99 protein-coding genes, 3 pseudogenes and 1 riboswitch (1 of these 103 running past the window's edge) are annotated in these 114,641 nt (G+C 60.6%); of the genes and pseudogenes, 53 read left to right on the top strand and 49 right to left on the bottom strand.

Annotated features, from left to right (window positions below; all coding sequences use genetic code 11):
• A protein-coding gene (gene suhB, locus AC4PR2_RS13795) for an inositol-1-monophosphatase (protein ID WP_004941400.1) crosses the window boundary here: on the bottom strand, positions 1–79 show its start. 725 nt of this gene lie to the left of the window's left edge; 79 of the gene's 804 nt are visible here — the first part of the coding sequence; it begins with the start codon at positions 77–79; its stop codon lies beyond the left edge, outside the window.
• A gap of 119 nt (positions 80–198) precedes the next feature.
• Between suhB and trmJ the strand changes: the two genes are divergently transcribed.
• The 22 genes from trmJ to AC4PR2_RS13685 all read left to right on the top strand — a co-directional run bounded on the left by trmJ (position 199) and on the right by AC4PR2_RS13685 (position 20,171).
• A complete protein-coding gene (gene trmJ / locus AC4PR2_RS13790) occupies positions 199–933 on the top strand; it encodes a tRNA (cytosine(32)/uridine(32)-2'-O)-methyltransferase TrmJ (protein WP_025303916.1) in 735 nt (244 codons plus the stop codon).
• Positions 934–1,126: 193 nt separating this feature from the next.
• Positions 1,127–1,621: a Fe-S cluster assembly transcriptional regulator IscR gene (iscR, locus tag AC4PR2_RS13785; protein ID WP_004941404.1), complete on the top strand. Its 495-nt coding sequence runs from the start codon at positions 1,127–1,129 to the stop codon at positions 1,619–1,621.
• A gap of 54 nt (positions 1,622–1,675) precedes the next feature.
• Positions 1,676–2,890, top strand: coding sequence for a cysteine desulfurase (gene iscS / locus AC4PR2_RS13780; protein WP_015378780.1), 1,215 nt, complete (start codon positions 1,676–1,678; stop codon positions 2,888–2,890).
• Between the two features lie 24 nt (positions 2,891–2,914).
• The gene (gene iscU, locus AC4PR2_RS13775; protein ID WP_004941408.1) at positions 2,915–3,301 is read left to right on the top strand and encodes a Fe-S cluster assembly scaffold IscU; all 387 of its coding nucleotides are present in this window, start codon (positions 2,915–2,917) and stop codon (positions 3,299–3,301) included.
• 54 nt (positions 3,302–3,355) lie between these two features.
• Positions 3,356–3,679, top strand: a complete 324-nt coding sequence (gene iscA / locus AC4PR2_RS13770) for an iron-sulfur cluster assembly protein IscA (protein ID WP_004941410.1) — start codon at positions 3,356–3,358, stop codon at positions 3,677–3,679.
• 62 nt (positions 3,680–3,741) lie between these two features.
• Positions 3,742–4,263, top strand: coding sequence for a co-chaperone HscB (gene hscB, locus AC4PR2_RS13765; protein ID WP_336948815.1), 522 nt, complete (start codon positions 3,742–3,744; stop codon positions 4,261–4,263).
• A 32-nt stretch (positions 4,264–4,295) separates the two neighbouring features.
• On the top strand, positions 4,296–6,146 hold the full coding sequence (gene hscA / locus AC4PR2_RS13760; RefSeq protein ID WP_060424938.1) for a Fe-S protein assembly chaperone HscA: 1,851 nt from the start codon (positions 4,296–4,298) through the stop codon (positions 6,144–6,146).
• 2 nt (positions 6,147–6,148) lie between these two features.
• Complete coding sequence (gene fdx, locus AC4PR2_RS13755) at positions 6,149–6,484, top strand: ISC system 2Fe-2S type ferredoxin (protein ID WP_004941417.1); 336 nt, start codon at positions 6,149–6,151, stop codon at positions 6,482–6,484.
• Between the two features lie 32 nt (positions 6,485–6,516).
• Positions 6,517–6,717, top strand: a complete 201-nt coding sequence (iscX, locus tag AC4PR2_RS13750; RefSeq protein ID WP_006327336.1) for a Fe-S cluster assembly protein IscX — start codon at positions 6,517–6,519, stop codon at positions 6,715–6,717.
• An 83-nt stretch (positions 6,718–6,800) separates the two neighbouring features.
• Positions 6,801–8,096, top strand: coding sequence for an aminopeptidase PepB (pepB, locus tag AC4PR2_RS13745; RefSeq protein ID WP_033635597.1), 1,296 nt, complete (start codon positions 6,801–6,803; stop codon positions 8,094–8,096).
• 70 nt (positions 8,097–8,166) lie between these two features.
• A complete protein-coding gene (gene sseB / locus AC4PR2_RS13740) occupies positions 8,167–9,015 on the top strand; it encodes an enhanced serine sensitivity protein SseB (RefSeq protein WP_492175237.1) in 849 nt (282 codons plus the stop codon).
• Between the two features lie 162 nt (positions 9,016–9,177).
• A complete protein-coding gene (ndk, locus tag AC4PR2_RS13735) occupies positions 9,178–9,603 on the top strand; it encodes a nucleoside-diphosphate kinase (protein ID WP_004941424.1) in 426 nt (141 codons plus the stop codon).
• Positions 9,604–9,840: 237 nt separating this feature from the next.
• Positions 9,841–11,037: a dual-specificity RNA methyltransferase RlmN gene (gene rlmN / locus AC4PR2_RS13730; RefSeq protein WP_004941426.1), complete on the top strand. Its 1,197-nt coding sequence runs from the start codon at positions 9,841–9,843 to the stop codon at positions 11,035–11,037.
• A 98-nt stretch (positions 11,038–11,135) separates the two neighbouring features.
• The gene (gene pilW, locus AC4PR2_RS13725; RefSeq protein WP_063990649.1) at positions 11,136–11,885 is read left to right on the top strand and encodes a type IV pilus biogenesis/stability protein PilW; all 750 of its coding nucleotides are present in this window, start codon (positions 11,136–11,138) and stop codon (positions 11,883–11,885) included.
• Positions 11,875–12,849 carry a cytoskeleton protein RodZ gene (rodZ, locus tag AC4PR2_RS13720; RefSeq protein WP_492175234.1) on the top strand — a complete coding sequence of 325 codons (975 nt, stop codon included), beginning with the start codon at positions 11,875–11,877 and terminating at the stop codon, positions 12,847–12,849. The genes pilW and rodZ overlap by 11 nt, the downstream gene beginning before the upstream one ends.
• Before the next feature lie 47 nt (positions 12,850–12,896).
• Positions 12,897–14,018 carry a flavodoxin-dependent (E)-4-hydroxy-3-methylbut-2-enyl-diphosphate synthase gene (gene ispG, locus AC4PR2_RS13715; RefSeq protein ID WP_016929756.1) on the top strand — a complete coding sequence of 374 codons (1,122 nt, stop codon included), beginning with the start codon at positions 12,897–12,899 and terminating at the stop codon, positions 14,016–14,018.
• A gap of 139 nt (positions 14,019–14,157) precedes the next feature.
• The gene (hisS, locus tag AC4PR2_RS13710; RefSeq protein ID WP_060424931.1) at positions 14,158–15,432 is read left to right on the top strand and encodes a histidine--tRNA ligase; all 1,275 of its coding nucleotides are present in this window, start codon (positions 14,158–14,160) and stop codon (positions 15,430–15,432) included.
• A 13-nt stretch (positions 15,433–15,445) separates the two neighbouring features.
• Positions 15,446–16,066: a YfgM family protein gene (locus AC4PR2_RS13705; RefSeq protein ID WP_033635592.1), complete on the top strand. Its 621-nt coding sequence runs from the start codon at positions 15,446–15,448 to the stop codon at positions 16,064–16,066.
• A gap of 11 nt (positions 16,067–16,077) precedes the next feature.
• On the top strand, positions 16,078–17,259 hold the full coding sequence (bamB, locus tag AC4PR2_RS13700; protein ID WP_060424928.1) for an outer membrane protein assembly factor BamB: 1,182 nt from the start codon (positions 16,078–16,080) through the stop codon (positions 17,257–17,259).
• 131 nt (positions 17,260–17,390) lie between these two features.
• A complete protein-coding gene (gene der / locus AC4PR2_RS13695; RefSeq protein ID WP_019452357.1) occupies positions 17,391–18,881 on the top strand; it encodes a ribosome biogenesis GTPase Der in 1,491 nt (496 codons plus the stop codon).
• A 99-nt stretch (positions 18,882–18,980) separates the two neighbouring features.
• Positions 18,981–19,937 (top strand): AEC family transporter, encoded by a 957-nt coding sequence (locus AC4PR2_RS13690; protein ID WP_060424926.1) that lies wholly within the window; start codon positions 18,981–18,983, stop codon positions 19,935–19,937.
• A gap of 12 nt (positions 19,938–19,949) precedes the next feature.
• A complete protein-coding gene (locus AC4PR2_RS13685; RefSeq protein WP_060441129.1) occupies positions 19,950–20,171 on the top strand; it encodes a zinc ribbon domain-containing protein in 222 nt (73 codons plus the stop codon).
• 4 nt (positions 20,172–20,175) lie between these two features.
• Here the strand turns inward: AC4PR2_RS13685 and AC4PR2_RS13680 are convergent, their stop codons facing one another.
• The 3 genes from AC4PR2_RS13680 to AC4PR2_RS13670 form a co-directional block, all read right to left on the bottom strand.
• On the bottom strand, positions 20,176–20,517 hold the full coding sequence (locus AC4PR2_RS13680) for a protealysin inhibitor emfourin (protein WP_033635587.1): 342 nt from the start codon (positions 20,515–20,517) through the stop codon (positions 20,176–20,178).
• The gene (locus AC4PR2_RS13675; protein WP_187322685.1) at positions 20,517–21,542 is read right to left on the bottom strand and encodes a M4 family metallopeptidase; all 1,026 of its coding nucleotides are present in this window, start codon (positions 21,540–21,542) and stop codon (positions 20,517–20,519) included. The genes AC4PR2_RS13680 and AC4PR2_RS13675 overlap by 1 nt, the downstream gene beginning before the upstream one ends.
• Positions 21,543–21,604: 62 nt before the next feature.
• A complete protein-coding gene (locus AC4PR2_RS13670; protein ID WP_060424920.1) occupies positions 21,605–22,687 on the bottom strand; it encodes a LacI family DNA-binding transcriptional regulator in 1,083 nt (360 codons plus the stop codon).
• A 359-nt stretch (positions 22,688–23,046) separates the two neighbouring features.
• Between AC4PR2_RS13670 and AC4PR2_RS13665 the strand changes: the two genes are divergently transcribed.
• Both AC4PR2_RS13665 and AC4PR2_RS13660 read left to right on the top strand, forming a co-directional pair.
• Positions 23,047–24,357, top strand: coding sequence for an MFS transporter (locus AC4PR2_RS13665; protein WP_492175228.1), 1,311 nt, complete (start codon positions 23,047–23,049; stop codon positions 24,355–24,357).
• Between the two features lie 11 nt (positions 24,358–24,368).
• Positions 24,369–26,735: a glycoside hydrolase family 31 protein gene (locus AC4PR2_RS13660; RefSeq protein WP_492175226.1), complete on the top strand. Its 2,367-nt coding sequence runs from the start codon at positions 24,369–24,371 to the stop codon at positions 26,733–26,735.
• A gap of 3 nt (positions 26,736–26,738) precedes the next feature.
• Here the strand turns inward: AC4PR2_RS13660 and xseA are convergent, their stop codons facing one another.
• Positions 26,739–28,115 carry an exodeoxyribonuclease VII large subunit gene (gene xseA, locus AC4PR2_RS13655; protein ID WP_213873592.1) on the bottom strand — a complete coding sequence of 459 codons (1,377 nt, stop codon included), beginning with the start codon at positions 28,113–28,115 and terminating at the stop codon, positions 26,739–26,741.
• A gap of 170 nt (positions 28,116–28,285) precedes the next feature.
• Here xseA and guaB point away from each other — a divergent pair, with 170 nt between their 5' ends.
• From guaB to AC4PR2_RS13640, 3 genes and pseudogenes are all read left to right on the top strand, one after another.
• On the top strand, positions 28,286–29,749 hold the full coding sequence (guaB, locus tag AC4PR2_RS13650) for an IMP dehydrogenase (protein WP_033635581.1): 1,464 nt from the start codon (positions 28,286–28,288) through the stop codon (positions 29,747–29,749).
• Positions 29,750–29,851: 102 nt separating this feature from the next.
• Positions 29,852–31,429: a glutamine-hydrolyzing GMP synthase gene (gene guaA, locus AC4PR2_RS13645; protein ID WP_025303899.1), complete on the top strand. Its 1,578-nt coding sequence runs from the start codon at positions 29,852–29,854 to the stop codon at positions 31,427–31,429.
• Between the two features lie 213 nt (positions 31,430–31,642).
• A pseudogene (locus AC4PR2_RS13640) lies at positions 31,643–31,774 on the top strand (type II toxin-antitoxin system Phd/YefM family antitoxin); the annotation flags it as partial.
• A gap of 204 nt (positions 31,775–31,978) precedes the next feature.
• Here AC4PR2_RS13640 and AC4PR2_RS13635 read toward each other — a convergent pair.
• On the bottom strand, positions 31,979–32,341 hold the full coding sequence (locus AC4PR2_RS13635) for a winged helix-turn-helix transcriptional regulator (protein ID WP_060424915.1): 363 nt from the start codon (positions 32,339–32,341) through the stop codon (positions 31,979–31,981).
• A gap of 122 nt (positions 32,342–32,463) precedes the next feature.
• Here AC4PR2_RS13635 and AC4PR2_RS13630 point away from each other — a divergent pair, with 122 nt between their 5' ends.
• Positions 32,464–33,297, top strand: a complete 834-nt coding sequence (locus AC4PR2_RS13630) for an enoyl-CoA hydratase/isomerase family protein (RefSeq protein WP_492175225.1) — start codon at positions 32,464–32,466, stop codon at positions 33,295–33,297.
• 14 nt (positions 33,298–33,311) lie between these two features.
• Here the strand turns inward: AC4PR2_RS13630 and AC4PR2_RS13625 are convergent, their stop codons facing one another.
• Both AC4PR2_RS13625 and AC4PR2_RS13620 read right to left on the bottom strand, forming a co-directional pair.
• Positions 33,312–35,093 carry a hybrid sensor histidine kinase/response regulator gene (locus AC4PR2_RS13625; RefSeq protein WP_442995693.1) on the bottom strand — a complete coding sequence of 594 codons (1,782 nt, stop codon included), beginning with the start codon at positions 35,091–35,093 and terminating at the stop codon, positions 33,312–33,314.
• Positions 35,090–35,722, bottom strand: a complete 633-nt coding sequence (locus tag AC4PR2_RS13620; protein ID WP_197658709.1) for a response regulator transcription factor — start codon at positions 35,720–35,722, stop codon at positions 35,090–35,092. Before AC4PR2_RS13620 ends, AC4PR2_RS13625 begins: the two co-directional genes overlap by 4 nt.
• Before the next feature lie 175 nt (positions 35,723–35,897).
• Here AC4PR2_RS13620 and AC4PR2_RS13615 point away from each other — a divergent pair, with 175 nt between their 5' ends.
• Complete coding sequence (locus tag AC4PR2_RS13615) at positions 35,898–36,212, top strand: putative periplasmic lipoprotein (protein ID WP_025303891.1); 315 nt, start codon at positions 35,898–35,900, stop codon at positions 36,210–36,212.
• A gap of 195 nt (positions 36,213–36,407) precedes the next feature.
• Positions 36,408–39,485, top strand: a complete 3,078-nt coding sequence (locus AC4PR2_RS13610; RefSeq protein ID WP_492175223.1) for an autotransporter outer membrane beta-barrel domain-containing protein — start codon at positions 36,408–36,410, stop codon at positions 39,483–39,485.
• A 144-nt stretch (positions 39,486–39,629) separates the two neighbouring features.
• On the opposite strand, the gene rluF is transcribed toward AC4PR2_RS13610, so the two are convergent.
• Complete coding sequence (rluF, locus tag AC4PR2_RS13605; protein ID WP_021504493.1) at positions 39,630–40,499, bottom strand: 23S rRNA pseudouridine(2604) synthase RluF; 870 nt, start codon at positions 40,497–40,499, stop codon at positions 39,630–39,632.
• A gap of 210 nt (positions 40,500–40,709) precedes the next feature.
• Here rluF and AC4PR2_RS13600 point away from each other — a divergent pair, with 210 nt between their 5' ends.
• On the top strand, positions 40,710–41,090 hold the full coding sequence (locus AC4PR2_RS13600) for a putative T6SS immunity periplasmic lipoprotein (protein ID WP_342121118.1): 381 nt from the start codon (positions 40,710–40,712) through the stop codon (positions 41,088–41,090).
• Positions 41,091–41,177: 87 nt separating this feature from the next.
• Positions 41,178–41,396: a DUF1158 family protein gene (locus AC4PR2_RS13595; protein WP_492175254.1), complete on the top strand. Its 219-nt coding sequence runs from the start codon at positions 41,178–41,180 to the stop codon at positions 41,394–41,396.
• Between the two features lie 6 nt (positions 41,397–41,402).
• Here the strand turns inward: AC4PR2_RS13595 and AC4PR2_RS13590 are convergent, their stop codons facing one another.
• The gene (locus AC4PR2_RS13590; protein ID WP_033648951.1) at positions 41,403–41,852 is read right to left on the bottom strand and encodes a winged helix-turn-helix transcriptional regulator; all 450 of its coding nucleotides are present in this window, start codon (positions 41,850–41,852) and stop codon (positions 41,403–41,405) included.
• Between the two features lie 95 nt (positions 41,853–41,947).
• On the opposite strand from AC4PR2_RS13590, the gene AC4PR2_RS13585 reads away from it, so the two are divergent.
• Positions 41,948–43,177: an MFS transporter gene (locus AC4PR2_RS13585; protein WP_141959929.1), complete on the top strand. Its 1,230-nt coding sequence runs from the start codon at positions 41,948–41,950 to the stop codon at positions 43,175–43,177.
• Here the strand turns inward: AC4PR2_RS13585 and AC4PR2_RS13580 are convergent.
• Both AC4PR2_RS13580 and AC4PR2_RS13575 read right to left on the bottom strand, forming a co-directional pair.
• A complete protein-coding gene (locus AC4PR2_RS13580; protein ID WP_070913875.1) occupies positions 43,154–43,834 on the bottom strand; it encodes a methyltransferase in 681 nt (226 codons plus the stop codon). The two genes, AC4PR2_RS13585 and AC4PR2_RS13580, sit on opposite strands and share 24 nt — an antisense overlap.
• Before the next feature lie 101 nt (positions 43,835–43,935).
• The gene (locus AC4PR2_RS13575; protein WP_443014692.1) at positions 43,936–44,361 is read right to left on the bottom strand and encodes a GNAT family N-acetyltransferase; all 426 of its coding nucleotides are present in this window, start codon (positions 44,359–44,361) and stop codon (positions 43,936–43,938) included.
• Positions 44,362–44,503: 142 nt separating this feature from the next.
• Positions 44,504–44,600, top strand: a riboswitch (TPP riboswitch).
• 35 nt (positions 44,601–44,635) lie between these two features.
• On the opposite strand from AC4PR2_RS13575, the gene thiM reads away from it, so the two are divergent.
• The 3 genes from thiM to AC4PR2_RS13560 all read left to right on the top strand — a co-directional run bounded on the left by thiM (position 44,636) and on the right by AC4PR2_RS13560 (position 46,770).
• Positions 44,636–45,427, top strand: coding sequence for a hydroxyethylthiazole kinase (gene thiM / locus AC4PR2_RS13570; protein ID WP_492175221.1), 792 nt, complete (start codon positions 44,636–44,638; stop codon positions 45,425–45,427).
• Positions 45,427–46,227: a bifunctional hydroxymethylpyrimidine kinase/phosphomethylpyrimidine kinase gene (thiD, locus tag AC4PR2_RS13565; RefSeq protein ID WP_443014693.1), complete on the top strand. Its 801-nt coding sequence runs from the start codon at positions 45,427–45,429 to the stop codon at positions 46,225–46,227. The genes thiM and thiD overlap by 1 nt, the downstream gene beginning before the upstream one ends.
• Before the next feature lie 84 nt (positions 46,228–46,311).
• Positions 46,312–46,770 carry an inhibitor of vertebrate lysozyme family protein gene (locus tag AC4PR2_RS13560; RefSeq protein ID WP_084827272.1) on the top strand — a complete coding sequence of 153 codons (459 nt, stop codon included), beginning with the start codon at positions 46,312–46,314 and terminating at the stop codon, positions 46,768–46,770.
• A gap of 39 nt (positions 46,771–46,809) precedes the next feature.
• On the opposite strand, the gene gutQ is transcribed toward AC4PR2_RS13560, so the two are convergent.
• The 17 genes from gutQ to AC4PR2_RS13475 all read right to left on the bottom strand — a co-directional run bounded on the left by gutQ (position 46,810) and on the right by AC4PR2_RS13475 (position 64,051).
• Positions 46,810–47,781, bottom strand: coding sequence for an arabinose-5-phosphate isomerase GutQ (gutQ, locus tag AC4PR2_RS13555; protein WP_049270680.1), 972 nt, complete (start codon positions 47,779–47,781; stop codon positions 46,810–46,812).
• Positions 47,774–48,547, bottom strand: coding sequence for a glucitol operon DNA-binding transcriptional repressor SrlR (srlR, locus tag AC4PR2_RS13550; protein WP_033635559.1), 774 nt, complete (start codon positions 48,545–48,547; stop codon positions 47,774–47,776). Before srlR ends, gutQ begins: the two co-directional genes overlap by 8 nt.
• An 83-nt stretch (positions 48,548–48,630) precedes the next feature.
• Positions 48,631–48,987 carry a transcriptional regulator GutM gene (gene gutM / locus AC4PR2_RS13545; protein ID WP_070913878.1) on the bottom strand — a complete coding sequence of 119 codons (357 nt, stop codon included), beginning with the start codon at positions 48,985–48,987 and terminating at the stop codon, positions 48,631–48,633.
• A gap of 46 nt (positions 48,988–49,033) precedes the next feature.
• Entirely contained in the window at positions 49,034–49,813 is a 780-nt protein-coding gene (srlD, locus tag AC4PR2_RS13540) for a sorbitol-6-phosphate dehydrogenase (RefSeq protein ID WP_060424894.1), read from the bottom strand.
• A 10-nt stretch (positions 49,814–49,823) separates the two neighbouring features.
• The gene (gene srlB / locus AC4PR2_RS13535) at positions 49,824–50,186 is read right to left on the bottom strand and encodes a PTS glucitol/sorbitol transporter subunit IIA (RefSeq protein ID WP_004941520.1); all 363 of its coding nucleotides are present in this window, start codon (positions 50,184–50,186) and stop codon (positions 49,824–49,826) included.
• A gap of 22 nt (positions 50,187–50,208) precedes the next feature.
• Positions 50,209–51,189 carry a PTS glucitol/sorbitol transporter subunit IIB gene (srlE, locus tag AC4PR2_RS13530; RefSeq protein ID WP_025303875.1) on the bottom strand — a complete coding sequence of 327 codons (981 nt, stop codon included), beginning with the start codon at positions 51,187–51,189 and terminating at the stop codon, positions 50,209–50,211.
• A gap of 15 nt (positions 51,190–51,204) precedes the next feature.
• The gene (gene srlA, locus AC4PR2_RS13525; protein WP_004941528.1) at positions 51,205–51,753 is read right to left on the bottom strand and encodes a PTS glucitol/sorbitol transporter subunit IIC; all 549 of its coding nucleotides are present in this window, start codon (positions 51,751–51,753) and stop codon (positions 51,205–51,207) included.
• Between the two features lie 235 nt (positions 51,754–51,988).
• Entirely contained in the window at positions 51,989–53,038 is a 1,050-nt protein-coding gene (fbaB, locus tag AC4PR2_RS13520) for a class I fructose-bisphosphate aldolase (protein WP_033644067.1), read from the bottom strand.
• 206 nt (positions 53,039–53,244) lie between these two features.
• A complete protein-coding gene (locus tag AC4PR2_RS13515; protein ID WP_060441145.1) occupies positions 53,245–53,931 on the bottom strand; it encodes a GntR family transcriptional regulator in 687 nt (228 codons plus the stop codon).
• Between the two features lie 98 nt (positions 53,932–54,029).
• On the bottom strand, positions 54,030–55,361 hold the full coding sequence (locus AC4PR2_RS13510; RefSeq protein ID WP_060424888.1) for an MFS transporter: 1,332 nt from the start codon (positions 55,359–55,361) through the stop codon (positions 54,030–54,032).
• On the bottom strand, positions 55,342–56,847 hold the full coding sequence (locus AC4PR2_RS13505; RefSeq protein WP_443014694.1) for a mannitol dehydrogenase family protein: 1,506 nt from the start codon (positions 56,845–56,847) through the stop codon (positions 55,342–55,344). Before AC4PR2_RS13505 ends, AC4PR2_RS13510 begins: the two co-directional genes overlap by 20 nt.
• Before the next feature lie 52 nt (positions 56,848–56,899).
• Positions 56,900–58,189, bottom strand: coding sequence for an MFS transporter (locus AC4PR2_RS13500; protein ID WP_197784734.1), 1,290 nt, complete (start codon positions 58,187–58,189; stop codon positions 56,900–56,902).
• A 91-nt stretch (positions 58,190–58,280) separates the two neighbouring features.
• The gene (locus AC4PR2_RS13495; RefSeq protein WP_443014702.1) at positions 58,281–59,297 is read right to left on the bottom strand and encodes a Zn-dependent oxidoreductase; all 1,017 of its coding nucleotides are present in this window, start codon (positions 59,295–59,297) and stop codon (positions 58,281–58,283) included.
• Positions 59,298–59,302: 5 nt separating this feature from the next.
• Positions 59,303–60,517 carry a D-mannonate dehydratase ManD gene (manD, locus tag AC4PR2_RS13490; RefSeq protein ID WP_149571696.1) on the bottom strand — a complete coding sequence of 405 codons (1,215 nt, stop codon included), beginning with the start codon at positions 60,515–60,517 and terminating at the stop codon, positions 59,303–59,305.
• Between the two features lie 169 nt (positions 60,518–60,686).
• Entirely contained in the window at positions 60,687–61,592 is a 906-nt protein-coding gene (gene yegS / locus AC4PR2_RS13485) for a lipid kinase YegS (RefSeq protein WP_100396697.1), read from the bottom strand.
• Positions 61,593–62,058: 466 nt separating this feature from the next.
• Positions 62,059–63,411, bottom strand: coding sequence for a prephenate-dependent tRNA uridine(34) hydroxylase TrhP (gene trhP / locus AC4PR2_RS13480; protein WP_060424878.1), 1,353 nt, complete (start codon positions 63,409–63,411; stop codon positions 62,059–62,061).
• Positions 63,412–63,712: 301 nt separating this feature from the next.
• On the bottom strand, positions 63,713–64,051 hold the full coding sequence (locus AC4PR2_RS13475) for a YegP family protein (RefSeq protein WP_038873760.1): 339 nt from the start codon (positions 64,049–64,051) through the stop codon (positions 63,713–63,715).
• A gap of 338 nt (positions 64,052–64,389) precedes the next feature.
• Here AC4PR2_RS13475 and AC4PR2_RS13470 point away from each other — a divergent pair, with 338 nt between their 5' ends.
• Together AC4PR2_RS13470 and AC4PR2_RS13465 are read left to right on the top strand one after the other, a co-directional pair.
• Positions 64,390–64,653 (top strand): antitoxin, encoded by a 264-nt coding sequence (locus tag AC4PR2_RS13470; protein ID WP_443014695.1) that lies wholly within the window; start codon positions 64,390–64,392, stop codon positions 64,651–64,653.
• 3 nt (positions 64,654–64,656) lie between these two features.
• Positions 64,657–65,046, top strand: coding sequence for a type II toxin-antitoxin system VapC family toxin (locus tag AC4PR2_RS13465; protein ID WP_047730091.1), 390 nt, complete (start codon positions 64,657–64,659; stop codon positions 65,044–65,046).
• A gap of 4 nt (positions 65,047–65,050) precedes the next feature.
• Here AC4PR2_RS13465 and baeR read toward each other — a convergent pair whose 3' ends face one another.
• From baeR to AC4PR2_RS13435, 6 genes are read right to left on the bottom strand one after another with little or no spacing between them, the layout of a single operon-like run.
• On the bottom strand, positions 65,051–65,767 hold the full coding sequence (gene baeR / locus AC4PR2_RS13460) for an envelope stress response regulator BaeR (protein ID WP_060441150.1): 717 nt from the start codon (positions 65,765–65,767) through the stop codon (positions 65,051–65,053).
• A complete protein-coding gene (gene baeS / locus AC4PR2_RS13455) occupies positions 65,767–67,149 on the bottom strand; it encodes an envelope stress sensor histidine kinase BaeS (RefSeq protein WP_049202687.1) in 1,383 nt (460 codons plus the stop codon). The genes baeR and baeS overlap by 1 nt, the downstream gene beginning before the upstream one ends.
• Positions 67,146–68,576 carry an MFS transporter gene (locus AC4PR2_RS13450; RefSeq protein ID WP_049202686.1) on the bottom strand — a complete coding sequence of 477 codons (1,431 nt, stop codon included), beginning with the start codon at positions 68,574–68,576 and terminating at the stop codon, positions 67,146–67,148. The genes baeS and AC4PR2_RS13450 overlap by 4 nt, the downstream gene beginning before the upstream one ends.
• Positions 68,577–68,586: 10 nt before the next feature.
• Positions 68,587–71,667 carry a multidrug efflux RND transporter permease subunit MdtC gene (mdtC, locus tag AC4PR2_RS13445; protein ID WP_070913884.1) on the bottom strand — a complete coding sequence of 1,027 codons (3,081 nt, stop codon included), beginning with the start codon at positions 71,665–71,667 and terminating at the stop codon, positions 68,587–68,589.
• A complete protein-coding gene (locus tag AC4PR2_RS13440; protein WP_492175219.1) occupies positions 71,664–74,783 on the bottom strand; it encodes an MdtB/MuxB family multidrug efflux RND transporter permease subunit in 3,120 nt (1,039 codons plus the stop codon). Before AC4PR2_RS13440 ends, mdtC begins: the two co-directional genes overlap by 4 nt.
• A complete protein-coding gene (locus AC4PR2_RS13435) occupies positions 74,783–76,024 on the bottom strand; it encodes an MdtA/MuxA family multidrug efflux RND transporter periplasmic adaptor subunit (RefSeq protein ID WP_060441153.1) in 1,242 nt (413 codons plus the stop codon). The genes AC4PR2_RS13440 and AC4PR2_RS13435 overlap by 1 nt, the downstream gene beginning before the upstream one ends.
• 273 nt (positions 76,025–76,297) lie before the next feature.
• On the opposite strand from AC4PR2_RS13435, the gene AC4PR2_RS13430 reads away from it, so the two are divergent.
• Both AC4PR2_RS13430 and AC4PR2_RS13425 read left to right on the top strand, forming a co-directional pair.
• A complete protein-coding gene (locus AC4PR2_RS13430; RefSeq protein ID WP_049200690.1) occupies positions 76,298–77,251 on the top strand; it encodes an aldo/keto reductase in 954 nt (317 codons plus the stop codon).
• Between the two features lie 68 nt (positions 77,252–77,319).
• The gene (locus AC4PR2_RS13425; RefSeq protein ID WP_060424858.1) at positions 77,320–77,937 is read left to right on the top strand and encodes a pyridoxamine 5'-phosphate oxidase family protein; all 618 of its coding nucleotides are present in this window, start codon (positions 77,320–77,322) and stop codon (positions 77,935–77,937) included.
• On the opposite strand, the gene AC4PR2_RS13420 is transcribed toward AC4PR2_RS13425, so the two are convergent.
• Positions 77,934–78,500: a GNAT family N-acetyltransferase gene (locus tag AC4PR2_RS13420; RefSeq protein ID WP_492175218.1), complete on the bottom strand. Its 567-nt coding sequence runs from the start codon at positions 78,498–78,500 to the stop codon at positions 77,934–77,936. The genes AC4PR2_RS13425 and AC4PR2_RS13420 overlap by 4 nt on opposite strands.
• Before the next feature lie 51 nt (positions 78,501–78,551).
• Positions 78,552–79,904, bottom strand: coding sequence for a molecular chaperone (yegD, locus tag AC4PR2_RS13415; RefSeq protein WP_048234531.1), 1,353 nt, complete (start codon positions 79,902–79,904; stop codon positions 78,552–78,554).
• A 164-nt stretch (positions 79,905–80,068) separates the two neighbouring features.
• On the opposite strand from yegD, the gene alkA reads away from it, so the two are divergent.
• Complete coding sequence (alkA, locus tag AC4PR2_RS13410; protein WP_464051777.1) at positions 80,069–81,559, top strand: DNA-3-methyladenine glycosylase 2; 1,491 nt, start codon at positions 80,069–80,071, stop codon at positions 81,557–81,559.
• A 12-nt stretch (positions 81,560–81,571) separates the two neighbouring features.
• Here the strand turns inward: alkA and AC4PR2_RS13405 are convergent, their stop codons facing one another.
• The 6 genes from AC4PR2_RS13405 to ppk1 form a co-directional block, all read right to left on the bottom strand.
• Positions 81,572–81,925: a DNA-binding protein gene (locus AC4PR2_RS13405; protein WP_492175217.1), complete on the bottom strand. Its 354-nt coding sequence runs from the start codon at positions 81,923–81,925 to the stop codon at positions 81,572–81,574.
• A gap of 192 nt (positions 81,926–82,117) precedes the next feature.
• On the bottom strand, positions 82,118–85,444 hold the full coding sequence (locus AC4PR2_RS13400; RefSeq protein ID WP_492175216.1) for a diguanylate cyclase: 3,327 nt from the start codon (positions 85,442–85,444) through the stop codon (positions 82,118–82,120).
• A 185-nt stretch (positions 85,445–85,629) separates the two neighbouring features.
• Positions 85,630–87,063: a magnesium transporter gene (gene mgtE / locus AC4PR2_RS13395; protein ID WP_015378729.1), complete on the bottom strand. Its 1,434-nt coding sequence runs from the start codon at positions 87,061–87,063 to the stop codon at positions 85,630–85,632.
• A gap of 101 nt (positions 87,064–87,164) precedes the next feature.
• On the bottom strand, positions 87,165–87,347 hold the full coding sequence (locus tag AC4PR2_RS13390; protein ID WP_492175215.1) for a YfgG family protein: 183 nt from the start codon (positions 87,345–87,347) through the stop codon (positions 87,165–87,167).
• Positions 87,348–87,529: 182 nt separating this feature from the next.
• Positions 87,530–89,080, bottom strand: a complete 1,551-nt coding sequence (gene ppx / locus AC4PR2_RS13385; RefSeq protein WP_049200673.1) for an exopolyphosphatase — start codon at positions 89,078–89,080, stop codon at positions 87,530–87,532.
• Between the two features lie 10 nt (positions 89,081–89,090).
• A complete protein-coding gene (gene ppk1, locus AC4PR2_RS13380) occupies positions 89,091–91,154 on the bottom strand; it encodes a polyphosphate kinase 1 (RefSeq protein WP_033648827.1) in 2,064 nt (687 codons plus the stop codon).
• A 396-nt stretch (positions 91,155–91,550) separates the two neighbouring features.
• On the opposite strand from ppk1, the gene AC4PR2_RS13375 reads away from it, so the two are divergent.
• The 3 genes from AC4PR2_RS13375 to pstB are packed head-to-tail and all read left to right on the top strand — an operon-like array spanning position 91,551 to position 96,209.
• Positions 91,551–93,722, top strand: a complete 2,172-nt coding sequence (locus AC4PR2_RS13375; RefSeq protein WP_492175214.1) for an ABC transporter permease subunit — start codon at positions 91,551–91,553, stop codon at positions 93,720–93,722.
• Entirely contained in the window at positions 93,719–95,368 is a 1,650-nt protein-coding gene (pstA, locus tag AC4PR2_RS13370) for a phosphate ABC transporter permease PstA (protein WP_060424845.1), read from the top strand. The genes AC4PR2_RS13375 and pstA overlap by 4 nt, the downstream gene beginning before the upstream one ends.
• Positions 95,369–95,396: 28 nt before the next feature.
• Positions 95,397–96,209, top strand: a complete 813-nt coding sequence (gene pstB / locus AC4PR2_RS13365) for a phosphate ABC transporter ATP-binding protein PstB (protein ID WP_004941613.1) — start codon at positions 95,397–95,399, stop codon at positions 96,207–96,209.
• A 65-nt stretch (positions 96,210–96,274) separates the two neighbouring features.
• On the opposite strand, the gene AC4PR2_RS13360 is transcribed toward pstB, so the two are convergent.
• Together AC4PR2_RS13360 and AC4PR2_RS13355 are read right to left on the bottom strand one after the other, a co-directional pair.
• Positions 96,275–96,766: a TIR domain-containing protein gene (locus AC4PR2_RS13360; protein WP_342169514.1), complete on the bottom strand. Its 492-nt coding sequence runs from the start codon at positions 96,764–96,766 to the stop codon at positions 96,275–96,277.
• Complete coding sequence (locus AC4PR2_RS13355) at positions 96,763–98,217, bottom strand: SIR2 family protein (RefSeq protein ID WP_033635522.1); 1,455 nt, start codon at positions 98,215–98,217, stop codon at positions 96,763–96,765. Before AC4PR2_RS13355 ends, AC4PR2_RS13360 begins: the two co-directional genes overlap by 4 nt.
• Positions 98,218–98,593: 376 nt before the next feature.
• On the opposite strand from AC4PR2_RS13355, the gene AC4PR2_RS13350 reads away from it, so the two are divergent.
• From AC4PR2_RS13350 to AC4PR2_RS13320, 7 genes and pseudogenes are all read left to right on the top strand, one after another.
• Positions 98,594–100,261 carry a ShlB/FhaC/HecB family hemolysin secretion/activation protein gene (locus AC4PR2_RS13350; RefSeq protein WP_330112975.1) on the top strand — a complete coding sequence of 556 codons (1,668 nt, stop codon included), beginning with the start codon at positions 98,594–98,596 and terminating at the stop codon, positions 100,259–100,261.
• Positions 100,262–100,321: 60 nt separating this feature from the next.
• Complete coding sequence (locus AC4PR2_RS13345; protein ID WP_197803461.1) at positions 100,322–106,249, top strand: DUF637 domain-containing protein; 5,928 nt, start codon at positions 100,322–100,324, stop codon at positions 106,247–106,249.
• Positions 106,249–106,629 carry a hypothetical protein gene (locus AC4PR2_RS13340; RefSeq protein WP_049288535.1) on the top strand — a complete coding sequence of 127 codons (381 nt, stop codon included), beginning with the start codon at positions 106,249–106,251 and terminating at the stop codon, positions 106,627–106,629. Before AC4PR2_RS13345 ends, AC4PR2_RS13340 begins: the two co-directional genes overlap by 1 nt.
• A 168-nt stretch (positions 106,630–106,797) precedes the next feature.
• Positions 106,798–108,273, top strand: a pseudogene (locus AC4PR2_RS13335) (DUF637 domain-containing protein); the annotation flags it as partial.
• 2 nt (positions 108,274–108,275) lie between these two features.
• Positions 108,276–108,650, top strand: coding sequence for an Imm2 family immunity protein (gene imm2, locus AC4PR2_RS13330; protein ID WP_060441163.1), 375 nt, complete (start codon positions 108,276–108,278; stop codon positions 108,648–108,650).
• A 179-nt stretch (positions 108,651–108,829) separates the two neighbouring features.
• A pseudogene (locus AC4PR2_RS13325) lies at positions 108,830–108,931 on the top strand (DUF637 domain-containing protein); the annotation flags it as partial.
• A 21-nt stretch (positions 108,932–108,952) separates the two neighbouring features.
• Positions 108,953–109,324 carry a DUF596 domain-containing protein gene (locus tag AC4PR2_RS13320; RefSeq protein WP_315985212.1) on the top strand — a complete coding sequence of 124 codons (372 nt, stop codon included), beginning with the start codon at positions 108,953–108,955 and terminating at the stop codon, positions 109,322–109,324.
• 209 nt (positions 109,325–109,533) lie between these two features.
• On the opposite strand, the gene AC4PR2_RS13315 is transcribed toward AC4PR2_RS13320, so the two are convergent.
• The 4 genes from AC4PR2_RS13315 to purM all read right to left on the bottom strand — a co-directional run bounded on the left by AC4PR2_RS13315 (position 109,534) and on the right by purM (position 112,293).
• Positions 109,534–109,749, bottom strand: a complete 216-nt coding sequence (locus AC4PR2_RS13315; RefSeq protein ID WP_049271975.1) for a hypothetical protein — start codon at positions 109,747–109,749, stop codon at positions 109,534–109,536.
• A 203-nt stretch (positions 109,750–109,952) separates the two neighbouring features.
• Positions 109,953–110,504 (bottom strand): spermidine N1-acetyltransferase, encoded by a 552-nt coding sequence (speG, locus tag AC4PR2_RS13310; protein WP_004941631.1) that lies wholly within the window; start codon positions 110,502–110,504, stop codon positions 109,953–109,955.
• A 113-nt stretch (positions 110,505–110,617) separates the two neighbouring features.
• Positions 110,618–111,256, bottom strand: coding sequence for a phosphoribosylglycinamide formyltransferase (purN, locus tag AC4PR2_RS13305; protein WP_038873710.1), 639 nt, complete (start codon positions 111,254–111,256; stop codon positions 110,618–110,620).
• Positions 111,256–112,293, bottom strand: a complete 1,038-nt coding sequence (gene purM / locus AC4PR2_RS13300) for a phosphoribosylformylglycinamidine cyclo-ligase (RefSeq protein WP_308345263.1) — start codon at positions 112,291–112,293, stop codon at positions 111,256–111,258. Before purM ends, purN begins: the two co-directional genes overlap by 1 nt.
• A 255-nt stretch (positions 112,294–112,548) precedes the next feature.
• On the opposite strand from purM, the gene upp reads away from it, so the two are divergent.
• Together upp and uraA are read left to right on the top strand one after the other, a co-directional pair.
• A complete protein-coding gene (upp, locus tag AC4PR2_RS13295; RefSeq protein WP_492175253.1) occupies positions 112,549–113,193 on the top strand; it encodes a uracil phosphoribosyltransferase in 645 nt (214 codons plus the stop codon).
• Between the two features lie 58 nt (positions 113,194–113,251).
• The gene (gene uraA, locus AC4PR2_RS13290; RefSeq protein ID WP_021504398.1) at positions 113,252–114,541 is read left to right on the top strand and encodes a uracil permease; all 1,290 of its coding nucleotides are present in this window, start codon (positions 113,252–113,254) and stop codon (positions 114,539–114,541) included.
• Positions 114,542–114,641 lie beyond the last annotated feature (100 nt).

Genomic DNA, 114,641 nt, shown 5'->3' with positions numbered 1-114,641 from the left:
CCGGGGTTTCGTAGTTTTTGGCAATCAGGTTACCGGCCTTGCGCGCAGCGCGCACGGCGATAGTCAGCATCGGATGCATGGGTATCTTCCAACTAGGATGTTAAAGAACAGGAAACGGCGCGAAGTATAGCAGCTGTTCGGCAAATTGCCTATGGCTGTGTTAAGATGCTGCGATTTTCCGCCACGCTCAGAGTTTGTATGCTGCACAATATCCGCATTGTTCTGGTAGAGACTTCACATACCGGCAACATGGGCTCGACCGCCAGAGCCATGAAAACCATGGGTTTAACCAACCTTTATCTGGTTAATCCGCTGATCAAACCCGACTCTCAGGCCATCGCCCTGGCCGCCGGTGCCAGCGACGTGATCGGCAACGCCACTATCGTCGATACCCTCGATGACGCCATCGCCGGCTGTAGCCTGGTGGTGGGCACCAGCGCACGTTCTCGCACCTTGCCGTGGCCGATGCTGGAGCCGCGTGAATGCGGCGTGCGCGCGGTGCACGAGGGCGAACACGCGCCGGTGGCGCTGGTGTTCGGCCGCGAACGCGTCGGGTTGACCAACGATGAACTGCAGAAGTGCCACTACCACGTCGCCATTCCGGCCAACCCGGACTACAGCTCGCTGAACCTGGCGATGGCGGTGCAGATACTGGCGTATGAAGTGCGCGTGGCTTACCTCGATCGCCAACAGGCGGGCGCGCCGCAGCTGGAAGAGACGCCGTATCCGCTGGTGGATGACCTCGAGCGTTTCTATCAGCATCTGGAGCAGACGCTGCAGCGCACCGGCTTTATTCGCCCGTCCCATCCGGGGCAGGTGATGAGCCGCCTGCGTCGGCTGTTCACCCGCGCGCGCCCGGAAGGGCAGGAGCTGAATATCCTGCGCGGCATGCTGACGTCGATCGAGAAACAGGATAAACATCAAGGTAATTAATTGATGTGGCATAACGGTGGGCGACAATAGTATTAGTTATCCAAAGGTTATAACATGTATTTTATATACCTTTGTTCTTGCTAAGTTCAAAACGTGCTAATACTTGAGTCAATTACTAGGTTAAATAGTTGACTGTTTTACTCAGGAATGTCAGACTTTCGGCCATATTTGACCAACAGGTAACCATTGAGCTATGAGACTGACATCCAAAGGCCGTTATGCCGTAACCGCTATGCTTGACGTAGCGCTGCATTCCCAGGAAGGGCCGGTACCACTGGCGGACATTTCCGAACGCCAGGGTATTTCGCTCTCTTATCTGGAACAATTATTCTCCCGTCTGCGCAAGAACGGCCTGGTGGCCAGCGTGCGTGGTCCGGGCGGTGGTTATCTGCTGGGTAAAGACGCGGGTGAGATCGCCGTTGGCGCTGTCATCACTGCCGTCGATGAATCGGTAGATGCAACCCGTTGCCAGGGCAAAGAAGGCTGTCAGGGCGGCGATCGCTGCTTGACCCACGCCCTGTGGCGCGATCTGAGCGAGCGCATCAGCGGGTTCCTGAACAACATTACGCTGGCAGAACTGGTCAATAACCAGGAAGTGCTGGTGGTGGCGGATCGTCAAAACAACGATACGCGCCGCACGGCCAACGGTCGTCCGCAAGAAACTATCAACGTTAATCTGCGCGCATAAGCAGCTGGCGAAATTTTTTTAGTTTTTGGAAGTGATGTACGGAGCACAAGAGCAATGAAATTACCGATTTATCTGGATTACTCAGCAACGACGCCGGTCGACCCGCGCGTTGCTGAGAAGATGATGCAGTTTTTGACCCTGGACGGCACTTTCGGCAACCCGGCTTCCCGTTCCCACCGTTTTGGTTGGCAGGCGGAAGAGGCGGTAGACATCGCCCGTAACCAAATCGCCGAACTGGTGGGCGCCGACCCACGCGAAATCGTCTTCACCTCCGGGGCGACCGAATCCGACAACCTGGCGATCAAAGGCGCTGCCAATTTCTACCAGAAAAAAGGCAAGCACATCATCACCAGCAAAACCGAACACAAAGCCGTGCTGGACACCTGCCGTCAGCTGGAGCGCGAAGGGTTTGAAGTGACCTACCTGGCGCCGCAGAGCAACGGCATCATCAGCCTGCAGGATCTCGAAGCGGCGATGCGCGATGACACCATTCTGGTCTCCATCATGCACGTCAATAACGAAATCGGCGTGGTGCAGGATATCGAAGCGATCGGCGAAATGTGCCGCGCGCGCGGTATCATCTACCACGTTGACGCCACCCAGAGCGTGGGCAAACTGCCTATCGATCTGAGCAAGCTGAAAGTCGACCTGATGTCGTTCTCCGGCCACAAAATCTATGGCCCGAAAGGCATCGGCGCGCTGTACGTGCGCCGCAAGCCGCGCATCCGCATCGAAGCGCAGGTACACGGCGGCGGTCACGAGCGCGGCATGCGTTCCGGCACCCTGCCTGTCCACCAGATCGTCGGCATGGGCGAAGCTTACCGCATCGCCAAAGAAGAGATGACCGAAGAGATGGCGCGTCTGCGCACCCTGCGCGATCGTCTGTGGAACGGCGTGAAAGATATGGAAGAAGTGTATCTGAACGGCGATCTGGAGCACGGCGCACCGAACATCCTGAACGTCAGCTTCAACTACGTTGAAGGCGAGTCGCTGATCATGGCGCTGAAAGACCTGGCCGTTTCTTCCGGTTCAGCCTGTACCTCCGCCAGCCTCGAGCCGTCCTACGTGCTGCGCGCGCTGGGCATGAGCGATGAATTGGCGCACAGCTCGATCCGTTTCTCCCTGGGGCGTTTCACCACGGAAGAAGAGATCGACTACACCATTCAACTGGTGCGTAAATCCATCGGCCGTCTGCGCGATCTGTCCCCACTGTGGGAGATGTTCAAGCAGGGCGTGGACATCAACAGCATCGAATGGGCGCATCATTAATTCTCAGGTTTCAGGAGCAAGGTCATGGCTTACAGCGAAAAAGTAATCGATCATTATGAAAACCCGCGCAACGTGGGTTCTTTCGACAACGAAGATCCTACCGTCGGCAGCGGCATGGTAGGGGCGCCGGCCTGCGGCGACGTGATGAAGCTGCAGATCAAGGTTAACGATGAAGGCATCATCGAAGACGCGCGCTTTAAAACTTACGGCTGCGGTTCCGCCATCGCCTCCAGCTCGCTGGTGACCGAATGGATGAAAGGCAAGTCGCTCGATCAGGCTGAAGCGATCAAAAACACCCAGATCGCCGAAGAGCTGGAATTGCCGCCGGTCAAAATTCACTGCTCGATCCTGGCTGAAGACGCCATCAAAGCAGCGATTGCCGACTATAAGAGCAAGCATAGCGCCAAGTAATTTGTCTGAGTCGGCCCGGCTGCGCCGGGCTTTGATGTGAAGTGTGAGGTTGTGATGTCTATTACCATGAGCGACAGCGCTGCGCAGCGTGTTCAGGCGTTTTTGACGAACCGCGGCAAAGGTCTCGGCCTGCGTCTGGGAGTGCGAACTTCCGGCTGCTCCGGGATGGCGTACGTGCTGGAATTTGTTGACGAAGCCAACGATGACGACATCGTGTTTGAAGACAAAGGCATCAAGGTGATCATCGACGGCAAGAGCCTGGTCTACCTTGACGGCACCGAGCTTGATTTCGTTAAGGAAGGCCTGAACGAAGGCTTCAAGTTCAACAACCCGAACGTCTCAAGCGAATGCGGCTGCGGCGAGAGTTTCAACGTCTGACAGTCCATCGTGCTCCCCCGTTTCGGCGGGGGAACTTCATCCGCTAACGCCCAGAGCACGCTATGGATTACTTTACTTTATTCGGGCTGCCAGTTCGCTACACCGTGGACGGCAGCCTGCTTGCGTCCCGCTTCCAGGATCTGCAGCGCCAATTCCACCCCGATCGTTTCGCCAACCAGCCGGAGCGCGAACGCCTGATGGCGTTGCAGCAGGCGGCGACCATCAACGAAGCCTACCAGGCGCTGAAGCACCCGTTAAAACGCGCGGAGTATATGCTATCTTTGCACGGCTTCGATCTGGGCAACGAACAGCATACGATGCGCGACATCGCGTTCCTGATGGAACAGCTGGAACTGCGCGAAGAGCTCGACGCCATTGAGCGCAAGCCGGAGGCGGAAAGCCTGCTGGCCGATTTCGGCGCGCGGCTGGCCGTCTCCATCAAGCAGCGCAGCGCGCTGATGCTGCAGCAGTTGGACAGTGAACAGTGGGCGGATGCCGCCGACACCGTGCGCAAGCTGCGCTTTTTGGACAAACTCCAGCAACAGGTTGAACAACTCGAAGAAAAACTGCTGGGTTTTGAGTAACACCTTCTGATTCTGATTGTGGAAGCTTCAACATGGCCTTATTACAAATTAGTGAGCCTGGCCTCAGCGCCGCGCCGCACCAGCGACGTCTGGCCGCCGGCATCGACTTAGGCACCACCAACTCGCTGGTCGCCACGGTGCGCAGTGGGCAAGCGGAAACGCTGGCCGACGAACAGGGCCGCCATTTGCTGCCTTCGGTGGTGCATTATCAGGCGGACGCGCAGCGCGTCGGCTGGGAGGCGCGCCAACAGGCGGCGCAGGATCCGGCCAATACCGTCAGCTCCATCAAACGCATGATGGGCCGCTCGTTGGCGGACGTGCAGCAACGTTACCCGAACTTGCCTTATCAATTCCAGGCCAGCGACAACGGCCTGCCGCTGATCGTCACCGCCGCCGGCCCGGTTAACCCGGTCGGCGTCTCCGCCGATATCCTGCGGGCCCTGTCCGCGCGCGCGCAAGCGGCGCTGGAAGGCGAGCTGGATGGCGTGGTGATCACCGTTCCCGCCTACTTCGACGACGCGCAGCGCCAGGGCACCAAAGACGCGGCGCGTCTGGCCGGCCTGCACGTCCTGCGCCTGCTGAATGAACCGACTGCGGCGGCGATCGCCTACGGGCTGGATTCCGGCCAGGAAGGGGTGATCGCGGTTTACGATCTGGGCGGCGGCACCTTTGATATCTCCATTCTGCGCCTCAGCCGCGGCGTGTTCGAAGTGCTGGCCACCGGCGGCGATTCCGCGCTGGGCGGCGACGACTTCGATCACCTGCTGGCCGACTGGCTGCGCGAGCAGGCCGGCGTGGCCGATCGCAGCGACCACGGCGTGCAGCGCCAGCTGCTGGATGCCGCTATCGCCGCCAAAATCGCGTTGAGCGATGCCGACAGCGTGCGCGTTGAGGTAGCCGGCTGGCAGGGCGAGGTGACCCGCGCCCAGTTCGAAGCATTGATCGCTCCGCTGGTGAAACGTACGTTGATGGCTTGCCGCCGCGCGCTGAAAGACGCCGGCGTCGCCGCCGACGAGGTGCTGGAAGCGGTGATGGTCGGCGGTTCCACCCGCGTGCCGCTGGTGCGTGAGCAGGTGGGGGCCTTCTTCGGCCGCACGCCGCTGACGTCGATCGATCCGGATAAAGTGGTCGCCATCGGCGCCGCGATCCAGGCCGACATCCTGGTGGGCAACAAGCCGGACAGCGACATGCTGCTGCTGGACGTGATCCCGCTGTCGCTGGGCCTCGAAACCATGGGCGGCCTGGTGGAGAAAGTGATCCCGCGCAACACCACCATTCCGGTGGCGCGCGCGCAGGAGTTCACCACCTTCAAAGACGGCCAGAGCGCGATGATGATCCACGTGCTGCAGGGCGAGCGTGAGCTGGTGCAGGATTGCCGTTCGCTGGCGCGCTTCACGCTGCGCGGCCTGCCGCCGCTGCCTGCCGGGGGGGCGCACATTCGCGTTACCTTCCAGGTGGATGCCGACGGTCTGCTGAGCGTCACCGCAATGGAGAAATCCACCGGCGTTGAAGCGTCGATCCAGGTCAAGCCGTCGTACGGCCTGTCGGACAGCGAAATCGCCGGCATGATCAAGGATTCGATGGCCAACGCGCAAAGCGACGTGGGCGCGCGCAAGCTGGCGGAGCAACGCGTGGAAGCCGCGCGGGTGCTGGAAAGCCTGCAGGGCGCGCTGGCCACCGACGCCGCGCTGCTGAGCGAGACGGAAAGCCAGGCGATCGCCGCCGCGACCCAGGCGTTGCAGCAGGCGGTGCAGGGGGAAGATCCCGCCGCTATCGAAGACGCCATCAAAACATTAGATGCACAAACGCAAGATTTTGCCGCGCGCCGCATGGACGCTTCCATTCGCCGCGCGCTGGCTGGCCATTCTGTGGATGAGGTTTAACCATGCCTAAAATTGTTTTCCTGCCCCATCAAGATCTTTGCCCGGAAGGGGCGGTTCTGGAAGCCGAAAAAGGGGAGTCGATCCTCAACGTTGCGCTGCGCAACGGCATTGAAATCGAGCACGCCTGCGAGAAATCCTGCGCCTGCACCACCTGCCACTGCATCGTACGTGAAGGCTTCGATTCGCTGGAAGAGAGCAGTGAGCTGGAAGACGACATGCTGGACAAAGCGTGGGGGCTGGAGCCGGAAAGCCGTCTGAGCTGCCAGGCGCTGGTCGCCGACGAAGATCTGGTGGTCGAAATGCCGCGCTACACCGTCAACCACGCGCGTGAGCATTAATTGTTAGCCGCAGCGCCAACCCGGAGATCATAATGGGACTGAAGTGGACCGACAGCCGAGAAATCGGCGAAGCCCTGTACGACCAATACCCGGACACCGATCCGAAAACCGTGCGTTTTACCGACATGCATCAGTGGATCTGCGATCTCGAAGAGTTCGACGACGATCCGCAGGCTTCCAACGAAAAAATACTGGAAGCGATCCTGCTGGTCTGGTTAGATGAAGCGGAGTAAATAGCGTAACGGGCTGCCATGGGCGGCCCGTTTATTTTGTATCCGACAAGATTAATAAAAGAATAATCCGGAGTAAGAAGGCTATGACAACAGAATTCATGCAGGTCACGCTGTCGCAACAACCTGCCGACGCCCGTTGGGGCGAAAAAGCGCTGCTCAGCACCAACGGCGAAGGGATGACCATCCACCTGACCGGCGCCGACAAGCTGGGCGCGATCCAGCGCGCGGGCCGCAAAATTGACGGTCAGGGCATCAAAAACGTCAAGCTGGCCGGCGACGGTTGGGACTTGGAAAACAGCTGGGCGTTTTGGCAGGGTTACCGCGGGCCGAAAGGGCAGCGCAACGTCGAATGGGCCGAGCTGCCGGAAGCCGCGCGTCAGGAGCTGGATAAGCGCCTGAAGATCGTTGACTGGGTGCGCGACACCATCAACATGCCGGCGGAAGAGCTGGGGCCAGAGCAACTGGCGACCCGCGCCGTCGATCTGATGTGCGACGTCGGCTGCGATGCCGTCAGCTACCGCATCACCAAGGGTGAAGATCTGCGCGAGCAGAACTATGCCGGCATCCACACCGTCGGCCGCGGCTCCGAGCGCCCACCGGTGCTGCTGGCGCTCGACTTCAACCCGACCGGTAACCCGGACGCGCCGGTGTTTGCCTGCCTGGTAGGCAAGGGCATCACCTTCGATACCGGCGGTTATAGCCTGAAACAGAGCGCCTTTATGGACTCGATGAAGGCTGACATGGGCGGTGCGGCCACCATCACCGGCGCCCTGGCGCTGGCGGCGGCGCGCGGCCTGAAGCAGCGCGTGAAACTGTACCTGTGCTGCGCCGACAACATGGTCAGCGGCAACGCCTTCAAACTGGGTGACATCATTCGCTACCGCAACGGCAAAACCGTTGAGGTGATGAACACCGATGCGGAAGGGCGCCTGGTGCTGGCCGATGGCCTGATCGACGCTTCTGAGCAGAATCCGCAGCTGATTATCGACTGCGCCACCCTGACCGGCGCGGCCAAAACCGCGGTCGGCAACGACTACCATGCGCTGTTCAGCTTCGACGACGCGCTGGCGCAGGAGCTGCTGAGCAGCGCCGCCGCCGAACAAGAGCCGTTCTGGCGTCTGCCGCTGGCCGAGTTCCACCGCAGCCAGCTGCCGTCCAACTTCGCCGAGCTGAACAACGTGGCCGGCCCGGCCTACACCGCCGGCGCCAGCACCGCGGCGGCCTTCCTGTCGCACTTCGTCAAGAATTACCAGCAAGGCTGGCTGCACATCGACTGTTCCGCCACCTACCGCAAAGGCGCGGTGGAGCAGTGGTCGGCCGGCGCGACCGGTTTGGGCGTGCGTACCCTGGCCAATCTGCTGCTGAGCAAAGCCAAATAATTGAACGCCCGCCGCGTCGGGCGCTAGAATGCGCATTATCTTCGGGGCCCAGCATGCTGGGCCTCGCTATTTGATCCCTGGAGTTTGCCATGAGTGCCCATCATCACGATGCCACCCGAGCGAGAACGAACTTGAACGCCTGCTGAAGCTGGCGGTGACGGAGCCGGCCCACCGCCCGGCGTTCTTCCGTGAATTGCTCGACGCCACGGTGCTGATCCTCGGCGACAGCGAGCAGGTGCAGCAGGACGGCGACATCGCGCTGAACGCGGATACGCCGGTCAATATCCAGCATTGGGAGAAGCAGGACGGCGGCAGCATCATTCCGTTCTTCACCTCGCTGGAGGCATTGCAGAAGGCCGTTGAGGACGAACAGCCGTTTATCGCTATGCCGGCGCGGGTGTTGTTCGAAATCACCCAGGGCGCTGATCTGTTCCTCAACCCGAAGGCGGAATACGGCAAGGAGTTCTATCCGGAAGAGGTGGCGATGCTGCTGGCGACCGGCGGCATTGTCAAACCGGTGGAGCATTACGTCGACAAAGAGACCCAAATCCTGCTGGGGCAGCCCGAAGAGTATCCGTCGGCGATGGTGGACGCGTTGACCACGCTGTTCAGCCAGCGCAAGCCGGTGCGCCGCGCGTTTCTGGCGCTGATGCACGACCAGGCGGCGGACGAGAAGCCGAATTTGCTGATCGGGCTGGAAGTGGACGCCGAGCCGGCGGAGATCGAGGCGTTGATCAACGAGGCCGGCAGCGTCGCCAGCGAAACGGCGCCGAACGACGAACCGGTGGATTTCTGCCTGGTGTCGGAGAAAGAGCGCGGCATCAGCCACTATCTGATCTCCCATACGCAGCCGTTTTATCAGCGCCGCTGGGGCAGCTGGCTGCGCAATTTGATCCCGTCTACCGACAAGACCCAGTAGCGCCGCCACGTTGTCGAAAATGGCCCATGAAGATCATATTTTTTTAATGAAATGTTGATTTTCCCGTAGGCAAGCGTTAACGGCGCACATATAATCTGCGCCACTTGAGAAGGCCGGCAACATTGCAGACCGGCCTGTTTTGGAAGTCATACAGAGGCCATCATGACCGTAGAACGTACCTTTTCCATCGTTAAACCAAACGCTGTAGCCAACAACGACATCGGCGCTATCTATGCGCGTTTCGAGCGCGCCGGTTTCAAAATCATCGCCGCTAAAATGCTGCGTCTGACTCGCGAGCAAGCTGAAGGCTTCTACGCTGAGCACAAAGGCCGCCCATTCTTCGACGGTCTGGTTGAGTTCATGACCTCCGGCCCAATCATGGTGCAGGTTCTGGAATCTGAAAACGCCGTGCAGCGCAACCGCGACATCATGGGCGCAACCAACCCGGACAACGCGCTGGCCGGTACCCTGCGTGCCGACTACGCGGACAGCTTCACCGCTAACGCCGTGCACGGTTCCGACTCCGTTGAATCTGCTCAGCGCGAAATCGCTTACTTCTTCAACGAAAGCGAAATCTGCGCACGTTAATCGTGCCGTTTCTGAGCTGATAGCCAGGCATTCACCGGCTGAAACAATAAAAATGCCCTGAATGCCTTTCAGCCGTAGCCACCCGCTACTAAAATTTGTACAATGCCGCGCCCCTGATAAGACGACTTGTCAGGGGCGTGTTTTTAGTGCCGCCACCCGAATCATGCGGGCTGAAATGCACAACTTACTGTCCATTCTTTAGCGCCATAACGTGTAATAACGAGGCCAGAGATCATTATGTTAGAACCCATCACGTCCGAGCACACCGTGTCTGAAAATAATTCGCTGACTACCCCCTCCGTTAACGTGGAGCAACCGGCTGCGGCCAAAATCAACCTGCTGGACCTGAACCGCCAGCAAATGCGCGAGTTCTTCGCCGAAATGGGCGAGAAACCGTTCCGCGCCGATCAGGTGATGAAGTGGATTTACCACTACTGCTGCGACGATTTCGAGCAGATGACCGACATCAACAAAGTCCTGCGCGGCAAGCTGCAGCGCGTGGCGGAAATCCGCGCGCCGGAAGTGGCGGAAGAACAGCGTTCGGCCGACGGCACCATCAAGTGGGCGATTAAAGTCGGCGATCAGCAGGTCGAAACCGTGTACATCCCGGAAGCCGACCGCGCGACGCTGTGCGTCTCCTCGCAGGTAGGCTGCGCGCTGGAGTGTAAATTCTGTTCGACGGCGCAGCAGGGCTTCAACCGCAACCTGCGCGTGTCGGAAATCATCGGCCAGGTGTGGCGCGCGGCGAAGATCATCGGCGCGCTGAAGGTGACCGGCCAACGCCCGATCACCAACGTGGTGATGATGGGCATGGGCGAGCCGCTGCTCAACCTGAACAACGTGGTGCCGGCGATGGAAATCATGCTGGACGACTTCGGCTTTGGCCTGTCCAAACGCCGCGTGACCCTGTCTACCTCCGGCGTGGTGCCGGCGCTGGACAAGCTGGGCGACATGATCGACGTGGCGCTGGCGATCTCGCTGCATGCGCCGAACGACACCATCCGCGATGAGATCGTGCCGATCAACCGCAAGTACAACATCGAGACCTTCCTGTCCGCGGTGCGTCGCTATCTGGAAAAATCCAACGCCAATCAGGGCCGCGTGACCGTCGAGTACGTGATGCTGGATCATATCAACGACAGCACCGACGATGCGCATCAGCTGGCGGAAGTGCTGAAAGACACGCCGTGCAAGATCAACCTGATCCCATGGAACCCGTTCCCGGGCGCCCCCTACGGCCGCAGCTCCAACAGCCGAGTGGATCGTTTCTCCAAGGTGTTGATGGAATACGGCTTTACGACTATTGTTCGTAAAACCCGTGGTGACGATATCGACGCCGCCTGCGGGCAACTGGCGGGTGAAGTGATCGACCGTACCAAGCGTACCCTGAAGAAGAAAATGGCCGGGGAACCTATCAACGTACGAGCGGTCTGAATCCTATAGCACCATTTTTTGTTATCTAACAGCCTGTTATGCGCAAGCGTGTCGCTGGCGGGCGTTAGCTGACGGCCGATAAGGAAATGAATGCGGGCATGAAGCTGAAACTGTGGGGTGTGTGGCTGGCGGCCGGGTTGTTGGCCGGGTGTTCCGGTTCAGCGCCGGAAAAGGAAGCACAAGTCTCTGAGGCGGGCCAGACGCGGTTGCAACTGGGCCTGGAGTACCTGCAGCAAGGCGACATGGACGCCGCGCGCCAGAACCTGGAAAAGGCGCTGGACGCGGCCCCGCAGGATTACCGCACGCAGTTGGGCATGGCGCTCTACGCGCAGCGGATCGGTGAAAATGCCGCGGCCGAACAGCGTTATCGGCAAGCGCTCAAACTTGCGCCAGGCAATGGCACCGTATTGAATAATTACGGTGCGTTTCTTTGCGGTTTAGGGCAGTATGTACCGGCGCAACAGCAGTTTAGCGCTGCGGCGCTGGCGCCCGATTATGGCCAGGTCGCCGACAGCCTGGAAAACGCAGGTTACTGTTTTCTCAAGGCCGGACAAAACGATGAGGCGCGCACGCTGTTGAGCCGCGCGCTGAAGGTCGATCCGGACAAAGGCACTCCGCTGTTGGCGGAGGCCGAAAAGCAATTTGGAGAAGGGAAGCGCGCCCAGTCGCAACTTTTATTGGATGTTTATCAGCATGTTCTGCCGGCCAGCGCCAGCAGCTTATGGTTACAGATTCGTTTCGCCGCGTTAGCCGGCCGTCAGGATAGCGTTCAACGCTATGGCAAGCAGCTAGCGCGAAGTTTTCCACAATCCAAACAGTACCAGCAGTTCTTAGCTAATGAATACTGAAGCCTCCCAAGATAAAACCGTATCCATGACGACGGGCCAGCGCCTGCGTCAGGCCCGTGAGCAACTCGGGCTGAGCCAACAGACCGTTGCAGAACGCCTGTGTCTCAAAATGTCCACCGTGCGCGATATCGAGGAAGACAGCGTGTCTGCTGACCTCGCGTCCACCTTCGTGCGCGGCTACATCCGTTCCTACGCCAAGCTGGTGCATTTGCCGGAAGACGAACTGCTGCCGATGCTGGCCAAGCAGGCGCCGTTGAAGATGGCGAAAGTGGCGCCGATGCAAAGCTTCTCGCTGGGCAAGCGCCGCAAGAAACGCGACGGCTGGCTGATGAGCTTCACCTGGCTTATCGTGTTCGTGGTGATCGGCTTGACCGGCGCCTGGTGGTGGCAAAACCACAAGGCCCAGCAGGAAGAGATCGCCACCATGGCCGATCAGTCCTCCGCGCAGCTTTCACAGAATAACGAAGGGCAGTCCGTGCCGCTGACCGACGGCAACGCCGACGCCGGCACCAACGTGCCGTTGACCGACAACAGCGCTGCGCCGGCCGATGCCGGCGCAGCGGCTCAGGCACCGGCGGCTACCGCTCAGGTGCCGGGCACGGCTCAGCAGCAGCCTGCCGTGGTGTCGCCAAGCCAGACTACCCTGCCGGAAATCACCCCGGCGGCACAAGCGCCGCTGCCGACCGCCGATGCGGGCGTGGCTGCGCCGGCGGCCGATCCGAACGCGCTGGTAATGGACTTCTCCGCCGACTGCTGGCTACAGGTGAGCGACGCGAGCGGTAAAACGCTGTTCAGCGGCACCCAGAAGAAGGGCGGCAAGCTGAACCTGGCCGGCACTGCGCCGTATAAGTTGACCATCGGCGCGCCGGCGGCAGTACAGATCCAGTATCAGGGTAAACCGGTTGATTTAAGCCGGTTCGTTAAGTCAAACCGTGTTGCTCGCCTGACCGTCGCCGCGCAGTAATCGCGCGGCCCCGGTCGTGATGTCAGAGCAGCAATGGAGAGTAAGTAATGCATAACCAAGCGCCCATCAACCGTCGAAAATCTACACGCATTTACGTCGGCAAGGTGCCTATTGGTGATGGCGCGCCGATTGCCGTGCAGTCGATGACCAACACCCGTACCACCGATGTTGAAGCAACGGTTAATCAGATCAAAGCGCTGGAGCGCGTGGGCGTCGACATCGTCCGCGTTTCGGTTCCTACCATGGACGCCGCCGAGGCGTTCAAGCTGATCAAGCAGCAGGTCAACGTGCCGCTGGTCGCCGATATCCATTTCGATTATCGCATCGCGCTGCAGGTTGCCGAATACGGCGTAGACTGCCTGCGCATCAACCCGGGCAACATCGGTAACGAATCGCGCATTCGCTCGGTGGTGGACTGCGCCCGCGACAAGAACATCCCGATTCGCATCGGCGTCAACGGCGGCTCGCTGGAGAAAGACCTGCAGGAAAAGTACGGCGAACCGACGCCGGAAGCGCTGCTGGAATCTGCCATGCGCCACGTGGACATCCTCGATCGCCTCAACTTCGATCAGTTCAAGGTCAGCGTCAAGGCGTCGGACGTGTTCCTGGCGGTGCAGTCTTACCGCCTGCTGGCCTCGCGCATCGATCAGCCGCTGCATTTGGGCATCACCGAAGCCGGCGGCGCACGCAGCGGGTCGGTCAAATCGGCCATCGGCCTGGGCATGTTGCTGTCTGAAGGCATCGGCGACACCCTGCGCATCTCGCTGGCGGCGGACCCGGTTGAAGAGGTGAAGGTCGGTTTCGATATCCTGAAGTCGCTGCGCATTCGCGCGCGCGGCATCAACTTCATCGCCTGCCCGACCTGTTCGCGTCAGGAATTCGACGTGATCGGCACGGTGAACGCGCTGGAGCAGCGCCTGGAAGACATCATCACGCCGATGGACGTTTCGATCATCGGCTGCGTGGTGAACGGCCCGGGCGAAGCGCTGGTGTCCACCATGGGCGTGACCGGCGGCCACAAGAAGAGCGGCTTCTATGAAGACGGCGTGCGCCAGAAAGAGCGTTTCGACAACGAACAGATGATCGACCAGCTGGAAGCGAAAATTCGCGCTAAGGCCGCGATGATGGACGAAAGCAACCGCATCACGGTCAACCTGCTGGAAAAATAAGCGTTATTGCTACACGGCGGGCCTGTTGGCCCGCTTGTTTATGAACCTGAAGGGCAGAAAACCGCATCCGCGTTGAATACCGGGCGGCAAAGTCCCTATAATCAGGTTCATTTTTACAGACAACGGACAGAGAACTCACGTGGCAAAGAACATTCAAGCCATTCGCGGCATGAACGACTACCTGCCGGAAGAAACGGCATTATGGCAGCGTATTGAAGGCACCCTCAAGCAGGTGCTGGGCAGCTACGGTTACAGCGAAATCCGGTTGCCGATTGTAGAGCAGACCCCGTTATTCAAACGCGCGATCGGCGAAGTGACCGACGTCGTGGAAAAAGAGATGTATACCTTCGAAGACCGCAACGGCGAAAGCCTGACGCTGCGTCCGGAAGGGACGGCTGGCTGTGTGCGCGCCGGCATCGAACATGGTCTGCTGTACAATCAGGAACAGCGTCTGTGGTACATCGGCCCGATGTTCCGCTACGAGCGCCCGCAGAAGGGCCGCTACCGTCAGTTCCATCAGCTGGGCGCGGAAGTGTTCGGCCTGCAAGGCCCGGACATCGACGCCGAGCTGATCCTGCTGACGGCCCGCTGGTGGAAAGCGCTGGGCATCGCCGAGCACGTCAAGCTGGAGCTGAACTCCATCGGTTCTCTGGAGGCGCGCGCCAACTACCGCGACGCGCTGGTGGCGTTCCTGGAGCAGCACGTCGAGGTGCTGGACGAAGACTGCAAACGCCGCATGTACAGCAACCCGCTGCGCGTGCTGGATTCCAAAAATCCTGAGGTGCAGGCGCTGTTGAACGACGCGCCGCGCCTGTCCGAGTACCTGGACGAAGAATCCCGTGCTCACTTCGCCGGTCTGTGTGAACTTTTGGCGCAGGCAGGTATCCCATATACCGTTAACGAGCGCCTGGTGCGCGGTCTGGATTACTACAACCGCACCGTGTTTGAGTGGGTAACCACCAGCCTGGGCGCGCAGGGCACCGTCTGCGCGGGCGGCCGTTACGACGGCCTGGTCGAGCAATTGGGCGGCCGTGCTACCCCGGCGGTCGGTTTCGCCATGGGCCTCGAGCGCCTGGTGTTGCTGGTGCAGGCGGTTAACCCGGAATTCAAGGCGCCGTCGGCTATCGACGTGTACGTCATCTCTTCCGGCGCGGGCACCCAGAGCGCGGCGATGCAGCTGGCTGAACAGGTGCGCGACGCGGCGCCGCAGCTGAAGCTGATGACCAATTACGGCGGCGGCAACTTCAAGAAGCAGATCACCCGTGCGGACAAATGGGGCGCGCGCATCGCGCTGATCCTGGGTGAGAGCGAAGTGGCGGCGCAGCAGGTGGTGGTGAAAGACCTGCGCAGTGGTGAACAAGAAACGCTGGCGCAAGGCGAAGTCGCTGCGCGTCTGGCTTTGATGTTAGGTTAAGGAGAAGGACACCGTGGAAGTCTATACCACTGAAAACGAACAAGTCGACGCACTGCGTCGGTTCTTTGCCGAGAACGGCAAAGCGCTGGCGGTGGGCGTGGTGCTCGGAATTGGTGCCCTGGTTGGCTGGCGTTACTGGCAGAGCCATGAAAACTCCAACATGATGGCTGCGTCGCAATCCTATCAGGAAGCCAGCGATCGTCTGGCGGCCGGCAAGCCGGATGACGTGGCTGCCGCGGAGAAATTTGTCCAGGCTAACGGCAACAGCTACGGCGTATTGGCCGCGCTGCAGTTGGCCAAGCACTTTGTCGAACAGAATGATTTCGCCAAGGCGGAACAACAACTGGCGCTGGCGCAGGGCCAGACCAAAGACGACAACCTGTTGGCAATGATCGATCTGCGTCTGGCGCGCGTCCAGCTGCAGGAGAAAAAGCTGGATGAAGCGCTGAAAACGCTGGATGGCGTGAAAGGCGAAGGCTGGGCGGCGATGATGCAGGATGTGCGCGGCGATGTGCTGCTGGCCAAGGGCGACGCCAAGGGCGCGCGCGAAGCTTACAGCAAAGGCATTGAATCCAACGCTTCTCAGGCGCTGCAGGTTCTGCTGCGCATGAAATTGAATAACTTGTCCAGCTAAGGGGAATTCCCATGCAATTGCGTAAAACACTCTTGGTCGGACTGGTTTCCGCTGCCTTGCTGAGTGGTTGCTCGCTGTTTAACAGCGAAGAAGACGTGGTTACCATGTCGCCGTTGCCGAAAGTTGAAAATCAGTTTACGCCGAACAAGGCGTGGAGCACCTCGGTGGGCGACGGTATCGGTGAGTATTACTCCCACCTGCGTCCGGCTTATCAGGACAGCACCATTTACGCCGCCGATCGCTTCGGCATCGTGAAAGCGATGGACGCCGACAGCGGCAACGAGAAGTGGAAGGTCAATCTCTCCGAGAAGACCGGTTTCTTCTCCAGCAACCTGTCTGCGCTGCTGTCGGGCGGCCTGACGGTCGCGGGTGACAAGGTTTACGTCGGCAGCGAAAAAGCGGTGGTTTACGCATTGAACACCGCCGACGGCGCCATCGCCTGGCAGACCAAAGTGGCCGGCGAAGCGATCTCCCGTCCGGTTGTCAGCGACGGCATGGTGTTGGTGCACACCTCCAACGGCATGCTGCAGGCGTTGAACGAGGCCGACGGCGCGGTAAAATGGACGGTTAACCTGGACATGCCTTCGCTGTCGCTGCGCGGTGAATCCGCGCCGGCCGTCGCCTTTGGCGCCGCCATCGTCGGCGGTGACAACGGCCGCGTCAGCGCCGTGCTGATGCAGCAGGGTCAACTGATCTGGCAACAGCGCATTTCTCAGCCGAGCGGCGCGACCGAAATCGATCGCCTGAACGACGTGGACACCACGCCGGTGATCGTTGACGGCGTGGTCTACGCGCTGGGTTACAACGGCAACCTGACGGCGCTGGATCTGCGTTCCGGTCAGATCATCTGGAAACGCGAGCTGGGTTCGGTGAACGATTTCATCGTCGACGCGGGCCGCATCTACCTGATCGACCAGAACGATCGCGTCGTCGCGCTCAGCACTGAAGGCGGCGTGACCGTGTGGACGCAGAGCGATCTGCTGCACCGCAACCTGACGCCGCCGGTGATGTATAATGGTTATCTGGTGACCGGTGACGCCGAAGGCTATCTGCACTGGATCAACACCACCGATGGCCGTTTTGTCGCCCAGCAGGAAGTGGACAGCTCCGGCTTCCTGTCTGCGCCGATGGTGGCCGGCGACAAGCTGGTCATCCAGGCTCGCGGCGGGAAAGTTTACGCTTTCACCCGCTAACGCCGCTCGTCGCAAGGCTTGAAAACGGCTCCTGAATGTTCAGGGGCCGTTTCGTATTTTTATAAGCTGCACCGCTGGTGTCTATCCACAGTGCAGTAACGCATTGATTATTAAGTAATGAGGCTTCAACAATGATACCTGTCGTCGCGCTGGTCGGGCGCCCGAATGTGGGTAAATCCACCTTGTTCAACCGTTTAACCCATACGCGCGATGCGCTGGTGGCGGATTTCCCGGGGCTGACGCGTGACCGCAAGTATGGTCGTGCTGAAATCGAAGGCAATGAATTCATCATCGTCGATACCGGCGGTATCGACGGCACCGAAGACGGCGTCGAAACGCGCATGGCCGGTCAGTCGCTGCTGGCGATCGAAGAGGCGGATATCGTGCTGTTCATGGTCGACGCCCGCGCCGGCCTGATGCCGGCGGATCAGGGCATCGCTCAGCACCTGCGCAGCCGCCAGAAGGCGACCTTCCTGGTGGCCAACAAGACCGACGGCCTGGATCCGGATACCGCCACCGCCGATTTCTACTCGCTCGGCCTGGGTGAAGTGTTCGCTATCGCCGCTTCCCACGGCCGTGGCGTGACCCAACTGATCGAACACGTGCTGGTGCCGTTCGTGCCGGAAAAACCGGAAGACGTCGAGCTGACCGAGGAAGAGGCCAACGCCGCTTACTGGGCCGAGCAAAACGGCGAAACGCTGGAAGGCGAAGAAGACGAAGAGCCGGAAGAAGAGTTCAACCCGCAGGATCTGCCGATCAAACTGGCGATCGTCGGTCGTCCGAACGTTGGTAAGTCTACGCTTACTAACCGCATCCTCGGCGAGGAGCGCGTGGTGGTGTATGACATGCCGGGCACCACCCGCGACAGCATCTACATTCCGATGGTGCGCGACGAACGCGAATATGTGCTGATCGACACCGCCGGGGTGCGTAAACGCGGCAAGGTGACCGAAACCGTCGAGAAGTTCTCGGTGATCAAAACCCTGCAGGCGATTGAAGACGCCAACGTCGTGCTGCTGGTGATCGACGCGCGTGAAGGCATCTCCGATCAGGATCTCTCGCTGCTCGGCTTTATCCTCAATAGTGGGCGCTCACTGGTGATTGCGGTCAACAAGTGGGACGGTATGAGCGAAGAAGATCGCGAGCACGTGAAAGAGATGCTCGACCTGCGTCTGGGCTTCGTCGACTTCGCGCGCGTGCACTTCATTTCCGCGCTGCACGGCAGCGGCGTCGGCAACCTGTTCGAATCGGTGCAGGAAGCCTACGAGTGCGCAACCCGCCGCGTAAATACCTCGATGCTGACCAAAATCATGCAGATGGCGGTTGACGATCACCAGCCGCCGTTGGTGCGCGGCCGCCGCGTGAAGCTGAAATATGCCCACGCCGGCGGTTACAACCCGCCGATCGTGGTGATCCACGGCAACCAGGTCAGCGATCTGGCCGATTCGTACAAACGCTATCTGATGAACTACTTCCGCCGCTCGCTGAACGTGATGGGGACGCCGATCCGCATCCAGTTCAAAGAGGGGGACAACCCGTTCGCCGGCAAACGCAACCTGCTGACGCCGACCCAGATGCGTAAGCGCAAGCGCCTGATGAGCCACCTGAAAAAGAGCAAGTAATCGCTCATGTGGGGCGCGGCAGTGATGCCGCGCCCCTTTTTTATTGGCCCGAAATCGTTTTATTATCTGAAGATTACCTCGCCTGCCTGAAGGAACACCATGTCCTGGGAAACCTGGAGTTTTGCGTTTAACGTCACCGTGCCGAATCTGTTGATGATGCTGCTGGGGATCCTGCTGCGCCATTGGCGCCTGATGGATGACCGCTTTGTCGACGGCGCGACCCGCCTGGTGTTCAATCTGGCGCTGCCGTGCCTGCTGTTTTTCAGCATCGCCACCAACCACCCGCAGCTGCTCGGCAACCTGCCGCTGGTGCTGTTTGGCGCGGTCGGCACGCTGGCGACCTTCCTGCTCTTGGAGCTGGCCGCCAAGTGGCTGGTGAAAGAGCCGCGTGAGCGCGGGGTGTTCGTACAGGGCGGTTTCCGCGCCAATACCGCCATCGTCGGCCTGGCCTACGCCATGACCGCCTATGGCAGCGAAGGGATTGCGCTCGCCTCGCTGTACCTGACGGTGACGGTGATCCTGTTCAACATACTGTCGGTCATCACCCTCACGCGCAGCCTGCAGGGCGGGCAGGGCAAGAAAATCAGCCACCTGTCTTTGCTGCGCAGCATCGTTACCAATCCGCTGATCATTGGCCTGGTGTGCGGGCTGCTGTATGCGCAAACCGGGCTGGGCATCCCGGCCGTGATCCGCCAGACCGGCAGCTATATTTCCGCGCTGTCGCTGCCGCTGGCGCTGCTGTGCACCGGCGCCAGCCTGGATTTTCGCGCCATGTTCCGCTCGTCCAACGTGGCGGCGCTGTCGTCGGCGGCCAAGCTGTTTCTGGTGCCGTGCCTGATGACGCTGGCCGGCTGGCTGTGCGGGTTTCAGGGGGCGGCGCTGGGCATTATCTTCCTGTTTTCCGCCACGCCGACCGCTTCGGGCAGCTATGTGATGACGCGCGCCATGGGCGGCAACGCCACGCTGGCGGCCAACATTATCGCCATCACCACCGTCGGTTCGTTCTTCACCACCGCGTTGGGGATCTATTTCTTGCGCTCATGGGGCGCGATTTAACCTGGAGTCGTTATGGAAGCGCACTGTCCGCACTGCCGTCAGACCATGAAGTGGGTAGCGGGTCACTACCATTGTGAAGCCTGTCAGCACGATTATCGGCAGCTGGCGAGCTGCCCGGAGTGCGGGCAGCCGCTGCAAGAATTGAAAGCCTGCGGGGCGGTGGATTACCTGTGCCAGAACGGGCACGGGCTGATCTCCAAAAAACGGGTGAATTTCAGCTATCAGCCGCTGTAAGCCCTCACTCATCCACCTGGCCGGTTTTCCACAGATCCACCAGCGCCTGCGGCGCGCTGCTTTCCGGGATTAACAGCACGATCTCAGTGCTCAGGGTGGGGCTGGTGTAGTTGATTTGCACGCGGTAGTAGCGCTGGTCGCCGCAGCCGGGGGAGGTGGGCTGGCCTTCTTCCTGCGCATAGGGCAGCGTCTGGTTCAGCAACTGATTCAGGCGCTGCCGCTGCTCCGGCGTGATATCGGCCAGCGCGATGCGGCGCTGGCCCGCCAGTTTGGGAATGTAGGCGAAGCCCCCCTCGCGCGCCAGCTCAATGACCGTATCCTGATTGAGCGTCGGCAGCGGTTTCATTATTCCACCCCCACCTGATGCCAGGCTTGCTGCACCTTGTCCGCCACGCTCTGGTCGAAACGCGCTAGCGCATGTTTCACCGTGGCGCGGGCGAAGGTGGCGAAGTCGGCGTTTTGCGGCAGCGCTTTGTCGCACACCGTGTCATACCAGACGTAGCCGGCTTTCTCCCAGGCGAAGCCGCCCAGCGCCGTCGCCGCCAGGTAGAAGGCGCGGTTGGGGATACCGGAGTTGAGGTGCACACCGCCGTTGTCTTCCTTGGTCTGGATATAATCTTTCATGCTGGCGGGCTGCGGGTCTTTGCCCAGCAGCGGATCGTCGTAGGCGGTGCCGGGTGCCGACATCGAGCGCAGCCCTTTGCCTTTGATGCCCTTGGCGAGCAGCCCGGCGCCTATCAGCCAGTCGGCTTTATCGGCGGTTTGCTGCAGGTGGAACTGCTTGACCAACGAGCCGAATACGTCGGACAACGACTCGTTGAGCGCCCCGGACTGCTGGTAGTAGATCAGCCCGGCTTCGCTCTCGGTCACGCCGTGCGCCAGCTCGTGGCCGACCACGTCGATGGCGATGGTGAAGCGGTTGAAGATCTCGCCGTCGCCGTCGCCGAACACCATCTGCTGGCCGTTCCAGAAGGCGTTCTGGTACTCCTTGCCGTAGTGCACGCTGCCAACCAGCGGCAGCCCCTGGTTATCCAGTGAATTGCGGCGGTAGGCCTGCCAGAAGAAATCGTAGGTGACGCCGAGATAGTCGTAGGCCTCGTCCACCGCCACGTCGTGGTTGCTGGGCTGGCCCTCTTTGCGCACCTGTTTGCCGGGCAGCTGGGTGCCGTTCTTGGCGTCGTAGATATCGCGGAGCGCTTCGCCGGCTCGGGCGTTTTTCTCGGTCGGCGAACGCAGCGGCTTGTTGCCGAGCAGGCTTTGCACGTGGTTCAGCGTGTGCAGCGCGCAGTCGCGCTGCGGGGCGTTGCCGTGTTCAATGATGCGGCGCAGCATGTAGGGAGGAATGACGGAACGCATGCGCTGGGCTGGCATAGTGGCTCTCCTTAGGCAAAAATTTTACCTCATCGAATGAATGCACTGTGCCTAAGTGTAGCCTACTCGTCATAAAGCCTGTGGTCATGCGTGCTCACCGCCGGCGCGGTCTTGTGCGGGCTGATGCGCCGCACCGAGGCGCGCACCGCCAGCCGGCCGTGCAGCAGCAGATTGCACGGCGGCGCGTCGGCGCGCAGCATGCGCCGCTGCAGCAGTTGGATCGCCTCGTAGCCCAGCTCATCGCGCGGAACCTGCACCGAGGTCAGCGGCACATCGTGGATTTCCGCCAGGTTGAAGCCGTCGGTGCTCATCACCGAGACGTCGCCCGGCACGCTCAGCCCCCGCTTGTTGAGCGCCTTGACCGCCCCGACCGCCATGTAGTCGCCGCCGGCCAGGATCGCCGTCGGCAGCGGGGAGTGGCCGAGGAGGCCGTCGAGATAGGTGGTCAGCGCCTGCTCGGCCTCTTCGCCGCCGAAGCCCGAGGTGGTGACCAGATGGCGGCCGTCGTCGAACGGCAAATGATGCCGGGCGTAGGCCTGCCGGATGCCCGCCAGCCGCAGCTCCATGGTGTGGCGGCGCAGACACTGCAAATTGAGGATATGGCTGTGCCCCTGCTGGAACAGGTAGCTGGCGGAGTAATCACCGATCAGCTGATGATCCGGTGAGACGCTGTCCAGCCGCATCTGCCGATCGCTGCAGTTGATCAGCACGCAGGGCTTGTGCAGATCGGCGGCCAGGGTGTGGATATGCTCGTCGTCGATGCCGATGATCAGCGCCGCTTCGGTGTGCGGGTCGCTCATCTTTTCCAGAAACAGCGCGCCGTCGCTGTGTTGCTCTTCCAGCCCGCAGTAGCGGATGCGCACCTCGTGCTCCATCAGCGCGGCGGCGATACCCTGAATGACCTTGTAGTAGAAGATGTCGGTGCGCACGTCGAACGCGCGCTGCGGCGCGAACACCATCACGTTGTTCAGCATCAGCCGGCCGCTGGAAATACCCTGCAGAATGCCGTTTTGCTGCGCACAGTCCAGCACCTTGCGGCGCGCCTCGGCGCTGGTGTTGGCCTTGCCCGCCAGCACGCGGGAAACGGTGCTGATCGACAACCCGGTTTGGCGAGCGATCTCCTGAATTTTCAGCTTTCCGTTCATTCTGTGATCTCCTTCAAATTCGTCCATGAGAATATTTTCACCGCGGATTTTCAGCGTCTTGACCGGCTTTCATGCCCATTATGACTATTTTTTCACCCGCCTGTGAAAATCTTTGCAAAAAACCCCGTTTCGCTACGCGCTCTCGCTGAGTAGTCTGCATTGGTACACCAATTTTAGCGACCTGTCAGTCCAATTTTAACGGTGTGCGAAAAAGAAAACAAAAAATAAATCATGGGGTTGTGATTGTCTGTCGGCCAATGATACGGCGCCGACCCGTTTTCACCGTCCCTTGTTTGATAGCACAACGTACCCTACTAAAACGCGCGTTGCCGTCGCCGGCGGCCGCGGGGAGAGAACCGATGAGTGTGGAGGTCAATCAGGCGGTCGCGCAGAGCGGCCGGCGCAAGTTCAAATCGCTGCGCTGGTGGATGCTGGCGCTGTTCTTGCTGGGCGTCACGGTCAACTACATCACCCGTAACTCGCTGGGCATTTTGGCGCCGGAGCTGAAAACCAGCCTGAACATGAGCACCGAGCAATATGCCTGGGTGGTGGCGTCGTTCCAGCTGGCTTACACGGTGTTTCAGCCGATCTGCGGCTGGCTGATCGACGTTATCGGCCTGAAGATGGGCTTTCTGATCTGCGCCGGCATTTGGGCGGTGGTATGCATGCTGCACGCCGGCGCCGGCAGCTGGCTGCAACTGGCCATTCTGCGCTTCTTCATGGGGGGCGCGGAGGCGGCGGCCACCCCGGCTAACGCCAAGGCGATCTCCGACTGGTTCCCGAAGAAGGAGCGGCCGATCGCCGCCGGCTGGGCGGGCGTCGGTTTCTCCATCGGCGCCATGCTGGCCCCGCCGATCATCGTCATCGCCCACGTCTCCTTCGGCTGGCAGGGCGCCTTCCTGTTCTCCGGCGGGCTGGCGCTGATCTGGGTGGTGCTGTGGTGGCTGTTCTACCACTCGCCGCAGCAGCACCCGAACCTCAGCCAGCAAGAGCTGGATCTGATCCGCGAAGACAACGAGCCGGTGCTGCCGAAGCTGCCGTTCCTCACCTCGTTGGCCAGCCTGTGCAAGAACAAGAAGTTCTACGGCATCGCCATCCCGGCCTTTCTCGCCGAACCGGCCTGGGCGGTCTTCAGCTTCTGGGTGCCGCTGTACCTGGCTACCGAACGCGGCATGGATCTGAAACAGATCGCGATGTTTGCCTGGCTGCCGTTCCTGGCGGCGGATATCGGCAGCGTCGCCAGCGGCTATCTCACCACCCTGTACCGCAAATGGTTCGGCTGCAGCCGCGTCAACTCGGTGGTCGCCAGCTCGGTGACCGGCGCTTTCCTGATGGTGTCGCTGGCGTTCGTGGCGATCACCCAAGATCCCTATGTGGCGATCGCGCTGATCTCGATCGGCGGCTTCGGCCATCAGGTGATCTCCTGCATGCTCAGTGCGCTGGTGGTGGAGTCGTTCGATAAAAACCAGATGGCGACGGTCAATGGTATGCGCGGCTCCAGTGCCTGGATCGCCAGCTTCCTGTTCACGCTGCTGATCGGCGCGGTATCCGACACCATCGGCTTCAACCCGCTGTTCATCGCCATGGGTTTCTTCGACCTGATCGGCGCCCTGTTCCTGATTGCCCTGATCGCCGAACGCGGCGGTAAGAAAACACCTTCACACAGCTAAGTGGAATGCTTATGAAAACCTTGAAAAACTGGACGTTGGCGGCGCAGCATGCCGACCACGTTGAGCTGCTGGTCGATGAACGCCACCGTTTCTGCCTGTACGTGCTGGAAAACGATCTGTTCCGCGTGTTGATCAAACGTGAGGGCGAGCTGGCGCTGGATCGCACCTGGAGCATCGCGCTGCAGGAGGATGTGCCCTGGGAGGGGCGCGATCGGCTCAGCGTCGTCGGCTTCAGCCTGCCGGGCTATCAGCTGCGCCAGGAGGGCGATCGGCTGGTGGTCAGCACGCCGCGGCTGCGTGTGACGGTTCATCAGCCGCTGTGGCTGGAATGGGAGTACTGCAACGCCGCCAGCGAATGGCGGTCGCTGGCAGCGGACCGGCCGACCAGCGCCTACCTGCTCAATGCGCACGGCGACGGCGTGGCGCACTACCAGCGCCGTTTCGCCGATGAGCGCTATTACGGCCTGGGGGAAAAAGCCGGCGATCTGGAACGCACCGGCCGCCGCTTCGAGATGCGCAATCTGGACGCGATGGGCTACAACGCCGCCAGCACCGACCCGCTGTACAAACACATTCCGTTTACCATCACCCGCGGGCCGGAGGCGAGCTTCGGCCTGTTCTACGACAACCTGAGCAACTGCTGGCTGGATCTGGGCAACGAGATCGACAACTACCACGCGGCCTATCGCCGCTATCAGGCCGAAGCGGGCGATCTGGATTACTACCTGTTCCTCGGGCCGAAGGTAGTGGACGTCACCAAGGCCTTCGTGCGCCTGACCGGCCGCACCCACTTCGGGCCGAAGTGGAGCCTGGGCTACAGCGGCTCGACCATGCACTACACCGACGCGCCGGATGCCCAGCAGCAGCTGCAGCAGTTCATCGCGCTGTGCCGTCAACACGCCATTCCCTGCGACTCCTTCCAGCTGTCGTCGGGCTACACCTCGATCAACAACAAGCGCTACGTGTTCAACTGGAATTACGACAAGGTGCCGCAGCCCAAGCAATTGAGCCAGGCGTTTCACGACGCCGGTCTCAGGCTGGCGGCTAACATCAAGCCGTGCCTGCTGCAGGATCACCCGCAGTATCAGGCGGTGGCGGCGCAGGGGCTGTTTATCCGCGATTCGCAAAGCGACGCGCCCGAGCGCTCCAGCTTCTGGGACGATGAGGGATCGCATCTCGACTTCACCAACCCGGCGGCGGTGCGCTGGTGGCAGCAGGGCGTCACGCAGCAGCTGCTGGAGATGGGCATCGACTCGACCTGGAACGACAACAACGAATACGAAGTGTGGGACGGTGAAGCGCGCTGCCACGGTTTCGGGCGGCCGATTGCCATCAAGCACATCCGCCCGGTGATGCCGCTGCTGATGATGCGCGCCTCGATGGAGGCCCAGCAGCGCTTCGCACCGCAGAAGCGGCCGTATCTGATCTCGCGCTCCGGCTGCGCCGGCATGCAGCGCTACGTGCAGACCTGGAGCGGCGACAACCGCACCAGCTGGCAGACGCTGCGCTACAACATCCGCATGGGGCTGGGCATGAGCCTGTCCGGGCTGTATAACCTCGGCCACGACGTCGGCGGCTTCTCCGGCGACAAACCGGACGCGGAGCTGCTGGTGCGCTGGGTGCAAAACGGCGTGATGCATCCGCGTTTCACCATTCATTCCTGGAACGACGACGCCACGGTCAACGAGCCCTGGATGTACCCGGCCGCCACCCCGGCGGTGCGCGAGGCGATCAACCTGCGTTACCGGCTGCTGCCGTATTTCTATACCCTGCTATGGCAGGCCTGCGCCGACGACGAGCCGATGCTGCGCCCGACCTTCCTCGATCATGAACAGGATGCGCGCACCTTCGGCGAGAGCGACGATTTTCTGATCGGTCGCGATCTGCTGGTGGCCAGCGTAGTGGAGCCGGGGCAGCGCCGGCGTTCGGTGTATCTGCCGGACAACGGTGAGGGCTGGTACTGCTTCTACAGCGGCCAGTGGTTCGGCGGCGGCCAGACGGTGACGCTGGCGGCGCCGCTGGAGCGTCTGCCGCTGCTGGTGCGCGCCGGGGCGGCGCTGCCGCTGTCGCAGCGGTTGGCGCATGTGGACGTGGCCGCCGACGATCGGCGCGAGCTGCGGCTGTTTCCGCTCAAGGGCTGCGGTGCAAGTAGTGGGTTGTTGTTTGAGGACGACGGTGAAAGCGAAGGCTGGCGGCAGGGCGATGCGCTGTGGCTGCGCTGGGAAATGCGCTGCGACAATCAGCGCATCATGCTGGATATCACGACGGAAGGGCGTTTCCGCCCGGCCTGGCGCACGTTGGCGCTCAGCCTGCCGGAAGGCGAGACGCGCGCGCTGTGGGTAAACGGCGAACCGGGCGAGCGTTTTACGCTGGAGTAGGGGTTACTCGGCCGCGCGTTTCTTGCGCGGCTTCTTGGCGACGGTGATGGTTTTCACCTCGCTTTCCACCCAGCCGTCCTGCAGGCGGGTTTTCAGCAGTTCGCCGACCTGCGCCTGTTTGGTGGTTTTCAGCAGCTCACCGCGCGGGGTTTGCGTCACGCTGTAGCCGCGCGCCAGCGTCGCCAGCGGGCTGACGGTTTCCAGCTGGCTGCAGGCCACGCCGAAGCGCTGGCGGTAGGCGTTGAGCTGCCGCTCCATCGCCTGCTGCAGGCGGTATTCCTGCTGCTGTACGCGCTGTTGGTAGCGGTGAATGCGGCCCTGCGGCTGCACCTGCGCCAGCCGCTGCTGGGCGCGTTCGCTGCGGCGGGCGGCCAGGCGCAGCTGTTGCTGCATGCCGTCTTCCATCCGGCGCTGCAGCTTGAACAGCAGCGTCTGCTGGCGCGCCAGGCGTAGATGCGGATGCTGCTGCTGTAAACGGTGGTGAATGCGGGTGAACTGCTGCTGGCGCTGCGCCAGATAGTAATCCATCGCCATCTCCAGCCGCTGCTGCTGCGACTGCAGCTGGCGCAACAGCTCAAGCTGATTGCGGCTGACCAGTTCGGCGGCGGCGGAAGGGGTCGGCGCGCGCAGATCGGCGACGAAATCGGCGATGGTGACGTCGGTTTCATGGCCGACGGCGCTGACGATCGGAATGCGGCTGGCGAAGATCGCCCGTGCCACGCGTTCGTCGTTGAAGCTCCACAGATCTTCCAGCGAACCGCCACCGCGGCCGACGATCAGCACGTCGCATTCGTCGCGGCGGTTGGCGGTCTCGATGGCGCGCACGATCTGCATCGGCGCTTCTGCGCCCTGCACCGAGGTGGGGTAGATGACGATCGGCAGCGACGGATCGCGCCGCTGCAAGACCTGCAGAATATCGTGCAGCGCCGCGCCGCTGGCGGAGGTGATCACCCCGACGCTTTTGGCCGGGGCGGGCAGCGGCTGCTTGAACTGCTGATCGAACAGCCCTTCGGCGCTCAGGCGCTGTTTCAGCTGCTCGAACTGTTGCTGCAGCAGGCCGTCGCCGGCGGGCTGCATGCTCTCGGCGATCAGCTGGTAGTCGCCGCGCGGTTCATACAGCGTGATGCTGGCGCGCACCAGGACCTGCTGGCCGTTTTGCGGCCGGAAGGTGACGCGGCGGTTGCTGTTGCGGAACATTGCGCAGCGCACTTGGGCGCGGTCGTCTTTCAGCGTGAAATACCAGTGGCCGGAGGCGGGCTGGGAGAGGTTGGAGATCTCGGCGGAGAGCCAAATCTGCCCCATTTCCATTTCCAGCAGTTGGCGAACCGTCTGATTGAGGCGGCTTACGGTAAAAATGGAAGGCGAAACAGGTAGCGACATGTGACCCAGATCAAATTTCAAAACAATCACTTAATTGGTCGATACTACATGGCTGAAAAAGGTAATCAAGACTTTTTGCAAGAAAGTGCTGGAGGCAACCGATTCCGCTCTGTATAATGCCGCGGCAATATTTTATCTTTTTCACAGCCCACCCTGGTGAGATATTGCCCATGCTACGTATCGCTAAAGAAGCTCTGACGTTTGACGACGTCCTCCTGGTTCCAGCCCACTCCACGGTTCTGCCTAACACCGCAGAGCTCGGCACTCAACTGACCAAAACCATCCGCCTGAACATCCCTATGCTGTCCGCAGCCATGGATACCGTTACCGAATCCGGCCTGGCCATCGCGCTGGCGCAGGAAGGCGGCCTGGGCTTCATCCACAAAAACATGTCCATCGAGCGCCAGGCTGAAGAAGTCAGCCGCGTGAAGAAACATGAAAGCGGCGTAGTTACCGACCCGCAGACCGTTACCCCATCCACCACGCTGCAGGAAGTGAAAGAGCTGACCGCCCGCAACGGCTTCGCCGGTTACCCGGTCGTCACCGAAGACAACGAGCTGGTTGGCATCATCACCGGCCGCGACGTGCGCTTCGTGACCGATCTGACCCAGCCGGTCACCGCGGTCATGACGCCAAAAGATCGCCTGGTCACCGTGAAAGAAGGTGAAGCGCGCGACGTGGTGCTGCAGAAGATGCACGAAAAGCGCGTAGAAAAAGCGCTGGTGGTGGATGACAGCTTCCACCTGCTGGGCATGATCACCGTTAAAGACTTCCAGAAAGCGGAACGTAAGCCGAACGCGTGTAAAGACGAGCACGGCCGTCTGCGCGTAGGCGCGGCGGTCGGCGCCGGCGCCGGCAACGAAGAGCGCGTTGACGCGCTGGTGGCGGCAGGCGTTGACGTCCTGCTGATCGATTCCTCGCACGGCCACTCCGAAGGCGTGCTGCAGCGCATCCGCGAAACCCGCGCCAAATACCCGGATCTGCAGATCGTCGGCGGCAACGTCGCGACCGCTGCGGGCGCCAAAGCGCTGGCTGAAGCCGGCGTGAGCGCGGTGAAAGTGGGTATCGGCCCAGGCTCCATCTGCACCACCCGCATCGTGACCGGCGTGGGCGTACCGCAGATCACCGCCATCGCCGACGCGGTGGAAGCGCTGGAAGGCACCGGCATCCCGGTTATCGCCGATGGCGGCATCCGCTTCTCCGGCGACATCGCCAAAGCGATCGCCGCGGGCGCATCCTGCGTGATGGTCGGCTCCATGCTGGCGGGCACCGAAGAATCCCCGGGCGAAATCGAGCTGTATCAGGGCCGTTCGTTCAAATCTTACCGCGGCATGGGCTCGCTGGGCGCGATGTCCAAAGGCTCTTCCGACCGTTACTTCCAGACCGATAACGCTGCCGACAAACTGGTGCCGGAAGGTATCGAAGGCCGCGTGGCCTATAAAGGCATGCTGAAAGCCATCGTGCACCAGCAGATGGGCGGCCTGCGCTCCTGCATGGGCCTGACCGGCTGCGCCACCATCGACGATCTGCGCACCAAGGCGGAGTTCGTGCGCATCAGCGGCGCCGGCATTCAGGAAAGCCACGTGCACGACGTGACCATCACCAAAGAGTCGCCGAACTACCGCATGGGCTAATGCCTTAACCTCTCCTGAGTGAGAGGCCGGGGTGGGGCGTTAAGCCCCATCCCGAAACACACATTTTCGCTCTTTTTCTCTTGTTGCTGGAATTCGCCTCACATGACACAAAATATCCATAAGCATCGCATCCTGATACTGGACTTCGGTTCGCAATACACCCAACTGGTCGCCCGCCGCGTGCGCGAAATCGGCGTTTACTGCGAACTGTGGGCCTGGGACGTTAGCGAAGAGCAGATCCGCGAATTCAACCCAAGCGGCATCATCCTGTCCGGCGGCCCGGAAAGCACCACCGAAGCCGGCAGCCCGCGCGCCCCGGACTACGTGTTCAACGCCGGCGTGCCGGTGCTGGGCGTGTGCTACGGCATGCAGACCATGGCGATGCAGCTGGGTGGCCATGTGCAGGGTTCCAACGAACGCGAGTTCGGCTACGCGCAGGTGGAAATCGTCAAAGAGAGCGCGCTGCTGCGCGACATCGAAGACGCCATCAGCCCGGCCGGCAAACCGCTGCTGGACGTGTGGATGAGCCACGGCGACAAAGTGACCGCGATCCCGTCCGACTTCGTGACCATCGCCAGCACCGACACCTGCCCGTTCGCCATTATGGCCAACGAAGAAAAACGCTTCTACGGCGTGCAGTTCCACCCGGAAGTGACCCACACCCGTCAGGGCCAGCGCATGCTGGAGCGTTTCGTACTGGACATCTGCCAGTGTGAAGCCCTGTGGACCCCGGCCACCATCATCGAAGATGCGGTTGAGCGCATCCGCGAGCAGGTGGGTGAAGACCACGTGATCCTCGGCCTGTCCGGCGGCGTCGACTCCTCCGTGACCGCGATGCTGCTGCACCGCGCCATCGGCAAACGCCTGACCTGCGTGTTCGTCGACAACGGCCTGCTGCGCCTGAACGAAGCCAAGCAGGTGATGGAAATGTTCGGCGACCACTTCGGCCTGAACATCGTGCACGTCGAAGCGGAAAACCGCTTCCTGACCGCACTGGCGGGCGTGGATGAGCCGGAAGCCAAGCGTAAAATCATCGGCCGCGTGTTCGTTGAAGTGTTCGACGAAGAAGCCTGCAAGCAAGAGCAGGTGAAATGGCTGGCACAGGGCACCATCTACCCGGACGTGATCGAATCCGCCGCTTCCGCCACCGGCAAAGCGCACGTGATCAAGTCGCACCACAACGTGGGCGGCCTGCCGAAAGAGATGAAGCTGGGCCTGGTCGAGCCGCTGAAAGAGCTGTTCAAAGACGAAGTGCGCAAGATCGGCCTGGAGCTGGGCCTGCCGTACGACATGCTGTTCCGTCACCCGTTCCCGGGCCCGGGTCTGGGCGTGCGCGTGCTGGGCGAAGTGAAGAAAGAGTACTGCGATCTGCTGCGCCGCGCCGACGCCATCTTCATCGAAGAGCTGCACAAGGCCGACCTGTACAACAAAGTCAGCCAGGCGTTCACCGTGTTCCTGCCGGTGCGTTCGGTCGGCGTGATGGGCGACGGCCGCAAATACGACTGGGTGGTCTCCCTGCGTGCGGTAGAAACCATCGACTTCATGACCGCGCACTGGGCGCACCTGCCGTATGACTTCCTCGGCCGCGTCTCCAACCGCATCATCAACGAAGTGGACGGCATCTCCCGCGTGGTGTACGACATCAGCGGCAAGCCACCGGCGACGATTGAGTGGGAGTGATTTAACACTTCCTGCAGCCTGTTCGTAACTAGGCCGTAGTGACTAAGACCCTCTGTTTTTACAGGGGGTTTTTCTTTATTTGGCCATATCTTTTCCGCCATGCTTCCAGCCTTGGGTAAAGCCGAACATTGTTTGTGGTCGAAATATGGCCTATGTTCAGACCTTGGTATGATTGATAGCGACTGGGATACGATGAAAGTAGAGACCATCAACTACGTTATAGAATCCTATGAGCAGCAGAAGCGAGAGAACGCCATTGCTCTGCTGAAATTACTGATACTGTCAGCGAAGGATAAAGCGGAAGGGCGTGTGTTCTCGAAGGAACAGCTGTTGGATGGGCTTTAAGCATTACAGTGCTCAACATTAAGGGATTGCATTGGAACAGCAGGTGGCCTTTGAGCACACGCGTACCGTAAGGCACTGTATTGACTCCATTGTCACACCATCAGGACATCCAGCAGCTGCTGTTTAAGCGATTCATCATGCCCTGATAGCCCGAGGGCTGCCTAACCCTCGTTTACCTGCAAGTGAAAGACTTTGGGGATCGCATCACCCGTCCTGCTCATCATACTTGCGCTGGCACTCCTGAATCGCCTCAATATTTCCTAACGTCCAGTCGAACAGTACCGAGAACGGCCCCTGCAGGGATTTGCCGAGCGGCGTCAGCGAATACTCGACGCCAAGCACCCGCCCATCCAAGACTTTGCGATGCACCATGCCGTTGCGTTCCAGTTTGCGCAGGGTCTGGGTCAGCACGCGTTGCGTGACGCCATCCAGACGGCGCTTGATAGCGTTGAAACGCTGCGGCTCGCGCAGCACTTCCAGCACCATCATGGACCATTTATCGGCAATCTGATCGAGCACGATGCGGCTTGGGCAGTCGGCGCGGTAAACAACATCGGTCTTATCCATCGGTATCCTCCTGCATCCCTGGGATGCTTAAGGGGCGTAATTGACGCCAGGTATGCAAAGTATACCATTTGAAACAGGGCACGAATAACCCGCACTTGTACCCCAGGTAAAAGGACATTGAGATGACAGATACAGATTTCAGCAAACTCAGGCTGTCTTATGCGCACGGCGTGATGACGATCGCTATCGATAACCCACCGGTAAACGTGCTTGATGTGGCGCTGATGTCGGAAATCAGCCGTTTATTGCTCGCGGTGCGTGACGATCCGGATACGCGCGTGTTGGTGTTCCAGAGCGCGAACCCAGCGTTCTTTATTGCTCACGTCGACATGACCTTGATCGATGAGCCGCACGCTTTCGACGAACTGGCGAGCAACGCGCCGGAGGGGCTAAATCCGTTCCAGGCGTTTGGTGAACTGCTGCGCAGCCAGCCGCAGGTCACTCTCGTTAAGCTGGCCGGGTTGGCGCGCGGCGGTGGCGCCGAGTTTGTGGCGGCGGCCGATATGGCTTTCGCGGCACGGGAAACGGCGGGACTGGCCCAGTGCGAGGCCTTGATGGGCATTACGCCCGGCGGTGGCGCGACGCAGTACCTGACGAGCCGAATGACGCGCGGCCGCGCTCTGGAAGTGATCCTGGGCGCCGACCTTATCGATGCCGCTACCGCAGAACGTTATGGCTGGATTAACCGCGCCTTGCCTGCTGCCGAGCTGGATGATTTCGTCGATCGGTTAGCGCGCAACATCGCGGCATTGCCTGCGGGCGTGATTGCGGCGGCCAAGCAGGCGATGCCTGCACCGGATCTGCAGGCCGGTTTTTATCGCGAGCACGACGCCTGGGCGGGATTGTTCGCACGCCCGGCCGCGGAGCGGTTGATTCGCGGCGGGCTGAAGGCCGGTGCGCAAACCCCGGAGGGGGAGCGCAACCTTGAAGGCCTGCTGCGGCATCTTGCCCGCTAAGGCACCGCCTCGCGCTAGCCGGCCCCCCACTGCGTCAGCAGCGCATGCAGCCTGGCCGGCTCCAGCGGTTTGCGCAGCACCAGATAGCCTTCCTGCTCGGCCTCTTGCAATATCTGTGAGTTGAACTCGCCGCTGACCATCGCGCCGCTCACGTTCGGCAGGCGTTCGAACAGCGCTTTCAGGATGTCGAAACCGCTCTCGCCGGAGCGCAGGCGCTGGTCGCACAGCACGGCGAACGGCGTAAAACCGTCGTCGACAATGGCGAAGGCTTCCTCGGCGGAGGCCGCGCAGCGCACGGTGATGCCCCAGGTGCTCATCAGGCTCTCCCAGGCGGAGGTCACCAAGGGATCGTCGTCCACCACCAGGCAGGCGCCGCGCAGCGGCGCATAGCGGATGGGCGTGGCGGTGTTGTCGTAGGCAGCCGCGGTTTCCGGCGCTTTGTCTTCGCCGATGTATTGCGTGAAGCGCATCCAGAAGCGCGAACCTTTGCCTTCGACGGAGTGCATGCCGTACTTTACCTTCATCAGCTTGGCGCAGCGCGCCACCACCGCCAGCCCCAGCCCGTGGCCGGCGCTGTCGATTTTCCACGCCAGTTCGGGGCGGTAGTAAGGGGAGAAGATTTTGCTTTTCTCTTCGTCGGCGATGCCCACGCCGGTGTCCCACACTTCCACCAGGCACTCGGCGCCGCGCGGGCGGATAGCGATCAGCACGCCGCCCTGCTGCGTGTAGCGCAGGGCGTTTTGGATCAGGTTAATCAGCGATTGCCGCACCAGCAGCGGATCGCCCATCACGCTGATGCGCCGTTTGGGCCGCCAGGTGCGCAGCGCCAGAGAGCGGCTGTTGGCCTCTTCGCGGAACAGGGTGATCACCGAGTCGAGCAGGGCGCCGATATCCACATGGGTGGCGGCGGTGCGCACGTTGCCGGATTCGATCTTGCTGAGATCGAGCAGTGAATTGAACATCAAATGCACCGAACGCACGCTCTGCTGCAGATCCAGCAGCTGCGGCGTCAGGCTGTCGTCGCGGTTTTTGTGGATGATGGCTTCGATCAGAAAGCCCATAGCGTGCACCGGCTGGCGCAGATCGTGGCTGGCGGTGGTCAGGAACTGGTTCTTGTCCAGCAGCGCCTGTTCCGCCTCCTCTTTAGCCTGGCGGAACTGCTCCGCCAGGCGCGAGCTTTGTTCTTCGAGCAACGCCTGCTGGATAAAGAACGCATGCGAGGTTAACGCGTGGCGGTAAATGGCGAAGCCGTACAGCAAGTTCAGCATCAGCACGATGAACATCACGTCTTCCAGCCGGCAGATGATGCCGAGGTTCAGCAGCCCCCAGGAGGCGAAGAAAAAGCGGGTAAAGGTGCTGATAACCGGCGTCAGATGCGTTGCGTTGGCGGCGACGATCGCGGCGATGCTGATATTGAGCAGCAGAAAAAAGTCAAAGTTATGGGTCTGCGGCGTAATTAAATAGAGTGATGAGATCCCCAGCCCGTGAATAAAGGCCACCTTATTAATGCGCGGCAGCCAGCGGCGCAGCACGGTGTCTTCATCATTTTCCTTGGCCTCATGCAGGTAGCGGCGGTGCCATATTCGGATCGCCACGGCGCATAGCAGGTAAACGATGATCCAGGTAATGGTGGGGCCGAGTTCATCACCCAGCAAATAAATCCAGATGGCGAACGGGATGCCGACGAAAGGCACGGCGGTGAAACTGAATACCAGCCGCATGAAGGTGTTGTCCAGCAGGCGGATCTGCGCGCGTGGGGAGATACCATCATTTTGTAAATTCTGGAAAAACCTCATGACGACGGATCCCGTTTGCCGTGCAACAGCGTGATGGCTTCTACCCGGCTGTTGACGCCGATCTTTTTCAATATATTGCTGATATGTTCTTTGACGGTAGGTTCGGAAATAGAGAGCTGCGTCGCGATTCTTTTATTTGGCAGGCCGCGCAACATCATGGTTAATACGTCGATTTGCCTCGGCGTTAAATTGAATTTATTTAAATGGTCATGGCTGCTTTTAATAGCGGATTCATTTCCCTCCGGGAACCACTCCTGATTATTATTTAGCGCAAAAACCGCCCTGGCGAATAATTCAGGTGGCTCGTTTTTTAATACGAATCCGTGCCCGCCGGCATTGTGCACTTTCTGCCAGATATCGTTATTCTCGTCGCCGCTGACCACTAAAATCCGTACCTGCGGATAACGTTGTTTTACTTCTTTGAGTAATTTCAACGCTGTACCGGAAGAGAGCCAAAAATCAATCACCAGTAAACGCGGCGGGCCATTTTCCCTAATATGACGGTAGCAATTCTCTTCATTGGTCACCACATGCGCCTGTTTGAATCGGCAATGCGTGCTGAGAAAATTAGCGATGCCGCTTGCTACCAATGGATGGTCATCAACGACCAACGCATAATCCTGCCCCAAAGGATTCTCCTTTCGCCTTCACAGTTCAGATAAGTCTGATGAATTATTATCAACCCTCCCTACTTTAGGAGGGTTTTTTCGTTTAGGAAAGGGAAATATATTATTCGAGGATTTGGATAAGAGAAAACATAAAGCCAATCGATAATTTTAACTGATTGGTTATAAAGGATAATTTATGAAGAAACCACTTATCGCTTTAACCGTGACGATGATGATAGCCGGTTGTTCCACCCTGAAAACCGATCAGGCCATTCCACTGCTGCAGGCGGAAACCGCCAAAATGCTGGGCCTGGGTTCATCGGACGAAATTACCGTGACCAACGTCAATGGCGCACAGCCGGATGCGCTGGGCGGCCAAAAACTTTCATATCGCGCCACCACGGAAAAGGGCCGTATTTTCGATTGCTCGTCGCTGATGATGCCGGGAATTTTAGGTTCGTCGCCGTCGCTGAGCGCGCCGACCTGTACGCCGGTGGTCACGCATAAATAATTCGCTTTGGGGGCGGTATTGCCGCTTCCTGGTTTTCCATCGTCGGAGCGTCAGCGCCGGGGGGCAATAAGCTTTTGCTTCGACGATCACTAAACCGGCGTGCGCGAAATAACGCCTCACACTTCCTCTAGCGCAGTGAGTTTACCCATAACAATAAATTTCGCGCCATCATGCCAACGAGTACGGAGATAGCCCGTGAATGACAAGACATCGCACCCTTTAGCGGTTAAAACACCGCTTTCCAAACTTTACCTCGCTCTATTTTCCGCGCCGCTGTTGATGCTGGCGCCCGCCGATATCGCTCGCGCAGACGATGCTATTTTTGACGGCGACTCAAAAATTACCGAATCATTGGCCTACACCGGGGACGTTTACGTCGGCCGCAATCAAAGCGGCAACCTGCTGATCGAGAATGGCAAGATCAGCGCCTATAACATCAATATCGGCCGGATGTTCAACGGCCAAATTCATGACAGCCTGGTCACGGTTCGTGGGCCGAACGCTGAGCTGAACGCGGTGAACGATCAGTTCGTGCTGCGCGGCGGCCTGAATCTGGGGCGGGGCACCCTGCGGGTTGAAGACGGCGCGCTGGCCAGCGCGAAAGAGATCGTGGTCGGCACCACGCGCGGCTATGACAGCCACCTGATCGCCACCGGTGCCGGTTCCCGCGTCACCAGCAATTTTCTCAGCGTCGGCACCGACTTAGGGGCGCGATCCACGCTGGCGATTGAAGACGGCGCGGTGTTGAATACCGCCTTTGACGCGCGCATCGGTAATGGCAGCGGGCCGGGCGAGACCGATACGCTGAGCCCGAAGGCCACGGTCACGGGGGCCAATTCCCAGTGGAACGTCGGCCGTGCGCTCACGCTCAACGGCGATCTGGACGTGCTGAACGGCGGCGCGGTCAACGTCGGTAATATTCAGGTGGCGGGCGTCTCCGGCGCGCGTAAAACCGCCGAGCTGACGATCGCCGGCAACGGCTCACGGTTTACCAGCGGCAGCAGCGTCAACGTCGGCGATTACGGCAATGGCGTGTTGGCGGTCATGGACGGCGGGACATTCTCCGCCGGCGGCAACGAAGTGGTGCTGGGCAAGACCGGTTCCGGTTCTAACCGCGGCGCGCTGATTATCGGCAGCCGCGGCAACATGGATACCGGCACCGGGTTGACCGAGCCGACGCTCGGCGCGGCGGGCGCTGCAGGCACTATCGATGCCCAGACGGCGATCGCCCTGCGGGGCGGATTGTTCCGCAGCTATGTGTACTTTAACCATACCGACGGCAATTACGTCTTCAGCAACAAGATGAGCGGCGAAGGCGAGGTGATCAACACCGCCGGGCACACGACGCTGAACGGCGATCTCACTGGGCTGCAGGCCAACGTCACCGCGCGCGGCGGTAAGCTCATCATCGCCAGCGATATCAATACCCAGAAAGAAGACGACATTTTCGAGATCCAAACCCTTAGCGCCGAAAACGGCGGCACGCTGATCCTCAATGCGACGGCGGGTTCCGACGTCAATAACGGGCAGGGCTACAGCAGCGCCGCGTCGATCAAGGCCGGCGGCACATTGGGCGGCAACGGCACGCTGGGCCAGACCGAGATCCAGTCCGGTGGTCATATCTCGCCCGGCGACGGCAATATCGGCACGCTGACGCTGAAACGCTACCTGAATTTTATCGGCGAATCCTTCTATGACGTCGATATCGCCGGTGACGGCCGCAGCGACCAGTTGCTGGTGGCGGGCAAAACCACCATTAGCGATCGGGCCAAGGTGCAGGTCACGGCGCTGGATCCGCAAACCAGCTATAAAACCGGCCAAAGCTACCGCATTCTGACCTCGGACGGCGGCATTGACGGCCAATTCGCGGCGGCGGTCTCCAAGTCTGCCTTCCTCGATGTGGCGTTGAACCACAGCGCCAACGCCGTGGATCTCACCATCGCGCAGAAAGACACGGGCGGTGAAAATCCAGGGGGCGAGAATCCGGGTGGGGAAAACCCAGGCGGTGAGAATCCAGGCGGTGAGAATCCAGGGGGCGAGAATCCGGGCGGTGAAAACCCAGGTGGTGAAAATCCGGGGGGCGAGAATCCGGGTGGGGAAAACCCAGGCGGTGAAAATCCGGGGGGCGAGAACCCAGGCAGCGGCAAGCCGGGCATTTTCCAAACGGTGGCCGAGAGCGGCAACCAGTGGAATACCGCCGGTGCGCTCTCGACGTTGGTGCAGAGCGGCCCTTCGCTGGCGCTGTACAACTCGCTGCTGCTGCTGAGCGCGCCGGAAGCGCGCGAGGCGTTCAATCAGCTGTCCGGCGAAGTCTATCCGTCGATGCAGTCTAACCTGATCGCCGGCAGCACCCAGCTGTTCAACGTGCTGAACCAGCGCATGCTGCGCCTGTTCGCCAACGACAGCCTGCCGGTACCGCCGTTGGCGATGTCGCTGGTGCAACCGGCGCAGGCGCAAAACAGCGGCGTCTGGGGACAGACCTTCAGTTCCTGGGGCCGAAACAGCGGCAACGGCAACGTGGGCAAGCTGGATGGCAACACCACCGGCTTCCTGTTGGGGGCGGATCGCAAGCTGGCGGACCATAACGTGCGCATCGGCGGCTACTTCGGTTACAGCCGCGGTGACTACGACGTCGACAGCCGCCGTTCCAAGGCTGATACCGACAACTACCACCTCGGCCTGTATGCGGCGGGGCAGCAGGATGCGTTCTCGCTGCGCGGCGCGCTGGGTTACACCTGGCACAAGATCGAAGGCAAGCGCAACGTCGATTTCAGCGGCTTCTCGGATCGGCTGAAGTCAGACTACGATGCCAACTCATTGCTGGCGTTCACCGAAGCGGGTTACCGTTTCGGCCAGCCGGAGATGAACGTCGAACCGTTCATTAACCTGAGCTACATCCGCCTGCATACCGACAGCTTCCAGGAGTCGGGTGGCGCGGCGGCGCTGAGCGTGCGCAATGAAACGATGAACACCTTCTACTCCACGCTCGGGGTGCGCGGCGTGACCGAGCTGCCGAAGAACGTCAGCCTCTATGGCTCGCTCGGTTGGCAGCATGCCTACGGCGATAAGAACACTTCATCGCGTATGGCGTTTGCCGGCAGTGACGCGTTCGTCACTCAGGGCCAGGCCGTGGATGACAACGTGATGGTGGGTGATATCGGCGTGAGCGTGAAACTGTCGCGCGCCGCGACGTTGGATGTCGGCTATCAGGGGCAATTCGGCGCCGATACCCGCGTGAATTCGGTCAACGCCAACCTGCGCTGGTCGTTCTGATTTTTCCTCTAGACTTCTCTGGTACTTGCAGGCCCGCTTGATGCGGGCCTTTTTTATGGTGAGGGCTCAGTGGCGGCCTGTGGCTGACTTTTATGATGAAAAAAACCGCGCAACGGCGGGCTTGGCGAGAAGAGCGAGCGGGGCTTAACGCCCTTTTTTCTTGCGCCCTGGCTGGGTAAAGCGCTTACGGCCGGCCGGCGCAGCGGCTTTGTCGGCGCTTTTGGGGCCGCCGGCACTCGGTTTTTTCGCCGCGGCGGATTTGGCCGGGGCCTTCTTCGCCGGCTTGGCCTCGGACGAGGAGCCTTCAATCAGTTTGAACAGCTCGATCAGCTCGTCATCGGTCAGATCGCGCCATTCGCCCAGCGGCAAGCCTTTCAGGCTGACGTTCATGATGCGCGTGCGTTCCAGCTTGGTGACCTCGTAGCCGAAGTGTTCGCACATGCGGCGGATCTGGCGGTTCAGCCCCTGCACCAGCGTGATGCGGAACACGAACGGCGCCTCTTTCTTAACCTTGCACTTTTTGGTCACCGTGCCCAGCATCGGCACGCCGGCGCCCATGCCGCGAATAAACTCGTCGGTCACCGGCTTGTTGACCGTCACCAGATACTCTTTCTCGTGATTGTTGCCGGCGCGCAGGATCTTGTTGACCAGGTCACCGTGGTTGGTCAGAAAGATCAGCCCCTGTGAATCCTTGTCCAAACGGCCGATCGGGAAGATGCGTTTGCTGTGGTTGACGAAGTCGGCGATGTTGTCGCGCTCGCCGTCTTCGGTGGTGGTGACGATGCCGACCGGCTTGTTCAGCGCGATCAGCACCAGATCTTCTTCATTACGCGGTTCGATCAGCTGACCGTTAACCTTCACGACATCCCCGGCAAATACCTGAGCGCCAACGGTGGCGCGCTTACCGTTGATGAAAACGTTGCCCTGTTCGATGTATCGATCGGCATCGCGGCGTGAGCAGATACCGCTCTCGCTAATGTATTTGTTCAGACGAATGGATGAGTTGGTCAGCATGGGATCTCCGTAAAACGCGGACTATACATTACCCGAATGACGCTGCGAAGCGAATCGTTAAGGCTTCCGGCCGTGATTCACGTTAGACGTTAAGGTATAGATTCTTTTTAAGCGGGTTAGGATAATAAAACAATTCAGACAGCGATGAGTGAGCATTAGTCGATAGGGAGCCTCTGCGGTATACAGAGCCGCGTATAAGGAATGGGTAGCATGAAAAAATATGTGATTCTATTCACGGCCTGCCTCCTGGTCGGCTGTCCGGGGCCTGGCGATAAGCTGACTCCACGCTTCCCCGCCGTCGTCACTGCCAAAGATAACCATGTCTGCATTCTTTCTTCTATGAAGGCGGGGGATAATATTCGCTTCGTTCAGATTTATAGCGAATCAGGCGATAAGCTCATTAAAGCTATCGATAATGACGTTTTCTTCGTTGAGCCGGGGAGGTGCATGCCGGTATTCGACTATGCTTTTCGGCCAGGGAAGCGTTATTCCGTCGCCTACGATATACAGACACCCGAAGGTTCGCATTTGATTACCGCCGCATTCATGGTTGTCTCCGACGAACGGGGCAACCTGAGGGTTAACCATTAACACATGTTCTTAGGTTTAGTTTGTTGGACTGCGTTAGGTTGTAGAATGAAAGGCTATGAAAAAACTTGCCCTGTTGCTCGCTAACACATTGGCTGTTGTTGGGCTGGCTGTGCTGACAATAAAGCTTTTTCCTGTACCCAGGCTCAAACCGCTTGGCTGATTGACGCCAGCGAGTTTTTCCATTTTAACGATACGGAATGGTTTGGTGCGCTCATTTTTGGCGCGGTTTATCTGCTGGCCGGGTATCTGGAATGGCTCTTTATCCGCCAGGTTTTTCAGCGGGTGAGCTGCGGGCACCGCCACTAACTCTCATCACCGTTCCTCCACCTTCACCACCCGGGTATTCAGCGGGGTGAGCGTCTGCCCGGCGCTGCCGATCGGCGTCAGGCGCGGGACGGGGCGGCCGCTGTCGCTTTCCACCAGCGTTGAGTGCGCTTCTCCCTCGGCGAACAGATGATCTTCCCCCCACTGGCGCAGGCCGACGATCACCGGAAACAGCGCGCGGCCTTTCTCGGTCAGTACATATTCCTGATAGGCGCTGCCATCTGCGGCGGGCACGATCTCCAGCACGCCGTGCGTCACCAGAGCGCGCAGGCGGGTGGCAAGGATATTCTTCGCCATCCCCAGCCCTTTTTGAAATTCGCTGAAGCGGGTGACGCCGTCGAAGGCGTCGCGCACGATCAGCAGCGACCACCAGTCGCCAATCACATCCAGCGTGCGCGCCACCGGGCACGGCGCGTCTTCCAGACTTTTACGTTTCACGACGGTTATCTCCAGCTGCATATTCTGGTTGCATTATAAAACCTCCACGCCTAAAGTTCATTGGGTTTAATAATGAAACCAGACTGAGGTGTGCAATGAGCGACAAACTGCTGGATCCCCCCTGTGCGATGCTGGGGCGCCTGCCGGCCCCCCTGGTGCTGCTGTTGGCCGCCGCCAGCGCCTTCAGCGTGGCCAACGTTTACTATGCGCAGCCGCTACTGGACGCCATCGCCCATGATTTTTCCATCAGCCTGGCGGCGGTCGGCATGGTGATCAGCGTGACTCAGTTGGGCTGCGCGCTGGCGCTGCTGTTGGTGGTGCCGCTGGGGGATCGGTTGAACCGGCATCGGTTGCTGGCGGGGCAACAGCTGGGGCTGATCGGCGCGCTGCTATTGGTGGGCTGGGCGCACAGCGCGCCCTGGCTGCTGGTAGGGATGTTGCTGGTAGGCTTATTGGGCACCGCCATGACGCAGGGGCTGATCGCTTACGCCGCAGCCCTGGCGGCGCCGCAGGAGCGCGGGCGGGTGGTTGGTGCGGCGCAGGGCGGAGTGGTGCTGGGATTGCTGCTGGCGCGCACCCTGTCCGGCGCGCTGGCGGACGTCGGCGGCTGGCGCACGGTGTATTTCTTCTCTGCCGGGGTGACGCTGGTATTGCTGCCGATCTTGTCGCGCCTGCTGCCTGCGCCGCGCACCGCTCCCAGTACGCTGAGCTATCCCGCGCTGCTGCGTTCGATGCTGAGCCTGTTGCTGCATGACCGCACGCTGCAAATTCGCGGCATGTTGGCGCTGCTGATGTTCGGCGCTTTCAGCCTCTTTTGGAGTTCGCTGGTGTTGCCGCTGAGCCAGGCACCGTTCAACTTCACCCATGCCGCGGTGGGGGCGTTCGGCCTGGTCGGCGCGGTGGGCGCACTGGCGGCGGTGCGCGCCGGGCATCTGGCGGATCGCGGGCTGGGGCAGGCGGCCAGCGGCGTGTGTCTGCTGCTGTTGACGCTGGCCTGGCTGCCGCTCGGTTTGCTCGGCAGCGGCCTGGTTTGGCTGGTGGCGGGCATCGTATTGCTGGATCTGGCGGGCCAGGCGATCCACGTGCTGAACCAGAGCATGATCTTCAGCGCGCACCCGCAGTCGCACAGCCGGCTGGTGGGCTGCTACATGCTGTTTTACGCCGTCGGCAGCGGGCTGGGTGCCTTTGCCGGCACCCATATGTACGCCTGGGCGGGCTGGAGCGGCGTCTGCTGGCTGGGGGCAGGCGTGAGCCTGAGCGCGCTGCTGTTTTGGCGGCTGACGCTGCGCGGGATGCCGCCCTCATCGACGGCGGTGGAGCAGTGAAAGCTGGAAGCCCAGCGCACCGCACAACTGCTGAGGCGCGGTGAAGCCGCTTTCCGCCAGGAGGAGACGGCTGCGCGCCGCCGCCATCGGGTGCCAGTTGCGGCGGGTGCGTTCGATCACCTCCTGCGCCTGCGCCGCCGAGTGCCCGGCGCTTTGCAGCCAATGTTGGTAGTGGCTGACGGGCAGACCCTCCGGCTGATAGTCGAACAGCAGCAGCGGTGCTGCGGGGGAGAGGCGCTGCGCCAACTGCTGCAGGAAATCCAGTTTGGCGCCATCGTCGGCGATAAAGTGCAGCACCAATGAGCACACCGCCGCGTCGTGGCGGGTTTGCGGCGCTTGTTGCAGCAAGGTGGGCTGGAAGCTCACCCGTTGTGCGTAACCCGCGGCTTCGGCCTTGGCGCGCGCGGCCGCCAGCATGCCGGCGGAGGGTTCCACGGCGCTGAAACGCCAGCTGGCGTTGGCGGCGGCCAGCGCCTCCAGTTCACTGCCGGTGCCGCAGCCGGCCAGCAACAGCGTGGCGTCATTCGGCAGCGTCTGTGCGAGCGTCGCCGTCAGCAGCGCCTGGGCAAACTGATAGCCGGGCACCAGGGTCAGAATACGGCGATCGTAGTCCGCCGCTGCGGCATCGGGGAAGCGTGTATCCGTTTGGTGTTGCATAACCTTCCTTGCCAAGTTCATTGAGAGAGACAAGGAAGGTTATGCTTAAATGATAATGAAATCCATTATCATTAATGAGTTCTGTGACGGGAAAGGCGGCGTTAGCGGGCCGGCGAATGCATCAGGTAATAATCTTCTTCGCCGTCGTTGCCGGTAGAGATGATGCGCCAGCCGTGTTTGCGGTAGAACGCCAGCGCCTTTTCATTCTTCACCAGGCATTTCAGCGAGCCGGTGGCGGTGAAGGTAGCTTCCGCCGCCTGCAGCAGCGAACTGCCGACGCCGCGCGGCGGCTGATGGGGATCGACATACAGGTTATGAATGAAGTTGTCTTCGCGGTAGACGGAGACGAATCCCAGCAGCGTGCCGCCGTCTTCCGCCACCCAAATCGCTTCGCCCAGCGTCGCTCCGTCGAAATCTTCCAACTGATAGTTTGAGGTATCGCGCCAGCCGAACGCCGCCTTGCGCGACGCCAGGTACAGCGTGCGCAGGAAGGGGCGATCGGTCTCTTGGTAGGGTCTTATCTGCATGGCATCTCCCGGTGGTTTGTGCTCACTATAGCGCATTGCGCGGCGTATGCCTGCCGAGCCAATTTATTCGCTTGTTTGTCCGCGCCGCCGCTGGCATGATCCCCTGCAGGGATTAACGCAACGTTGATCACAACCTATTGATTTTCATGACTCGGGGTGCCCTTCTACATGAAGGCTGAGAAATACCCGTATTACCTGATCTGGATAATGCCAGCGTAGGGAAGTCACGGCCGCCCAGCCGGCGCCGCCTTCTTGAACGCCGGTTGGGAGGAATATGATCGCTCGACCTGATGCACTACCCGGCGCGCGCGCCGCGGCCTGTCTGACCCAATTCCAACAGCGGCCTCCGCTGATCCACTGCCTGACCAACGAAGTGGTGCAATCGCTGACCGCCAACGTGCTATTGGCGCTCGGCGCCTCCCCGGCGATGGTGGTGGAGCCGCAAGAGGCGGCGCAGTTCAGCGCGCTGGCCGATGGCCTGCTGATCAACGTCGGTACCCTCAATGCGCTGCGCGCCGAATCGATGCGGGCGGCGGTGGCCGCCGCCAATCGGGCCGGCAAGCCCTGGACGCTGGATCCGGTGGCGGTCGGCGCGCTCTCCTACCGCACCGCCTTTGCTAAACAGCTGCTGGACGAGAAACCGGCGGCGATACGCGGCAACGCCTTGGAAATCATGGCGCTCAGCGGGTTGCTGGCCAGCGGCCGCGGGGTTGACAGCGGCGACGATTCGCTGGCGGCCTTGCCCGCCGCGCGTGAGCTGGCGCAGCGCAGCGGCGCGGTGGTGGCGGTCACCGGCGCGGTGGATTACGTCACCGACGGCCAACGCGATTGGGCGATCGAAGGCGGTTCCCCGCTGATGACGCGGGTGGTGGGCACCGGCTGCGCGCTGTCGGCGGTCGTGGCGGCGTTTTGCGCCCTGCCGGGCGATCGCCTGGACAACGTGGCGACCGCCTGCCGGGTGATGTCCCACTGCGGCGGCCTCGCGGCCAGGCAGGCCGGCGGGCCGGGCAGTTTTACGCCGGCGTTCCTCGACGCCCTGTATCAGCTGCGCGGGGAGGATCTGTGATGAAACGTATTAACGCCCTGACCATCGCCGGCACCGATCCCAGCGGCGGCGCCGGCATTCAGGCCGATTTGAAGGCTTTCTCGGCGCTTGGCGCCTACGGCGCCTCGGTGATCACCGCGCTGGTGGCGCAGAATACCCGCGGCGTGCAGTCGGTGTATTACATCGATCCGGCGTTCGTCGCCGCGCAGTTGGACTCGGTGTTCAGCGACGTGCGTATCGACAGCGTCAAGATCGGCATGCTGGCCAACGCCGACATCGTGCAGGCGGTGGCCGAACGGCTGCGCCATTACCGGCCGGAGTTCGTGGTACTGGACACCGTGATGCTGGCGAAAAGCGGCGATCCGTTGCTGGCGCCGGAGGCGGTGGCGTCTATTCGGCGCGAGCTGTTGCCGCTGGTGTCGATCATTACGCCGAACCTGCCGGAAGCGGCGGCGCTGCTGGCGTGCGCGCCGGCGGAAGATGAAGCGCAGATGCGCGAGCAGGGGCGGGCGCTGCTGGCGATGGGTTGCCGGGCGGTGCTGATGAAGGGCGGCCACCTGAGCGAAAGCGAGAGCCCGGACTGGCTGTTTACCGCTGAAGGCGAGCAGCGCTTTACCGCGCCGCGCGTCGCCACCCGCCACACCCACGGCACCGGTTGCACGCTCTCGGCCGCGCTGGCGGCGCTGCGCCCGCGCCATGCCGACTGGGCGGCTACGGTGGCCGCCGCCAAGGACTACCTGCAACAAGCGCTGCAACAGGCGGACACGCTGGAGGTGGGGCACGGCATCGGGCCGGTGCATCATTTCCATGCCTGGTGGTGAGTCAACTTTTTGCCGCAACCGTGGTCTGACTAGTTCAGGCCCGGTTTGACGGGCAAAACCTGATTTAACCTAGGGAGAAGGACTATGACGGGACACCAGGCGCTGCGTTGCGCCCTCTTCGGCGCACTGCTCAGCTTCAGCGCGGGCAGCTTTGCCCAGCAGATCGTCACCACGTCGGATTTGATTCAGCAGCCGGGGTATCAGGCCAGCTGGCAAAACATGGTGAAAGGCCAGGCGCGGATGCCGGGCTGGGCGCGCAAGGGCGTCGGCACCTCTACGCCGGCGCAGAATCTGAACTGGAAGGGCAAAGAGTATCTGGTCGGCAACCTGTGCAAGCCGCACGACTGCGGCAACAACTTTTTGATCGTGGCGTTCAGCGCGGACAAATCCCAGGCCTGGGGCGTGCGGGTGGCAGTGGAAGATCGGCCGGAAGCCGTCGATCATCCGAAGAAGTATGCCAAGTACCAGTGGCTCGGCAAGCCGAATGACGACATGAAGGCGCTGCTGAAGCAGCAGTTCGAGAACAATCCTGATTGGAAATAATCAGACTGGGGGCGCCGGTGATGGCGCCCCCGGCGTTGATCAGCCGATGCCGGCCTGATGCAGATCGTGCAGGTTGAGCGCCCCCACCAGCACGCCGTCCATATCGACCACCGGGGCCGCGCTGATGTGCTGTTCGTGCAGCGCTTCCAGCGCCTCGCCGGCGCGCCACTGCTCCGGCAGCCGATAGCCGGGGCGGGTGATCGCCGGGCTGAGCGGATCCTGCAGGCTGTTGCCCTTCACCAGCCAGCGGCGCAGGTCGCCGTCGGTAAACACGCCCACCACCCGCTGCTGCGCGTCGCAGACCGCCACTAACCCGAGCCCGGTGCGGCTCAGCTCCAGCATCGCTTCCATCACGTTGGCGCTTTCGCTCACGCGCGGCAGGCGATCGCCGGTGCGCATCAGGTGATGCACGCGGTTCAACAGGCGAGCCCCCAGGCTGCCGCCAGGGTGCGAGCGGGCGAAATCTTCCGCGTTGAAACCGCGCTGGCGCATCAGCGCCATCGCCAGAGCATCGCCCATCATCAGCGTGTTGACCGCGCTGGAGGTCGGCGCCAGCCCCATCGGGCAGGCTTCGCGCTCGACGCCGATATCCAGCACGCAGGCCGCGGCCTGCGCCAGCGGCGACTCTTTGCCGCCGGTGATGGCGATCACCGGAATGCCGTTCTCCGCCAGCAGCGGCAGGATCAGATCCAGCTCTTTGGCGCGGCCGGAGTAGGAGATGAACACCACCACGTCGTCGGCGCCGATCATGCCGAGATCGCCGTGCAGCGCTTCCGCCGGATGCACGAAGAACGACGGCGTGCCGGTGCTGGCCAGCGAGGCGGCGATTTTCTTGCCGATGTGGCCGGATTTGCCGATGCCGGAAATCACCGCTTTGCCACGGCAGTTCAGCAGCAGTTCGCAGGCGCAGACGAAGTTGTCGTCCAGGCGCGCCAGCAGGCGTTGCGCTTCGGTCAGCTCGATCTCCAGCGTTTCGCGGGCGAAGGCGAGCAGGGCGTTGGCGTTACTCATCGGGGTCTCCTACCAGAAGGATATTGATGCCTTTCGCCTGCAGGGCGGCGAGGTAATCGGGGTTGATGTCTCGGTCGGTGATCAGCGTGTCGACGGCGCTGAGTTCGCACACCACGTTCGGGCTCTTGCGGCCGAATTTCGAGGAGTCTACCAACAGAATAATGCGGCCGGCGGCTTCGCACATCGCTTTGCTGACGTTGTGCACTTCGTTAAAGGTGGTGACGCCGGCGTTGAGATCGACGCCGTCTGCGCCGATAAACAGTTTGTCGAAGCTGAACTGCTGAAACGCCGATTCGGCCAGGCTGCCGTGGAACGAGGCCGATTTTTTGCGGTAGGTGCCGCCGGGCATCAGGATGGTCTGATCGTTGTCCAGCTCCACCAGCGCGTTGACGATGGTCAGGCTGTTGGTCATCACCGTGATGTTATTGAACTGCGCCAGGTGCGGCACCATCTGCAGCACCGTGCTGCCGGCATCGAAGATCAGCGAGTCGCCGTCGGCGATCAGCGCCACGGCGGCGCTGGCAATGTGGCGTTTTTTCTCGGTATTGATATGGGTTTTGCGGTCGATCGGCTGATCGCCGTCGTCGCGGCTGAGCACCACGCCGCCGTAGGTGCGGATCACCTCGCCTTCTTCTTCCAGCAGGGTGAGATCCTTGCGGATGGTGGTGCCGGTGGTGGAGAAATGCTCGGCCAGGGCGTCCACTGCCGTCTTGCCATGCCGCTGCAGATATTCAAGGATAGCGGCCTGCCGCTGCTTTGGTTTCATCGCGATTCCCGTTCACAAGAGTTGGGCATTTCCCCTCGCTGAATAATTCACTATGAAAGGTAATGTCTTTTAATGTGAAAATATCACGATTTGGGTTTAATCGCTAACGATAGTGCAGACTGGCATGCGCGATCCTCGGGGAAGATCACATCCGGGCGCAAATCCCGCTGATGCAAACCGTGCAATCGAGGCAGCGGGCGGGGCCGGGCGAAAACGGTCAGGCCGCGCAGCAACAGACTGCCGCACACCCGCCGATCGGCGTCGAAGGCCAGCGCCAGCACCACTCGCGGGCGGAAGCGGCCGCCGGAACGGCCGACGCCGACGGCGCCCAGCCGGCACAGGCCGTCGAAGGCGCGGTTGAAGCGCTGCAGTTGCCACCAGCCGAAGGCGATTTGCAGCAGCCAGGCCAGCAGCGCGAAGGCGATCAGAGCTTGAGTCATGGGGTTCTCCTTAGGCCCCCTTCCGCGGAAGGGGGCGTCGATGGCGTCAGAACATCACCTGGCCGCCGGTGATGTTGATCGATTGGCCGGTGCAGTAAGAGGCCTTGTCGCTGGCGTAGAACAGCAGGGTGTTCAGCACGTCCTGGTAGTCGCAGCCGCGCTTCAGCGGCACTTTGTCGATGTAGTACTGCTCCACCTGGTCCGGCGCGATGCCCAGTTTTTGCGCGTACTGCGGCAGCAGCGACTGGAACATCGGCGACTTCAGCAGGTTGCCGAGCATCAGCGAATGCACGGTAATGCCGTATTCCGCCAGATCGAGCGCCAGCGACTGCGTCAGCCCCACGCCGCCGAACTTGGCGGCGCTGTAGCCGGAGTTGTGCTTGCTGCCGACCTTGCCGGACTTGGAGTTGATCTGAATGATGCGCCCGGCGATGCCGTCGCGGATCATCAGGCGCGAGAACTCGCGGGCGCAGAGGAAATAACCCACCAGGTTCACCTGCAGCGAGCGATCGAAGTCGCCCAGCGGGAAATCGGTGATCGGCGCCGCCTTGGCGATGCCGGCGCTGTACACCAGCAGGTTGGCCTGGCCGAACGCCCGGTCAACCGCCGCCGCCAGCGCGATTACGCTCTGCTCGTCGGTGGCGTCGGCCTGAAAACCGCAGGCGCTGCCTGCGCCAAACGCTTCGTTGATCTGCTGTGCCACCAGATTGGCGTTGTCGGCGTTCAGATCGGCCACCGCCACCCGATAACCGGCCTGCGCCAGCCCGTGGGACAAAAAGGCGCCTAACGTTTGGCCGCCGCCAATCACTACAGCTACTTCAGACATGGTCTACTCCTTATGCGATAAATGACAGCGTGCTGCCCAACGGGATATCGGTCGGCGTCGGGCCGGATACGTGGATCGAGCCGGGGAATTCGGCTTCGGCTTCGCCGTCGAAGCGCACGGTGATGTGGCCCAGTTCGCGCAGGTTCTGCGTGGCAACGCTGCCAACGGCGGTGATGGCGTAGCGCTGCTGCGCCAGCTCCATCACGCCGCCGACCTGCAGCTCACCGGCGGTCGCACCGTGGCGGTGGATGAAGCAGAACTCTTCGATATCCGCCGGCGCGCCTTCACGGAAGGTGATCAGCATGTTGTCCAGCAACGCGTCGCGGGCGCAGCCACCGATCTGCGTGATGGTGGTGTGAAAAATGGTGTGCATAAACGTCTCCCTGGAAATCAGCTTATTGATAAATGAAGGCCGAGGCGGCCCAGGCGATCAACACCGTCGGCGCGCCGGTCAGGAAGCGGCCGACCAGCACCGAGGGCACGCCGACCCGCACGGTGTCCTGCTTGGCTTCCGCCAGCGACAGGCCGACCGGAATGAAGTCGCAGGCGGCCTGCGCGTTGATGGCGAACAGCGCGGGCAGCGCCAGCTGCGGCGGAATATGGCCGAGGCCGATCTGCACCCCGACCAGCACGCCGATCACCTGGGCGATAACCGCGCCGGGGCCGAGGAACGGCGACAGCAGCGGGAATGAGCAGATCAGCGCCAGCGTCACCAGGCCGATCGGGCTGTTGGCGAGCGGCGTCAGGCCGTGAGCGATAAAGTCCCCGAGGCCGGAGGCCATGATGATGCCGATCAAGGCCGAGACGAACGCCATAAACGGCAGGATGGTCTTCAGCACGGTGTCGATGGTGTCGCGCCCGGCCTGGAAGAACACCGCCACCACCGATCCCATGCCCATGCCGACCTTCGCCAGCAGCCCGTCGCTTTGCTCGGTGATCTTCTTGCTGGTGTCGTAGTCGCGCGCCTTGGGCGGTGCTGCAACGGCGGCGGCGGGTTGGCTATCTGCCGCTTCGATTCGGCTGATGTTGTGGTCGCGCACGCCGGAGACATAGATGTCTTCGAGGATAAACTGCGCCAGCGGGCCGGACTGGCCGGTGGCGTGGATGTTGACCGTCGGAATGCGGCGTTTCGGGTACAGGCCGCAGCGCAGGGTGCCACCGCAGTCGATCACCGCCACGCCGATCTCTTCCGCCGGCGGCTCGCCCTCTTTGAAACCGTCGACGGCCGGCCAGCCGGTCAATTCGCTGAGGCGATCGACGATCGAAGGCCGGGTGCCGGCGGTGATGTACACCACTTTCTTGCCGGGCTCTATCGGCAGCTCCAGGGGGCCACCCCAGCCGCTGGCGCCTTTTTCAATACGGATATAAGCACTCATGCTGCACTCCACGAATTAAAGTTGCACCTGGCGATCCAGACGGATGCCCATCTTGCGTTCGAACAGGCTGGTGGTCAGATCGGTGACCCAGCCGCGGAAGAAGTTGGTGAACAGCCCCACCAGGAAATAGCTCACCGCCAGCGGGCCGAGCGGCAGGCCGAGGGTGGTCAGGCCGCTGGCGATGCCGAGGTAAACGAACAGCTCGCCGGGGTTGATGTGTGGGAACAGGCCGTTCATCGAGTGGCAGCTGTAGGAGGCCGCCGCGTAGTAGCTCGGCTTGTATTTCTCCGGCATGAAGCGCCCCAGGCTGAGGGTCATCGGGTTGCAGAAGACAAAGGTGCCGATCAGCGGCAGCAGCAGATAACGCGAGACGGGGTTGCCCGCGCAGCGCTGCGCCAATCGTTCGATACGTTCCTGGCCAACAAATTTGATCAGCGCGTTCATGATAACCAACAGGCTGATCAACAAAGGTAAAATGCCGGTCACCATGCCGACAAACACTTCACCGCCTTTCTGAAACAGGCCGATAAACCACTCGGCGCCGTGGGTGATTAGCTCAATCATTATGTTCTCCTGTAATGGACTGATATGGCCTGGAGCGAACGGCGGCTCTGTGGCCATGGGCCTTACAGTAGTCACTTTGTTGGGCTATTTGTTTTAAATAGATCACAGTTTGAAAGATAAATATTTTATTTCGAAAGTTTAAAGTGAAAGAAAGAGAAGGTCTGTGGCATGAGGGGGAGAAAGCGGGCACAAAAAAGCCCGGCTAGCCGGGCTTGAGGACAGGTGGTCCGTCACATCAGGCGATGGTGACCTTCTTGTCCAGGTAGGCGTCTTGCACAGCGTTGATCAGCGCCACGCCGTCTTTCATCGATTTCTTGAACGCCTTGCGCCCCAGGATCAGGCCCATGCCGCCGGCGCGTTTGTTGATCACCGCGGTGCGCACCGACTCCTGCAGGTCGTTCTCACCGGCGGCGCCGCCGGAGTTGATCAGCCCGGCGCGGCCCATGTAGCAGTTGGCCAGCTGGTAGCGCACCAGATCGATCGGATGATCGGTGGTCAGCTTGGTGTAGACGCGATCGTCGGTATAGCCGAATTTCACCGCGCGGTAGCCGCCGTTGTTTTCCGCCATTTTCTGTTTGACGATGTCGGCGCCGATGGTGGCGGCGATGTGGTTGGCCTGGCCGGTCAGATCGGCGCTGGAGTGGTAGTCCACGCCATCCTTGTTGAACGCCGGGTTGCGCAGATAGGCCCACAACACGGTGACCATGCCCAGCTCATGCGCGCGCTCGAAGGCGATCGAGATCTCTTCGATCTGGCGGCGCGACTGCTCGGAGCCGAAGTAAATGGTGGCACCGACCGCCACCGCGCCCATGTTGAACGCCTGCTCGACGCTGGCGTACAGGGTCTGGTCGTACTGGGTCGGGTAGCTCAGCGTTTCGTTGTGGTTGAGTTTGACCAGGAACGGGATCTTGTGCGCGTAGCGGCGCGATACCGACGCCAGCACGCCGTAAGTGGAGGCGACGCAGTTACAGCCGGCTTCAATCGCCAGCTCGACGATGTTCTTCGGATCGAAATACAGCGGGTTGGCGGCGAACGAGGCGGCGGCGGAGTGCTCGATGCCCTGATCGACCGGCAGGATCGACAGGTAGCCGGTGCCGGCCAGGCGGCCGTGGTTGAACAGGGTTTGCATCGAACGCAGCACGCTGTTGGGACGGTTGTTATCGATCATTACGCGGTCGACGAAGTCGGCGCCCGGCAGGTAGAGATTCTCGGCGGGGATAGTGGTACAGCGGTGTTGCAGCAGATCTTCCGCTTCCTTTCCTAGCAACTGCACAATATCAGTCATGATTCACTCCCGATTAAGCTTCTTCATACACCGGCAATGCAAGGGTTTTTGACCACCGGCGAAGTAAAAAAGCGGTGATTGAAGCTGTAAAGCGATACTACCGAACTTGATCCGGCAAGGACAAACAATAGATGCGATTGAGAGGAAATGCCATTGGCGAGGCCAAATACGCGGGGACGATCGCCCCCGGCGCGCTAAGCGATTAATTATTCGATCTCGAACCACTCGGTGTTCTGCAGGGCGATCGGGGTGATGGAGTAGATCATCTCCTGCAGGTGATCGTGGATGGCGCGCTCCGCCGCCTCGGCATCGCGCGCTTTCAGCGCCTCGTAGATGCGGTAGTGCTGCTTGATCAGGCTCTCCGGCGGCGAGACTTCGCTCAGGCTGAGGAAACGCACCCGATCCATGGTGGCCTTGATGGTTTCGATGGTCTCCCACGCCAGCGGGCAGTCGGCGAACTGGGTCAGCAACTGGTGGAATTCATCGTCCAGCGCCAGAAACTCGCGCGTCTGCCCGTTCTGCGCCGCCAACGCCTGGCGGTGCAGGTTATGCTCCAGCGTCATTAGCTGCGCCGCGGTGGCGCGCTCCGCTGCGCGGCGCACGATGGCGCATTCCACCGCCTGACGAATAAAGCGCCCGTCGGCCACGCGCTTGGCGGAGATTTTCATCACGAAAGTGCCGCGCTGCGGCAGGATCTGCACCAGGCCGGCCTCCGCCAGCTTGATGAAGGCTTCGCGCACCGGCTGGCGCGAAACGCAAAAGCGCGTGGAAATCTCTTTCTCGGACAACAGGGTGCCGGGGGGGATGGTGCAGTCGACGATATCCTTGCGCAGGAAGCGATAGATCTGCTGGTTGACCGGGACGTTGTTGGTGAGACTGTACGTTTCAGACATGGCGACAATCAGGCATCTGGCTGGAATTCGAATGCCACCATACTAGCAGATTATTGGTTGAGGGCGGGGGGATAAATCCACCCGCCGGGTAGGGTAACTCAGTGATGCCAATCCTGATATTCCTGCTTGCGCCGCCCCGGCGCGGTTTCCGGCATCAGGCTCAGGCCGATGGCCGACACCACGCCCAGCACCATCATGTAACCCGCCAGCCCGTAGTAGTGGCCGCCGGTCACCTGCAGGATCTTCACCGCCAGCAGCCCCAGAATGCCGCTGCCGATCAGCGATCCTATCTGCCAGATCAGCGCGATGCCGCTGCAGCGCACGCGGGTGGGGAACAGCTCCGGGAAGTAGGAGGCCTGTGGCGCGTAGCACATGCTGTGGCCGAAGGTCAGCACCACGATCATGGCGATCTGCGTCACCCAGAAACTATCGAGGTTGATCGCCATAAAGAACGGCACGATGCACACCACCTGCAGCAGCGCGCCGGCGATGTACACCGGTTTGCGCCCAACCCGATCGGAGAGGCGGCCCATCAGCGGAATGGCGAAAATCTCCAGCAGCACCGCCACGATCATCGCTTCCAGCAGAATGGTCTCGTTGAGGTGGTTGGCTTTGCCGTAGGCCAGCACGATCACCGTGAACATGGCGAAGGCGCAGGCTTCAATCAGCTTGGCGCACACCCCTTTGCCGATAAGGCCGGGGTAGCGGCGGGCCACTTCCACCACCGGTCGGCTCTCCACCGCCTTGGTGGCGCGGATCTGGGTAAACACCGGCGACTCGTCGATCTTCAGGCGAATAAACAGCCCGACGATCACCAGCAGCAGGCTGAGCAGGAACGGAATGCGCCAGCCCCAGTCCAGCATCTGCGCCGGCGACAGCACGGCGGTCAGCAGCGCGAACAGCCCAGACGGCAGCAGGAAACCGGCGGGCGCGCCGATCTGTACCCAGCTGGCGTAGAAGCCGCGCCGCGGCGGCGGCGCGTATTCGGCGGTCATCAGCACCGCGCCGGCCTGTTCGCCGCCGACGCCGAAGCCCTGCAGCACGCGGATAAAGATCAGCGCGAGCGGCGCCCAAATGCCGATCTGTTCATAGGTGGGCAGCAGGCCGATGCAGAAGGTGCCGAGGCCGACGATCAGGATGGTGATCACCAGCGCCTTCTTGCGGCCGACCTTGTCGCCGATGTGGCCGAACACGATGCCGCCCAGCGGGCGCGCCAGGAAACCGACCGCGTAGGTGGCGAAGGCCGCCAGCGTGCTGATCAGCGGATCGGCGCTGGGGAAAAACAGCTGGCCGAAGAACAGCACCGCGGCGGTGCCGTAAGCGAAGAAATCGTAATATTCGGCGGCGGTGCCGATGGCCGAAGCGCTGGCGACGCGCCGCAGCAGCGGTTGATTGCCGGTATTGACGGCGTTATGCGTGGTGACGGTCATCGGAAACCTCCCGGTCGGTAAGCGGCAGAGCGGCGACGGCGGCTTTGGCCCCCAGGCTCAGCAGTTGATGATAAGCGTGGCTGACGGCGCGGACGAAGTCAGGCGAGTCGGGCAGATCCTGGCCGAAGACGCTGTCGAGCTGCAGCAGCGCCAGGACGCGGGGCTGGCCTTCCTCGCTGCCGGCGACCAACGCGGCGATGGGGTCGCGCAGCGGATCGCTGATGTCGATCGGCGCGCCTTGCTCATCGCGGCCGCCGACGTAGCGCATCCAGCCGGCGACGCCCAGCGCCAGGCAGTCGAAGCGGCTGCCGCGCGCCAGATGCCAGCGGATCGCGTCCAGCAGCCGCTGCGGCAGCTTTTGCGTGCCGTCCATGGCGATCTGCGCGGTGCGGTGCTTCAGCGCGCGGTTGCGGAAACGCCGCAGCAGCGAGTCGGCATACTGCGCCAAATCGACGTTCGGCACCTGCAGAGTTGGTGCCTGTTCCGCCAGCATCAGGTGACGGGCGGCGCGGACAAAATCCGCGTCCTGCATGCAGTCACCGACGTGCTGATAACCGGCCAGATAGCCGAGATAGGCGAGGAACGAATGGCTACCGTTCAGCATGCGCAGCTTCATCTCCTCAAACGGCAGCACGTCGCTCACCAGTTCGGCGCCGACCTTTTCCCAGGCCGGTCGCCCCTGGGGAAAGCGGTCCTCAATGACCCACTGGCTGAACGGCTCGCAGGCCACGCCGACCTCATCCTCGACGCCGCCCAGCCAGGCAAGCAGCTGCCCGCGGGCTTCCTGCGTCATCGCCGGCACGATGCGATCCACCATGGTGGAAGGGAAGGCGACCTCTTGACGCACCCAGTCGGCCAGCGCCGGATCCTGCCGCTGCGCCAGGTCGAGCAGCACCTGGCGCGTGACCCGGCCGTTGGCCGGCATATTGTCGCAGGACATCACGGCGAACGGTGGCAGCCCGCGTTCACGGCGCAGGCGCAGCGCCGCCAGCAGCAGCCCCGGCGCCGACTGTGGCTGTGCCGGATGGGCGATATCATGCGCGATTGCCGGGTGTTCCGCCATCAGCCGGCCGCTGGCAGGGTGGTGGCAATAGCCCTTTTCGCTGATGGTCAGCGAGACGATGGCGATCTCAGGCTGCGTCAGGGCCGCCAGCACCGCCGCCAGCCCGTCGGTTTGCAGGTGCAGCGCCTGGCGCACCACGCCGATGACCCGGCCCCGCCAGCCGTCGTCGTCCATCTCCGCCACCGAGAACAGCAGATCCTGTTGCCGTAGGTCGGCGATCTTTTGCCGGCCGTGCTGCATGCTGATTTCGCAGTAGCCCCAGTCGCTGCCGTGCTCGTTGGCCAGCCTGTCGGCGTACATCGCCTGGTGCGCGCGGTGAAACGCGCCGAAGCCGATATGCACCATGCGTGGTTTCACGCGCTCACGTGCGTAGCCGGGCCGAATAATGGCGGCCGGCAGAACGCGGTGGTCGGAAAGTCTCATGTTCAATGTCCCTGGAGAGGTAAGCAAAGGGGCGAAGCCGCCCCGCCTGGCGTTATGGTTTTAAGATTTGCACGCCCGCCGTTGCGCGCGGCGCCTTGATCACCAGCAGCACCAGCAGCGCGCCCAGCGCGGCGACGCCGCCCGCCAGCATAAAGGCGCTGTCGAATTTGCCGGTGTTCTGCACGATGTAGCCGGTGACGATCGGCCCGATGATGCCGGAGACGCTGCCGATCAAATGAATGAACCCGCTGGCGCCGCCGACCCGGGATTTATGCACCACGTCCTGGATGATCGCCCAGTAGAGGGCGCCGGTGATGTAAAGGAAGAAGATCGACACCGACATCAGCATCACCGCCGGCACCACGCTGCTGACGGTGCCTGCCAACGCCACACACACCGCCGCCGCCATCAGGCTGGTGACCAACACGATCTTGCGCGACAGCAGCAATTTGCCGGTGATGTTGAAGATTTTGTCGGAAATATAGCCGCCGAGCGCCAGCCCGACGAAGCCGACGATCCACGGGATCATCGTGGTCAGGCTCATCTCCTTGATGTTCAGGTTGTGCGCCTGCACCAGATACGAGGGGAACCAGCTCAGGAAGAAGAACAGAATGTAGTTGTAGCAGAAGAAGGCGAAGGCGGTGACCAGAATGATCGGCTGCTTCAGGTAGTAACCCAGCCCGTGCGCTGCGTCACTCAGCGCGCTTTCCTCGCCGAGGTTTTCCTGTTTCAACCGCGCGATCAGCGCCCGTTCTTCGGCACTGACGCGCTGGCTTTTCGCCGGGTTATCCGCCACCACGAAGAACCACACCAGCATCCAGACGATGCCGATGGCGCAGATGATCATAAACGCCGGTCGCCAGCCGAACGCCAGCGCCAGATAGCCGACGATCGGCCCGGCCACCGCGCCGCCCAACGGCGAACCGGCGCTGAGCAAGCCCATGGCGGTCGCCGCCTGCTTCTTCGGGAACCAGCCGTTGATCATCTTGTTGGCCGAGGCGCAGATCGGCCCTTCGGCCATGCCGAACAGGACGCGCAGGATCAGCATCGAGTAAAAACCGGTGGCGATTGCCGTCATGCCGCAGAAGAGGGACCACAGGCCGACCGCCACGCCCAGCACCAGCGTCGGGCCGAAACGGTCGACCGCCAGCCCGCCGACGAAGTTGAAGATGGCGTAGCCGAAGAAGAAGCTGCCGAAGATCAGGCCGAACTGTTCGGCGTTCAGCATCAGATCCTGTTCGATCATCGGCACGGTGATCGACAGCGCCACGCGATCGAGGTAGTTGATCATGTAGACCATGAACAGCAGGAACACGATGGTCCAACGCAGGTTTTTAAACATAAAGCACTCCACTGGGTGTCGTTTTAATCGTGATGCTTCGTTGTTTGCACGGGCGGCGGGGGCCGCCCAATGCCCCGATGCGGCCTTGGCGTTACTCGAACTGCAGCAGCACCTTGCAGCAGGTGCGCTGATCCCGCTCGAACATCAGCATCGCCCGTTCGACGTCGCCGGCGGGCACGCAGTGGGTGAGCAGCCGCTGCGGGTCTAGCTTGCCGTCCGCCATCCAGGCGATCACCTGCGGGAAGCGTGCGCTGTTCAGGCGCGAGGAGAAGATCGACAGCTCCTTGCTGGTGATGCTCTGCTGGGTCAGGGTGCAGGCGTCGCCGGAAAAGCCCATGATGCCGATGCGCGCCGCCGGCGAGACCAGCGCGATCGCCTCCGGCAAAATGGCGGGGTGGCAGGCGGCATCGACGATCAGCGTCGGCTGAATGCCGCGCTGCTGCAGCGCCTGCGGCAATGCGGCCTCGGCGTTGTTGAACGTCTCGTCGGCGCCGTTGGCGCGCGCCATGTCCAGCCGCTCGGCGATGCGATCGACGACCCACACCTGCTTGACGCCGTACACGCCTTTCAGCGTCTGGATCACCGTGAGCCCCATCGGCCCGGCGCCGTAGATCAGCGCGATGTCGTCAGGGCGCGGTTGCAGGTGGGCGGTGATGTTGGCGGCGATGCTGAAGGGTTCGATCATCGCGGCGTGGCGATCGCTGATGGCGGGCGGAACCGGATAGGCGTTGCGCGCCGGTACGCAGACGTAGTCGCTGAAGCCGCCGTCGCGGTGCACGCCGATCACCTGCAGCGAGGTGCAGACGTTGGGCCGGCCGACCGAACAGGGATAGCAGTGGCCGCAGCTCACCACCGGATCTACCGAGACGCGTTCGCCGAGGCGCGCCGGATCGACGCCTTCGCCCAGCGCATCGATCAGGCCGAAGAACTCGTGGCCGATCACCCGCGGATAGCGGGCGAACGGGTTATGGCCGTGATAGATATGGACGTCGGAGCCGCAGATGCCGGCGAATTTCACCTTGACCCGCACCTCGCCGGCCGCCGGCTGCGGCAGCGCGCGCGTCTGCAGCGCCAGGCGCCCGGGCTGTTCGATCACGACGCTGCGCATGGTGTTTACCAGTTCCATAAGGTGCCATCCTCCAGACGCGCGACCGGCAGGTAGGCCGGTTCATACGGGTAACGGGCCGCCAGCTTCTCATCGAACTCGATGCCGATGCCCGGCTTGTCGCCCGGATGCATATAGCCGTCGTCGAACGTCCAGCTGTGCGGGAACACCTCGAGCATCTGCTCGGAATAACCCATGTATTCCTGCACGCCGAAATTCGGCACCCACAGATCGAAATGCAGCGCCGCCGCCATGCAGATCGGCGACAGATCGGAAGGGCCGTGGGAGCCGGTGCGCACCTGATACAGCGAGGCGAAGTCGGCGATGCGCCGCATGCCGGTAATGCCGCCCGCGTGCGTCAGGGTGGTGCGGATGTAGTCGATCAACTGCTCTTCAATCAGCTGTTTGCAGTCCCAGATGCTGTTGAACACCTCGCCGACGGCGATCGGCGTGACGGTATGCTGGCGAATCAGGCGGAAACAGGCCTGGTTTTCCGCCGGCGTCGGATCTTCCATCCAGAACAGGCGATACGGCTCGGCGCTTTTGCCGAAGCGCGCCGCTTCGATCGGCGTCAGGCGGTGGTGCATGTCGTGCAGCAGGTGCTCGTTGAAGCCGAACCTGTTGCGCACCGCATCGAACAGTTTGGGGGTGAAATCGAGGTATTTTTCCGTCGACCACAGCTGCTCTTCCGGCCAGTCACCTTTGGTGGCCGGCTCATAGGCCTGGCCTTTGCCCTTGGCCATGCCGTAGGTGGTTTTCATGCCCGGCACGCCGCATTGGACGCGGATGGCCTTGAAGCCTTGTTCTTTATGCTTGGCGTAGTCGTCGAGCACCTCGTCGATCGAGTGGCCGGTGGTGTGGCAATACACCATCACCCCCGAGCGCGACGCGCCGCCCAACAGCTGATACAGCGGCATGTTGGCGGCCTTGGCCTTGATGTCCCACAGCGCCATGTCGACGGCGGAAATGGCCGACATGGTCACCGGGCCGCGCCGCCAGTAAGCGCCTTTGTAGAAGAATTGCCAGAGGTCTTCGATCCGCTGCGCGTCGCGGCCGATCAGCTGCGGGCAGAGGTGATCTTTCAGGTAAGAGGACACCGACAATTCACGCCCGTTCAGCGTGGCGTCACCGAGGCCGACGATACCGTCATCGGTGGTGATCTTCAGCGTGACAAAGTTGCGCCCCGGGCAGGTGACGAACACCTCGGCGTTGACGATTTTCATAACCTTCACATCCTGTAGCTGCGGAGAGATAGCGCGAAAATACGCCATGAACTAACTACCATACAAGTATGAATTAATGAATTTGCCGGAGAGGATCACATTTGATCGTGAGCGGAAGCGGGTAAGCGGAGGGGGAAGAAGCGGGGCGCAGCGGCTGCGCCCGACAAGGTCAGCCCAGCAGGGCGCAGTTAGGCGGCAGGCGGCATTCGATGGCCTGCGGCAACACTTCGATGCGGAAATGACGGCCTTTGAGCGGCTCGCCGTCGAGGTTGAAAGTCATCTCATGCGGCGCGTCGATCTCGAGCCACGGCAGCGCTGCGCTGAGGATGCTGTTGCTCTCTTCGTCGTTGAACAGGGCGGCGACCAGCGCCGGCAGCAGTTCATCGGCGATCAGCAGGCGCAGCTGCAGCAGGCCGTCGTTGATCAGCGCGCTGGGGCACAGCTCCTGGCCGCCGCCGGCCTGTTTGCCGTTGCCGATGCCGATCACCAGCGCCTCGCCGGCCCAGCGGAAGTCCGGCCCGCGAATTTCACAGCGGTCGGCCTGCAGCGTATCCATGCGCAGCAAGCCGTGCACGAAGTAGGACACGCCGCCCAATGCCGCCTTCAGCTTCTCCGGCGTTTCGGTGGTGATGCGGGTGCCGAAGCCGCCGGTGGCCATGTTGATGAAGTAGCGCTCGCCGTTAACCTTGGCCAGATCGATCGGCACCGAGCGGCCCTTGATCGCCAGCTGCAGCGCCTGTTCCGGCGACGGGGGAATATTGCAGGCCATGGCAAAATCGTTGGCGGTGCCGAGCGGCAGGATGCCCAGCACCGGCCGGTTGTGCGCCGGCAGTTGCACCAGCGCGGCGGCCACTTCGTTGATGGTGCCGTCACCGCCGCCGGCGACGACGGTGCCGACGCCGAGCTGCGCGGCTTCCGCGACGTAGCGCGCGGCGTCGCCGTGTTCCCAGGTGACGCGCACGTACAGCGTGATTTGCTCTGCGCGCAGGCGTTTGACCGCCTGACGCAGCTCTTCGTTACCGGCGCCTTTGCCGTTGAGAATAAGCAGGGCGGGCGCATGTGAGTGTTGAGGCATTGCCGATCTCCTCCGGCGGAAAACCAAGAATGCCTCAAGATAAACCAGCTGCCGCCACCAGGCCATCAGAATATTCAGCTAATTCTGGTTATTCCCCGGCGTTCAGTGAATATGAAGCAAGGCGAATTTATCTGAATTTTACGCGGAAATAAGCCAGGTTTTAAAGACGAGAGGATTAATCGCTGTAGCGTTATTTATATATCGAAGCGGCGTGATTATTATTATTAAAACGGATAACGAGAATAAGTTATGGAAATAGGCGCAGCGAAAAAAATAGGCGAGCCCATAAAGAAAAAGCCAGCCCAAGGGAGATTGGGCCGGCTAAGGAGGTGGTTCCTAGTATTGCTATGCAAATATTTTCGTTGTTCGTTTTAAGCAGCGTGATAGTAACCAAGCTGCGCGCACATTGATGTGATCCAATTCTAATATTTGCTAAAAATCGCCGCCGAATGACGGCGATTCATTTTTATGCCCCGGCGCTATTTTCTTCCGCCAAATTGCGGATCAGCAACGCATAATTGAGATCGATATCCTGCGGGATCGGCAAATAAACGATATGGCCGTTGCCCGGCGCCACCTCAATCGGTTCGCCTTTCTTATTTTGCATGCTTTCGAGGGTGAAGACCACGTTGCCGCCCGGCGTCATCATCTCGACGCTGTCGCCGAGTGAGAACTTATTCTTCACGTCGACCTCCGCCCAGCCATCGCGGCGCACGCCGGTGAATTCGCCGACGAACTGCTGGCGCTCGGAGAGCGAGGAGCCGTAGTCGTAATTCTGCTGCGCTTCGTGCACGTGGCGGCGCAGGAAGCCTTCGGTGTAGCCGCGGTGCGCCAGGCCTTCCAGCGTGGTAAGCAGGGTCGGATCGAAGGGTTTGCCGGCGGCCGCGTCGTCGATGGCGCGGCGGTAGACCTGGGCGGTGCGGGCGCAGTAGTAGAAGGACTTGGTGCGGCCTTCGATCTTCAGCGAGTGCACGCCGAGCTGCGTCAGACGCTCCACGTGCTGGATGGCGCGCAGATCCTTGGAGTTCATGATATAGGTGCCGTGCTCGTCTTCGAAGGCGCTCATATATTCGCCTGGTTTTTGCGCTTCAGACAGCATGAACACCTTGTCGGTCGGCGCGCCGATGCCCAGCGTCGGCTCGACGGTTTGCACCGGGATCGGCTCGTGCAGGTGCACGATATTGCCGGTGTCGTCCTCTTTGCCTTCTTCAGCCTTATACTGCCAGCGGCAGGCGTTGGTGCAGGTGCCCTGGTTGGGATCGCGCTTGTTGATATAGCCGGACAGCAGGCAGCGGCCGGAGTAGGCCATGCACAGCGCGCCGTGGACGAAGATCTCCAGCTCCATGTCCGGCACTTCGGCGCGGATCTCGGCGATCTCTTCCAGCGACAGCTCGCGCGAGAGGATCACGCGGGTCAGACCCATTTGCTTCCAGAACTTCACCGTCGCCCAGTTAACGGCGTTGGCCTGCACCGACAGGTGGATGTCCATCTGCGGGAAGGCTTCGCGCACCATCATGATAAGGCCGGGATCGGACATGATCAGCGCATCCGGGCCCATATCGATAACCGGCTTCAGATCGCGCAGGAAGGTTTTCAACTTGGCGTTGTGCGGGGCGATGTTCACCACCACGTAGAATTTTTTGCCCAGCGCATGGGCTTCATTGATGCCCTGCGCCAGATTCTCGTGGTTGAATTCGTTGTTGCGCACCCGCAGGCTGTAGCGCGGCTGGCCGGCGTAAACCGCATCGGCGCCATAGGCGAAGGCGTAACGCATGTTTTTCAGCGTTCCGGCCGGGGAGAGAAGTTCCGGTGTAAACATAGTGTGTCTCGGTCTGATTTCAGGTCAGTATACCTCTGTCTTTCGAACTGCAGCGTTGTTGGCTGCATTCGCTCACTCCAGTCACTTGGTTGAACAAGCTCCTGGAGACTCACGAACTTGCCGCCTGGCTGCCGTATGAAAGCCAGTGGGTATATCGCGCCCCAGATGGCGCAGTAAAAGCGGGGAATTGTAGCCGCAGCGCGGCAAGAAATCAGCAGTTAACCGGATTTATTCAAGGGAGATTGATCCCGGTCAAACGGAAAACGCGCGATGGCGGCCACCGCGCGGGCGACACGGGGGATCAGGCGCTCAAATCGCGGATATCGGTGGTCGGGCCGTTTTTCATCACCGACTGGATACCGTTTTTGGCTGCGCTTTCCGAGCTGTACATTTCGCTGACGCCGATCACCTGATGGTTCTTGGCCTTCAGCACAAAATAGGGCTGATTGCTGGTGCTGTGCTTCAGTTCAAACTGCGCTTCGTGCGGCGCATTGGTCTGCACCGAGGCGATGCCGTTCTCCGCCGACGCTTTACTGGCGTACATCTCGCTGGCCAGAATGATCTCGCCGTTACTGGCTTTCAGGTTGAAGTGGTACTGTCCGTTCTTTGCTTTTTTCAGCTCGTAATGACCGATTGCCATGGTTCTTCTCCTGTAGGTTCCGATTCGTGATGTAAGTGTAGCCAATCGCTTGAAAATCGGCGGCTAAACCTCACAGCAGCTTAGTCTAAAAAATGCGCAGTTTTCTTGCGCCGGCGCGGAGTTTTCATCCGAGAATCCCGGCGCCGCACGGGAAGCTAAGGGAAGGCGTGGTGATTGCGCAGTGCGCCGCATAATGACAATTACGTGGTTTCATCGAGCAGCATTGCGCGTTACCGTTTGCCCGCTACGTAAAGGTGAGTGAAAAGTGAGCGATACATCTTGGCATCGACACGCTACAGGCATATGCTTTGGCCTATGCCTGCTGTGGAGGTGTCGAGATGGAAAGAATCGCAAAGCTGTTTAAAAACGGCAGAAATCAGGCGGTGAGGTTACCGGTGGAATTTGAATTTGATACGGATCGTGTCTATATCCGTCGCGATCCGGAGGGCAACGTGATTTTATCCAAATATCCGGCAAAGCCGGACAGCTGGGCTCCGCTGCTGAGCATTATCGCCCAAACGCCGGTGCCGCAAGAGTTTCTTGGCGCGGAAGATCGTCAGCAAGGGGTTGCAGACCGCGATCCATTCTCTGAGGAAGAGTAGGCGATGTACATGTTTGATACCAACACCGTCAGCCACCTGTTTCGGCAGCATCCGCAGGTGCTTAACGTCATGGAAAAGCTCCCGCCTTCTGCCGTATGTATTTCCAGCGTCACGGAGGCGGAACTGCTTTACGGTGTGGCTAAACGGCGGAACAAGGCGTTGCAAAGCATGGTCGAGGCCTTTCTTGCCGCGGTGACGGTCTATGCATGGGATAGCGAGGCCGCCCGCTGCTACGGTGAAATGCGCGCGAACATGGAGAGAAAGGGCAAAATCATGGGCGCGCTGGATCAACTGATCGCCGCTCACGCGCAGAGCCGTGGCGCGACGCTGGTGACCAACGATCGCGCATTTGCCATGGTGCCCGGGTTGGCGGTTGAAGACTGGACGCGCTGATCCCCTAAACCCCATTCACCAGCCGGCAGGGCTCGGCTTCCCAGCGGTAGCCCACGCCGTATACCGAGCGAATAAAGGATTTTTCCCCGTCGATCAGTTCCAGCTTGCGGCGCAGGTTTTTGATGTGGCTGTCGATGGTGCGATCGGTGACCACCCGATAGTCGTCATACAGGTTGTTCAGCAGCTGCTCGCGTGAAAACACGTTGCCCGGCTGGCTGGCCAGCGTTTTCAGCAGGCGGAATTCCGCCGGCGTCAGATCCAGCAACTGCCCCTGATAGCTGGCCTGGAAACGCGGCTCATCGATGTGCAGCAGGTCATCTTCCCGCGCGCTCTCCTGCGGCCGATAGCTGCGGCGCAGAATGGTTTTCACCCGCGCCACCACTTCGCGCGGGCTGTAGGGTTTGCAGATGTAATCGTCGGCGCCGATCTCCAGCCCCAGTAGGCGATCGATCTCTTCGATTTTCGCCGTCACCATCACGATAGGCACGTCGCTGAAGCGGCGCAGCTCGCGGCACACCGTCAGGCCGTCGGCACCCGGCAACATCAGGTCGAGCAAAATCAGCGCCGGCGGATGCTGGTGCACGGTCGGCACCACCTCGTTGCCGTTGGTCAGCCAGCGGGTGGCGTAACCCGCCGCCTGCAGATAGTCCACCAGCAGCTGGCCCAGCTTGGGCTCATCTTCAACAATCATGATCTGCACGGGGTGATTCTGAATGTCCATCAGGGCGCCTTATTTTTTATCGGGGTAGCAAATTCTACTGTAATGCGCACGCCGCCTAAAGGCGAATGCTCGGCGCGGATTTTCCCGTCGTGGGCTTCCACGATGTTGTGGCAGATCGCCAGCCCCAGCCCGGAACCGCCGCTGGCGCGGTTGCGTGAACCTTCCGCCCGGTAGAAACGTTCGAAAATGCGCGTCAGCTGCTGATCGCTGATGCCCGGCGCGCTGTCCTGCCAGTAGAGGAACAGCCGCCCTGGCTGCAGCTCGGCGCTGATTTCCAGCCGGCCGCCGGCGTCGGTGTAGCGCAGGCTGTTTTCCAGCAGGTTATTGAACAGCTGGTTCAAACGGTCGGGATCGCCGAACAGCGGCGCCTGGGCCGGCAGATGCGTAACGATCTCCAGCCCTTTGGCGCGGAAGCGTTCGCGAAAGGCGGCGACGGCGATCTGCAGCAGGTGCACGCAATCCACCGACGATTTGCGATAGGCCAGCGCGCCGAGATCGGAAAGCGACAGCTGGTGCAGATCGTCGACCAGTTTAGTCAGGGTAGACACCTCGGCCTGCAGAGAACTGAGCGACGCCGGCGTCGGCTGGCGCACGCCGTCCTGCAGCGCCTCCAGCTCGCCCCGCAGCACCGCCAGCGGCGTGCGCAGCTCGTGCGAGACGTCGGCCATAAAAGCGCGGCGCATCTGTTCGTTTTTCTCCAGCGAGGTGGCCAACTGGTTGAAGTCGTGCGCCAGCCGGCCCAGTTCATCCTGGCTGCTGACCGCCACGCGGGTGGTGAAATCGCCCGCCGCCAGGCGATGGGTGCCCGCCACCAGGCGCTTGACCGGGGCCAGCATGCCGCGCGACAGCAGCCAGGTCACCGCCGCCGCCAGCAGGGTGGAGAGCGCGACGATGATCCAGCTGGTGCGCCGCTGCTGGCGATCGAAGTTGATGTCGGTGTTGCGCGTCAGGCGCTCGACCGGGGTGGTGATCACCCAGCCGACGATCTCGTTGTTGTAGCGGATCGGGTGGCGCGGGCCCTCTTTCGGGACCGGCCCGGAGTGGCCTACCAGGCGGTTGAACTGGCTGTCCACCACCCAAAACTGGGTGCGCCAGCCCTTGGGCGGCAGGTTGTGGCTGCTGTCGCTGTTCTGTTCGAACGAGCGCATGATCTGGTAGATCACCTGATCGTTGTTGCGCAGGAACACCCAGTTGCCGTGGTGGCTGTACTGTTCCTCCAGCGCTTCGCTCAGCATATTGATGCGCTGCTCGTTGCTGTGCTTGATGTAGTCGATAAAGCCGCGTTCAAAGCTGACGCGCACCCCCCAATGCATGGTGATCAGCACCAGCATGCAGGTGGCGAAAATGGCCAGGAACAGTTTCCCGGTAATGCCTATCTTCATTGCAACCTCGTTGAACCGGTACCCGGCTCTTTGGTCAGCGTGCGGTTGGGCGCGCTATCGGCCGGCACGCGCGCGAAGGCCAGTGCGGGCAGAGCGATAATCAACGCCATACAGCAGTAGCTGTAAATAAATGCGCTGTGGATGGCCGGGCTGTCGGCTACCACCTGGTGATGGGCGAAGCTGCCGATCAAGATGCCGGCAACGCTGACGCCAAGGCTCATCGACAGCTGCATGACCATCGACAACAGGCTATTGCCGCTGCTGGCCAGCCGATCCGGCAGGTCTTTCAGCGTCAGGGTGTTCATCGCCGAGAAGCGCAGCGAGTTGACCATCCCCTGGAAGAACAGCACCACCGGCAGCAGCCACAGCCAGCCGAGCATCGCCGCCAACAGGAAGCTCAGGCTGACCAGCGCCAGCAGCAGCGTGGCGGCCACCAGCACGTTGCGGTAGCCAAAGCGGTTGACCACCTGTACCACGATGCGTTTCATGCCCATGCTGCCGATGATCATCGGGATCATCATCAGCCCGGCGTGGAACGGCGTGAAACCCATGCCCACCTGCAGGAACAGCGGCGTCATGAACGGCAGCATGCCGCTGCCGATGCGCCCCAGCAGGCTGGCCAGCAGCCCGATCTTGTAAGTCGGGGTGCGCAGCAGCCGCAGCGAGAACAGGGCGCGGCTATTGCCGTAGGCATGCCAAACATACCCCAACAGCGCCGCTACGCCCAGCGCCACCAGGCCGGCGATGGCGCTGCCGGAGAGCCCCATGCCCTTGTGGCCGTCGAGCGCCAGCGTCAGCGACGCCATGCCGATCGCCAGCAGGATAAAGCCGCTGAGGTCGAAGCGTCGGGTCTGCATTTGGTAGTTGGGCATCAGCAGCAGCGTGGCGATGGCGCCTACGATGCCCACCGGAATATTGATCAGGAAAATCCAGTGCCAGCTGGCGTATTGCACCAGAAAGCCGCCCAGCGCCGGCCCCATCAGCGGGCCGATCTGGCCCGGCAGCGTCACGAAGGTCATCGCCGCCATGTACTGCTCGCGCGGCACGATCTTCATCACCGTCAGGCGGCCGACCGGCACCATCATCGCGCCGCCGATGCCCTGAATCACGCGCGAGGCGATCAGTTCGTTCAGGGTTTCCGAGCGGGCGCAGAGAATGGAGCCGAGGGTGAACAGCACGATGGCACTGAAAAACACCCGCTGTACGCCGACCTTGTCCGCCAGCCAGCCGCTGGCCGGCAGCGTTACCGCCACCGTCAGCACATAGGAGACGATCACTGACTGCATGCGCAGCGGGTTCTCCCCCAGGCTGGCGGCCATCGAGGGCAGGGCGGTGTTGACGATAGTGGTATCCAGCGTCTGCATAAAGAAGCCGAATGCCACTATCCAGAGTTGCCAGCGTACCGTGGCGGCGTGTTTCATCAGCATCGGTCGGCCATTAATGGGGCAGCGGGGCCAGTTGCTTACTGCGGCGGAACTTCGCCTGCAGTCGGTCGAAGTAAAGATAGACCACCGGCGTGGTGTACAGCGTCAGCAGCTGGCTCATCACCAGACCGCCGGCGATGGTGATGCCGAGCGGCTGGCGCAGCTCTGCGCCGTCGCCGCTGGCCAGCACCAGCGGCAGCGCGCCGAACAGCGCCGCCAGCGTGGTCATCATGATCGGCCGGAAACGCAGCAGGCTGGCCTGGAAAATCGCCTCGCGGGCGCTGATGCCGCCATTGCGCTGCGCCTCGAGCGCGAAGTCGACCATCATGATGGCGTTTTTCTTCACGATGCCGATCAGCAGCATGATGCCGATCAGCGCAATCAGGCTGAACGGCGCGCCGAACAGCTCGAGCGCCAGCAGCGCGCCCACGCCGGCGGAAGGCAGCGTAGAGAGGATGGTCAGCGGATGGATATAGCTCTCGTACAGCACGCCGAGCACGATGTACACCGTGGCGATCGCCGCCAGGATCAGGATCACCTGCGATTTCAGGGTGTCCTGAAACACCTGGGCGGTGCCGGCGAAGGCACCGCGCACCGTAGGCGGTACGCCGAGCTGGGTCATGGCGCGGGTGACGGCGTCGGTGGCGTCACCCAGGCTGGCCCCGAGCGGCAGGTTGAACGAGATGGTGGAGGCGGCGGACAGCCCCTGGTGGTTGACCGCCAGCGGCGTATTGGCCGGCTGCCAATGCGCGAAATAGGAGAGCGGTATCGCCTTGCCTTCGCTGTTGATGATGAACATTTTGTCCAGCGAACTCACGTCCTGGGTGTAAGGAGGCGCCACTTCCATCACCACCTTGTATTGGTTGAGCGGCTGATAGATGGTCGAGATCTGCCGTTGGCCGAAGGCGTTGTTCAACAGGTTGTTGGCGTCGGACACCGAGATGCCGAGGCGCGACATGGTGTCGCGATCGTAAATCAGATCCATCTCCGAGCCTTTATCCTGCTGATCCGAGTTGACGTCCGCCAGCTCCGGCAGGGCGGCCAGCGCGGTGCGGATTTTCGGCTCCCAGGTGCGCAGGGCGCTCAAATCGTCCGACAGCAGCGTGTACTGATAGCTGGCGTTGGCCTGCCGGCCGCCGACACGGATATCCTGCACCGCCATCAGGAACAGGCTGGCGCCGGGCTCTTTCGCCAGCTTGGCGCGCAGTCGAGCGATCACCTGCTGCGCGCTCTCTTTGCGTTCGGACAGCGGTTTAAGCGCGATGAACATCGAACCGCTGTTGGTGCGCGAACCGCCGGTGAAGCCGGTGACGTTATCCACCGCCGGATCGTCGCGCACGATGGTCATGAAATCCTGCAGTTTCTGGCGCATGGCCTGGAACGAAATGCTCTGATCGGCCTGAATCGACCCCATCAGACGGCCGGTATCCTGTTCCGGGAAGAAGGTTTTCGGGATGCTGATATACAGCCAGACGTTCAGCGCCACCGTCGCCAGCAGGATCGCCAGCACCCATCGGGCATGGTCGAGCACCCAGTGCAGCGAGCGGCCGTAGCCCTGCTGCAGTTTCATCAACAGCTTGCCGAAGCCGCGCACGCGCTGCTGCGCGCGTTCCGTTTGCGGGCGCAGCAGGTAGGCGCACATCATCGGCGTGAGCGTCAGCGAGATGATCAGCGACAGCCCGATAGACACCGACAGGGTAACGGCGAACTCGCGGAACAGGCGCCCCGGCAGCCCCTCCATCAGCAGCAGCGGAATAAATACCGCCACCAGCGACATGCTCATCGAAAGCACGGTAAAGCCGACCTCGCGTATCCCTTGCAGCGCCGCCTGCAGCGGCTTGATGCCGGCTTCCACGTGGCGGGAAATGTTTTCCAGCACCACGATGGCGTCGTCCACCACGAAGCCGGTGGCGATGGTCAGCGCCATCAGCGACAGGTTGTTGAGGCTGAAACCGCACAGATACATGGCGGCGAAGGTGCCGATCAACGACACCGGCACCGCGACGGCGGGGATCAGCGTGGCGCGGCCGGAGCGCAGGAAGGCGAACACCACCAGGATCACCAGCGCGATGGCGATGACCAGCGATTGCTCCACTTCCGCCAGCGAGGCGCGAATGGTCGGCGAGCGATCCTGCGCGATGTTCAGCTTGATCGAGGCCGGAATGCTGGCCTGCAGATCGGGCAGCTCGGCGCGGATGCGATCGACGGTGGCGATGATGTTGGCGTCCGGCGAGCGGCTGACCACCAGCAGGATCGCCGGTTGGGCGTTGGTCATCCCGGCGTTGCGTACGTCCTGCACCGAGTCGATGACGTTGGCGACGTCGCTCAGCCGGACGGCGGAGCCGTTGTTGTAATGCACGATCAGCGGCTTGTAGCCCTCGGCCTTCTTGATCTGGTCGTTGCTCTGGATCTGCCAGCGCTTGTCCTGGCTTTCGGCCGAGCCGAGCGGCGTGCGCAGGTTGGCGTTGCTGATGGCCTGGCGCACGCTGTCCAGCGATACGCCCTGGTTAAACAGCGCGGAAGGGTTCAGCTCCACCCGCACCGCAGGCAGCGAGCTGCCGCCGACGGTGACGTCGCCGACGCCCTCGGTCTGGGCGATTTTCTGCGCCAGCTGGGTGGAGGCGAAGTCGTAAAGTTGCCCCTGGCTGTAGGTGTCGGAGGTGAGCGTCAGGATCATGATCGGCGCGTCCGACGGGTTCATCTGCCGATAGGTCGGGCGGCTCGGCATGCCGGAGGGCAGCAGGCTTTGCGCGGCGTTGATCGCCGCCTGCACGTCGCGCGCCGCGCCGTTGATGTCGCGGCTGAGATCGAACTGCAGGATCACGCGGGTGCTGCCGAGCGAGCTCATTGAGGTCATTTCGTTAACCCCGGCGATGCGGCTGAGCGCGCGCTCCAGCGGGGTGGCGACCGAGGTCGCCATGGTTTCCGGATCGGCGCCCGGCAAGGTTGCGGTGACGGAGATCACCGGGTAGTCCACCTGCGGGAGCGGCGCGACGGGCAGCAGGCTGAAGCCCAGCGCGCCCGCCAGCGCGATAGCCAGCGTCAGCAGGGTGGTGGCCACCGGCCGGAAGATAAACAGCGAGAAGAATTTCACGGTGTCTCCCGTGCTTCTTCTTTGGCGTGGGTGCTGCGCGCCAGTTTATCGAACAGCAGGTAAATCACCGGGGTGGTGAACAGCGTCAGGATCTGGCTCATGATCAGGCCGCCGACCATGCAGATGCCGAGCGGCCGGCGCAGCTCCGCGCCGACGCCGGTGCTGAGCATCAGCGGCAGCGCGCCGAGCAGGGCGGCCAGCGTGGTCATCAGGATCGGCCTAAAACGCAGCAGGCAGGCCTGATAGATGGCGTCATAGGGCTTCATGCCCTGCTCGCGTTCGGCGGCCAGGGCGAAGTCGATCATCATGATGGCGTTTTTCTTCACGATGCCGATCAGCAGGATAATACCGATGATGGCGATCACGTCCAGCTCGCTGCCCGCCAGCATCAGCGCCAGCAGCGCGCCAACCCCGGCGGTCGGCAGGGTGGAGAGGATGGTGATCGGATGGATGAAGCTTTCATACAGCACGCCCAGCACGATATACATCGCCACCACCGCCGCCAGGATCAGCCACAGCGTGCTGCCGAGCGCCGCCTGGAAGGCCAGGGTCGCGCCCTGGAATTTGGTGGTGATGTCTTTCGGCATCGCCAGGGTCTTCTCGACCTGGGTAATGGCGTTGACCGCTTCTTCCAGCGAGTAGCCCTCCGCCACGTTGAAGGAGACGGTGGTCGCCGGGAACTGATCGAGGTGGTTGATCGCCAGCGGCCCGTTGCGCTGTTCAATTTTGGCGAGGGTATTCAGCGGCACCACGGCGCCGGTACTGCTGGTGAGGCGGATATCGTTCAGCGCCGCCAGCCCCGGCGTCGCCTGCACGTCATGCTCCAGCACCACGCGGTACTGGTTGGCCTGGGTGTAGATGGTGGAGATCAGGCGCTGGCCGAAGGCGTTGTACAGCGCGCTGTCCACGTCGCTCATCTGGATGCCGAGGCGCGACGCCGAGTCGCGATCGACGTTGATATAGGCCTCCAGCCCCTGATCCTGCCAGTCGCTGCTGACGTCCTGCAGCTCGGGCGTCTGCCGCAGTTCGTCGATCAGCTGCGGCACCCATTGGCTGAGCTGCTCAAGGGACATCGCCTGCAGGGTGAACTGGTACTGCGTGCGGCTGACCTGGGTGTCGATGGTCAGATCCTGCACCGGTTGCAGATAGAGCTTCAGGCCGGGCAGCGCTGCCGCCTTCTCCTGCATCCGGTCGATGATGGTCTGCAGGCTGTCGCTGCGTTCGCTCAGCGGCTTCAGGTTGATCTGCAGCCGGCCGCTGTTGAGGGCGGCGTTGGTGCCGTCGACGCCGATAAACGAGGTCAGGCTCTCTACCGCCGGATCTTGCAGCACCTGCGCGGCGACCTGCTGTTGCAGCACCGCCATTTTGCTGAACGACACCGACTGCGGCGCTTCCAGCGTGCCCTGGATCAGGCCGTTGTCCTGAATCGGGAAGAAGCCTTTGGGGATGAACAGGTAGAGCAGCACGGTGACGGCCAGGGTGCTCAACGCTATGCACAGCGTCAGCCACTGGTGGGCGAGCACGACTTTCAGCCAGCGGCCGTAGCCGGCGATCACGCGTTCGAAGAAACGTTCCGAGGCAGCGGAGAAACGGTTCTGCTTGCGCAGCGACTCATGGCTCAACAGGCGGGCGCACATCATCGGCGTCAGCGTCAGCGACACCACGGCGGAGATCAGAATCGCCACCGCCAGTGTCACGGCGAACTCGCGGAACAGGCGGCCGACGATGTCGCCCATGAACAGCAGCGGGATCAGCACCGCCACCAGCGAGAAGGTCAGCGAGATGATGGTGAAGCCGATTTCGCCGGCCCCTTTCAGCGCGGCGTCGAGCGGTTTTTCGCCTTTCTCGATGTAGCGCGAGATGTTCTCGATCACCACGATGGCGTCGTCCACCACGAAGCCGGTGGCGATGGTCAGCGCCATCAGCGTCAGGTTGTTGATGGAGAAACCGAGGAAGTACATGGCGGCGAAGGTGCCGACCAGCGACAGCGGCACCGCCACGCTGGGGATAATGGTCGCCGGCACGTTGCGCAGGAACACGTAAATCACCATCACCACCAGCGCGATCGCCAGCAGCAGCTCGAACTGCACGTCGCTGACCGAGGCGCGAATGGTGGTGGTGCGGTCGGTCAGCACTTTGACGTCGACCGACTTGGGCAGGCTTTTAATCAGCGTCGGCAGCATTTCGCGAATGCTGTCGGCGGTGGTGATGACGTTGACGCCGGGCTGGCGCTGAATGTTCAGCACGATCGCCGGCTGCTTGTTGGCCCAGGCCGCCAGCCGGGTGTTTTCCGCACCCTGTTCGACGGTGGCGATGTCCTGCAGGCGGATCGGCGCGCCGTTTTTGTAGGCGACGATCAGCCGCCGGTACTCATCGGCGGACTTCATCTGATCGTTAGCGGACAGGGTGACCGAGCGGGTCGGGCCGTCCAGGCTGCCTTTGGCGGAGTTGACGTTTGCGGCCGTGATGGCGGTGCGCACGGTTTCGCTGTCGAGCCCGTTGGCCGCCATGGCCGGCGCGTTGAGCTTCACGCGTACCGCCGGGCGCTGGCCGCCGGAAAGGGTGACCAGACCGACGCCGGTCACCTGGGAAATTTTTTGCGCCACGCGAGTTTCCACCATGTCTTCCACCTGCGTCATCGGCATGGCGGTGGAGGTGACGGCCAGCGTCAGGATCGGCGGATCGGCGGGGTTAACCTTGCTGTAGATTGGCGGATAGGGCAGATCGGTCGGCAGCAGGTTGGTGGCGGAGTTGATCGCCGCCTGCACCTCCTGCTCGGCAATATCCAGCGACAGCGCCAGCTGGAACTGTAGGGTGATCACCGAGGCGCCGCCGGAGTTCTGTGACAGCATCTGTTTGAGGCCGGACATCTGGCCGAACTGGCGCTCCAGCGGCGCGGTGATGGCAGAGGTCACCACGTCCGGGCTGGCGCCGGGGTACAGCGTCACCACCTGAATGGTCGGGTAGTCCACTTCCGGCAGGGCGGAAACCGGCAGCGCGCGGTAGCCGATGATCCCCGCCAGCAGGATCGCCACCATCAGCAGCGTGGTGGCGACCGGGCGCAGAATAAACAGGCGGGACGGGCCGCCGCCGGGGTTCGGCGTCATCACCTGCATCAGGCTTTCTCCCGCTTGGCGTGCGGTGCGGCGTTGCCGCCGGCCGCTTTGGTTTGCGGCGTCACCACCTCAACCTTCATGCCCTCCGTCAGTTGGTCGATGCCGTCGGTCACCACGCGTTGCCCGGCGTTCAGGCCGCTGGCGATGACCACGTTTTGGCTGTCTTCAATGCCGACGGTGACCAGGCGTTTGCTGACTTTATTCTCATCGTCCATCGTCCAGACGAAGTTGCCTTCGTTGCCCATCTGCACGGCGGCGGTCGGCACCACGATGGCGTTTTGCAACGTGGCGACTTTCAGCCGCGCATTGACGAACTGATTGGGGAACAGCGCGTCGTCCTGGTTGGCGTACTGCGCCTTCAGCTTGATGGTGCCGGTGGTGGTGTCTATCTGGTTATCCAGGCTGAGCAGATTGCCCTGCGCCAACAGGGTCTTGTTGGTGCGCCCCCAGGCTTCGACGCTGACCGGGCCGGCCTTTTGCGCCTTCATGATGTCGCTGATGGTGCTTTCCGGCAGCGTGAACACCACGTCGATCGGATGCGTTTGCGTGATCACCACGATGGCGGTGGAGCCGCTGGTGATGTAGTTGCCCATATCGACCTGTTTGAGGCCCACGCGGCCGGAGATCGGGGCGATGATTTTGCTGTAGGTCAGCTGCAGCTGAGCGCTGTCCACCGCGCCCTGATCGGCCTTGATGGACCCTTCGGTCTGCTGCACCAGCGAGGCCTGCGTGTCCAGCTCCTGGCGAGAGACCAGATTGGTTTTCACCAGTTGCTGGTAGCGGGCCAGATCGCGCCGGGCGTTGGCCAGCGTCGCCTGATCCTTCGCCAGCTGCCCCTGAGCCTGGGTCAACTGGACCTGGAATGGCCGGGGATCGATTTCCGCCAGCAGATCGCCGGCTTTCACCTGCTGCCCTTCGGTGAAGTGCAACGTCATCAGTTGGCCGTCGACCCGGCTGGTGACGGTAACGGTATTGGCGGCGGTGACGGTGCCCAGCCCAATCAGATAGCTCGGCACGGATTGCTGCGTGGCCGTGGCCACCTGAACCGGCGACAGATTGCCGCGGCGTTTGCCACCGGCGGCCGCTCCTTTGGCACCGCCGGCAGGGCGGGCAGCCGCTTGTGTTTCAGCGGCCGGCGGCGCGGCGTTGAAATGACGCCAAATCAGCACGGCGACAATGGCCACGATGGCGGCAACCAGCAGGCGCAGCATCAGGGAACGACGTTGGGGTTTTGCATTCATGGCGGCGAAAATTCTCTCCAGAGGACAACCGTGCGGGCACGCATTGCCACAAAAGTGACACTCCTTACAGAATACTAGTTTAGCCAGCCAAAGCGGCATAAAAATGAAGGAAATAAGGAGGAACCGTCAGCATTTTCCGAATAAGTTAACGATTGTTGCCTACGCTGTTTATAAGCGTTGGGTTTTAACTTATAGCCAATGCGTTTTAACGACTTTCTGTATTTGGCGCTAATAATTAACGAGCGAATTATTTAACCCATGGAGCCTCTATCAATGAGCAAAAAACAACTGGGCCGTTCGGGCATTCAGGTGCCGGCGTTGACCTTCGGCGGCAACGTGTTCGGCTGGACGGCAGATCAAGCGACCTCTTTCAGCCTGTTGGATGCGCTGGTGGACAATCAGCTCAACTTTATCGACACCGCCGACGTCTATTCCAGCTGGGCACCGGGCAATCGGGGCGGCGAATCGGAAACCGTCATCGGCGAATGGCTCAAGAAAAGCGGCAAGCGCGACCAGGTGATCATCGCCACCAAGGTGGGCAAACCGATGGGCGAAGGCAAACAGGGGCTATCGCCGCGCTATATTCAGCAGGCGGTGGAGGATTCGCTGCGCCGCCTGCAAACCGATTATATCGATCTTTACCAATCGCACGACGATGACCGCGATACGCCGTTGGAAGAGACGCTGGCGGCGTTCGATGCGCTGATCAAGGCCGGCAAGGTGAGGGCGATTGGCGCCTCCAACTATCAGGCGGATCGCCTGGAAGAAGCGCTGCGGGTGAGCGAAAGCAACGGATTGGCGCGCTACGAAACCCTGCAGCCGGAATACAATCTGTATGCGCGCGAAGGGTATGAAGCCGAGCTGGAAGGCGTGGCGCAGCGCCATGGTCTCGGGGTGATCAACTTCTTCGCGCTGGCCAGCGGTTTCCTGACCGGCAAATATCGCAGCAAAGCGGATGAGGGCAAAAGCCAGCGCGGCGATCGCATCGTCGAACGCTACCTTAACCCGCGCGGCTTCCGCATTCTGGCGGCGCTGGATCAGGTGGCCGGCAAGCACGGCACCTCCCCGGCGCAGGTCTCGCTGGCCTGGCTGATTGCGCGCCCGAGCATCACTGCGCCGATCGTCAGCGCCACCTCGTTGCCGCAGCTGGATGAGTTGGTCAGCGCCACGCGCCTGACGCTGGATGCGGACGACATCCAGGCGCTGAACCACGCCAGCGCCGGGTAAGGCGCGTTACCCGGCGGCGATTTTGCTCTATGCTGAAGGGGTCAACATGGCCCATTCAGGAAACCGCAATGTCTGGTGATACCATCAACGACCTCGCGACGCTGGAACAGCTGTACGGCAAACCCGGCGCCCCCTCGGTTTTTAAAGAAGTCAGCTATATCCACCCGGCGTACCGCCCGTTTATCGAGGCGGCGCCGTTTGCCGCCCTCTCGACGGTCGGGCCGGACGGCATGGATGTCTCGCCGCGCGGCGATCCGGCCGGTTTTCTCCACATCGAAGACGAGAAAACCCTGCTGCTGCCGGATAGGCGCGGCAATAACCGCATCGATAGCCTGCGCAATATTCTGCACGACAACCGGGTGGCGCTGCTGCTGCTGATCCCCGGCATCGGCGAAACGCTGCGGATTAACGGGCGGGCGGAGATCGTGGTGGCGCCGGCGGTGCTGCAGCGCTTCGCCCACCGCAATCAGCTGCCGCGTTCGGTGTTGCGTATTCGGGTGGAGGCGGTGTTCTTCCAGTGCAGCCGGGCGATCTTGCGTTCGGGACTTTGGGAAGAGGGCAGCCGCCTCGAACGTTCGGCGCTGCCCAGCCCCGGCCATATTTTGGCCGCGGTGAGCCAAACGCGCTTCGACGGTGAGGAGTACGACCAGGCGCTGCCGCAGCGGCTGAAGGATACGCTGTATTAATCGCCGCGGCGTTCGCGCCACGTTTGCCGGTTCAGCCGGTACAAGACATGTTTTTGCAGCGGGTGCCCCGCCGGCAGGCGCGGGTGCAGGAAGGTTTCGCCGTCAAAGTGCATGCCGATGCGCTCCATCACCCGGCGTGACGGCTGGTTATCTTCGGCGGTGAAGGACACCACTTCCGGCAAGTGCAGCGTGTCGAAGGCACACGCCAGCGCAGTGCGTTCCGCTTCAGCGGCGTAGCCGTTGCCCCAGTGGGCCGCCGCCAGCCGCCATCCGATCTCCACGCAGGGGGAGCAAGGCAGGTCGTCGCCCGGCCGCGCCAGCCCGACAAAACCGATAAAGGGCGCGCCGACTTTCACTTCCACCGCCCATAGCCCCCAGCCATGTTGCTGCATGAAGGCGCGGATGCGTTCGGCCTGCGCGTGGCTTTCTTCGGCCGTCATCGTCGCCGGGAAATAGCGCATCACCTGCGGATCGGCGTTAAGCGCGGCGAAGGCCGGCAGATCGTCGTCGCGCCAGGGGCGCAGCCGCAGCCTGTCGCTGTCGAGGGTAAGGATGGTGGACATAATGCATAGCCTCCAATGAGCAAGGGCGCGGCGAGCCGCGCCCTTGGGCCGTCAACGGAACAGCGTTTGCGCCCAGCGCGCCAGCCCGGCGGTGACCGAGCCGAAGTCGTTGCCGCCGACGATCGGAATGCCCGGCAGCTGCTGTTGCAGCGCGGCGCGCAGCAGCGGCGAACGCGCGCTGCCGCCGGTCAGGTAGATCACCTGCGGCGCGGTCTGGCTGCTGGCCAACGCGGCACTGACCTGCTCCTGGATGCGCATCAACGGCTGCGAGATGGCGTCGGCGAGCTGATCCTGGCTGATGCTTTCCGCCAGATCGGCCTGCACGAAGCTGAGCGGCGCGCTGATAGCGGTTTGGCCGGACAGGGCTATCTTACTCTCTTCGGCCGCGCGCACCAGTCGGTAGCTCAGGCGCTGCTGGTACACTTTCAGCAGGCGTTTGACCTTTTCCGGCTCCGCCGCGTCGAGGATCAGATCGCGCAGCACGCGGCCGTTGGCGGCGCTGTAGAAGTCGTTTTGCGCCGGTACGTCGTTGGTCGCCACCGCGTTCCAGTAAGGCAGCGCCGGCAGGGCGATGCCTTTCCCGGTTTCGCCGCCCAGGCCGAACAGCGGCATCAGCTGTTTGAAGGCCAACATGATGTCCAGATCGTTACCGCCGACCCGGCAGCCGCTGTGGCCCAGCAGGCTCTGCTGACGATCGGCGCGGTCGCGCCACTGCGGGCCCATCAGCAGCACCGAGCAGTCGGTGGTGCCGCCACCGATGTCCACCACCAGCACGGTTTGCTCTTCGCTCAGCGTCGCCTCGAAGTCCAGCCCTGCCGCCACCGGCTCGAACTGGAATTCAATCTCTTTGAAACCGGCGCGTTCGGCGGCGCGCTGCAAAATGCCCTGCGCCTGCCGGTTGGCCTCTTCGCCGCCGATGCCCTGGAAGTTGATCGGTCGGCCGATCACCGCTTGATCGATACCGGCCTGCAGCACGTTTTCCGCCTGGCGTTTGATGTGGAACATCATGGCGCAGACCAGGTCTTCGAACAGGGCGATCTGCTGCGGCTTCAGGCCGTTGGCGCCGAGGAAAGACTTCGGCGAGCGCACGAAGTACACCTCTTCCGGATCTTCCATGTAGTGCGCCAGCGCCTGCAGGCCGAACAGCACGCTGTCGCCGCCGACCGGAATGTCCTCTTCGCGGTTGTAACTGATGGCGCGGCGCAGCAGCTGCTGGTTTTCTTCGCTGCCGGTCGGCACCTGCCAATGGCGGTGCAGGCATTCGCTCACCGCTTCGCGGGTCGGCGCGCACAGCATCGAAGGCAGATACGGCTCGTTGTTTTCCAGCGTCAGCAGCTCGGGGCCGTGGTCGCGCATCACCGCGACGGAACAGTTGGCTGTCCCATAGTCGAATCCAATAAACATCTCTTTTTTGTCCCCATGCCAATGAAGGGGGGCGACTTTACCCGAGACGGGGCCGGTGGGCAATGCGCTGATGCGCGAGTGTCGAAAAATTTAGCGGGCGCGGCATCGGCATGCTTAACTTAATGTCCGAATTCCGCACGTCAGCGCGCCAGCCGAGCCCCATAATGCAGAAAAAACCGAACCCGAGCGTTGCCATGAATACCCAACAGCAAGCGTTGTACGACGCGCTGCGCGCGCGTGACCGCAAATTCGACGGCCGCTTTTTCGTCGGCGTCTCTTCCACCGGCATTTATTGCCGCCCGGTGTGCAGCGCCCGCACGCCGAAGCTGGAAAATTGCACCTTCTATCCGAGCGCGGCGGCGGCCGAGCTGGCGGGCTTTCGCCCCTGTCTTAAATGCCGGCCGGAACTGGCGCCCGGTCTGGCGCTGATCGATCTGGGCAACCGCTATGCGCAGGTGGCGGTGCAGCTCATCGAGCAGGGCTATCTGTCCGAACACAGCTGCGAAGCGCTGGCGGCGCGGCTCGGCATTTCCGATCGCCACCTGCGGCGTATCTTCGCCGAGCAGTTTGGCGCTTCGCCGATCGATTACGCGCAGTCGCACCGGCTGCTGCAGGCTAAACGCCTGTTGGCGGATACCGATCTGCCGCTCAGCGAAGTGGCATTCGCCGCCGGTTTCGGCAGCCTGCGGCGTTTCAACGAGCTGTTCAAGGCGCGCTATCGCCTGATTCCGTCGGCGCTGCGCAGCGGCGGCGCGCGCGGTGAACGGGCCGCCGCCAGCGGCCTGGTGTTCCACCTGGGCTATCGGCCGCCCTATGACTGGGATCGCATGCTGAACTTCTTGCAGGCGCGCGCCGTGCAGGGCGTAGAGCGGGTCGAGGGCCGCCGCTATCTGCGTTCGATCTCAGTCAGCCAGGGCGGTACGGAGTATTGCGGCTGGCTCAGCGTGCAGCCGGAAGAAGCGCGCAACCGGGTCAGGGTAGAGATCGCGCCGGCGCTCAGTTTGGTGACGACGGAGGTGCTGCGCCGCGTACGCTTGCTGTTCGATTTGGACGCCGCGCCGGATCGCATCAATGAGGCGCTGGGTTCGCTGGCGGCCGATGCGCCGGGGCTGCGCTTGCCGGGCTGCGTAAACAGCTTCGAGCAGGCGGCGCGTGCGGTGCTGGGGCAATTGGTCAGCGTGAAAATGGCGGCAACCTTCGCCGGGCGGATGGCCGAACGTTGGGGAGAACCGCTGGCGGCGCCGCACGAGGGCATCACCCACGTTTTCCCTAGCGCCGAACGGGTGGCGCAGCTGCAGCCCGAAGCACTGCGCCCGCTCGGGGTACAGCTGAAGCGCGCGGCGGCGCTGATCGAGATCGCCCGCGCGCTGGGCGAAGGGCGGCTGCAGCTCGATAACGTGCTGGATATCGAACAGGGCATCAAGGCGCTGACCGCGCTGCCGGGCATCGGCAGCTGGACCGCCAGCTATATCGCGATGCGCGCCTGGTCTTGGCCGGACGTGTTCCTGGTCGGCGATTACCTGATCAAACAGCGTTTCCCCGGCATGACGCCGCGCCAGATCGAACGCTATGCCGAACGTTGGCGCCCGTGGCGATCTTACGCCACGTTGCACCTGTGGCACAACGACGGTTGGGCGCCGGAAGGGGAGGAGTGAGGCGCATTCGGGCTAGCAGGGGGCGTCGATCAGCTGCAGCAGGCGGCTCATGCCTTCGCGCATCAGGAACGCCAGCAGCTTTTCCCGCTCGGCCGGCGTCAGATGGTAGTAATACTCGATCCAGACCCGAATAGGATCCTGGCGTTTGATGTCGTAGTCCGGATGGTCGGCCTCGCGTAAGGCCGACAGGCTGCGCGCGCCGAACGGCAGGCTGTCGATATGGTATTCCAGCGCTTTACCCTGCACGCCGCTGCGGCGGCGGCTGACCCAGCCTTCGCGTCGGGCCATCAGATTGACCCCTTGCGGGGTCGAGGGCAACCCCGCTTTCCCCATCAGTTCCCTGGCGGAAAACCATTTCTTTTCCATAGTCCCTTATCCCTGAGCTATCACATGTCGAGGAAAATCAACGGATACGTCGATGTCCGCATGGGAGCTTCATCTTACTTAATCGTTTAAGCTTCAGGTGTTATTTATATCACTAATCTCGTATTGGTTAACATGATGTGAAAGACGAGAGGTGCGGCGCCGCCCGTGAGACGGCGCCGGCGAGGGAAGGCGTTAGCGGATGCCGAAGTAGCCGTCGCTGAGCAGAACCGCCAACGGCTGCTCCAGCGCCACCTGGTCGCCGTCTGCCAGATCGACGCCGACATCGCGCAGCGCCTGCAGCGTCACCGGCTGGTGGGCCGGCCCGGCGAGCGTTTGCGCCTTGATCCGATGCGCCGCGCCGTTGAGCATCGAGACCATCAGCTCATCCATCTGGTTGCAGTGCAGGTTGGTGATAAAGCGTTCATCGATGCGAATGATGTCTATCTTCTGATCGCCCAGCTCATCGAAGGCATTGATGTTATGCCCAAAGCCATTGACGATCAGTCGGCAGCCCAGCTGCTGCAGTTCGCGCAGACACGCTCGGCACTGCGCGGCGTGCTCCAGCACCACGGCTTCATCAACGCTGAACAGCAGTGCCCGCGGCGGCAGCGAGGAAGCGCGCACCGTTTCCGTCAGGAAGCGTTGGAAGTCGGTGTTCAGCAGGCTGTCGGTAGCCAGCGGCAACGCGAGCGACAGCCCCTTGCGCTTGATGTCGTCGGCGTACGATACCAGCAGCTGCGTCACCGCCCAGCGGTCGATGTCCGGCATCAGGCCGTACAGCTGCGCCGCGGCGATGAACGCCTCGTGCGGCAGCGGCCGATCGTCCGGTGCCATCACCTGCAGTTTCACCTGGTGAAACGCGGCCGACAGCGGCGTTGCCGGCGGCGCGACCGCGCGAGTCAGCAGCCGCAGCTGCCCCTCGCTGATGATCGTCTGTACCTCCTGTGGGTTCAGCAATTCATGCTGCCGTTCCAGCAGCTGTTTTTGCCGCGTTTCGTACAGATAAACCTGGCCGCGGCCGTGGTGCTTGGCGGTGTAGCAGGCGATGTCGGCCTGGGCCAGCAGTTCGCTGCTTTTGGCGTCGCCGCCGATGCGCGTGATGCCGGCGCTGGCGCCGACGCGATAAATTTTCCCTTCCCAGTAGAACGGATGCTGGCTGATTTGGTTGACTACCTGCTGAATCAGCGATTTCGCCTGCTCCAGCCGGCAGTCGAACAGGATCAAACCGAACTCGTCGCCGCCCAGCCGAGCCAGGCAGTCGCTGTTGCGCAGCTGGTGCCGCATCAGCTGGGCGATGTCCCGCAGCAAGGCATCACCCGCCGCGTGGCCGGCGGTGTCGTTTACCGCTTTGAACCGATCCAGATCGAGGAACACCAGCGAATGCGACGACGACGGTTCCCCGCCGGCGGCGATCGCCGCCTTCAGCTGCTTCTCGAAGCGGGTGCGGTTCGGCAGGCCGGTCAGCGCGTCGTGCGAGGCGCTGTAGCTGAGTTTTTTCATCAGTTCGCGCGAGGCGGTGACGTCCTGCAGCACCATCACCGCGCCCATGGTTTCGCCATCGAGGGTTTTCAGCGGTGAGACCGACTGCTGCACGTCGAAATAACGTCCGTCGCGGCTGTGCAGCACCAGCGCGTAATCCGCCGGCCACTGCCGCGGGTATTGCGTGAGGTTTTCGATTTCCGGGCCGTCTTTGCCGTTGGTCAGGCGCACCACGCCGGCGACCGGCATGTCGATCGCCAGCTCGAGCGGCCAGCCACACATCTGCTCGGCCACCGGGTTCATAAAGGTGATGCGCAGGTGGCTGTCGGTGGAGATCACCCCTTCGCCGATGGCGTCGAGGGTGATGTGCAGGCGCTCTTTTTCTTCGTGCAGCGCCTCGGCGAGGATCTTGAGCTCGGTCATGTCGATATTGGTGCCGATCATGCGCAGCGGCTGGCCCTGGTCGTCGAGGATCACGTTGCCCTGGCCGCGAATATGGCGCAATTTGCCGCCGCGCGTGGTAATGCGAAATTCCATAACGAAAGGCTTGGGATCGGCCAGCAGCGCGGCCAGCTCGCGATCGGTACGCTCGCGATCTTCCGGCACCAGCAGGGTGCGCCACAGCGCCAGCGTCGGCGTTTGGTCGGGATTGAGATCGTAGAGTTCGAACATGCGCTGATCCCAGGTGAAGTTTTCCTGGCTCATCACCCATTCCCAAATGCCGACGCCGCCCACCTGGTTGGCCAGCGTAATGCGCTCCACCAGCCGGTTGTTCTCCGCCTCGCTGCGTTTGAGGCCGCTGATGTCCTCGACCTGAGAGATGAAGTACAGCGGTTGCCCTTCGGCGTCGCGCACCAGCGAGACGGCCAATAGCGCCCAAACGGTCTGGCCGTCGCTGCGGATATAGCGTTTCTCCATGGTGTAGCTGCTGATGTGGCCGTCGAGCAGATCGTGCAGCTGGCTGAGATCGGCGTTGAGGTCGTCCGGGTGGGTGATGGCCTGGAACGTCAGGCGGTGCAACCCTTCCGGCGTATAGCCGAGCAGTTTGCACAGTGCCTGATTGACCTGCAGCCATTTGCCCTCCGGCGACACCAGCGCCATGCCGATGGCGGAATACTCCAGCGCGCTGCGAAAGCGGCTTTCGCTCTCGACGATGTGCTGTTTCTCCACCCGGAAGGTGTGCATCACCATCGCCATCGCGTGTGCCGGGATCAGGATCAGCAGCATCGGCAAGTACAGGCCAAGCTCACCGAAGACGTGTGCAGAGGCCTGCAGGTGCAGCACGCCCAGCGAGATCAGCACCGTGATCAGCAGCAGGGTGCAGAAACAGACGGCGAAGGCTTCGAAGCGCGGCAGCGCGATGGCGGCCCACAGCAGCGGCAGGATGACGAAGGTGAACGGGAACGGCAGATAGGTCAGCGCCAGGTAGCTGAAGGCCAGGGAGCCCATCAGCGTGAGCAGCAGCGGGTAGGGGTTCAGCGCCGCCAAGGTGCGGCGGTGATAGGTGAGGCCGAGCGGCGCCAGCGACAGCACCCCTATCGCTTCGGAGATGAACCAGATGCCGAACGATTGCCAGAACGTTTGATCCGGCGTGGGCGAGAGCCCGGCGGCCAGCAGCGCGCTGAACAGCGGGGTGAAGATCACGGCGCACACCACAAAGCGCAGCCAGCAGCCCAGATCGCTCAGCGGATCGTTCGCCGGCAGCGTGCGGCGCAGCAGCAGGGCGCAAACCGCCGCTTCCAGCAGGTTGATGGCGGCCAGCTTGACGGGAGTGGCGCTGACGCCGAACAGCAAGAAACTGGCGAGCACGATGCCGAGGCCGCTGGCCAGCAGCGGCAGGCCCCAGTGGCGCGGGGCGTGGCGGTACAGCACGGCGATCGCGGCGGCGGTCGGGAACCACAGCGGCGTGAAGTGGCGGGCTTCGCTGGACAGCGACAGGCTCAGCAAGGCGAGTAGAAACGTCGCCAACGCCACTAACAGGGAATGCGTCAGCATGACGCCTTTGTGGGTGCCGAACGTGTTCGGCGCGCTGATCTCCATAGACACCCTTACCGATGGCCTCTGTCAGTGATTGGATTCATGACGTGGATGAATTAAGACGATTTATTGGCAAAGGGTAGTACAGCGCGAGAGGAATACCTACCGGGAAGGCCGACTTTGCTGCGTTAACGCAAACCCGGCGACAGAATGACGAAAAAGCCGGCGCGGGGCCGGCTTTTGGCGTATTACAGCAGGAACAGGGTGGCGAGGCCGAGGAAGATGAAAAAGCCGCCGGTGTCGGTCAGCGCGGTGATGAGCACGCTCGAGCCGACCGCCGGATCGCGGCCCAGTTTGAGCATGGTCATCGGGATCACCACGCCCATCAGCGCCGCCAGCAGCAGGTTGAGCAGCATCGCCAGCGTCATCACGCCGCCCATCGCCGCGTCGCCGTACAGCAGCCAGGTGATCACGCCCATGATGCCGCCCCACACCACGCCGTTGATGATGGCCACCCCCAGCTCTCTGAGCATCAGGCGCGAGATGTTGCCGACTTCGATCTGGTGCAGCGCCAGCGCGCGCACGATCATGGTGATGGTCTGGTTGCCGGTGTTGCCGCCGATGCCGGCGACGATCGGCATCAGCGCCGCCAGCGCCACCAGCTGGGAAATGGTGTGTTCGAACAGGCCGATCACGCGCGAGGCGACGAACGCGGTGCAGAGGTTGATCGCCAGCCAGGCCCAGCGGGTCTTGACCGCCTTGCTGACCGGGGCGAACACGTCTTCTTCCGGGCTTAAACCGCCCATGCGGCGCAGGTTGGTGTCGCTCTCTTCGTTGACGGCGTCGACGATCTCTTCGATGGTCAGGCGGCCCATCAGTTTGCCTTTGGCGTCAACCACCGGGGCGCTGATCAGGTCGTAACGCTCGAACGCGCCGGCCGCTTCATCGGCCTTGTCTTCGGGCTGAAAGGTGGCGGGATCGCTGTCCATCACTTCGCGCACCGGGATCTCCGGATCGTTCAGCAGCACCGCGGTCAGCGGCAGCTCGCCCAGCAGGGTGTTTTTGCGGTCGGTGACGAACAGTTTATCGGTGGCGTCGGGAATGGTTTTGCGCATGCGCAAAAAGCGGTGCACCGCGCCGAGTGTGACGTCCGGCCGCACCGTCACCAGTTCGAAATCCATCATCCAGCCGACGCTGTCTTTGGCGTACTGGCTCATCTCGCGCACCTGGGCGCGCTGCTCCGGCTCCAGCGAGGTCAGCAACCGGCCCATCAGGTTACGCGGCAGGTATTGCGCCAGGTAGGCCTGTTCGTCGACGTCCAGCGTTTTGATCGCTTTGAGCAGGTCTTTGTCGCTCATTTCCTCGATCAGGCTGTCCCAGACCGGCTCGGCGACCTCCACCAGCGTCTGGCCGCGCTTGCTGTTGCCCACCAGCCGCCACAGCGCCATACGTTCATCCTGCGGCAGCGCTTCCAGCAGGTCCGCCAGGTCGGCGGCGTGCATGTCGTCCAACAGGCCGGTGATTTCCGCCGTCTGGTTCAGCAGTTCGCTTTGGCTGAGGGCGTGCTCATCCCCTGGCCGGCCGAGAATGCCGTCGACCAATTCCTTATTGTTCAACAACAGAGTGAGAATGCGCTGGCGGTGTTCAGCGACTTTTTTGACGTTATGGGTTGCGGCTGACATGGTGTTCCTTAACGGGCGCTCGGCGTTCCTGACGCAGGCTCATTAAAAGATAGAGCATAGCGAGTGCCGGAGTCATTTTTATGAAACGGACGGGGCGGCGGTTATTCAGAGGAGGCGTCCTGTTGCGGCGCGCTGACTTCGGCGGCGTTTTGCGCAGCGGCCTGCTGTTTTTCCTGATGATGAGGCACCGCCACCACGGCGGCGTACAGCAGTCGGCCGACTAAAATGATAAAGCTGATAAACAACACTATCTTCGTCATCTGTCCGGTGGTTTTCTTGCGCATATATCACCCGGTATGCCGGTATCCTGTGTTATTCGCTCGAGAATTTGTAACCGGATTTTAGGCGCTGATGACAAAAGTTGTCCATTTTTTTCCGGCGTGCGGCACGGCGCATTAGGGTTTCGTTTAGGTTGTCGGGGCGAGGGCGGAAAGAAAAACCCCCTGTCTGGCAGGGGGCGGGGGGATCAGGCGGAGCGCTGTTCGTCTTGCGAGCCTTCTTCGTCGATCAGCAGCTTCCAGCCGACGACGTCGTTCCAGTAGGCCTGCTCGCGTTCGAAATCGAGCTGCACCAGGTTGTTCTGCGCCAGGTAGCCGGCCGGGAAGCGCAGCGTCCAGTGGTTGTCGTCGGTGGTCAGGCGCAGCGTTTCCGGCGTGGTGGTCGACTGACGCTGGTTGTTGAGCAGGGTGCTCAGACGCAGCAGCTGGATCAGCGGCAGGTAGTGTTTCTTCTTGAACAGGTTGAGGCGCGGCAACTCTTCCAGCTTGATCGCCTTGCGGTGGAAGCGCACCAGCGCCGCCAGCAGCAGCTGCTGTTCCTGGTTGAAGCCAGGCAGGTTGGAGTTTTGCAGAATGTAGGCCGAATGGCGATGCATGCCGCTGTGGTTGATGCTCAGCCCCACCTCGTGCAGCATGGCGGCCCATTTCAGCAGGGCCTCCAGCTGCGGGTGCGCCAGCTTGGTGTTTTGCGCCATCCACTGCGAGTAGAGCAGCTCGGTGGTTTCCAGCACCCGCTTGGCCTGTTCGCGGTCGATGTTGTAGTGATCGGCCAGGCTCTTGGCGGTGCGGCTGCGGATGTCCTGGTGGCGGAAACGGCCTTCCATTTCATACAGCACGCCTTCGCGCAGCGCGCCATCGGACAGGCGCAGATCGCGGATCGCCAGCGCATCGAACACGCCGCACAGAATAGCCAGCCCCGGCACGAACACCGATTGGCGGTCTTCCGACAGCCCCGGCAGGCTCAGCGAGCTGAAGCTTTTGAACTGCAGCACCTGCTCGGCGAGCATTTCCAGGCGATCCAGGGTGATGAGACCGTCTTTTTCCCCCATCGCCACCAGCACTTCGTGGGCGGCCTTGATGGTGCCCGAAGCGCCCAGCGCATACTGCCAGCCCTGAATGCGGTACTGCCAGGCCAGCGTTTCCAGCTTCTGCGCCGCCGCCAGCCGCGCGCGGCGGAAGTTGTTTTTGCTGATCTCGCCGCCCGGGAAGAACAGCTGGGCGAAGCTGACGCAGCCCATGCGGCGGCTTTCCGCCAGCAGCGGCTCGAAGTCTTCGCCGATCACCAGCTCGGTGGAGCCGCCGCCGATGTCGATCACCAGCTTGCGGCCTTTCTCCGGCTGAGTGTGCTCCACGCCCATGAAAATCAGGCGCGCTTCTTCCTGACCGGCGATGATTTCGATCGGGTAGGGAATTACTTTGGCGGCGCGCTTGAGGAACACTTCGGCGTTCACCGCCTGACGCAGGGTGTGCGTCCCGACGATGGTGACGTTATCCGCCGGGAAGCCCTGCAGCCGTTCGGCAAACAGGGCCAGACAGGCCAGGCCGCGTTCTATCGCCTCTTCACTGAGTACGTTGTTGCTGTCCAATCCGTCGGCGAGATGCACCCGCTGTTTTAAACGGCCCAATACCTGTAAGGCGCCGTTGACGACGCGGGCGATCACCATGTGGAAACTGTTCGACCCGAGGTCGATGGCGGCGATTTCCTGCGGTTTGTTCGTTGCAGTGTTTTTTAGCGGCATAGTTGCTGGCCTACTGTCCTGGTTGTTCCAGAGCTTTTAAATACTCGTAAATAGCCACCTGGGCACGCACTTTGCGGCGGTTGCCGCGCGGCACGTACTGGTTGCTCAGTTCTTTATCCACATAACGGGCCTTGACCGTATCGCTGAACAGGATCTCCAGGATGTCCAGAACGCGCTGTTTCAGCGCCGGATCCAGCAGCGATACCGCCACTTCGATACGGTAATCTATGTTGCGGGTCATCCAGTCGGCGGAGGACAGATATACCCGTTTGTCACCTTTATTGTCGAAAACGTACACCCGATCGTGTTCCAAAAAGCGATCGACGATGCTGATCACCTGAATATTGTCGCTGATCCCCGGCAGGTTGGGAATCAGGGAACACATGCCCCGCACCAGCAGGCGGATCTTCACGCCGGCGCCGGACGCGGTATATAACCGATCTACCAGCCCTTTATCCACCAGATTATTTATTTTCAACATAATGCCGGCCTGTTCCCCGGCCTGGGCGTTGGCGATTTCGTTGTCGATCAGCTCATACAGCTTCAGGCGCGAGTTCTGCGGCGATACCATCAGGTTGTCGAAGGTGACCGGCCGGTAGGGGTTCTCGATAAAGTTGAATACCCGGCGCACCTCGTTGGTGATGCGTGAGTCGGCGGTCAACAGCGAATAGTCGGTGTAGATGCGCGCGGTTTTTTCGTTAAAGTTGCCGGTACCGATATGAGCATAGCGCACAATTTCATCGCCTTCACGGCGCGAAATCAGGAACAGCTTGGCGTGGATTTTCAGGCCCGGCGCCGAGAAGATCACGTGTACGCCGGCTTCGGTCAGGCGCTTCGCCCAGTGAATGTTGGCCTCTTCGTCGAAGCGCGCCTGCAGCTCGACCACCACCGTGACCTTTTTGCCGTTGTGCGCGGCGTGGATCATCGATTCGATGATGCGCGAATCTTTCGCCACCCGGTAGATGTTGATCTTGATAGCCAACACGCTCGGATCGAACGACGCCTGGCGCAGCAGCTCCAGCACGTGCTCGAAGGTGTGGTACGGGTAGTAGAGCAGCACATCTTTTTCGCGAATGGCGTCGAAGCCGTTGCGGAAACCGTCGAACCAGATGTGGCGCAGGCGCGGCAGCGGCTTGTTGACCAGATTGGCCTTGCCGACGTTCGGGAAACTGATGAAATCTTTGAAATTGTGGTAGCGGCCGCCGGCGATCACCGAATCGTAGTTGGAGATGCCCAGCTTGCCGCGCAGCAGCTCCACCATTTCGTTCGGCATGTCGCGCTGATACACGAAGCGCACCGGCTCGGCGGTCAGGCGCTGTTTCAGGCTGGAGGACATCAGTTCCAGCAGGCTGGATTCCATTTCGGTGACCAGATCGTACTCCGCGTCGCGGGTCATTTTCATCGAGTAGGCGTTGAGCGCGTCGTAGTCGAAGAAGCCCTTGAAGATATCGTCCAGGCAGTAGCGCAGAATGTTGTCCAGCAGGATCATCGGTTTACGGCGGCGCGGCGCTTCCGGCGGCAGATTGACGAAGCGCGGCACCTTGTCGGACGGGATCTCCAGCAGCGCATAGTCGATGCGCGCGCCGCGAATGATCTCCACCGCCAGGTAGGTGTAATCGTCTTTCAGGAACTGCACCAGGTTGGTGTCGTGGTTGATCAGGATCGGCGTGATGTGCTGGCGCAGATGCTGTTTGAAATATTGCCGCAGCCAGATTTGCTGGTTCTCGGACACCTGGCGTTCGTTGATCAGGAAGATCTGATTGCGCGCCATTTCCAGCAGCAGATCGTTGTACAGGCCGTCGAACTCCTGATCGGTTTTCAGCACCTTGGCCTGGATCTTTTTCAGCAGGTGGCGCGAGGCGCCGGCGGAGCCTTGCTCTTCGCTGATCAGGATGCGCCGTTTGAGATCGGCGAAGCGGACTTTATAGAACTCGTCGAGGTTGTTGGAGTAAATGCCCAGAAAACGCATACGTTCAATCAGGGGATTGCTCTTATCTGCGGCTTCCTGCAACACGCGTTCATTAAAGGATAACCAGCTTAGTTCTTTTTCGATGTAGAGCTTTTCCTGACCCATTGCCACTCCAGTTCAAATTTAGAATAGGATCCGGGACGCAGCGCCCGGATGCCGCTCTAGTGTCCTTCATCATTATTGCGAGAGATTGACAGGAAAGTCCAACATATCCATTGCGTTGGCGCGCGGCGTTTTTTGGCGGCAATAAATTTTCGCCGATGCAGGGCGCAGGGGGGTGGAGTGAGCAGCATGAAATGAAGGTTAGCAGGCTTATTCTTGGTGATATTAAGCGTGTTTGCGTTCATTTTTCAGCAATATATAAACGCCATATTGTCTGTTTGCAGTGTAAAAAACCTGGGTTATGGTGGGTAACTTTGTCATGCAAACGTCATAAAACTGACATAAGATGCCCGGTTATCTTACGGCGCAAGCCCGATTACATCAGCGACAGCGAGACACATGACACAGACGACGGCCAATCAACATCCCCGAGATCGCATGCGCGGGCGCATCGACCGCGGCGTGCAGGCGGCAGTAACCGCCAGCGGGCTGATGGTGCTGATGACGTTGATGCTGATCTTCGTCTATTTGCTGTTTGCCGTGCTGCCGCTGTTTAAACCGGCCTCGCTCGGCCAGGCGCAGCCACTGCCGATCGCGGCGTCGGCCCCGGCGCTGGCGCTGGGCATGGATGTGCAGCAGCGCGTCGGTTACCGCATCGACGCGCAGGGCGCGGGGCAGTTTTATCGCCTGACCCCGGCACCGAACGGCCAGCCCCAGGCGCCGCTGGCGCAGCAGACGCTGCTGGCCAAACCGGCGCTGCTTGCCCAGGCCGCCGGAGAGCGCGATCTGTTTGCGCTGGCGCAGGCCGACGGCCGGTTAGTGGTGACGCGCGCGGATTTCGCGACGGCGGAAAACGGCCGGCCGCAGTGGTTGTTCCCGCTCGGGCAGCAGCCGTTGGCGCTGGATCCGCAGCGCAAGCCGCTGAAACTGCTGTCGCTGGCGGATGCCCATCGCGGGCAGTATCTGCTGGCTGGGGTGACCGACGATCGGCGGCTGGTGTTCGGCCGTTTCAGCCCTGACCGGCCGCCGCAGTTCAGCGAGCGGCCGCTGGAACAGGATGCAGAACAACTGGTGCTGACGCCGGATGGCCGCCAGCTTTACCTGCTGACCGGCAACCGGCTGGCGCGTTATCAGATCGACGGCGCGCAGCTGCAGCTGCGTGAAACGCGCACCCTTGGCGAACATGCCCCGTATCAGATGACGGCGCTGCCCGGCGGCAGCGCGCTGCTGATCAAGGGCGCCGATGGCAATCTGCGCGAGTGGTTCGAAGTAGAAAAAGAGCAGCGCTGGCGCCTGACGCCGGTGCAGCATTTCGACCATGGCGCCGACGGGCAGGAGCTGACGGTGGCTGAGCCCTATCGCCGGGTGTTCGCCACCCTGCGGCCCGATGGCGGCTTCTCGCTGTTCTCCACCATTCAACCGCAGCCGCTGCTGAATACCCGTTTGGGCGCCGAGGTGCAGCAGATGGCGTTCGCGCCGCGCGGCGATGGCCTGCTGCTGGAGAGCGCACAGGGCTGGCAGCGCTATGCGCTCGACAACCCGTATCCGGACGTTACCTGGCGTTCACTGTGGGGCAAGGTGTGGTATGAGAACTACCCGCAGCCGGCCTATGTTTGGCAGTCCACCTCCGGCGAAGACAGTTACCAACCCAAATTCAGCCTGATGCCGGTGATCTTCGGCACCTTCAAGGCGGCGGCTTACGCGATGCTGTTCGCCATTCCCCTGGCGCTGGCCGGCGCCATTTATACCGCTTACTTTATGACGCCGGGGCTGCGGCGGGTGATCAAACCGGCTATCGAAGTGATGGGCGCGCTGCCGACGGTGGTGATCGGGCTGGTGGCCGGCATTTGGCTGGCGCCGATCATCGAGCAGTATCTGTTGGCGGTGCTGGCGTTGCCGCTGCTGCTGGCGGCGGCGGTGCTGCTGTGCGGCGCGTTGACCCATCGCTTTATGCCGCGTTGCCGGCCGGGCGTCGATCTGCTGTTGCTGTTGCCGCTGCTGGCGTTGACGGTGTGGCTGGCGCTCAGCCTGGGGCCGCGGCTGGAGGTGGCGCTGTTCGGTGAGCCGCTGCATTTCTGGCTGGGGGATAATTACGACCAGCGCAATGCGCTGGTGGTGGGCGTGGCGATGGGCTTCGCGCTGGTGCCGATCATCTTCTCGCTGGCGGAGGACGCGTTGTTCAGCGTGCCGGCCACCCTGAGCCAGGGCTCTTTGGCACTGGGCGCCACCCAATGGCAGACGGTGATCAAAGTGGTGCTGCCTTCCGCCAGCGCCGGTATTTTCTCCGCGCTGATGATCGGCTTTGGCCGCGCGGTGGGGGAAACCATGATCGTGCTGATGGCCACCGGCAATACGCCGATTATCGACGGCAGCCTGTTCCAGGGGCTGCGGGCGCTGGCGGCCAACATCGCCATTGAAATGCCGGAGGCGGTCTCCGGCAGCAGCCATTACCGCGTGCTGTTCCTGACCGCGCTGGTGCTGTTTGTCTTCACCTTCGTGTTCAACACGCTGGCGGAGGCGGTGCGCCTGCGGCTGCGCAAGCGCTTCACGCCGAATCAGGAGGCGCCATGAAGAACTGGGTGAAGAGCGGCTCGCCGTGGATTTGGCTGACCGCCGGTTCGGTGGCCGTCAGCCTGTTGGCGCTGATCGGCATTCTGTTGCTGCTGGCTGGGCAAGGGATGCGTTATTTCTGGCCGAGCCCGGTTTATCAGTTTGAGCTGAATCAGAACGGCGCCGGGCCAGTGACGGTGATCGGCGAGCTGTATCAGCAGCAAAGCATTTCGCGCCGCCAGCTGACGGAAGCGGGCGTGGCGCCGCCGGGCGAGGCGCAAAGCGTCGAACGCTATCTGATCAAGGTCGGCAACCGCGAGCGCGAGGGGCAGGACTTCCGCACGCTGCTGGCCAGCGACATCCGCAGCCAAAGCACGCCGCGCGGCCTGCTGGTGCTGGAGCGCGACAGCCACGGTACCGCCTACGGCTATCTGGCGGGGCTGCTGGAGGATGGGCAACCGCTGACCGGCCGCAATCTGGGGCAGGCGTTGCAGCAGCGGCTGCCGCAAATCGCCGCGCTCTCGCGCCAGGCGCACGACATTCAATTCCGCGATATGGCGCGCATCAATCAGCAGTTTGACGCGCTGCGGCTGAGGGAAAAGCGCCTGCAGCGCGACGATAAGCTGGACGCCCGTGCGCAGGACGCCATCAAGGCCGAGCGGCTGGAGTTACAGCGGCAATACCAGCTGCTGTCCGAACGCCTGACGGGGCTGAACCGCGATCGCCAGCGCGATGCGCTGCTGCTGCGCGACATGCACGGCCAGACGTTGACCATTCCGCTCAGCCAGGTGCGCGATGCCTGGTACCCGAACGCCATGAACACCACCGAGAAGCTGGCGCACTGGGGCGAGCAGGTGAAGAAGTTCCTCACCGACAGCCCGCGCGAAGCGAATACCGAAGGCGGGGTGTTCCCGGCCATTTTCGGCACGGTGTTGATGGTGATCCTGATGTCGATCGTGGTGATGCCGTTTGGCGTGATCGCGGCGGTATATCTACACGAGTATGCCGGCAACAATCTGCTGACGCGAGTGATCCGCATTGCGGTGGTCAACCTGGCCGGCGTGCCCTCGATCGTCTATGGCGTCTTCGGCCTCGGCTTTTTCGTTTATATGATAGGCGGCACGCTCGACCAGCTGTTCTATCCTGAATCCTTGCCCAACCCGACCTTCGGCACGCCCGGCGTGCTGTGGGCGGCGCTGACGCTGGCGCTGCTGACGCTGCCGGTGGTGATCGTCGCCACCGAGGAAGGGCTGTCGCGCATTCCCACCTCGCTGCGGCAGGGCTCGATGGCGCTGGGTGCCAGCCGGGCCGAGACGCTGTGGCGCATCGTGCTGCCGATGGCGGCGCCGGCGATGATGACCGGCCTGATTCTGGCGGTGGCGCGCGCCGCCGGGGAGACCGCGCCGCTGATGCTGGTGGGGGTAGTGAAATCGGTGCCGGTGCTGCCGGTGGACGAGATTTTCCCGTATCTGCACCTGGAGCGGAAGTTTATGCATTTGAGCTTCCAGATCTACGATATGGCATTCCAGAGCCCAAGCGTAGAGGCGGCGCGGCCGCTGGTGTTCGCCACCGCCTTCCTGCTGGTGACGATCGTGGTGAGTTTGAATCTGGCGGCGATGGGTATCCGCCATTCGTTGAGGGAGCGGTACCGAGCATGGTCGCAGTAACAATGACGCTATTTTTGGGGAGTGCGTAATGGGTTTGATGACGCCAGGCAGTTTGCCCCGGCTGGATGTCCAGCATCTCGACGATGAACAGACCGCGCTGGCGGTCAACGGCCTGAACCTGTTTTATGGCGATAAACAGGTGCTGCACGATATTTCGCTGCGTATCCCGAAGCACCGGGTGACGGCCCTGATCGGTCCCTCGGGCTGCGGTAAATCGACGCTGCTGCGCTGTTTCAACCGCATGAACGATCTGGTGGACAACTGCCGTATCGAGGGCGAGCTGCAGCTGAACGGCGCGGCGATCTCCGGGGCACAGATCGACGTGGCGGCGCTGCGGCGGCGGGTGGGCATGGTGTTCCAGCGGCCGAACCCGTTCCCGAAATCGATCTATGAAAACGTGGTGTACGGCCTCCGGCTGCAGGGCGTGCGCGACCGGCGCTTGCTGGATGAGGCGGTGGAGCGTTCGCTGCGCGCCGCCGCGCTGTGGCATGAGGTGAAGGATCGGCTGCGCGAAAATGCGTTCCGCTTGTCCAGCGGCCAGCAGCAGCGCCTGGTGATCGCGCGCGCCATTGCCATCGAGCCGGAGGTATTGCTGCTCGACGAGCCGACCTCGGCGCTGGATCCGATCTCCACGCTGACCATCGAAGAGCTGATTTCCGCGCTCAAGCAGCGTTACAGCGTGGTGCTGGTGACGCACAACATGCAGCAGGCGGCGCGCGTCTCCGACTACACCGCCTTTATTCATCAGGGCCGGCTGGTGGAGTATAACGACACCGACGCCATCTTCACCTCGCCGCGCCAGCGCCGCACCGAGGATTATATTACCGGGCGGTATGGGTGAGGGCCTTTGGGTGATGAAAAAACGAAAGGCTGCACAATCATGCAGCCTTTTGTCTATCGGGGACATCAGTAATTTTCGCGGATGCGGATCGCTTCTTCTACCCACTTAGCCAGATTTTCTTTGATGTGGTTATAGACATTGGTGCTGGTCAGATATGGCGGATCATAGGCTTTGGCGATAGCGGAGAGTTTTGTGTCACCCAGCTTGATGTGATCCAACGGGTTTTTACCTTTCTCGGTTTGGTCGCCGGCGCTGTCTTTCAAATTGTGGATATACACCACCACCACGCCCATGCCTTTTTTCCAGGCCTCGCAGATTTCGAAGTTGATCCACTTGCGATTGGCGGTATCTTTACCCGCGAGAATCACGGCGCAGCTCCGATTGTCCAACTGGCCTTTGATCCAAGCGGCGATGGCGTCGTCCCCCCCTTTTTTCACTTCCTCCCAATCGTTATCCGTGGCCGGCCGGTTACCTTCCAGCGAGCCCATTTCGCGTATCTGAGAAGCGCGCCAGTTGTCCGGCTCATAATGGAAACTGTAAAAACATTTTCTGGTCATCGAGGATTATCCTTAGTAATGATATCGATAAGTGCCAACAGGCATGTTTTCTTCTCCGCCAGGCTGCCCGGCTCGTTAAGTTGATCCAGCAGATTCATGGCGACGGGATGGCGGTGATAGAGGGTGTCTTTCATCTCCTCCTTGATTTTTCGGTAGATCTCGGCGGATGCGCCGCCGGTACAACCGATAGGAATGCAGACGCAGCCTTGTTCCGCAGCGATGTGGAACTCTTTCAATAAACCGTCGGCCAGCACGCATTCGCCTTCGGCGTTACGCTTGTTGCCGAACAAAAAGACCGCGATGCCGCTGAGCGAAATCATGTTCTGGCGGTACTCGTGCCAAAGTGCCGGCAGCGTAATGCCCCCGCTGGCGAATTGGGGGAAAGGGCGCAATACCAGCTGGCTTTCGCTGATTTTCCCCCCACTGGCGTAAATGGCTTCCAATGCGCCGTTGATCACCGCCGTGCCCACGCCCCAACCGAAGCCGTTGACGATGCGGTACTGTTTGCGGATAAGCAGGCGCGCCAGGCGGTGTATGAACTGGATGGACTCTTCACGGGCATAGGGGTGGTAGTTGTCGGCGCTGCCGGAGATAAACACCGTGCTTTTCTTGAATTGCGTTTCGATGGCATACAGCAGGTCGGTGATTTGCCGATAGTCCTCCACCAGCAGCGTTTGAATGCCGTAACGGCGCAGATCGTTGATCATCAGGCTTTGTTTTCGGCTGTTGTAATCATAAGACGCCTGATCCTCGCTGCCGCTGTCGCCAGGCTGAACGCGCCGCATGATGCAGTAGTGGTTTCTTTTCCCTTCGCCGTACTGCGCGTAAAGGCGACTCAATACGTATTGCAGGTTGGGGTCTTCAAAGCTGAAACCGATAAACAGGAAGGTTTTGGCGGTCAACTCCGCCATCAGCATGTTGATAAAAGGAAGGTGTGTACGGGAGTAAGTTTCGTATTGTTCGCGGGTGATAATCGCCTGGTTGGGGGTTCTATAATCACCATGCATTTTATATAAGACAACATCGCGCTTGTGAATATTGTTGGTCAGACTTTCCGGCGTGGTTTTAACGTCGCAGACGCGATTATAACGGGCATAGGTTTTTTCAATCAGATCGTCGTAGTTGGTTGTCCAGAGTGACGCTATCGGCAATCTGGCAATGATCCGATGATTTTCAGTTTCTTCCGCTTGCTCAGCGAATTCTGTAATTATTTTTTGATTTATCTTATGCCGGTTGCCTTTTTCATTGAGATGATATTGAGCCAGAGAAATAAGGTCACTTTCTTTTTCTATATCCAGCCCCAATTCATAAGCGATATCACCGATAAGCTCTTTCCAGCTGACAAAACCGGCGGGTATGGACAGCCCGGCGCCGGCAAACAGCGCGGCGCTGCCAGCTTTGATATCATTAACGTAATCACGAATAAACAGTTCTATATCACGTTCTGGCATTAGGAAATCCTGATATTGTTCGAGGTTCTTGATTGGTTAGTTGTAAATTATGGCTTTCATGAATAATTGCATTAAACAAAATATCACGGTAAGACGGCGGGTTAATTTTGTAAACTTTATTTTTTATTTTTAGCGATATTGTGCGTGTTATTTAACTCTTGAATTTATTATTGGTAATTATTTGGGTTTTTAATTCATGTGTTAATAATATCCGCCATCAGGAAATGTGGCGGCAAGCTCGACAAAATATATTCCTGATGTTTAACCACGTTGTGAACTCGATCAAACAAAAACAATTCTCATTATCATTGATCGCCGGCGTAAAATGTATATACTTCGATAAGCTATGTAAACTAACGTAAATGGATGTGTTTAAATGTGTGCATGGAAGCCCGGGATTTGGCCTGCACTCTTGGCGCTCTGCGCTCCGGCGTGGTGTGCGGAGATCGCCAGCCCTGCTGACCGCGACAGCATTACCCAGCAGCAGAAAACGTTGCTGGAACAGGCGCAGCAGCAACGCGAGGCGCTGCAAAATAACGTTGAGTTGCCGGCCTTGCCGCTGCCTGTGTCGGCCGCCGCAGGGGCGGTTTGCCAGCCGGTGCGGCAGATCGTTTTTCAGGGCGCCGAACATCTTTCCTGGTCGGTGAAGGAAAGCCTGGTTCGCCCGTATCAAGGGCGCTGCCTGACGCTGGATCACATCAATCGTCTGGTGCGTGAAACCACCAATGCTTATCTGCAACGCGGCTATGTCACCTCGCAGGCCTGGCTGCAGGAGCAGGATATCTCCCGCGGCGTATTGACCGTGAGCGCCAGCGAAGGGCGAATCGAATCCATCACGCAGAACGGCGAGCAGACGCTGGCGCTGAAAATGGCGTTTCCCGGCCTGGTTGGCGACGTATTGAATCTGCGCGATATTGAGCAGGGCATGGAGCAGCTCAACCGCCTGCCATCGCAACAGGTGGCTATCGATATTCAACCCGGCGAACAACCCGGTTTTTCCAACGTGGTTTTGCTGCGTGGCGCCCGGCGCGCGCCGGTCTCTTTCTCTTTCGGCGCCGATAACAGCGGCCAGAGAAGCACCGGCACCGGGCAGATGAACGCCGCCTTCACGCTGGATAACCCACTGCGCCTCGCCGATCAATGGTCGCTTTCCGCAGCGCGCAATAACGATTTCAGCCCGCATTACCGCAGCCGCAGCCTGAACGGCGGCGTCACCTTACCCTACGGCTATTGGCTGTTCAGTTACCAGTACGCCTGGAACGATTTTTTCCAGCGGGTGCCGTTCAACGGCGCGGCTTACCGCTATCAGGGCAACAACCAGACCCAGCGTCTGGGCGCCAACCGCACGTTGCTGCGGGATGGCAAACGCAAGCTGGCCGTCGATATCGGGCTGGCGCGGCGTACCACGGAAAATAAGCTGGCGGGGGAACGGTTGGGCGTCAGCAGCCCGACGCTCAGCGTCGCCAGCCTGGGCCTCAATTACAGTGCGGCTGCGGGCGGCGGCTATATGACGCTGAACCCGACGGTAAGCCGCGGGCTGCGCATGCTGGGCGCTACCGCCGACGATCCGGAGCGCAACGGGGCGCCGCGCAGCGAGTTCCGCAAGCTTGGTCTCAGCGCCAGCTATTTCTATCCGCTCGCCCCCTCTCTCTACTACCTGACCTCGGCCTACGGACAAACCAGCGCAGACAACCTGTATGCCGGCGAGCGCATTTCCATCGGTGGGCAATACTCGGTGCGTGGCTTTAAAGAGCAGTACCTGACCGGCAATCGCGGCGCCTACTGGCGCAATGAACTCAACTGGCAATGGCAGACCTTGCCGGGGCTGGGGGAGCTCTCTTTGACCGGCGCGTTAGACGCCGGCTGGCTGCGGGGGCGCGCCGGGCAGATCGACGGCGGCAACGTCGCCGGCGCGGCGCTGGGTGCCACGTTAAGCGGCCGTTGGTTCAATCAGGCGATCACCGTCGGTAAACCGCTGACGCACCCAGACAGCCTGCAACCGGATCGTTGGGTGGCCTACTGGCAAGCCACCGTCACCTTATAACGCCAGCACACAGCAGGAGCGCCTCGGCGTTCAAAACAACATCCTTTCGAAGGAATGAATATGGATAAGCTCAACCCTCCGTTGGCGCGGGGCGCCAGCTATTTGCTGATCTACCTGACGGCTTTCCAGCCGTTGCACCCGGCGTTTGCCGCCGGCATTACCGCCGCCAACGGCAATACGCAGGTGGTTATCAAGCCGGGCGACGTGCCGGTGGTGAATATCGCCACGCCGAACGGTGCAGGCATCTCGCACAACACCTATAAAGATTTCAACGTTGGGCCACAGGGCGCCGTATTGAATAACGCCACGCACGGCGGCAAAACGCAGCTGGGCGTGGAAATCTCCAGCGCGCAGGGCAACACCTACCTGAAGGGAAAGCCGGCGGAGTTGATCATCAACGAGGTGATCGGCGGCAGTCGTTCCGAGCTTCAGGGCAAGCTCGAGGTGTTCGGCAACAAGGCCAACGTGATGATCGCCAACCCGAATGGCATCACCTGCGACGGCTGCGGCTTTATCAACGCGCCGGGCGTGACGTTAACCACCGGTAAACCGCAGTTCGACAAGCAGGGCGCGCTGGAAGCGCTGGAGGTGAAAAAAGGCGGTGTCACCATCGGCGGCAAAGGGCTGGACGGCAGCGGCGCCGACTATGTCGATATCATCAGCCGCGCCACCGAGCTGAACGGCAAAATCAACGCGCAAAATCTGTCGCTGACCCAGGGCGCCAACCGCATTAGCTTCAAAGACGGCAGCATCAAACCGATCGCCGGTGAAGGCGCAAAACCTGTGCTGGCGGTGGATACCAAAGCGCTGGGCGGCATGTACGCCAACAAAATCCGCCTGGTGGCCAACGAGGATGGGGTGGGGGTGAATCTGAAAGACCTCACCAGCAAACAGCGGGATATTACGCTGAGCGTTAACGGTAACCTGGTGCTTAACGGCACCACGCACAGCAAGGGTGATCTTAATGTCAGCGCCAAGGGATTGCACATTACGCGGGGTGCTGTCGTGCAGGCGGACGGCAACGCCACGTTGGCGACGACGACGCTGGTGAATGATGGGCAAACCAGCACCAGTGGCGATATGCGTATCTTTGGCGACCATATCCGCAACGCCGGGGAAAATGCCAAGCTGCACGCCAATAAAAATATGTGGATCCAAAAGGATGCGCAGGGCAACAAGGCTAAATCCGTCGAGAACCGTTCGGCGAAAATCCTGACCAACAGCGGTGACTTGGTTATACGCACGGAGAATTTGAACAATGTCAGGCAAGAGGTTCAAGCCGTTTGGAAAAATACTCCCGCTAACTCTAAAGCGTTCAATAAATCCTTGGTAGGAAGTTATTACGACTCACGGCAAGGTGTTGACGCTATTGTGCTGCTGGAGCCTGAACTGAAGGACTTTGGCATCGGCAGTTGGTTTGGCGAAATCAACCTGTCGAAAGGCGACAAGGTTAATGTGGGGAAAGACGAGTATCTTCTGGTGAAATCGCAGGCGCCGGGGGTGATAAATTCAGGCAACAACGCTTATATCAACGCGACAACGTTATGGAACGATCAGTCGAATATCAGCGCGGCCAAAGATCTGATCCTGACGGGGAACGATTTTACCGTAAAGAGCATTCAACTCGGCCAGAAAGATCGGTACTGGCGTCTGGGAACGAACACGTTTGGCGTTGGGGCGTTTGCCCGTGACGAAGATGCGCCTCCCGGAGATTGGGATCTGCTGTATGTCACGGAAAAAGCACCTTATACCAAGCAGCAGGAGCTTGTCGTCTGGCGAGCAAAGGGGCAGCAAAAATCATCGATTACCGCCGGCAATAATCTCACTGCGGATTTTAAAAATAAGATAGAGATCAGTACGCCGACGCCTCATGAAAATCAGCTGAATGAAGTGGTCACCTCCGGCAGGCCAGAGTCGCTAAAGGCACGGAATGTTCTGCTGCATGCCAAAAACATCGTCGGTACTGATGCGATTCGTGCCGACGGCAATATCACCGCGATTGCCGAAGATCGGATTGTTCTTGGGCAAGGCATTTTGGCCGCCGGAAAAGAGCTGTCTCTGACGGCGGTCAACGCCATCGACGCCTGGCAAAGTGAGCTGAAAGGGCAGGACGTCACGCTAAACGCCAAAAACGGTGAGATAAAGATACATTCCAGCGAGAAACCTCACTACTTCCGCCCTGACGGTTCGCGTTGGTTGGGCAGCCTTGAGGCTTCACGCGATCTGTCTCTCACGGCTGGCAGTACCATTACGTTGCTGAATACGCTGCTGGCGCCGCAAAGTCGCAATATCGCCATGACGGCTAACGGCAGCATTGCAATCGTAAAAAACAGCGCGTTGTTGGAGGGGCCGCTATTGGGGGGGCCGGTTTCTCCGGCTAAACGGCAGGAATACTTCAACCAGCTGTTGGCCAGTGGCCAAATGAGGGCAACGGGTTCGGTTCTGCTCAATAGCGGTGGCTATCTGGCGCTCCGCGGCGCCAAGATTAATGCGGACAAGGACGTTACGCTGTTAGCCGCCCATAACGCCGATCTTAACTACCGTGAACTTGACGGCCGATTCAATGCGCTTTTCCCTGTGTCGCGCACGCCTGAACTGGGTAGCCGGGTACACGCTGGCGGCAACCTGCTGATTAACTCTGCCCGCGACATCGGCACCCAGGGCGGCACGCTGTCCGCCAACGGCAACATCACGCTACTGGCCGGGCAGAACCTGTGGCTGTCGAACGTGGCCTATTCCGCCATCGATGCCGGCAACGACAACAACAAAGACGATCGCCATGTGGTCACTACCCTCAGCGCCGGGAAAAACCTGACTGCGTCGGCGAATAACCAACTGCTGACTTACGGCGCCATGCTGACCTCCGGCGCCAACATGACGCTGACCTCCGGCGGCGATATGCGTTTCGAGGCGGTGCAAAATCACACTTACCGCGAGGGCGGCAACGAGTTCACCGAAACCCGTACTCAGCAGGGCACCGAGCTGAATGCCGGCGGTCTTATGACGGTGATTTCCGGCGGCAGCATTCTGTTCCAGGCGACCAAACTGGTGGTTAAAGGATTAGGGGCGAACTGGAAACCGTCGGTGGCGGTGACGGATTGGGGGAGTCGGATAGCCATTGCAGAACAGCAGCTTCAAAATGCACAGCAGCGTATCAATCAGGCTCTGCAGGACAAGAGCCGGGCTGAACAAGCGAAAAACAGTAAAAGCAATGAATTTAATACGTTGCAGCGTGACATTGATACGCTAAGACAAAGACAAGCAGATAATTTAAGGAAGATTCAGGAATTTTCCGCCAAGCATGGCAAGTTAATGGAAATTAACGATTGGGGTTTATGGCAACAAAGTGCCGCCCTCGCTGCCGAGGGTATCGGCATCACCCATGAACTCTTGGAAAAAGAGAAGCGTGCGAATATCCTTCCGAATGAAATAAATGCCGAGCAATCAGCGTTCAATAACGCGCAACAGCGCCTTACTCAGGCCACGCAAGATCGCGATGGCGCTCAATCACGCCTGGCAACCGCCCGCAACGAGGCGAAAAGCAAAGGGGCGGACGAGGCCAAACAAAAAGCCCAGGTCGATGCCCACAATCAGGCAGAGGCCATGCGTGTCGGCAATATGGATATTGCCGCCAAGGGCGGCTATCTCTACGCCCAGGCGATGGAAGAGTCCAGCCATTACGAGAAAAAGGAAACCAAGCGCAAATGGTGGGGCAAGAAAACCGAGGTTAAGCAGACCCGCCACGACGTGACCAACAAGGTTACCGAGTTTACCGCCGCCGGCAATATCACGCTGATGAGCCGCGACGACAGCACCTATGAAGCCAGCAAAATCGCCGCTGGACAAAACGCACGCCTGACCAGCTCCCGTGGCCAGGTTAACTTCCGCGCGGTGAAAAACACCTCTTTCGAACAGACCGTCACCAACTCGAAAGGCTTCTTTATCAAGCAGGCCAACAAAGGGTACGAAGACAATAAGTGGGTACTGCCGAGCATTCATACCGGTGGCGCCTTGATCGTAGAGGCCGCCAAGGGCGTCAGCGCCGATGTGAAGGTGAAAAACGGCCAGGCGCTGCAAAGCGCCATCGACGCCCTGGGCAATACGCCGGGCACCACCTGGGTCAAAGATCTGAACAAGCGCAACGACGTGCAGTGGAGCAAGGTCAAAGACGCCTACGACAGCTGGGATTACAAGAGCCAGCACCTGAACCCGGCGGTGGCGGCGGTGATCGCCATTGCGGCCGCGGCGGTGACCGCAGGCAGTTCACTGGCGGCCACGGCAGCCTCCAGCGTTTCCGGCGCCGTGGGCGGCGGGGCGGTAACCAGCGGCGCGGTCACCGCCGGGATGTCTTCGCTGGCCTCCCAGGCGGCGGTGGCGCTGGTGGAAAACCAGGGCAACCTGTCGAAAACCCTGCAGGCGCTGGGTAGCAATGAGAACGTCAAGGCGACCGCCACGGCGATGGCGATCGGCGGCGCGCTCAACGGTTTCGACAGCGCGATGGGCTGGAGCAAGGACGCGGCGGGCAAACCGCTCAATCCAAACAACGTCAAACTGCCGCAGCTGAGCAACGGCGACTGGAGCAAGGTGGCGCAGCGGGTGGCCGGGCAATCGGTCATCAGTTCCAGCCTGAATACCACCATCAACGGCGGCAGCTTCAAGGACAACCTGACCAATGCGCTGCTGGCGAACATCGGCAGCCAGGTTCAGGCCGAGGGCGCCAATCTGATCGGGGATAACGGTCAGGTTCTCAATATACCGGGCCGGGCCGTAAGCCATGCCGTTCTAGCGGGCGTGGCCGCAGAAATCGGTAAGGGCAATGCCAAAGGCGCAGCGGCAGGGGCGCTGGCGGCGGAGCTGGCCGGGGTGATCATCAATGATAATCTGGTCAGAAGTGAAGGTTGGCAAGAGTGTCAGGCTCAAATCAGCCGCGTAGCGGGCGCCTTTGCAGGGGCTATCGTAACCGCCAAAGCCGCAGGCGCCACCAGCGGTGCAAATGCGGGTGAGTTTGTCGAGCGTTTCAATCGGCAGCTGCACCAGGAAGAACTCAACGCCATTAAAGCGTTGGCTAAGGGCGACAAGGAAAAAGAAGCGCGTCTGATGGCCGCATCCTGCCGAAAAGTCGCCTGCACCACGCAGGAAGCGCTAAACTCAGATGAGCGCAAGCAGTTTGAAGCCCTGATGAATCAGTATCCGTCAACGCGGGATGAAGACGGCCTTATTGCCAACTACTGGGTACAAAAAGAGCGCCAGCGTTTCGGCAACTATCCGGCGTTTGCTGGCTATGACAGCGAAAAGTTATTCACGTATGATTTGGGCGACCAGATAACCGACGGCCAGCTGTTTGCTCGCAACCAGCAGATAGAACAAATCAGCAAGTTGACCGGTTGGTCGCCGGACTGGGTGAATGCCTCGGTGATGGCGGTCTCTGTCGCCAGTACGTTTGCCGGTATGGGGAAAGCGAACGTCGGCAACCAATACCTGTCATCCAAACTGGTAGGGCCAACCAGCGCCTGGAAAGGGTATCTGGTCAATGAGAAGACGGTTCAGCAGGCAGCAACGTTCAGGCAGCAGGTATTGGATGCCAGGGCACCGTTCTCACAAAAGATCAGGAAAGGTGGGAATGCCGCCGTCGCGCAAATTGATATCCCCGGTATGCCAAAGACACTTGCGGCGCACAGTGGGATCGATAAAGCAGAGAATAGTTTTATAGGAAAAGGTAGCGGCAATTTTAAATTTAAAACCATCAATAGCGGGGATGGTAAACCAATACCAAGAAATACAGACTCGGAATACAAAATTCTGGACAACCTGGCTGATAAGTTGGGTGGCAATGTGTCTATCAAAGGTAAAGTCACTATTTTCACTGAACGTGCTGCCTGTGAGAGCTGCTTGGGTGTTGTGGACCAATTTCAGAAAAAATACCCAGGGATTAAAGTGGATGTCCTTGATAATAACGATGTAATGCTAATTCCTAGGAGGTTGAAATAATGGATGATGAGCGTATGACTTACGGTGAAATAAGAGAAATGGTACTGGGGTGTTTCTATGATTGCTGTAGAAACATTCTTGACATTAACCAAAAAACAGGTGAAAAATCATCTTATGATGGTTTGGAAATTGGATATGCAGCCTATCAATATGAAAATACTCCTTTTTCGCCAATAGAAAAGTTAATGTTCAAGGTTTTTCTCCTAATTTTAATGGCCGGAAGAGAACCGGGAGAGGTGGAAAATAACATTCGGAGTGTTATTAAACAGATTATAAATGAATATCCTCTGGGTGTTTTGACTGAAGATATCTCTGAAAAAGAAAAAAGCGATTTGCTTTATGATATGGAGTTGCTTGGATTGCTTGATAAGCCCGAGTAACCTTCCAGCTCCTAACAGTTTGAGATTAAGCACGTTTTTTTCATGCGGGGGGCTAGCCAAGGTAAAAAGTACCACTATAGGCCACGGTTGACGGAAATCTAACGCCCATGCGAACGGCTCTTCGGAGCCGTTTTCTCTTGATGTTGTATTCCATATAAACGCCGATAGGACGCGGCGGGCAAACCGCTCAATCCGAACAACGTCAAACTGCCGCAGCTGAGCAACGGTGACTGGAGCAAGGTGGCGCAGCGGGTGGCTGGGCAATCGGTCATCAGCTCCAGGCTGAATACCGCCATCAATGGCGGCAGCTTCAAGGACAACCTGACCAATGCGCTGCTGGCGAATGTCGGCAGCCAGGTTCAGGCCGAGGGCGCCAACCTGATTGGGGATAACGGTCAGGTTCTCGATATACCGGGCCGGGCCGTAAGCCATGCCGTTCTGGCGGGCGTGGCCGCAGAAATCGGCAAGGGTAATGCCAAAGGCGCGGCGGCCGGGGCGCTGGCGGCGGAGCTGGCCGGGGTGATCATCAATGATAATTTGGTCAGAAGTGAAGGTTGGCAGGAGCGTCAGGCTCAAATCAGCCGCGTAGCGGGCGCCTTTGCAGGGGCCATCGTAACCGCCAAAGCCGCAGGCGCCACCAGCGGTGCAAATGCGGGTGAGTTTGTCGAGCGTTTCAATCGGCAACTGCACCAGGAAGAACTCAACGCGATTAAAGAGTTGGCTAAGGGCGACAAGGAAAAAGAAGCGCGTCTGATGGCGGCTTCATGCCGAAAAGTAGCTTGCACCACGCAAGAGGCGTTGAACTCAGACGAACGCAAGCAGTTTGAAGCCCTGATGAATAAGTACCCGTCAACGCGGGATGAAGACGGCCTCATTGCCAACTACTGGGTACAAAAGGAGCGTCAGCGCTTCGGCAACTATCCGGCGTTTGCCGGCTATGACAGCGAAAAGTTATTCACGTATGATTTGGGCGATCAGATAACCGACGGCCAGCTGTTTGCACGCAACCAGCAGATAGAACAAATCAGCAAGTTGACCGGTTGGTCGCCGGACTGGGTGAATGCCTCGGTGATGGCGGTCTCTGTCGCCAGTACGTTTGCCGGTATGGGGAAAGCGAACGTCGGCAACCAATACCTGTCATCCAAACTGGTAGGGCCAACCAGCGCCTGGAAAGGGTATCTGGTCAATGAGAAGACGGTTCAGCAGGCTGCTGCATTCAAAAACCAGGTTACAGAACTGAGGGCTGGTCTACCATCAGACTGGAAACGTGGTGGCAACGTTGCCGTGGCCAATATTGATATATCTGGAATGCCAAAGACACTTGCGGGTCACAATCTCATAAATGTTGAAGGGAAAGGTTTTGTTGGAAAGGGAAAAGAAAATTTCAAATATGAGACTTTGCTTACTGATGATGGTAGACCAGTACCAAGACGTATAGACTCTGAATATAAAATATTGGATAACTTAGCTGATAAATTAGGAAGTAATTATTCTGCTAAAGGTTCTGTTACTATTTTTACAGAAAAACCTGCCTGCGACAGTTGCTTGGGCGTTGTTAAACAATTCGAGAGTAGGTACCCTGGGGTGAAAATTAACGTTTTGGACAATAACGGAGTGCGTTTGATTCCGGGAAGAGGTAAATAACAATGAGTGTGATGAATTATGATGAGATAAGAAATAGCTTTGCCCATTCAAGTTACGTTTATTGCAGGGAGATAATTGACCTATTGAAAGATGGGGATAACCATGGGGTTTGTGATACATCTGATCAGGCGTTTGCGTATGAGTCATTAGAAGGTTCGTTTGAAGAACCTATAGAATGCCTCATGCTTGAGCTAGTGACGCTCATCTTTATGGCTGGTCGATGTAGTGATAAAACAGTAAAGTTCCACACAGATATCATATTAAAAATTTTATCCGAAAATGATTTATTCGAAATGCTTAAGGATGTAACTGAAGATGACAAAAACGAAATTTTAAACGATCTTCGATTGCTTGGCTTGATCGATAAGCCTGAATAAAAGGATGCTCGTGTGGATTGATGTGTTTTGTCTATCGTCTGGATCCATGACAGCGACTATGAAGATTGGATCTAACCCGCACACAGAAATGGCTCTTCGGAGCCGTTTTCTCTTGATGTTGTATCCCATATAAACGCCGATAGGACGCGGCGGGCAAACCGCTTAACCCGAACAACGTCAAACTGCCGCAGCTGAGCAACGGTGACTGGAGCACGGTGGCGCAGCGGGTGGCCGGGAAATCGGTCATCAGCTCCAGCCTGAATACCGCCATTAATGGCGGTAAAAAATTAAATCAAATTTCGATGAGGGCTACCATGTTGTATAGCGATGAACAATACAAACTGTTTAGAGAAGAGTTGGATGGTGCTTCCATTGGAACCGTATGGTCAGCTATGAGAGCTGATAATTTTGATAGAAACACATTGTCCTACGAAGAAAAGAAAAACTATTTTTTCGACTTAATTCATCACCTTATGGCTGAAGGGAGAGTAAGGTTAGGTAAGCATGGCCAATTCCTTGAGGGAGACATTGAAGAACAGGTAACACATTACAAAGCTGTATTCCCTAAGACAGAAGAGGAATGGAAAAAAAATGAAGACATTTGGTTCTATGAAGAGGAATGCCCTGGTGGTCTTGTCTGGATTCATGAAGACGGCTATCAAGATTGGACGTAGTTACTGATACTATCTGTAGTATGATAAGCTGTTAACAGATTATAAAAAGCCCGCAAAAGCGGGTTTTTTATTACGCAGCAATCAAAAAATAACACATTGATTTTTTCAAATCATTCAGTTTGCAATACATACACATTGCAGAAATATTCGCTTTGATAATGAATACGGCGCATATATTGCTCTGTAATATCTACGATGAAATTTGATTTTTAACGTCCCCGCCCCGAAACCCGCAGCACTACCCCCACCAGCAGCAACGCAGCCCCCGAGGCATAGAGCGGGAACCAGCGCGTCCACCAGAGCGGGGAAAATAGCGGGGTGCTATTGGGATCTGCAGGCGCGTAGCCGCTATAGGTATTCAGACCGGCGGCGATGGCGAGCATCGCCAGGCCGATAAAAAGCAGCAGGTTTGAGACGGTTGTCATGGCATTTTTCCTTTGTAGAGGCAGAGGGTAACTCTTACTATCACTATTAATTATTGTTCGATTAATTATCTCGGATGAATATTATTTATTTCCGCATTCATCAGGCTATTTCCTGACGATAAAATAACATCCATTAATACTAGTCGCTTATTTTCCAATAAAAAACCCGCTTTCGCGGGTTTTCACTTTTTTCTCGCGAATTGTCACTTCACCAGCGGCTTATCATTGGGCGTTTTGAACTTCGCCAGATATTGCGGCTGGAAGATGCACATGCGCAGCACGGTGCGGTATTCGCCGTTGACGAAGAACTCGTCGATCAGCTCGCCTTCCACGTTGAATCCCAGCTTGCTGTAGATGTGGATCGCCTTCGGGTTCTCCTTGTCGACGATCAGGTACAGCTTGTACAGGTTCAGCACCGAGAAGCCATAGTCCATCGCCAGACGGGCGGCGGTGCTGGCGTAGCCTTTGCCCTGGTGGGCGGGATCGATGATGATCTGGAACTCTGCGCGGCGGTGGATGTGATCGATCTCCACCAGCTCCACCAGGCCGACCTTGGCGCCTTCGTGCTCGATGATAAAGCGGCGCTCGCTCTGATCGTGGATGTGTTTATCGTAGAGATCGGAAAGCTCGACAAAGGCTTCGTAGGGTTCTTCAAACCAATAGCGCATAACGCTGGCGTTGTTGTCCATCTGGTGGACGAACGACAGATCGTCCCGTTCCAATGGGCGTAACCTGACGCTGGCAGTGCTGGACATGTGGGCTCCTCTGTGCCGTGAAATTGTGCAAAGTATAACTTCACAGAATGGATGAAGGCGAAAAAAAACGGCGCCGCGTGGGCGCCGTTTAGGCAAGGTTCAGGCTGCGCGCATCAGTCGGCGGCGTGGCCCTGCTCAGGCAGGCGTTCGCCGTCCAGCCAGGCGGCGCCATCGCGCATCGCCAGGCGGCCGTCGACGAACCAGCTCACCACCAGCGGATAGATCGTGTGTTCCTGGGTTTGCACCCGTTCAACCACGTCATCCTCTTCGTCGTCAGCGAAAATCGGCACCTTGGCCTGCAAAATCACCGGGCCGCCGTCGAGCTGTTCGGTCACGAAGTGCACCGAGGTGCCGTGTTCGCTGTCGCCGTTGTCGATGGCCTGACGGTGGGTATGCAGCCCCGGATATTTCGGCAGCAGGGAAGGGTGAATGTTCAGCAGGCGGCCGGCATAACGCTGCACGAACTGCGGGCTGAGGATGCGCATGTAGCCGGCCAGCACTACCAGATCGGGCTGGTACTGGTCGATAGCGTCCGCCAACGCGGCGTCGAACGCCGCGCGATCGGCGTAAGCCTTGGCATCCAGCGCCTGAGCGGCGATGCCCGCCGCCTCGGCGCGCTGCAGGCCATAAGCCTGCGCCTTGTTGCTGAACACCGCCACGATCTCGGCGGCGATGCGGCCCTGCTGGCAGGCGTCAATCAGCGCCTGGAGATTGCTCCCCTGGCCGGAGACCAACACCACGATCTTTTTCATCAGTTGATGACCACTTGTTGTTCGTCGGAAGAGGCGGTCAGTTTACCGATTTTCCACGCTTTTTCACCTGCCGCGGTCAGCAGCGCGATGGCCGCTTCCACTTCGGCTTCCGGCAGGGCGATGACCATGCCTACGCCGCAGTTGAAGGTGCGGTACATTTCATGACGGCTGACGTTACCGGCCTGCTGCAGCCAGGTGAACACCGCTGGCCACTGCCAGCTGGCTTCGTCGATCACCGCCTGCATGCCTTCCGGCAGCACGCGTGGAATGTTTTCCCAGAAGCCGCCGCCGGTGAGGTGAGCGATGGCGTGGACGTCCGCCTTCTCGATCAGCTCCAGCACGGACTTCACGTAAATCTTGGTCGGCGCCAGCAGGTGGTCGGCCAGCGGTTTGCCTTCCAGCTGGGTGGCGGTCGGATCGGTGTTGCTCACTTCCAGGATTTTGCGCACCAGCGAGTAGCCGTTGGAGTGCGGGCCGGAAGCGCCCAAGGCGATCAGCGCGTCGCCGGACTGCACTTTGCTGCCGTCGATGATCTCGGATTTTTCGACCACGCCGACGCAGAAACCGGCCACGTCGTAATCTTCGCCGTGGTACATGCCCGGCATTTCAGCGGTTTCGCCGCCCACCAGCGCACAGCCGGACTGTTTGCAGCCTTCGGCGATGCCGTTGATCACGCTGGCCGCGGTGTCCACATCCAGCTTGCCGGTCGCGTAGTAGTCGAGGAAGAACAGCGGCTCGGCGCCCTGAACCACCAGATCGTTGACGCACATCGCCACCAGATCGATGCCGATGGTGTCGTGGCGTTTCAGATCCATCGCCAGACGCAGCTTGGTGCCCACGCCGTCGGTACCGGAAACCAGCACCGGCTCGCGGTATTTCTGCGGCAACGCACACAGGGCGCCAAACCCGCCCAGACCGCCCATCACTTCCGGGCGACGGGTCTGTTTAACTACACCTTTGATGCGATCTACCAATGCGTTGCCTGCATCGATATCGACACCTGCGTCTTTATAGCTGAGAGAGGTTTTGTCGGTCACTGCGCGATTCCCCACGACGGTTTGCGGTTTGAAAACTGTGCTTCCGATGTTGATTCCGGAATAAGGCGCGGCAATTCTAACAGCGCAGGCAAACGTTTGCGAGCGGCTTGTGAACCGGCTCCGCTTTTTCGTCATCTATACTGATATTCAAACTTTTGTTGATCCCGATCGGACTATTGTGGGTGGCGCGGCGAAAAAAAGGAGGTATAATCCCGCGATTTTTTTGGCCGCAACCACCTTAATAGGAGAAAAATGATGAAGATCGTTGAGGTGAAACACCCGCTGGTAAAACACAAGCTTGGCCTGATGCGCGAAAATGACATCAGCACCAAACGCTTCCGTGAGCTGGCCTCAGAAGTGGGTAGTTTACTGACCTATGAAGCGACCGCCGATCTGGAGACGGAAAAAGTCACCATCGAAGGCTGGTGCGGGCCAGTTGAAGTGGATCAGATCAAAGGGAAAAAGATTACCGTAGTGCCGATCCTGCGCGCAGGACTGGGCATGATGGAAGGGGTGCTGGAGCATGTGCCGAGCGCGCGCATCAGCGTGGTGGGCGTTTACCGCGACGAAGAAACCCTGGAGCCGGTGCCGTACTTCCAGAAGCTGGTTTCCAACATCGAAGAGCGCATGGCGCTGGTCGTTGACCCGATGCTGGCCACCGGCGGTTCGATGATCGCCACTATCGATCTGCTGAAGAAAGCCGGCTGCCACAGCATCAAGGTGCTGGTCCTGGTGGCGGCGCCGGAAGGCATCGCCGCGCTGGAGAAAGCGCACCCGGACGTTGAGCTGTACACCGCCTCCATCGATCAGTGCCTGAACGACAAGGGCTACATCGTGCCTGGCCTGGGTGACGCGGGCGACAAGATATTTGGTACCAAGTATACATTTGAGCCGACTTAACGAGTCGGCTTTTTTTTGACTAAAACCTATAAAACCAATAAACCGAGGAAAAGCACACATGACCCGTCGCGCCATCGGCGTCAGCGAGCGCCCGCCGCTGCTCCAGACCATTCCGCTCAGCTTCCAGCACCTGTTCGCCATGTTCGGCGCCACCGTGCTGGTGCCTATCCTGTTCAAGATCAACCCGGCGACCGTGCTGCTGTTCAACGGCATCGGCACGCTGCTGTATCTGTTCATCTGTAAAGGCAAGATCCCGGCCTACCTCGGTTCCAGCTTCGCGTTTATCTCGCCGGTGCTGCTGCTGTTGCCGCTCGGTTATGAAGTGGCGTTGGGCGGTTTCATCATGTGCGGCGTGCTGTTCTGCCTGGTGGCGCTGATCGTGAAAAAGGCCGGCACCGGCTGGCTGGACGTGATGTTCCCGCCGGCGGCGATGGGGGCGATCGTCGCCGTCATCGGGCTGGAGCTGGCGGGCGTGGCGGCCAACATGGCGGGGCTGCTACCGGCGGAAGGTACCAGCGCCGACTCGACCACCATCACCATTTCGCTGGTGACGCTGGCGGTCACGGTGCTCGGCTCGGTGCTGTTCCGCGGCTTCCTGGCAATTATCCCGATCCTGATCGGCGTGCTGGTGGGCTATGCGCTGTCGTTCTTCATGGGCGTGGTGGATTTGACCCCGATCCGCGAGGCGCACTGGTTCGCGCTGCCGACCTTCTACACCCCGCGCTTTGAGTGGTTCGCCATCTTCACCATTCTGCCGGCGGCGCTGGTGGTGATTGCCGAGCACGTCGGCCACTTGGTGGTGACCGCCAACATCGTGAAAAAAGACCTGATCCGCGATCCGGGGCTGCACCGTTCGATGTTCGCCAACGGTATCTCGACGGTGTTCTCCGGCTTCTTCGGTTCCACGCCGAACACCACCTACGGCGAGAACATCGGCGTGATGGCCATCACCAAGGTCTACAGCACCTGGGTGATCGGTGGCGCGGCGGTGCTGGCTATCCTGCTGTCCTGCATCGGCAAGCTGGCGGCGGCGATCCAGGCGGTGCCGGTGCCGGTGATGGGCGGCGTTTCGCTGCTGCTGTACGGTGTGATCGGCGCCTCGGGCATTCGCGTGCTGATCGAGTCCAAAGTGGATTACAACAAGGCGCAAAACCTGATTCTGACCTCGGTGATCCTGATCATCGGCGTGAGCGGCGCCAAGGTGCATATCGGCGCGGCGGAGCTGAAAGGCATGGCGCTGGCGACCATCGTCGGCATTGGCCTGAGCCTGTTGTTCAAGGTCATCAGCCTGTTCCGCAAGGAAGAAGAGGTGCTCGACGCGCCGGATGAACCGGCGGAGCAGAAGTAACGAAAAGGGCAGCCCAGGGGCTGTAATGCTTGTCAGTTAAGCTTTTGAGGAAGCCGCAACGTATAACGTTGCGGCTTCTTTTTTACTGCCCGCGGGTAAT

Source organism: Serratia sp. A07 (assembly GCF_058725505.1).
This window is presented reverse-complemented; position numbering and strand designations above follow the sequence as displayed.

Coding starts and splice junctions, on each gene's coding strand:
- AC4PR2_RS13500 (WP_197784734.1), bottom strand. CDS start 58,189: ATGTTTAAAAACCTGCGTTGGACCATCGTGTTCCTGCTGTTCATGGTC.
- guaA (WP_025303899.1), top strand. CDS start 29,852: ATGACACAAAATATCCATAAGCATCGCATCCTGATACTGGACTTCGGT.
- AC4PR2_RS13665 (WP_492175228.1), top strand. CDS start 23,047: ATGAGTGTGGAGGTCAATCAGGCGGTCGCGCAGAGCGGCCGGCGCAAG.
- AC4PR2_RS13435 (WP_060441153.1), bottom strand. CDS start 76,024: ATGAATGCAAAACCCCAACGTCGTTCCCTGATGCTGCGCCTGCTGGTT.
- AC4PR2_RS13560 (WP_084827272.1), top strand. CDS start 46,312: ATGACGGGACACCAGGCGCTGCGTTGCGCCCTCTTCGGCGCACTGCTC.
- pstA (WP_060424845.1), top strand. CDS start 93,719: ATGAAGAACTGGGTGAAGAGCGGCTCGCCGTGGATTTGGCTGACCGCC.
- AC4PR2_RS13690 (WP_060424926.1), top strand. CDS start 18,981: ATGTCCTGGGAAACCTGGAGTTTTGCGTTTAACGTCACCGTGCCGAAT.
- AC4PR2_RS13495 (WP_443014702.1), bottom strand. CDS start 59,297: ATGCGCAGCGTCGTGATCGAACAGCCCGGGCGCCTGGCGCTGCAGACG.
- rlmN (WP_004941426.1), top strand. CDS start 9,841: ATGTTAGAACCCATCACGTCCGAGCACACCGTGTCTGAAAATAATTCG.
- pepB (WP_033635597.1), top strand. CDS start 6,801: ATGACAACAGAATTCATGCAGGTCACGCTGTCGCAACAACCTGCCGAC.
- iscA (WP_004941410.1), top strand. CDS start 3,356: ATGTCTATTACCATGAGCGACAGCGCTGCGCAGCGTGTTCAGGCGTTT.
- guaB (WP_033635581.1), top strand. CDS start 28,286: ATGCTACGTATCGCTAAAGAAGCTCTGACGTTTGACGACGTCCTCCTG.
- yegD (WP_048234531.1), bottom strand. CDS start 79,904: ATGTTTATTGGATTCGACTATGGGACAGCCAACTGTTCCGTCGCGGTG.
- AC4PR2_RS13505 (WP_443014694.1), bottom strand. CDS start 56,847: ATGAGACTTTCCGACCACCGCGTTCTGCCGGCCGCCATTATTCGGCCC.
- AC4PR2_RS13660 (WP_492175226.1), top strand. CDS start 24,369: ATGAAAACCTTGAAAAACTGGACGTTGGCGGCGCAGCATGCCGACCAC.
- AC4PR2_RS13430 (WP_049200690.1), top strand. CDS start 76,298: ATGAGCAAAAAACAACTGGGCCGTTCGGGCATTCAGGTGCCGGCGTTG.
- AC4PR2_RS13340 (WP_049288535.1), top strand. CDS start 106,249: ATGGATGATGAGCGTATGACTTACGGTGAAATAAGAGAAATGGTACTG.
- AC4PR2_RS13375 (WP_492175214.1), top strand. CDS start 91,551: ATGACACAGACGACGGCCAATCAACATCCCCGAGATCGCATGCGCGGG.
- AC4PR2_RS13360 (WP_342169514.1), bottom strand. CDS start 96,766: ATGACCAGAAAATGTTTTTACAGTTTCCATTATGAGCCGGACAACTGG.
- AC4PR2_RS13685 (WP_060441129.1), top strand. CDS start 19,950: ATGGAAGCGCACTGTCCGCACTGCCGTCAGACCATGAAGTGGGTAGCG.
- AC4PR2_RS13405 (WP_492175217.1), bottom strand. CDS start 81,925: ATGGAAAAGAAATGGTTTTCCGCCAGGGAACTGATGGGGAAAGCGGGG.
- AC4PR2_RS13475 (WP_038873760.1), bottom strand. CDS start 64,051: ATGGCAATCGGTCATTACGAGCTGAAAAAAGCAAAGAACGGACAGTAC.
- AC4PR2_RS13615 (WP_025303891.1), top strand. CDS start 35,898: ATGAAGAAACCACTTATCGCTTTAACCGTGACGATGATGATAGCCGGT.
- AC4PR2_RS13320 (WP_315985212.1), top strand. CDS start 108,953: ATGAGGGCTACCATGTTGTATAGCGATGAACAATACAAACTGTTTAGA.
- AC4PR2_RS13635 (WP_060424915.1), bottom strand. CDS start 32,341: ATGGATAAGACCGATGTTGTTTACCGCGCCGACTGCCCAAGCCGCATC.
- AC4PR2_RS13680 (WP_033635587.1), bottom strand. CDS start 20,517: ATGAAACCGCTGCCGACGCTCAATCAGGATACGGTCATTGAGCTGGCG.
- thiD (WP_443014693.1), top strand. CDS start 45,427: ATGAAACGTATTAACGCCCTGACCATCGCCGGCACCGATCCCAGCGGC.
- AC4PR2_RS13315 (WP_049271975.1), bottom strand. CDS start 109,749: ATGACAACCGTCTCAAACCTGCTGCTTTTTATCGGCCTGGCGATGCTC.
- AC4PR2_RS13515 (WP_060441145.1), bottom strand. CDS start 53,931: ATGTCTGAAACGTACAGTCTCACCAACAACGTCCCGGTCAACCAGCAG.
- rluF (WP_021504493.1), bottom strand. CDS start 40,499: ATGCTGACCAACTCATCCATTCGTCTGAACAAATACATTAGCGAGAGC.
- pstB (WP_004941613.1), top strand. CDS start 95,397: ATGGGTTTGATGACGCCAGGCAGTTTGCCCCGGCTGGATGTCCAGCAT.
- AC4PR2_RS13585 (WP_141959929.1), top strand. CDS start 41,948: ATGAGCGACAAACTGCTGGATCCCCCCTGTGCGATGCTGGGGCGCCTG.
- hscA (WP_060424938.1), top strand. CDS start 4,296: ATGGCCTTATTACAAATTAGTGAGCCTGGCCTCAGCGCCGCGCCGCAC.
- yegS (WP_100396697.1), bottom strand. CDS start 61,592: ATGCCTCAACACTCACATGCGCCCGCCCTGCTTATTCTCAACGGCAAA.
- der (WP_019452357.1), top strand. CDS start 17,391: ATGATACCTGTCGTCGCGCTGGTCGGGCGCCCGAATGTGGGTAAATCC.
- AC4PR2_RS13400 (WP_492175216.1), bottom strand. CDS start 85,444: ATGGAGATCAGCGCGCCGAACACGTTCGGCACCCACAAAGGCGTCATG.
- AC4PR2_RS13510 (WP_060424888.1), bottom strand. CDS start 55,361: ATGACCGTCACCACGCATAACGCCGTCAATACCGGCAATCAACCGCTG.
- srlA (WP_004941528.1), bottom strand. CDS start 51,753: ATGATTGAGCTAATCACCCACGGCGCCGAGTGGTTTATCGGCCTGTTT.
- baeR (WP_060441150.1), bottom strand. CDS start 65,767: ATGGACATTCAGAATCACCCCGTGCAGATCATGATTGTTGAAGATGAG.
- gutM (WP_070913878.1), bottom strand. CDS start 48,987: ATGACTCAAGCTCTGATCGCCTTCGCGCTGCTGGCCTGGCTGCTGCAA.
- upp (WP_492175253.1), top strand. CDS start 112,549: ATGAAGATCGTTGAGGTGAAACACCCGCTGGTAAAACACAAGCTTGGC.
- thiM (WP_492175221.1), top strand. CDS start 44,636: ATGATCGCTCGACCTGATGCACTACCCGGCGCGCGCGCCGCGGCCTGT.
- trhP (WP_060424878.1), bottom strand. CDS start 63,411: ATGTTTACACCGGAACTTCTCTCCCCGGCCGGAACGCTGAAAAACATG.
- AC4PR2_RS13450 (WP_049202686.1), bottom strand. CDS start 68,576: ATGCTGATGAAACACGCCGCCACGGTACGCTGGCAACTCTGGATAGTG.
- uraA (WP_021504398.1), top strand. CDS start 113,252: ATGACCCGTCGCGCCATCGGCGTCAGCGAGCGCCCGCCGCTGCTCCAG.
- AC4PR2_RS13575 (WP_443014692.1), bottom strand. CDS start 44,361: ATGCAGATAAGACCCTACCAAGAGACCGATCGCCCCTTCCTGCGCACG.
- AC4PR2_RS13345 (WP_197803461.1), top strand. CDS start 100,322: ATGGATAAGCTCAACCCTCCGTTGGCGCGGGGCGCCAGCTATTTGCTG.
- trmJ (WP_025303916.1), top strand. CDS start 199: ATGCTGCACAATATCCGCATTGTTCTGGTAGAGACTTCACATACCGGC.
- AC4PR2_RS13440 (WP_492175219.1), bottom strand. CDS start 74,783: ATGCAGGTGATGACGCCGAACCCCGGCGGCGGCCCGTCCCGCCTGTTT.
- ndk (WP_004941424.1), top strand. CDS start 9,178: ATGACCGTAGAACGTACCTTTTCCATCGTTAAACCAAACGCTGTAGCC.
- AC4PR2_RS13465 (WP_047730091.1), top strand. CDS start 64,657: ATGTACATGTTTGATACCAACACCGTCAGCCACCTGTTTCGGCAGCAT.
- AC4PR2_RS13600 (WP_342121118.1), top strand. CDS start 40,710: ATGAAAAAATATGTGATTCTATTCACGGCCTGCCTCCTGGTCGGCTGT.
- hscB (WP_336948815.1), top strand. CDS start 3,742: ATGGATTACTTTACTTTATTCGGGCTGCCAGTTCGCTACACCGTGGAC.
- speG (WP_004941631.1), bottom strand. CDS start 110,504: ATGTCCAGCACTGCCAGCGTCAGGTTACGCCCATTGGAACGGGACGAT.
- AC4PR2_RS13580 (WP_070913875.1), bottom strand. CDS start 43,834: ATGCAACACCAAACGGATACACGCTTCCCCGATGCCGCAGCGGCGGAC.
- purN (WP_038873710.1), bottom strand. CDS start 111,256: ATGAAAAAGATCGTGGTGTTGGTCTCCGGCCAGGGGAGCAATCTCCAG.
- iscU (WP_004941408.1), top strand. CDS start 2,915: ATGGCTTACAGCGAAAAAGTAATCGATCATTATGAAAACCCGCGCAAC.
- srlR (WP_033635559.1), bottom strand. CDS start 48,547: ATGAAACCAAAGCAGCGGCAGGCCGCTATCCTTGAATATCTGCAGCGG.
- AC4PR2_RS13625 (WP_442995693.1), bottom strand. CDS start 35,093: ATGAGGTTTTTCCAGAATTTACAAAATGATGGTATCTCCCCACGCGCG.
- gutQ (WP_049270680.1), bottom strand. CDS start 47,781: ATGAGTAACGCCAACGCCCTGCTCGCCTTCGCCCGCGAAACGCTGGAG.
- srlE (WP_025303875.1), bottom strand. CDS start 51,189: ATGAGTGCTTATATCCGTATTGAAAAAGGCGCCAGCGGCTGGGGTGGC.
- AC4PR2_RS13470 (WP_443014695.1), top strand. CDS start 64,390: ATGGAAAGAATCGCAAAGCTGTTTAAAAACGGCAGAAATCAGGCGGTG.
- srlD (WP_060424894.1), bottom strand. CDS start 49,813: ATGTCTGAAGTAGCTGTAGTGATTGGCGGCGGCCAAACGTTAGGCGCC.
- iscR (WP_004941404.1), top strand. CDS start 1,127: ATGAGACTGACATCCAAAGGCCGTTATGCCGTAACCGCTATGCTTGAC.
- alkA (WP_464051777.1), top strand. CDS start 80,069: ATGCAGAAAAAACCGAACCCGAGCGTTGCCATGAATACCCAACAGCAA.
- AC4PR2_RS13630 (WP_492175225.1), top strand. CDS start 32,464: ATGACAGATACAGATTTCAGCAAACTCAGGCTGTCTTATGCGCACGGC.
- pilW (WP_063990649.1), top strand. CDS start 11,136: ATGAAGCTGAAACTGTGGGGTGTGTGGCTGGCGGCCGGGTTGTTGGCC.
- bamB (WP_060424928.1), top strand. CDS start 16,078: ATGCAATTGCGTAAAACACTCTTGGTCGGACTGGTTTCCGCTGCCTTG.
- AC4PR2_RS13425 (WP_060424858.1), top strand. CDS start 77,320: ATGTCTGGTGATACCATCAACGACCTCGCGACGCTGGAACAGCTGTAC.
- imm2 (WP_060441163.1), top strand. CDS start 108,276: ATGAGTGTGATGAATTATGATGAGATAAGAAATAGCTTTGCCCATTCA.
- AC4PR2_RS13390 (WP_492175215.1), bottom strand. CDS start 87,347: ATGCGCAAGAAAACCACCGGACAGATGACGAAGATAGTGTTGTTTATC.
- mgtE (WP_015378729.1), bottom strand. CDS start 87,063: ATGTCAGCCGCAACCCATAACGTCAAAAAAGTCGCTGAACACCGCCAG.
- ppk1 (WP_033648827.1), bottom strand. CDS start 91,154: ATGGGTCAGGAAAAGCTCTACATCGAAAAAGAACTAAGCTGGTTATCC.
- xseA (WP_213873592.1), bottom strand. CDS start 28,115: ATGTCGCTACCTGTTTCGCCTTCCATTTTTACCGTAAGCCGCCTCAAT.
- AC4PR2_RS13675 (WP_187322685.1), bottom strand. CDS start 21,542: ATGCCAGCCCAGCGCATGCGTTCCGTCATTCCTCCCTACATGCTGCGC.
- srlB (WP_004941520.1), bottom strand. CDS start 50,186: ATGCACACCATTTTTCACACCACCATCACGCAGATCGGTGGCTGCGCC.
- AC4PR2_RS13350 (WP_330112975.1), top strand. CDS start 98,594: ATGTGTGCATGGAAGCCCGGGATTTGGCCTGCACTCTTGGCGCTCTGC.
- rodZ (WP_492175234.1), top strand. CDS start 11,875: ATGAATACTGAAGCCTCCCAAGATAAAACCGTATCCATGACGACGGGC.
- AC4PR2_RS13355 (WP_033635522.1), bottom strand. CDS start 98,217: ATGCCAGAACGTGATATAGAACTGTTTATTCGTGATTACGTTAATGAT.
- ppx (WP_049200673.1), bottom strand. CDS start 89,080: ATGCCGCTAAAAAACACTGCAACGAACAAACCGCAGGAAATCGCCGCC.
- ispG (WP_016929756.1), top strand. CDS start 12,897: ATGCATAACCAAGCGCCCATCAACCGTCGAAAATCTACACGCATTTAC.
- AC4PR2_RS13670 (WP_060424920.1), bottom strand. CDS start 22,687: ATGAACGGAAAGCTGAAAATTCAGGAGATCGCTCGCCAAACCGGGTTG.
- fbaB (WP_033644067.1), bottom strand. CDS start 53,038: ATGACTGATATTGTGCAGTTGCTAGGAAAGGAAGCGGAAGATCTGCTG.
- manD (WP_149571696.1), bottom strand. CDS start 60,517: ATGAAAATCGTCAACGCCGAGGTGTTCGTCACCTGCCCGGGGCGCAAC.
- iscS (WP_015378780.1), top strand. CDS start 1,676: ATGAAATTACCGATTTATCTGGATTACTCAGCAACGACGCCGGTCGAC.
- iscX (WP_006327336.1), top strand. CDS start 6,517: ATGGGACTGAAGTGGACCGACAGCCGAGAAATCGGCGAAGCCCTGTAC.
- fdx (WP_004941417.1), top strand. CDS start 6,149: ATGCCTAAAATTGTTTTCCTGCCCCATCAAGATCTTTGCCCGGAAGGG.
- baeS (WP_049202687.1), bottom strand. CDS start 67,149: ATGAAGATAGGCATTACCGGGAAACTGTTCCTGGCCATTTTCGCCACC.
- AC4PR2_RS13420 (WP_492175218.1), bottom strand. CDS start 78,500: ATGTCCACCATCCTTACCCTCGACAGCGACAGGCTGCGGCTGCGCCCC.